Source organism: Microbacterium sp. F01, from assembly GCF_056156365.1.
Genome location: NZ_CM149592.1, coordinates 4,271,313 through 4,384,783, shown reverse-complemented (window position 1 = coordinate 4,384,783; position 113,471 = coordinate 4,271,313). Strand labels below are relative to the sequence as shown.

Genomic DNA, 113,471 nt, shown 5'->3' with positions numbered 1-113,471 from the left:
CTTCGACATCGAGCGCAACCCGCTCGACCACGTCGCCTTCGGCTACGGCGTTCACGCCTGCGCAGGGCAGGGTCTTGCCCGGATGGAAGCAGTCACGCTGCTCGAGGCGCTCGCCGCGCAGATTGACACCATCGAGCTGGCCGGTGAGCCCATCCGCGGACGCAACCCGATCGTCCGCGGCTACGAGTCCGTCCCCCTGCGAGTGACCCCCCGGAGGGATGCGTGAAGATCGACATCAAGCTGCCCGCGTGTGAAGGACACGGGCTGTGTGCCCAGACCGCGCCGGGCGTCTATGAGCTGGACGACGAAGGGTACGTGCGTCTCGTCGTGGACGAGATCACGCCGGACCTGGAGGCGGCGGCCGAGGCCGGGGCGCGAGTCTGCCCCGTCGCCGCGCTCGCCGTGCGTCGATGAACAAGGTCGTGATCGTCGGCGGCTCCATCGCAGGCGTCACCGCCGCCGGTTCGTTGCGTGCACTCGGCTGGACCGGAGAGATCACCGTCCTCTCCGAGGAGAACGATCCGCCGTACTCGCGGGTGCCGCTGTCGAAGGGCATCTTGGCCGGTACGGAACCCGCCGAGTCGGCGGTGCTCCCGGCCCTGCCCGACGACGTCCGGGTGCGGAACGGAGTGCGCGCGGTCCGCCTGCACACCGAGGGCAAGACGGTGGAACTCGACAACGGGGAGCTCGTGCCATACGAAGGCCTGATCGTCGCGACCGGTGCGCGCCCTCGGCGGCTCGCAGAGGTGGGCCAGGCGGGCGAGCACGTCGTGCGCACCCTGTCAGACGCGGAGACCATCGCCTCCGCAGTCGCCGGCGCACGGACGGCGATCGTCGTCGGTGCGGGGTTCCTCGGGATGGAGGTGGCATCCACACTCCGCCACCACGGCCTCGACGTCACGGTGATCGATCGAGATCCCCCTCTCCTGCGCCTGCTGGGGCCCTGGCTGGCGGAGCTCATCGTCGGCAGAGCGACGGCAGACGGCGTGCGGTTCGTCCTCGCGCCGAACGGGGTCGAACTGATCGGTGACCCCGTCGGCGGAGTGATCACCGGTCCGGAGGAGGAATTCTTCGCCGATCTGGTGGTGACAGCCGCGGGCGATCTCCCAAACGTCGAGTGGCTGGAATCGTCCGGGCTTCCGCTCGCGGGGGGACTGGTCGTCGACGATCGTTGCGTGGTCGCCCCGGGCATCGTGGCCGCCGGCGACGTCGCGGTACGCGAGGTGCTGCCGGGACTGTTCCGCCGGACGCCGCACTGGACCAACGCCATCGTGCAGGGTCAGGCTGCCGCACGGGCGATGCTCGACAGCGACACTGCACCCTACGAACCCGACCACTACTTCTGGACGGAGCAGTTCGGTCTCGACATCAAGATCGCGGGTGAGCTTCCCTTGGAAGGCGCGCCGGAGGTCTTGGCGGGCGACCCCGATGAACTGAGCGCGCTGCTCCAGTGGCGTCGTGACGACCGCATCGTCGCAGTGTCGATCAACCATCGGATGCCGGTGGCTCGACTGAAGGCGATGGCCCATGCCTGACGACAACCGAGGACCGCAGGCATGAGGACGACCGCTGCGATCGCCACAGCGACCGGATCCGGATTCCAGCTGGCGGATGTCGTGCTCGACGAGCTGCGCGACGACGAGGTGCTGGTCGATGTCGTGGCCGTGGGCATGTGCCACACCGATCTGAGTGCGGCATCCGGGTCCATCCCGTTCCCACTCCCCGGCGTGCTCGGTCACGAGGGGGCGGGCCGGGTGCGCTCGGTGGGCTCCGCGGTGACGCGGGTCAAGCCAGGCGATGCCGTGCTGATGACATTCACGTCCTGCGGCCGGTGCCGGCAGTGCCGCGGGGGACACCCCGCGTACTGCGACCACCATCTGCCGTGGAACCTGCTTGGCGGCACCCGCGCCGACGGCAGCATTCCGCTGGCTTGGGACGGGGAGGGGGTGCTCCATGCTCACTTCTTCGGGCAGTCGTCCTTCGCTCGACACGCGATCGTCGATGAGCGCAGCATCATCGCGCTCGCGCCTACGACGACCGACGAAGAACTGGCGCTCTACGCCCCGCTGGGCTGTGGGCTCCAGACCGGTGCCGGCGCCGTGCTCAACGTGCTCACTCCACGGCCGGATTCGGTGCTCGCCGTCAGCGGCGCCGGGGCGGTCGGACTAGCCGCGGTCATGGCGGCCGCCGCCCTCTCTGTACAGACGATCATCGTCATCGACCGGATCGCCTCACGCCTCGATCTCGCCCGCGAGCTCGGCGCGACGCATGTCGTCGATGCCTCGGTCGTCGACACCGCCGAGGCCATCGCCTCGCTCACCGACGCACGCGGTGTGGACTATGCGATCGAGACCACCGGTAACGTCGGCGTGCTCGAGACCATGATCGGATCCCTCGCGATCGGCGGGACCTGCGCCGTCATCGGCGCCCCCCGCGCGGGATCGCGAGCGAATTTCGACGTCAACGCGCACATCCCGGGGCGCCGCATCGTCGGAGTCACGCTGGGCGACAGCGAGCCCGAGAGCTTCATCCCTCAGCTGATCGCCCTTCATCGCGGCGGACGGTTCCCCATCGAGCGCCTCCAACGCCGGTATGCGTTCACCGATATCGACCGGGCTGCGGCGGACGCAGCATCCGGTGTCACCATCAAGCCCGTCCTGATCTTAGGAGCCGACTGATGAGCACACAGTCCGTCTTCGCACCCCGCGCGAAGCGCGGGTCCGGAGGTCGCACGTTCGCCGATGTCTCTCCCGTCACCGGCGAGACGCTGGCCGAGTTCCCGGCGCTCCAGCCGGGCGACGTGGCCGACATCCTCCGCGACGCGGCGCACGCGCAGCGCGAGTGGGCCACCGTCCCGTACACGGAGCGGCGCAGGATCCTGCTCTCGGCGGCCGACTTGCTGGAATCCGAGCTTGAAGAGCACGTCGCATCGATGGCGCTCGAAGTCGGCGCGACGCGGCCGTGGGCCGAGATGAACATCCACGAGTCCGCAGCGACCCTGCGAGAGGCGGCATCGCTGACCAGCGGCGCGATCGGGGAGATCCTTCCCTCGTTCGATCCCGATACGGTCAATCACTCCCTGCGGGAACCGGCCGGTGTGAGCCTGTCCATCGTGCCGTGGAACGCGCCGGTGATCCTCGCCGCGCGGTCCAGCGCCATCTCGCTGGCGGTGGGGAACGCGGTCGTCATCCGGCCGAGTGAAGAGGCGCCGATATCGGCGGGCCGCCTCCTCGCCGACGCGCTCGTCCGCGCCGGCGTGCCCGCCGAGGTGATCCCCGTGGCGACGAGTGCCGCGGGGGAGGGCCGCCACCTCATCAACGAGCTGATCGCGTCGCCCGAGATCCGCCGCATCGCCTTCATCGGGTCCACACCGGTCGGGCGGTCCATCGCTTCGCAGGCCGGTGCCGCATTGACGCCGTCGGTGATGGAACTGGGCGGCAAGAACGTGACGATCGTTCGCGAAGACGTGGACCTCGAGCGCTGGGCGCCTCTGCTGGCCTTCTCCGCCTTCGCCAACACCGGTCAGGTGTGCATGTGCACCGACAAGCTGCTCGTGCACCGCAGCCGCTATGCCGAAGCCGTGGACCGGCTCGTCGCCATCGCCGAATCGATGAACGTGGGCGATCCGCGCGATCCCGCGGTCCAGCTGGGGCCGCTCATCAACGCCGGCGCAGCCGAACACTTCAGCGAGCTGGTCGAAGATGCGCGCGGCCTCGGCGCGGGCGTCGCCGCCGGCGGCTCGATCGACGGTCTCTATGCGCGCCCCACGGTGCTCACCGACGTCAACGACCGGTGCCGCTTCTTCGCCGAGGAGGGTTTCGTTCCGATCGTCAACGTCGTCCCGTACGACGACGACGAGGATGCCCTCGCCAAAGCGAACCAGGGTGAGCTCGGACTCATCGCAGCCGTCATCTCGGATGACGCCGATCGGGCCTACCGCCTTGCGCGCCGAGTCCGCGCCGGCGCCGTCCATGTCAACGGCGCGTCCGTGGGGGATGAACCGCACGTGCCGTTCGGCGGGCTCGGCGCATCGGGTATGGGACGCCTCGGCGGCCGAGACTCCGTCCGTTTCTACACCGAACAGCGCACCTTCTATCTCCACGGATAGCCAGCGCGCAAGACCAGAAGGCACGGTTCCATGACCCACCACCCCATTCGACTGACCCCCCTCGGACACTCGTGCGTGCTCATCGAGGTGACCACCGACAGCGGCTCCACCGGCAGGATCCTGCTGGATCCCGGAAGCCTGACACCTCCGCTCGCGACGATCCACGACCTGGACGCGATCCTCGTCACGCACGCGCACCAGGATCACGTCGACGCCGAGCAGATTCGACGGCTCCGTACGGACGCCGCTGTGCCCGTCTACGGAGATGCCGGTACCGCCGAGCTGATGGCCGGCGCAGGCATCGACGACGTCACCATCATCGAGCCGGGCTCGTTGCAGATCGCGGGTGTTCAGGTGGATGTCTCGGCGTGGGCGCACGAGCAGATCTATCCCGGCGTTCCCGTGCCGGTCGACTACGCGTACCTGGTGGCTGGGCGGATCTTCGCCCCGGGAGACGCCTTCGCCGAGCCAGGGCATCCCGTCGAAGTGGTGCTGCTGCCCACGGGGGCGCCCTGGATGAAGCTCTCGGAGGCGATCGACTACCTGAAGGCGCTCGCCCCCCGGGTCGCGGTGCCCGTCCACGACGGCGGGCTGGCCGCGCCGCACCGCGAGATGCATCGCACGCTCATGCAGAAGTTCGCTCCCGAGGGGACGACTGTGCTGCGACCCGCCGTCGGCGAGCAGATCGATCTGCCCGACGCAGTCTGACGGCACCGAGGCGAGGCACGCGGGGGACCGGCTCCCGCTGTCGGACGATCCACACACGCGGGCAGGGACCTGCGCGAGAGAAAGGTTCACATCAATGGGCGAGGTCCTTCACATCTCGGCGATCATCATGCTCGTCGCGGACGGACTCTGGGCAGGCGTCATCTTCTTCTACGCGGTCGAACGCGTGAATCTTTGGCGACGGATGCCGATCGACCAGTTCGTCGTGGACTTCCGGCGCTCGCTGTACCGGGCCGACCCGCTGCAGCCGATCATGGGCGGTGTCGCCATGATCGCGGCCGTCGTCTTCGCCCTCAACGCGCCGGTGACTGCGGCGGTGCTCGCGTGGGTGGGGGCGGCGCTCATTCTTTTCGTGATCGTCCTGTCGATCGCCTTCCCCGAGCGGATCAACTCGCTCTTCCGCCGCCGCGCGGAGGGTGAGGCGCCGCCTCAGATCGAGCAGCTGCGCACCCGGTGGCGTCGGCTGCACTACACGCGTACGCCTCCGGCGATACTCTCGCTGGTCGCGCTCGCCGCCGCTGCCGTGTGGTCCTAGTTCAAAGAGGAGCTCGGGTGTCAGTCACAGCCGTTCAATCCAGTCACGCGTGGCGCACGGCGTGGGCCGCGGGCATGGTCTCGTACCTCGACGCCGGCGCTCTCATCACCATCGGTATCGCAATGGTGCTCTACCAGGACGAACTCGCGGTCGTCCCCAACATGCAGGGCGCGGTCCAGGCGACTCTGACCTTGGCACTCGCTGTCGGAGCGCTGGTGGGCGGCAGGCTCGGTGATCGCTTCGGGCGCCGCCGCATCATCACGGTCACCATCGTGATGTACATCCTGGCGGTCGGGGTGCTGGCACTCACACCCGTGGCATGGGTGCTGTTCCCGGCGGCCCTCGTGCTCGGTCTGGCGATCGGAGCCGACTTGCCGGTGTCCCTCGCGCTCATCAACGAGGAGGCCCCAGTCGGCAAGAAGGGGCGCATGGTCGCCTTCTCCGTGCTGTTGTGGTTCATCGGCATCATCGTTCCGAACATCCTCACGGCAGTGCTGGGCGGAATGGGAACCATCGCGGGCCGGATCCTGTTCCTGCATCTCTTCGTGGTGGCAATCCTCGTCCTCCTGCTTCGCACGACGATCCGCGAATCCGTCGAGTGGAAAGCCGCGCGGGATCTCGAGGCCGACGATCCCGAACGGATCCGATTCAGCCACATGGGTCAGCTCTTCACCCGGCCCCTCGGTCTCACGATCGCGGCGCTGGGCATCTACTACTCGATGTGGGGCCTCGGCGCGAACACACTCTCCGCCTTCGGCACTCTCGCCTTCACCGAGGCTGCGGACGGGACCGCGCAGCAGTGGTCCCTCGTCATCTTGATCGCACTGCCGATCGGCATCGCCGGGGGGCTCGTGATGATGAAGATCGCAGACGCCGCCGTGCGGAAGTACTTCGTCAACATCGCCGGTCTGCTCTTCGGCCTCGCGTTCCTGATTCCGACGATCGCGGGAGTGAACGGACCGACGCTCATCGCATCGTGGATCATGTTCGGAACGAGTGCAGCTTTCTTCGGCGAGTCCATCTACAAGCTGTGGGTGCAGGAGACGGTGCCGACGCTGCTTCGCAGCACCGCCCAGGGTGCGACGCTGACGATCCAGCGAGTCGTGACGGCTCTCTTCGCCCTCGTCACCCCGGCGCTGATCACCGCACAGCCCCGAGTGCTCTTCGCGATCCTGACGGGAGCGGGCCTGATCGCCATCGTGATCTCACTCGTCTGGATTCCGCGCCTGCCGCGGGCAGCGGCGCTGGAGGCGCCGGCGGTGCTGGTCACGGATGAAGCGGTCGACGACATCGGCGAAGCAGCGAAACGCTGACGGGGTCGGCTGCTCCGCCGCGAGAGAACAAGGATCAAACGTCATGAGCGCCACACTCTTCACCGACGGCTGGATCTTCCGTCGTGCGGACGACGCGGCATCGGTGGCCGTCCGTCTGCCCCACGACGCGATGATCGGCGAGACCCGATCAGCGGATGCCGGAACCGGCAAGCACGGCGGGTACTTCCCCGGCGGCGCCTACGTCTACGCCAAGCCGTGGACGGTGCCCGCCGACGCAGCCGAGCGGGACTACAGCCTCTTTTTTGAAGGCGTCCACGGCGACGCCCGCGTCTTCCTCGACGGGCGAGAGGTCGCGCGCTGCGATAGCGGCTACCGCGAGTTCACCGCGCCCCTGAGCGACGTGACGCCTGGTGCCGTTGTCGACGTCCAGGTGCACGTCGACAACACCCGCGTCCCGAGCAGTCGCTGGTACACGGGCTCCGGCATCTACCGTCCCGTCTGGTTGAAGAGCGCCGCCGCCGCCCACATCGCCGCCGACGGCATCCGCATCGTCACCCGGTCTCTGAGCACCGATGCGACCGTCGACGTCTCCGTCCATGTCGACGGCGCACCGCCCCGCGGTGGCGTCGTCACGGTGAGGTTCGATGATCGCGGCACACAGGTCGCCCGCGAAGTCGTGGCCCTCCCCGCCGACGGCGAGGCCCAGCTCACCCTTGCTGTTCCGTCGGTTCGTGCCTGGTCGGCCGACTCCCCGCATCTGTATGACGCGACGGTCACGATCGAAGTCGACGGGGACGTCATCGACGAGCAGCGAATCCGCACCGGGCTGCGCACGATCCAGGTCGACGCGCACCGGGGCCTTCGCATCAACGGCACGTCGGTGCTGCTGCGCGGCGCGTGCGTTCACCACGACAACGGGATCCTCGGCGCTGCGACGTTCGCGGCAGCTGAGCACCGTCGTGCACGACTGCTCAAGGAAGCCGGGTACAACGCGATCCGCAGTGCGCACAACCCGCTGTCGCGCGCCTTTCTCGACGCGTGCGACGAACTGGGACTTTATGTCATGGACGAACTCACCGACGTCTGGTTCCAGCACAAGACCCCGCACGATACCGCCGACCGATTCGACGAGTCCTGGAAGGACGACGCCGACGCGATGATCGCGAAGGACCGAAATCGGCCCTCGGTTATCATGTACTCGATCGGCAACGAGATCGCCGAAACCTCGTCTGACAGGGGCGTGCGCACGACCCGAGACCTGCACCGCTATGTCACCGACGCCGACCCGACCCGGCCGACCACGGTCGCCATCAATCTCCTGCTCAACCTGATGGCCAATCGAGGATGGTCGCCGTTCGAGAAGGAGCACCAGGCGGACCCGCGCGACGCGAAACCCAATAAGGCGACCAGCACCGCAGTGAACCTGCTGATCGCGAAGCTCGGACGCGTCATTGACCTGATCTCGCGTCTCCCTGCGGCGGACAGGGCGAGCCGCGACGCGTTCGCGGAGGTTGATGTCGCAGGCTACAACTACGCCTACAGCCGCTACCCAGCCGACCGCAAGCGGTATCCCGAACGGGTGATGGTCGGCAGCGAATCCATGCCCGGATTCCTGCCTGCGATCTGGAAGCGCGTAAGCCGCGTCCCCGGTGTGATCGGCGACTTCATGTGGACGGGATGGGATTACCTCGGCGAAGCCGGTATCGGAGCCTGGAGCTACGGCACCGAACCCGGCGGGATCAACAAACCCTACCCAGCGCTTGTGGCCGGTTCCGGTGCGTTCGACATCACCGGCATGCCCGGCGCGCCGGCCCTTCTCGTGAAGGCAGTGTGGGACCCGGCCTCGGCACCCGGCATCGCCGTACGCCCCCTCGACCAGGCAGGCAAGCGCGTCAACAAGACCCCGTGGCGCAACAGCGACGCCGTCCCCAGCTGGTCGTGGCACGGTCACACCGGAACGGCGGAGATCGAGGTCTACTCACCCGACGATCACATCGAACTGCGCATCAACGGTCGCTCTCTCGGCCGTAAGCGCGCCGGGCGTCGCCGAAACTACGTCGCCCGATTCCGCGCACGGTACGAGCCCGGAGAACTCGTCGCGATCGGCTACCGCAATGGCGTCGAGACCACCCGCAGCACACTGCGCACCGCTCACCGACCGACGCTCCGGCTGCGAGCAGAGGCGGACACGTTGATCGGGCCCGACGACCTTGCCTTTGTTTGGATTGAGTTCGCAGACGACACTGGGGTCGTTGACCTCGCCATCAATGACACGGTCGCTATGAGCGTCGCTGGCGCGGGCACCTTGCTCGCGGTGGGCAACGCCGCGACATCGACCGCAGAGGCGTACCTCGATAACGTGCATTCCACGTATCGCGGACGCGCCCTCGCGGTCGTACGGGGCAGCGCCGATCCCGGCCCGATCACCGTCACCGTCGTGTCGGAACGTGACGGCGTCGTTCGCCTCGAACTAGTGAGTGATCCCATTCACGCATTCATCGGCGGCTCGGAACTGGCACTAGATGACAACTAGCCTGGCGAAGAGGACGTAATCGTTGCGCGGTGAGTCGCGCTGTCAGGGCTACCCGCATCGATGCGGTCATGTCGGTCTTGCCATCGAGCGGAGCGCCTCATGTCTGATCTGCGGAGAGTGCGGACACCCCTCAGCACCGCGGCATTGGAGCGTCTCATGGCACTCTGGGCGGCGAACATCGGGGATGCGCAGCACCGATTCGGGGTAATGCACTCCGGCATTTCCGCCGTATGGCCCGGTACAACTCTTGTTGGCCCCGCCATCACAGCGCTGACAGCTGGCGGCGACAACCAAGTGGTGCACGAGGCGCTGGACGTGGCGCCCCCAGGAGAGATCCTCGTGTCAACGGCCGAGGGGAAATGGTGCGCGCCCTCCTGGGAAGCTCAGCGGGGAAGAGGCCCGTTCGTTGGGCATCGCGGGTTTTGTCGTCGACGGCTGTGTCCGAGATGCCGAGTCGCTGGCGGAGATCCAGTTTCCGTTCTTTGCCCGAGGGGTCACCGCAGCAGGCCCCTTCAGAAACGGCCTGGCTTCATCGGTCGCTCCATGGCCATGGGCGGCGTCGTCGTCGAGATCGGCGACATCTGGTGTGTGAGTTACGGGAGGAGCGGTACGCCGTTTCCGCCGGGATTCTCCGCCCTCCGACCACGAGACATCTGAACTCATTTCAGAGGACATCCAGCCGAGTTCGAAGCGACGCCTCACTGGACTGCAGGCCTCGTTGTTCTCCCCCGGAGCGCGGGACTACCCGCAATGTGGCGTCGCGCCCAGTCAGCTGATTGTTACCACTTGGTTTGTAAAAGTTGCCACCCGGTTCTCATAAGTGTACGATCCCGTACAGAGTTGCCTGGCAACCACCAACCCGACGAACGAAGGAGTTCACAGTGCTTCACAGCAGCCTCGCTCAGGACCCGCGGCGATGAGCGTCGACACCGGGCAGGAACTGTCTGCCGTCGCCGTCCGCTATCAGGCCAAGACGCCGCAGCTTCGCCGCTACATCACGGTCTACGTCATCGCGAGCATCGGCATCGCACTGCTGTGGTCGTCGATCCTCTCGATCCTTCTCCCGCTCCAGGTTCAGCAGATCGAGTTCGCCCAGTACTTCGCCGGCGCCGACGCGGGCGTCGACTTGCCGGCGCTCGAGGAGTTGAGGGCCCAGGTGGACAGCGGGGCGGCTATTCCGACCGAAGCCGAGGCTCGACAACTGGACCTGCTTGCTCAATACAACGCGGCCAAGGCGAGTGGGCTCTCACTCGTGACTTCGGCGGGAATCGTGCTCACGATGATTCTGCAGCCGCTGATCGGAATGTTCTCCGACCGCACCCGGTCACGATGGGGGCGCCGCGCCCCGTGGATCGCGGGAGGCGCGTTTGTCGGAGCCGTCATCATCGCGATCATGCCGAGCGCGCCCAGCATCGGCATACTCCTCGTCGTGTGGGCTCTCGTTCAGCTCGTCGTCAACAGTGCGCAAGGGCCGCTTTCCGCGACTGTCGCCGATCGCGTTCCCGAGGACCGGATCGGCACCGTCTCGGCGATCACGGGCGTGGTGGGCTTCCTAGTCGCGGGTGTGGGTGTTGCCGGTGTGGGAGCGCTGTTCGCGATGATCGGGCTGAACACGTACTACGTGCTGGCGCTCGCGCTCGCCCTCAGCGTCATCCCGCTTCTGCTGTTGGCGCGCGACAACTCCACGGTGTCTATGAGCGTGCCGAGGTTGCAGTTCCGGTCGTTCTTTGCGTCCTACGGGGCGGGACTACGCGATCGGGACTATCGGTGGGCGTGGATCGCAAAGGTCACCCTCTTCATCGGGTCCGGCATCGGATCGGTCTACAGCATCTACATGCTGCAGAGCTATGTGACGCCTGCTCTCACAATTGAGGAGGCTGCCCAGACAGCTCCGCTCCTGCTCATCGCCGGGATCCCCTCGACCATTCTGGCGATGGCCATCTCGGGCAAGTGGTCCGACAAGGTCGGTCGTCGGAAGCCTTTCGTGTTCGCCGCATCGGTGATCATGGCTGTGTCCTTCATCGTGCCGTGGGTATGGCCGTCGTTGCCGTCGATGTTTATCCAGGCCGCGCTGTCCGGGTTCGGTCTCGGGTTGTACATCGTCGTCGACCAGGCCCTCTTCATCGATGTCCTGCCGGACAAGTTGGCCGCGGGTCGCGATCTGGGAATGTCGACAACGGGCCAGAACATCGGCCAGGCACTCGCACCCATCGTCGCCGGCGCAGTGGTGGCGGTGGCGGGGGGCCAGTACGGACCGGTCTATCCCGTGTCGGCCGTGATCGCGATGATTTCAGCGTTCGCGATTCTTCCCATCAGGCGGGTGCGCTAGCCCGAGAACTCGATGTCCACGTCGACGGCTGCCGGACCTCGTTTCGGCAGTCGTCGACGTTTGGCCTCGACTCCGGCCCGGCGTTGGCGCCCGAACCCGCATCGCTGTGTTGTCGTAGGCTACGACGACAGCCACCTCGCCGGAGCGCCGAGTAGCGAGCCCAAAGTTCCATCTCGCCGCAACTGAATCGACGGAGCTCATGACCACGCAGGCACGTCCGCGCTACTACGCGAAGCGTGAGGCGACGACGAAGCTGATCAACGATCGAGCACGTGAGCTCTTCTTGCGCCGCGGCTTCGACGCCGTCTCGTTACGGGACGTAGCCGGGGCGGCGGGGCTATCTCATGCTGCCCTTCGTCGCTACTACAGGTCCACGGGGGAGATCCTCGACGTCATCGTCCGCGACTACGAAAGTCGCAACCATGACTGGATCACGGCGATGGCGCTGGAAATGGGGTCGATGGACACGGCCGTCGCATTGGCCCGGCACAACGCAGCGGAGCCCGGCTATACGCAGCTCTTCACGGCTCTCGCCGGTGTAGCCGTCGCTCCCGAGCACCCCGCACACGAGCGAATCGCTGCACGCTACCGAGCGGTACGCGCCGCATCGCGCGATCGGTCGACTCGAGAGTGCGGGTGGGAGGCGGCCATCCTGCCGGCGATGTCGGACGGACTTCAACTCGCATCGCTCTTCGATCCGACCATCGATGTCGCCGGCGAGCTCGAGGCGTATCTGGAGTGGCACGGGCGCGGTGAGATGGACGACCTCTCCGCGGTGGAGGAGCCTACTTCGGCGGCGCTGTCCGACGCTGCCGCATCGAATCCTCGCGCGAGCATTCTCCGAAGTGCGGCAGGAGTGTTCGCGGCGAAAGGTTTTAATGGATCCACGGTCGATGGCGTCGCGCGTGCCGCCGGCGTGACGAAATCCGCGCTCCTCAATCACGTCTCTACCAAGCGGGGACTGTTGCTGGACGTGCTTGAGGAGTTGGAGCAACTCCTGTCGGGTCCGGTTGACGCCGCGCAGCTTTCCCCGATCGTGAGAGTTCGTCGTCTCGTGGACACGGTCGTTCCGCGCGACGCGGAACGGAGCGATACCGTTCAACCTCTCGTGGCGTACGTCGTCCTCCTGAGCGAGGCAACCTCGCCGGAGCATCCCGCCCACACGTGGTTTGCTGGTCGGATCCGTGCGCAGCGGGCGCTGCTAGCGCGTGACATCGCCGCGAGCCGACCCGCTCCCCGCGACGATCCTGACGAAACGCGTGCCGCACTATGGGTGCACGCGGTGCGGGATGGTCTGCGACTGCAATGGCTGTATGACCGTGGCCTTCCCGCTCGTCCGGCTCTCTTCGCGCTGACGAGTGGACTACTCGAAGGCCGGCTCTCCTAAAAGAGTGGAATGAGGTTGGCGCCGTCGAGTCGGCGCCCGAAGTGCGCCCCAAGCGCGCGGATCTATTCGCGACGCCCCCTTGTCGACTGAGCGTGCGCTCAGCGCCGATGAGGCGTGAGTCGCGACAAGTGCGTCGCACCCCACGGCGGCGTCGGCCTCCAGAACGACGCGATGTCCTGTATGTAAGGGCAGGATCCGCATATGTTAGGAAATAGGTGTTGCCTTTTTCAGGACGGCAGTATTGACTAGCAGGACATTCGATTCAAGGGAGAATCCATGAAGGGTCCAGCAACCACAGGCCTCGCAGCAGTGGCGATCATCGGCGCGTTCGCACTCGTCGGCTGCGGCGGGCAAGCTCCCACCACCGCCGCGTCTAGCGAAGCCGGCGAAGAGTCGATCACGGTTGGCCTGTTCGTCGCGAACGCATTCGGCGACCACAGCTACTACGACGCAGCCTTCGAGACGATCGACACCCTCGAGGCTGAGCACGGCGCAACAGTCACCACGTACGAAGGCAAGCTCGAAACGCAGAACTACGGTCCGCTGCTTCAGGATGCCGCAGACGCCAACGAACTCGTATATGTCGTCGGAAATCAGGCCATCGACGCCACCGTCGAAGCTGCCGCGCAGAACCCCGACACCACGTTCGTCTTCGTGAACGGAGTCGTCCCCAGTGCGGATGTCGTCTCGGTGGCGTACCGCTACGCCGAGTCCTGCTACGCCGGCGGCACCGTCGCGGCGCTCGTCAGCGCGGACGAAGGGAAGTCGGCGGTCGGCTTCATGGGAGGATTCGAGGCTCCGAGCATCGCGGACTGCGAGGCGGGATACACCCAGGGTGCGCAGGCGCAGGATGAGTCGCTCTCGGTGATCTCCAGTTACGTCGGATCGTTCAGCGATCCCGTGAAGGGACTCGAGACCGCGACTGCGATCGGCCAACAGGGCGCGTACGTCATCTACTCGACCGCAGGCCTGTCCGGCCAGGGCGCAGTGAAAGCCGCCGACGGGGGCACCCCGATCGCACCGATCATGGCTGCCTACCCGACCGTTCCCGAGGTCAGCCCCGCCGTCGTAAACGACGACACCAGCGTGCTCGTTCTCGATGCGGCGGACTCGTATGTCGACGGCACACTCACCAAGGGCGAAGTGCGGACATATGGATTCAAGGAAGACGCCTTCACCGTCCTCTACAACGATGCGTTCCTCAGCGATGACCAGCAGGCTCTGGTCGAGGATGTCATCGACCAGATCATTGCCGGCGACATCGTGCCCGAAGGTGCTCCGCGGGGATGACCACCGTCCCGCCGGTTCTCCGCGCTACTGCCATCACCAAGCGGTTCGGCGACCTGGTCGCCAACGACCACGTGGACTTCGAGGTGCAGCCGGGTGAGATCCACGCCGTGGTCGGTGAGAACGGCGCGGGTAAGAGCACGTTGATGAACATTTTGTTCGGAATGCAACGTCCCGACTCGGGCAGGATCGAGATCGATTCGGTGCCCACCGAGCTCCACAACGCCGGCGACGCGATACGTGCGGGTATCGGCATGGTGCATCAGCACTTCATGCTCGTGCCCGAGTTCTCCGTGACGAGGAACGTGACCCTCGGCGCTGAGCCGCGACGCCTTGGGTTCATCGACACGAAGGAGAGCGAGCGGGCGCTGACAGAACCAATGGCGCTGCTGGGCATCCAGCTCGACATCCGTCGGAAGGCGCGCGAACTGAGTGTCGCGCAGCAACAGCAGGTGGAGATTCTCAAGGTGCTGTACCGGCGCGCCCGGGTGGTAATCCTCGACGAACCCACAGCAGTCCTCACCCCTCAGGAAACCGCCGAGTTGTTCCGCACCCTCCGATCGCTCGCCGACCGCGGGGTATCGGTCATCTTCATCACGCACAAGTTGCGCGAAGTCATGGAGATCGCCGATCGGGTGACCGTGCTACGCAAGGGTCGAACCCACGGGACCTTCCCCCTCGCGGACGTCGACATACCGATGCTGGTTTCGCTGATGACCGGGCGTAGTGACGTCGAACTCGGGCGCCTGCCCCGCTCACCTCCCGGCCACGCCACCCGGCTCCGCGTCGAGGCGCTGAGCGGGCGTCAGTTCCCTGACTGCGAACTGAAAGACGCAAGTCTTCACATCCGAGAGGGAGAGATCGTCGGGATCGCTGGCGTCGATGGGAACGGGCAGAACAGCCTCGTGGCGCTCCTGACCGGAGGGGTGCGACCTTCTGCGGGCGACATACATCTGGACGATGTGAAACTCACCGGTACTTCGGTCAGAGAGCACCGCAGTCGCGGTCTCGGCTACGTTCCCGAAGACCGGCGCACCGACGGTCTCCCGCTCCATGCCCCCGTGGTGGAGGCGCTGGCGATGGGGCGGCTGTTGTCGCGACGCGGCATGTCGCTGTTCGGCCCCGCCATCACGCGCCCCATCAAAGCTTGGGCGCGCGACATCATCGCCCGGTTCGGAATCAAGGTGGCCTCCTTGGACGCGGAGCCCGACAGCCTGTCTGGAGGCAACCAACAGAAGATCGTTCTCGCGAGAGAGTTGGACGCCCAGCCGCGGCTGCTGGTTATGGCGCAGCCGACCCGTGGCGTGGACCTCGGGGCAGCCGAAGGCATTTACACCTCGATACTCGAACTGGCGTCGAGGGGGGCGGCGATCATCGTTGTCTCCGCCGACCTCGACGAGTTGCTCCGCCTTACCGACCGCATCCTGGTGGTCTACCGCGGCGAATTCGTGGCCGAGTTCGCGTCAGCGGCAACCTCACGCGACGAACTCGGGCTCGCGATGGCGGGCGCCCATCGGGAGGCGGCATGAGCAACCTGGTTGAGGTTGCTTACGAAGCGCCGGCGCCGCACGACGCCCGCCGGGCAATCGCTCCACTGGTCAAAGGCCTCGTCGCGCCGGCGGCGGGTCTTCTGGTGGCAATCGTCCTCATCCAAACCGGGGGGTTCCAGCCGTTACCGACGATCCTCGTCGGCCTGGAGTACTCCCTCGGCAGCCTCGAGGCGATCGCGCGCACGGTGGCGTGGGGCCTGCCGCTCTGCGTCGCGACGCTGGGTGTGGTCGTCGCGTACCGGACGGGGATGTTCACCGTCGGTGCCGAGGGGCAGATTTATGTGGGCGCATTGGTGAGCGCCCTCAGCGGAGCGTACATCGGCGGGCTCGTCCCCTGGGCACACCAGGCACTCGCGATCGCACTCGCTGCTATCACCGCCGGAGCCGTGTCCGCCGGACTCGGCTGGTTGGCCGCGCACTGGAACGTCGACATTGTGCTGTCGTCACTGCTCGGCAATTACGTCCTACTCGGTCTTTGCATCTTCCTTGCCAGCGGTGTCTTCAACGACCCCGCCGCGGAGGCCCCTGGCGCCACCCTGCCGGTTCACCCCTCGGCGGAGTTCATGGTGCTCATTCCTCGCACCCAGCTCACCGTTGCCGTGTTCCTTGTGGCGGTGTTGTGCGTGGGGGCGTGGTGGATCCTCGAACGATCCGTCATCGGCTACCGATGGCGAATGATCGGAGAATCTCCCCGCTTCGCCACATCGTCTGGGATGGATGTACCCCGCTGGCAGGTGATGTCACTTGCTGTGTCAGGTGCACTCTGCGGAGTCGCTGGTGCCCTTCTCGTCCTGGCCAGTCAGGGTCGGTTCGCCTCCGAGATCGCCATCGGGCTTGGATGGATCGCCGTCATGCTCGCATTGATGGGCCGCGCGAAACCGCTACTGGCGATCGCGTGGGTGGGCGTCTACAGCGTGATGCAGGCAGCCAGTCGCAAGATCGAGCAGGTCGCCGAGGTCCCTTCCGACCTTGCCGTCCTCGTGATCTGCACGATCCTTATTGCCGCCGCTGCAGCGCCAGGGGCGGTCGACCTCGTGGTGTCGACCTGGAGGAGACGCCGTGGAATGGCTTGACGCACTGCTGAACTCCGGTGTTCGCATGACCACACCAATCTTGTTGGCGGCTCTCGCGTGTCTCCCGACGCTGTGGACGCGCGACATAAACATCGGCCTCGAAGGAATCATGATCTTCGGCGCGTTCTTCGGCGTTGCGCTCGGCATCGCTACGGGCTCAGTGCTCGCCGCGGTGTTTCTGACTCTGGTTCTCGCCGCCGTCGCGGGACTTCTCTTCGGCCTGCTCGTCACGAAGCTGAAGGTGGACGTCTTCGTCGGAGGAATCGTGCTCTTTGTCTTTGCGGGCGCAGCGACCGCGTACCTCCTTGACATCCTGTTCGGGGTGAAAGGCAACCTGTCGGATCCGAGCATCCCAGTGCTCAGCGCCATCGTGGTGCCTCTCCTTGAGGACGTGCCCCTCGTCGGAGGAATCATCTCGGGCCATTCCGTTCTCAGCTGGCTCGCCGTCACGCTCACCGTTATCCTCGCCGTCGCGGATCGCCACACGGTCGTCGGCGTGCGCTTTCGTGCGGCGGGCGCCCACCCCGAAGCGCTCACCGCCTCCGGCGTGTCGGTCGTCAGGACTCGGGTCATCGCCCAGGTGTGGTGCTTTGTTCTCGCCGCTCTCGCAGGCATCGAACTCAGCATCGGACAGCTCGGACTCTTCACCGTCGGGATGGTCGGGGGAGTCGGCTTCGTCGCGCTCGCCGTCGTGATCTTCGCGCGGGGGAGCGTGGGTTTCACCGCGCTCGTCAGCGCGTGCTTCGGGATCGCCACCGCGATTTCGTTCCAGTTCGATAAGAACGTCGTGCCGCACGAACTCACCCAGATGCTCCCCTACGCAGCGGCGCTCATCGCCCTCGTAATCATCTCGCGCCGATCACGTCGACCGGGACGAACACTGGTTGGCGCATAGCGACGAGCAACCGTGATCGCCGGCAACTCGGCAATGATCGCACTCCGTGCTCGCGCCCGAGGCACGCCTCACGAACTGCGGGTCGTGCCAGGTCGCGGACCGCGATGACATCTGCGGCGAGGTCTTCGACGAGCGTTCCCGGCGGAGCGCGCCACACGCCAGGCAGGCAGGGGCATTACGGCCGCGCGAGTCGTCTCGTGGCTGGCGGTCGGTACGAGGGTCATGCCAGTCAGAGCTCGGGGCGTGGGTGGGTGGGCTGGGCCAGTCGCCTCGCACGTGCACCGAGGCACAATCAGATCGCTCTGCTCGCTAGCGCGCTGCGGTCACTGACACCTCCAGAGGGAGGAGCTCCTCCCTCTGGAGGTCAGACTTTGGGATCAAAGGGTGGGCGCCGAGCGATCGCGTCGTCGACTGCCCGGACGTTTCGTATGCTTGCCGCCACATCGCCGAGCAACTCGACGAGAAGCTGCTGACGCTCAGGCGCGAGCCCGAGCGCTGTGGAATTGATACGGTCCGCGATCGACTGGATCTCCGGGATGAGGCCCTGGGCGCGTTGCGTGAGTCGAACTATCGAGCGGCGCCCGTCCGCTGGGTCGCTCAGGCGTTCGACGAGTCCGTCTCGTTGCATTCGGCGAAGCGTGAGTGCCATCGTGGGCTGCTCAATGTCGCACTCCTTCGCCAGCTCCGTCTGGGTGCTGTGGCCGAGCGCGGACAGCGTAAAGAGCACGGGCAGCTGAGCAGGGGCCACGCCGAGAGGTCGCAGAGCGCGCGCCATGGTCTGCGTCAGCATCCGGGCGCAAAGATTCACGAGGTAGCCGGCCGAGTCGAACCTGTTGAAACTCATCTCACCTTCCCTCCGGGCGTCCGCGTGCCTGTGCGGTCAATCGGGCCCGCGCCACGCCTGTTCGCCAGAAGCCTAAACGCCGTCGCATCAGTCGGCTGTGGAAACATAGTATGCTATCTATTTGCCGATTACTGCGGCATCGAATATCTCAAGGGAACCACCGGATGCGCATCGCCACTCTCACTCATGTGGACACCCGCGCCGACGACGCTGGGGCGTCCCTGCTCTCGTTCAGCCCCCGCGGCTCGTTCTCGCGCAGCCCGGGACAGTTCGGCGTGTGGTTCGTCGGTAGTGCGATGCGACCGTTCACGTTCGCATCCGCACCGCACGACGAGTTCCTCCAATTGGGCACCCGCCTGCACGGTGGCTCGAGAATCAAGCGCGAGCTGATGGCCTTGAAACCGGGGGATGAAGTCCGGCTGTTTGGTCCGCTCGGAGGAATCACGTTGTCGGAAGACACGAGCGCGATCGTCTACCTCATCCAAGGCATCGGTGCGACGCTGGCACGGTCTCTCATCAGGCAGTGGCCGACCCGCAGGCATACGCTTCTGCAGGTTGGCGCGCCGTACTTCGATGCCGAGCTCGCTCCACTCGTTGAGTCAGCGACGTATATGGGGACACGGGACGAATTCACCGCCTCGATTCCACGCACCGTCGCCACGCAGCGCGGGGCCGACTATGTCGTTGCAGGCAGCACCGCGTTCTCAAGGGCCGTCCGACTCAGCCTCGGAAACGCTGGCGTTCCCCGCGATCGAGTTCACGCCGACGGGTTCATCGGGCTTCCGAACCTGTAGCCATAGAGCTCATCCACGCAAGCGTCGCCGTGCAGGGGCTCGACGAGTAGCGTGCCCGATCACACGCCGAACCAGTCCGACTGTCCGGGGTCCGTTGCCGATTCGCCGGGCGAACCGTGAGAACTCGAGGGATCCGATGAGCGCTGCGACCGGGCTGAGCGGGATGAACAGGAAACGAGCGGCGCATCGTGTGAGTTGTGTTGGCCCATGAGCCACCCGGCAGCTGGAGACCAGTCGGGAGCGTGACGGCCTCGCCCCGAGGCTGTCGCGGTCGAGTTCGGGCGAATCTGGCCGTGTGCGCGCTCCGGGGTTTCAGTGAACTCGTCGGCTGATCTCCCGCGCTGCGTCTAGCACGGCTTGAGCTGTCACCTCTAGTTCCGAGGAGTCATAGTGGTGGGCGAGGCCCGCCACCGAGATCGCGCACATGGGCGCGCCGAGACTGTCACGAACAACAGCCCCGAGCGAGTAGACGCCTGGGGTGATCTCTGCCTCGTTGAGAACCCAACCACGTTCACGGGTGAGTGCGATGGCGTCACGGATCTCTTTGGGGTCTCGATCCCCGTGCAGCGTGCCCCAGTCATTGTTCTCCGCGAAGTACCGCTCGATCTCCGCATCGGTGAGCGCACTCAGAAGCGCCTGGGGTGCGGCGCCGATGTGCATGGGCAACCATTCACCAGTCGTCCACGTCAGGACATCAACATCCGGTCCCGAGAGGCGGATCAGACAGCGAGCTCCCCAATCCTCCCGGATGGCGAGGAGGGCGCTCTGCCGGACCCGATCACGCAGGTCCTGCAGCACCGGTTCGGCCAGCGTCACGATGCTCATGCTGTTGCGGACAGCCGCCCCGTACTGGAGAAGCTTCATGCCGAGGTAATACTTCCCTTGTTCGGTGTCTCGGGACACAAGCCCACTCCGCTCCAGAGAGGCAAGGAGACGGAAGGCAGTGCTTCGATTCGTGCCAAGCAGGCCGGCAACCTCGGTCGGTGTCAGACCGGACGGGTGTGAGAGTAGCGCGTCGAGGACGCGGACCGCCTTGTCGATGACCGCGATCTGCGAGCCCGCAGAACCGGTCTCGACCGTGGATCTTGTCGCATTGCTCAATGCTGCCTCCTAGCCGGCTCGATTCTTGCAGTTCCGCCGCCGACGGTCTAAAGTGGTCGTATTACGAGATGATATCTCGTAATGCGAGACAGAGCAAGGAAGCTTAAACATGTCGATGACGTCGCAGCAGAGCCGCAGCTGGCCGCTCCCGACGGATGCGCGCGGGATCTGGGTGAAGCTGCCGGCAGTCGAAGTGGTCGAGGTCCTCGCTCTGGCAGGCGCCGACTTCCTAGTGCTCGACTGCGAGCACGGACTAATTGATCCCCGCAATCTGACGGCGATGATCGCGGTCGCTCGGAGCATCGGCCTACCGACCTTCGTTCGTGTACCCGGAATCGAGCCGAGGGATGTCGTGCCCCCTCTCGACGCTGGCGCCGATGGAGTGGTCATCCCCCACGTCGACGATTCCGACATGGCCCGCGCGGCGGTAGAGGCCTGCCGTCTCCCGCCGATGGGGCGTCGCGGCGCCAGCCCGATGACACGGGTGGGCGACTGGGGCAAGAACGGAGCCTCCGAGCTTACTCAGCGTGCCAACCACGAGATCGTGGTCATCGCTCAGATCGAGTCGACCGATGCCGTCGACAACGCTGATGCCATCGCACAGGTCGACGGCATCGACGCGCTCTTCATCGGCCCATTCGATCTTGCGCTCGCGGCCGGCACGGAGCCGACATCGGACGCGTTCACTGAGATGACCGACCGAGTCCTGGACTCCGCAAGGGGCCATCTACGTGTCGGCGGCGTGCAAGTGCCGTCGAAGCCAATGGAGTTGGCTTTCACCATCGTCGGCGCCGACGTCAGCTTGCTTGCAGCCGGCGCCTCCACCGAACTCAGGAAGGCGGTCTTGGCAGCGTCATGACCACAGCACAGACGGACAGCCAGCCCACGCAGGCACGCGCGAGCCTCCATACCGAGCTGTTGAGGCTCGTGACCGGGCTCTGGTACGACATCGACCACAACACCGGGACCTCCTCGGCGTCGTTCTTCACACACGACGCCACCCTCCGGTTCGCCGAAGCGACCTTCCACGGTTCTGCGGAGATCGAGCAGGTCTACATCAACAGACGTGCGCGGGGACCCAGGGTCTCTCGCCACATCGTCACCAACCTCGAGTTGCTTGAAGTACAGGACGACTATGTGCGAGCCATATCTGTGCTTCTCCTCTATGGCGAGGACGGGGAGGCCCCGCGGCCACACACCATGCCCGCGATGGTCGGCGATGTGCACGACGAGTACGTGAGGGTCGATGGGCGATGGCTGATCCGCTCCCGCTGGATCGACTACCTCTTCATCGAACCGACGACTGAGCTCGCTGTCCCGAATGAACGAGCAGGGGAGCAAGAGACATGACACAGCCGACCGATGTCCCGTGGGCACCCACGTTCTTCGAACTCGGCGGGGAGTACATCTCTCCGGAGACGCACGGCGGCCAGCGTTCCTGGTACGTCCGTGCCCAGAACTTTGTAACTGTGACCACCTGGGCAGCGGTGAGCGAGGATCTGCCCGTCACCGACGAGCCTGATGAACATTTCATCCTCGTCCCGGAGGAAGTCGCGATCGACGTCGCTGGATCTACTGGCGCACTCGCGGTAGATGGCCCGGCGGTCGTGGTCGTCCCTCCGGGTGCGCACACGGTGTCCGTCCGCCGGCCGGGTTACCTCTTGCGCGTCTTCACGACCCGCGGCGCGATCGCGGAACGCGCCGGCAACAACCCTGACTACTCCGACCTCAATGTCGCTGTGCAGCCTCTGCTTCCAAAGCTCGATGGAAACCGCGTCCTTCGCTCCTACGCGCTCTCTGATGTGCCCACAGAACCCGGTCGATTCGGACGGATCTTCCGCACCGACTCACTCATGGTCAACTGGTTCGAAACGCACGACGGTCCCCGCGATAGCGACGCGCTGTCGCCTCATGCGCATGACGATTTCGAGCAGGCATCAGTCACTCTGGTCGGCGATTACGTGCACCACATCCGCCGCCCGTGGACGAAGCGGCTGCGCGATTGGCGGCCGGATGAACACGTCCAGGTGATGAGCCCGTCGGTCACGATCATCCCGCCGGGGAACATCCACACCACGCGAGCGGTCGGCCGCGGCCCGCACATCTTGATCGATGTGTTTGCGCCGGCTCGCACCGATTTCATCGACCAGGGATGGGTTCTCAACGCACTCGAGTACGCGTCGGGGGTCTCTGCTCTCGCCGCGATCGACGGTCTGCGACCGAGCTAGACAAAGCACGCGAACAACTGGAGAGACGACACCTGATGTTCGGGCCTTCATCGAGTTATCGAGCCGACATGCCGCACGCCAAGGAGATCGTCGGCGCACCACTGGTAGTCGCCGAGCTCATCGACACGTCAGCGCGCCGGCGAGAGGTGTATGCCAGCATCGCACCCCAGGTGACTGTCCCCGTGAGCTACCGACAGGGTGAGTTCGACCCGCTGTGGGCTACCGATCCTTCTCAACCAGCGGAATCGGCTGGTGTCCTGTCGGCAGCGCCATGGGTTGGCGCAGCGCCTCCCACGGCCGGGCATGCCGTCGACTTCCACGGTGGCGGCGCCGCCTTCCAACTTCAGCAGCTGGCATTCGTGCTGACGACGGGAGCGCGACGAGTCGGGGAGTCCGCCCCGTGAACCTGCGCTGTCGTGCGAGCCAGCCGCAACCCACGCTACCCGCGGCCGACCCTGACTCGGACCCCACCCGTCCCGACTGAAGAACCAGAGGAATCGATCATGTCCACTGTTGTGCCTCCCGCGCCGACCACTGCTGCGCTCAGCCCATTCGAGACCGGGGCAGATACCCCGGCCGGCCGTTACCTGCGCCAGTTCTGGCAGCCGGTCCGACTCTCCGAGGACCTCGCCGCCGGCAAGGCGCAGCCCATCACCGTCATGGGCGAGCGATACAACCTGTACCGCGGAGCGAACGGCACGGCCGTCGTGACTCAGGCGGGTTGCCCTCACCGGCAGACGATGCTGTCTGTCGGAAATGTCGAAGGCGACTCCATCCGATGCATGTTCCGTGGCTGGAAGTTCGGCCCGGATGGACAGTGCCAGGACGCTCCCGGCCAAAGCCCTAACCTCGTGCAGCGCATGAAGATCCGCACCTACCCCACCCACGAAGCGTTCGGAGTGGTCTTTGCGTACTTCGGTGAGGGCGAGCCTCCGCGCTTTCACGACTTCGACGGCTTCTCCAAGAAGTACGGCAAGGACATGATGTCCGCTGCTGTCCTTGATTGCGCGACCTACCGGCGCAATTGCAACTACTACATCAACGTCGAGAACGCGCTAGACCTCGCTCACGTGGCGTACACCCACAAACTGTCCTCGGATCCCACGATCACCGAAGTGGGCTTCTCGCCCGATGTGATCCGAATCCGCGACGTGACTGTTGAACGGATGGACTTCGGAATCCGCGCTGTTGAGGTCGAGGACGATACCGAGCCCGTCATCTCGACCGTCATGCTGCCCAACGCGATGCACCTCATCGTCCCGCAGCGAGACGGCTTCCTCGAGCAGGTCGCATGGCGGGTGCCCATCGACGATGTCTCGCACATGAGCTACCAGATCACCGCACTGCACACGGATGCGGCAGGCCGGGACAAGTACTACGAGTACCGAGCCCGCAAGAAGGCGCTGATCGAGAAGTACCCCTCGACCGAGGCGTGCGCCGAAGAGATCCTGCGGGGCGAGAAGACGCTCTTCGATTTCGCCGACCACCCCGACCTCGTGAACATCGAGGACCACGTCGCGCAGATGGGGATGCAGTTCATCAACGACCTCGGCAAAGAGAATCTGGCGCAGTCGGACAAGGCAGTGCTTCAACTCCGCCGGATGTTCATGAGCCGTCTCGCCGACCTCGAGGCCGGCACGCCGATCCCGGAGACGGACTGGTGAGTGCCTCCACGCAAACCTCGCTGGTGCGGTGGGCGCCATCGCCCCGGCCGCCAGGGGAGCCGGTCACACCGGCGGAGAAGCGGTCGGCCGTGATGAAGGCCAGTTGGCAGCCGCTGTCGATCATCGTGTTCATCGTCTTGGGCGCGGCTGCCTTCTCCACAGCCGATGTCTTCCCGTTGCTCACGCTGGCCGGCATCTACGGCATCGCCGTATGCGGCGTCTCCATCCTTGCCGGGCTAGGGGGACAGATCACCCTCGGACATGCCGCCTTCATGGCCATCGGAGCGTACTCATCGGCCATCACGACTGTGAAGCTCGGCTGGCCGCCTGTAGCCGGCGTCCTCGTGGGACTCTGCGCGACCGTTGTCCTCGCGGTCATCACCAGCCCGTTGCTGCGACTCGGCGGATGGTACCTGGCGCTCGCCACCATCGCACTGGCGTTCCTGGTGCAGCGAGTCATCTCGAACCTCCCCGACCTCACCGGCGGCGTGAACGGTATCTATGGCATCCCCAACTTCTCGATCGGAGGGTGGGTCGTTGAGGGCGCCGTACCGTACTTCGTTCTCGCGTGGACACTTGTTCTCGTCTTCTTCCTGCTGGGACGCAACATCGCCCGCTCTCGCTACGGTCGCGCACTGGCAGCGATCCACAAAGACGTCGCTGCCGCGGGCGCACTCGGGATCAACTCCGGCCGTGAGAAGGCCATCCTCTGGATGGTCGCGGCGGTGCCCGCCGCTATCGCCGGCTCCGTGTTCGCGCACTACAGCGCGTACATCGCGCCATCGGACTTCGACTTCTCGGTGTCGCTGCTGCTGTTCACCGCCGTTGTGATCGGCGGCCAGCGAAGCATCTTCGGAGGCCTCGTCGTCGTTGTCGTGCTCATGACGCTCGCTGCTAACACCACCGAGTTCTGGACGCTCGACCTGATGGAGGCCGTCGCCATGATCGTCGTCTACCTCGCATCTCCCAACGGGCTGGCCGGCATCGCCGAATCCATCGCCCGACGAATCCGTTCGGGATGGAGGCGCCGTGCTTGAGTCAAAAGACCTCACGGTCGAATTCGGGGGCGTAGCCGCGCTAAGTGACGTCACCTTCAGCATCCCTGTGGGGTCCGTAGTCGGGCTTATCGGACCGAACGGCGCCGGCAAGTCGACGTTCATCTCCGCGGCGACCGGCGCGGTTCTTCCGAGCCGTGGCGAGGTGACCTGGATGGGCAATCGACTGAGCGGGCTACAGCCCTACCAGGTCGCCAATCACGGCATCGCACGCACGTTTCAGCACGCGCATCTCTTCGGAGGCCAGTCCGTGCTCGAGAACGTGATGGTCGGCGCACACAGCGCAGGACGTAGCGGAATCGTCGGTGCGATGCTTCGTACGCCGCGATGGCGTCGCGATGAGGACCGCCTTGTCGAACTCGCACTCGAGAAGCTACGAGCGGTCGGCGCAGAGTCTCTCGCCGGCCGTGCCAGCGAGGACCTTACTGCCGGGCAGCAGCGTCTTGTCGCCGTCGCGCGCGCCCTCGCCTCGTCGCCGTCCCTGCTGTTCCTCGATGAGCCTGCGGCGGGTCTGACCGACTCGGAGCGTGCCGAACTGGCGCAACACCTCGGTGAGTACATCGCGACACACGAACTCACCGTTCTCATCGTCGAGCACAACCTCCCGTTCCTGCTCGCACTCGCTCAGCGGATTGTCGTCTTCGATCGAGGTCGACTCCTTGCCGATGGGACGCCAGCGGAAGTGCGCAGCAACCCGGAGGTCATCACTGCCTACCTGGGGGTGGCGAATGCTTAAAGCACAATCGCTCGTCGTCGGCTACGTCGGCGCACCTGTGATCAAAGAGGTGAGCGTGGAAGTGCACGCTGGGGAGATCGTTTGTCTTCTCGGCGCGAACGGAGCCGGCAAGTCGACCATCGCTCGAACCCTCGCAGGACTTCTGCAGCCGCGTGCGGGCACGGTGACCATTGACGGTGTCGACGTGACCAACGAGAGCCCGGTCGCGCGGGTACGTCGCGGCTTCTCGCTCGTCCCGGAAGCCCGGCACCTCTTCGGCCGGTCGACGGTGCGCGACAACCTCATCCTCGGCGGAATCACGCGGCACCGCGCTGAGCGCAGCGCGAACTTCGACCGCGTCATGGAGCTGTTCCCCCAGTTGCCCGCGCTCCTCAAGAGGCGGGCGAAAGACCTCTCGGGAGGCGAGCAGCAGATGGTCGCGATCGGCCGAGCGCTGATGGCATCTCCGAAATACCTCGTGCTGGACGAACCGAGCCTCGGGCTGTCCCCGCTGTATGTCGACCTGATCCTCGAGCAGGCGAAGCTCCTCGCCCGAGGCGGGGTTGGTGTCCTCCTGATCGAACAGAACGTGAGCAAAGCGCTCGCGATCGGAGACCGCGGCGTGGTCGTCGACACCGGCCGCGTCGTTATTCAAGGCGCCGCGAGCGACCTCGCCGCTGATCCGGCGGTCGTTGACGCCTACCTCGGAGGTGCGATGTGAGCACATTTCTGCAACTGACCTTTGCTGGGCTCAACATCGGGACGCTTTACATGCTGATCGCGTTGGGGATGGTGGTCACCTATCAGGTTGCGCGTATCGAGAGTCTCGCGCAGGGCGTGTTCGTTGTATACAGTGCGCTGACCTTCGCATCCCTGCACGACGGGGTGGGGCTGCCCTTGCCCCTCGCGATGCTCGGCAGCGTCGTTGTGTGCGCGCTGATCGCGGTGCTCCTGAGCGTCCTCGCGACCAACCGGCTCGCAACAAGAAGTTCGACCGGTCCGGTCCTGATGCTGCTCGGTGCCGCTCTTGTCTTCGCGGAGATCGCGAAAGGCGTGTGGGGCCTGAACGACGTGGGCGCAAGACCCTGGCTCAGCAATGAGCCGATCGTGATCGGCGGAGCCACGGTCTTGCCTCACTCGCTCCTGGTATGGCTTGGCACGGCGGTGCTGGTCGGCATCGGCTTCCTGCTGTTCGAGCGGACCATCCTCGGCAAAGCGCTCCGTGCAGTGGCCGACGACGTCGATGGTGCGCGGCTGGTCGGCATCCGAGTCCGGTGGATGAAGTACCTCGCGTTTCAGATTGCAGCCTTCTTCGGCGCCATCGCCGGCATCCTCCTCGCTCCGCTGTTGCCGTTCGGCTGGTCTGGCATCTTCCCCCTTGTCGTGCTCGGTTCGATCGGTGCAATCGCAGGACGTTGGGAGTACGTTCCCGCCGCGATCGCGAGCATCGTGCTCGGTCTGTTCGCCAGCTACACAGGCGGGTACGTGTCGACGCAGTGGCAGAGCGTGTTCCTCTACGGGGCGTTCATCGTCATCCTCCTCGTGCTGCGTGACGACAAGCGTCCGGGATCCCGACGCCCGGGCCGCTTCCGCCGATCGACCCGAGGACGCGACGTCGTCGACCGACCGATGGCGATCCAGCCCTAGCAATCCCCGAAATCAAGCACTACCCGAATCACCGAAATCCCAATCACACCTGAAAGAGGTTTGCAATGAAGCAGGCATCCCGCGCGGCACTCGCCGTGCTCGTCACAACGCTCGCCTTCGGCGTCGCGGCTTGCAGTTCTCCCGCCAGCTCCGCGCCGAATGACAGCGGCTCGGCCGAAGCCGTGAAGATCGGCGTCGTACTCGACAAGACCGGATCGCACGCCGGTGCGTCCGTCGCCAATCTGAACGGCATTCAGCTGGCCATCGATGAAGCCAACAACGCAGGAGGCATCGACGGCGCCCCGATCGAATTGCTCGTCGAGGACGGCACCTCCGATCCGGCCGTTTCGGCGGCTGCGGCTCGAACGCTCAGCAGCAAGACCGACATCGTCCTTGGATCCGGCAGCGGTCCGAGCTGCCGAGCCATGCAGCCGATCCTCGATGCGGCCAAGGTGCTCCAGTTCTGCCTCTCGCCGCAGAACTTCGACATCACGCCGACCTTCTTCTGGGCGCTCGCGCCAGTGACCGACTACATTCCGGCTACCGAGCCCTGGCTGGACAGCATCGGCGTGCACAAGATCGGCTTCATCGGAGTCGAAGGGGCAACCGGAGACGGCTACCTGTCTGTCTTCAGCTACCTTGCGAAGACGTACCCCGACAAGTACGAGATTGTCGCTGAGCAACGGTTCCCCGCCGGAACGACCAACCTCGAGACTCAGATGACACTTGTCCGCGACGCCGACCCTGACATCATCGTCGCAGGAACCTCGGGCGGGGACATCGTCGCTGTGGCACAGGCCGCGAAGGCGCTCGGCATGACCCAGCCGATCTGGGTCGGCACGGGATCTGCCACCGTGCAGGCGCTCCAGCCCTTGGCGGCGGACCTCCCCGTCGGAGGGCTGTACGCCAACGCATTCTGGATCGACATTGCCGACGAAGTCCCTGCCAGCCTGCCCTACGCGGACAAGGTGACCGCCTTCTCGGATGCCTACGAAGCCGAGTATGGCCAGCCGGCCGTCGCTCTCGCAGCCGGAGCTTACGATGCGACGAACCTCGTCCTCGAAGCTCTCCGAGACGGCGCGTCGACTGGCGAGGAAATCGCCGCCTGGATCGTAGCGAGCTCGTACACCGGTGTCCTCGGCGACTACGCCTTCGCGGACGACAAGCACCAGGGCGCGTCGATGGAGCCCGTCATCATGCAGTTCACCGGGGCGGACGGATTCAAACTCGCCTTCAACGGCGAGTGACCACCACGGTCGGCTCCGGCGCGCACGCCACGGCCGGAGCCGACCGAATCAGCGAGAAAGCCGCGATCACCATGACCATCATGCCGACCACGGTGATGCCGACCACACAACAGTCGGCTTCATTGACCCTCTTGGCCACCGATGTGCATCTCGAAGCCGAAGACGTGGTGTCCGTTACCTTCGCCGACGCGGAAGGCCGGGACCTCCCAGAGTGGCAGCCCGGCGCGCACCTCGACCTAGAGCTGCCCAGCGGCTTGCGTCGTCAGTACTCTCTGTGCGGAAGCCCGGACGACCGTAAGACGTTCACCATCGCGGTCCTGAAAGAAGCAGCCGGACGTGGGGGCTCCAAGGAGATCCACGAGGTCGGGCTGGTTGGCCGCGTGCTGAATGCGGCACTCCGCAATCACTTCGTGCTCGTTCCGAAGCAGCGTTACATCTTCATCGCCGGGGGCATCGGGATCACCCCGCTGCTGGCGATGGTGCGCGCCCTCGCCGACGATGCCGATTGGACGCTTGCGTACGCTGGCCGCACAAGAAGGAGCATGGCGTTCGTCGATGAGCTGCTGACGATCGGTGGCGACCGCATCACCCTGAATCCGCGGGACTCGCACGATCGGCTCCGGCTGGATGACATCCTTGCAGCGGCGGGCGCTGACACTGCCGTCTACTGCTGTGGGCCATCAGCGCTCCTCGACGGCGTGCAGGAAGCCCACGGCCGCATCGCTCCGACAGCTGAGCTCCACTTCGAACGTTTCGAGGCCGCCCCGAACAAGGTGGAGACGAGACCGGTCGGCGCGGACCATCCTGTGCAGCTCGAGCTCCGCCGAACTGGAGCAACCATCGACGTCCCCGCGACGTGTTCGCTGCTTGACGCGATTCGCGAAGTCGTCCCCGGCATGCCCTTCTCGTGTACCGAAGGGTACTGCGGAAGCTGCGAGGTCGCTGTCGTCGACGGAACCCCCGACCACCGGGACGAGATCCTCACCGACGACGAGCGCGCCAAGAGCCGAACCATGTTCCCTTGTGTCAGCCGTGCACTGTCTGAGCGACTTGTGCTGGACGTCTGATCTGACCGGCCCCGGACAACAAACCCTCCACTGTAGAAACTGAAAGGATCAGCGCCCATGATTACCAAGGTCGGATCAATCACCCTCGACGTCCCAGACCTCGACGCGTCAGTGCGCTTCTTCGTCGAGAAGGTCGGGCTTGCGGTCACTGAGCGAGATGGACACGCGGCCTACCTTCGTTGCGCCGACCGGCACCACGACCTCATTCTTCAGCAGTCCGCGACCGGCGAAGCCGCGCTCGTCCACCTCAATCTGGAGGTCGAGGGCGACCTTGCCGAGCACGTGACTGCTGCGGTCGCCGCCGGCGCGATCGACGTCGGGCCTGTCACGCACCCCGGTGTGGACGCCGCTCACGTTCTCGAGATCCCCTGGGGATACGGCGTCAAGCTTTACTCCGGAATGGCACAGGTGCTGGAGCCGGAGAGCGCCTCGATTGAGCGGCCTTTCCGGTTCTCGCACTTCAACGTCGCGGTGCCTGACGTCGCGACGATGCTCGACTTCTTCACCGCAGCGTTCGGACTCCTCCCGTCTGACTGGATCGGAAGCAAGGAGGACCCGTTCCTCGCCTGGCTCCACTGCCCGGTCTTCAACGCACCGCACCACGGCGTTGCGATCCTTAAGGGAGAGCCGAAGCTGCACCACATCGCGTTCGACTACGAAACCCTTCAGGGACTGATCGAGCGCGTCGACAATTATGTCGACGGTTCCCACTACCTGGTGTGGGGGATGGGCAGGCACGGGACTGGCGGAAGTGTCTTCGCCTACGCCGAGGACGCCTCTGGCCTGCTGGTCGAACTCGACAACGGCATGATCTCGATCGGTGACGACCCGCGCTGGACCGAACCGCGTGTGTGGTCGCTTGACGACCAGCGGGCCGTGGACGAGTGGGGGTCCGCGATTCCCGAACAGTGGCTGGCAAAGCGCACCGGTTTTCTCCGTCCCTCGGAGGCGACGGCGGGCAGCGCCATTCCCTCCGAACGATTTTCCTGAAGTCTGCGGGGGCTGCTTCGCGCGTTCCACGAGCGCCTGGCGCCGAACCGTCGAGCGCCCTAGTCGTGCATGGACTCGCCGCAGCGATTCCGACGTGCCGGGTGGCGAACAATGCGAAGGGGGACCCTGCCGAAGCTGGGTCCCCTTTCGGCCCATCAGTAGGACAGGCCGTGTTCGAAGCGGAAGGCCGGTGCCTCGGTGTCGAAGGGCGGATCTTCTCGGCTGGCTTCGACCGCCGCCATCGACGACGGCAGATCGAACGGAGGCTTGCCGAGCTGGTGGGCACGTCCCGTGAGCCCGTCGATCACCGCATGGTCGCTGGCGCCGTAGTCGGCCGCGGTGTCGACGAGGTCGCCGAGCACCGCGGCGCGATCCAGGAAGATGACGATGGCCTCCCGAGCATCAGAAGACCTGGTCGGTGAACGGTCCACGTGGTTGCTACTGGGTTGCGAGCCAAGTGGACAGAGTTTGTACGGCTTTGCGGCCTTCGCTGGTGAGGACGTGGCGATAAGGGTCGGATGCTTCGGGGCTGCCATGTCCTGAGACGCCGGCGGCTGCGGCCCAGGGGATACCCGCATGCTCTGCGAGCGTGACGTAGGTGTGGCGGAGCCAGTGGGTGGTGGCGGCTGGTTCGTCGAACCCGGCGCTGGTGAGCACGGCGCGGAGGTGGTCGTTGTCGTCGGTGTTGGTTTGTGGTGCCCCGTTGGGGCGGTGCCAGACCAGCCCGTAAGGGTTGGGGCCGTCATCGGTGTCGCGGAGCTTCTGGAGTTGGGCAACCGCCGCGGGGGTGAGGGGGATCTGGCGCGGTGCGTCGTTCTTAGGGCGGACCAGCACGAGTCGGCCTTCGAGCGGGATGGCTTCGAGTGAGTCGGAGATCTCCAGAATCCGTTGCGGGCAGTTCCCGGCCCGGATCTTCCCACACGTGCCACCGCAGCCGTGCTGAAACGACGCTTCGGTGAGCGACCAGGACAGCTCGGCCACGGCACGGTCGAAGTCGATGTCCTCCCATCGCAACGCCATCGCCTCGCCGCTGCGCAGCCCGGTCAGCAGACCGAGCGTGACCCGGGCGTCGTGCACGCCGAGGAGTGCCTTTGCCTGTTCGCGGGTGAAGGAGTCCTTTGCCTTCCCCACCCGCCCGCGCCGGGGCGGCGCGAGCATCGCCACGTTCTCACCGCTGACCACCCGCTCGGATTTCGCATACTCGAGCATGGTGACCAGGGTGCGGTGAGCACTGGCGACGCTGGAGTATCCGGCCCCCGACGCGCGGATCGCCGCATGCATGCGACGCACATCGGCAGGGGTCAGCTCGGAGACCACCCGGCGGCCGAGCGAGGGGAGGACCTTGGTGCGCACGTTGGAGCGGTAGTTCGTGAGGGTCTTCGGCTTCGCCCGCTCGGCGACATCGGCCAGCCAGGCGTCGGCGAGTTCGGCGACCCGGGTGGACCGGTCCATCACCATGCCGAGGGAGTCGCGTTCCCGGATCATGGCGTTGAGCTTCTTGACCGCCTCGTCCTTGCTCTTGGACATCCGGGCCTTTTGTACCCGTTTCCCGGTGGTCTCGTCGAAGCCGACATCGAGCACCGCGCGCCACATTTTCCGGGATTCGACCCAGTACAGGGCGCCCTGGCCGTGCTCGCGGGACTTAGGCATGGCCGTCACGATAGCAACGGTGTACACAAACGTGTACACATACGGGCGACGCCACAGCGCGCGCTGTGAGAGACGGAACGGCGGAGATCCGCGGAAAATCAATGCTCATGAAACGCATCGAAGCCGCAGCGGTAGCTTGGGAAGCAGAAGTTCTGCCATTGAACTACAGCCCCGGACGCCGGCATCCGGCGTTCGCGCGCCTGTTACAGCGCCCGGCCAGCATAACAGCACGGTCCGGATAGGCTGGCTCCGTGCTGCTGAGTGACCGCGACATCCGGCTCGAGATCGACGCGGGGCGCCTCGCGCTCGACCCGTGGGACCCCGCGATGGTGCAGCCCTCGAGCGTCGACGTGCGGCTCGACCGCTACTTCCGGCTCTTCGACAACCACAAGTACCCGTTCATCGATCCCGCCGTGGATCAGCCCGAGCTCACGCGCATGATCGAGGTCGACCCCGACGAGCCGTTCATCCTCCACCCGGGCGAGTTCGCGCTCGGTTCGACGTTCGAGCAGATCACCCTTCCCGACGACATCGCCGCCCGCCTCGAGGGCAAGTCGTCGCTCGGCCGGCTGGGCCTGCTGACGCACTCGACGGCGGGTTTCATCGACCCCGGCTTCTCGGGGCACGTCACCCTCGAGCTCTCGAACGTCGCGACGCTGCCGATCAAGCTCTGGCCCGGCATGAAGATCGGCCAGGTCTGTTACTTCCGCCTCACCTCGCCCGCCGAGAGCCCGTACGGCTCGGGTCCGTACGGCAACAGGTATCAGGGGCAGCGCGGGCCCACAGCATCCCGTTCGTTCCAGAACTTCCACCGCAGCGACGTCGGGGCGACCGATGCCGGGAGCCGCGGCGCCTGAGACGCTCAGGGCGTGGGCTCGACGATGCCCGGCTCGCGTGCGTACACGTGCACCTGCTCGCCGTCGAGCACGAACTGCAGTGCGGTTCCCACCGGGAAGCGGTCGCGCAGCTCCGACGGAGCCTGCCGGCCGACGACGAAGGCCGCCTGTGCGGGGAACTCGCCTGCGCCGCACGAACCGCCGAGGTACGAGGGATTCCGGCCCACCCCACTGAAGACGATGAGGCACGGGACCGGCCGCTGGGTTCCATCACCCGTCAGCTGCGGCTGCGACAGCACCGTCAGTCCGTAGAAGGTCTCGAAGGCACGTGAGTCGTCGGTCTCCCCCGCCCACACGTCCTCGGGCCACTCCGCCTCCGGATCGACCTGCAGGACGCCCACCCTGCCGGCCTCCATGCTCTGCACCAGCACCGTCAGCCCGACGCCGACGAACACCGCGGCGACGACCGAGGCGGCCCACAGCACCGGGATGCGCCGCCACCACCGGCGGGTCGGCGCGGTCCCGTCGGCACCCGCGGCCTCAGGGTCGAGGGCGTCGAGGGCGTCGTCACCGACGTCGCTCGCTGAATCCGCAGCGGGTCCCACGCGCCCGGAGGCTCCGGCCGATGCGCCAGCGGTGACCGGAGGGGGCATGGGGACCGTCCCGCCGGTATCCGTCCCTGCGTCGACAACGCTGACAGCCGCCGGCGCGGGGGAGTCGTCACCGTCGCGACCCGTCGTGATCGGGGAGACCGCGGCATCCGGTCCGTCCAGGTCACGCGCGACGAGCCCCGGCGGCTCCGAGCCCTCGCCGTCGAGCCCGACGGCTGTCCCACGAGAGGATCCGCCGTTGATCGGGATGCGCGTCCGCGCAACGCTCGCCGCGATGGTCGCCGCGCTGACTGCCGCCGCCCGCTCCTCGAGCTCGCTCAGCCGGGCCATGGCGACGGGGTCGTCGAGGATGTCGGCGTCACGGCCGTACGCGCGCTCGCGCAGCGCGGCGAGCTCGTCGCGCGAGGAGTCGGTCGGCGTAGACATCACAGCGATCCTCTCCCCGCGGCGCATCGTCGCGCCCCCAGCCCGGTGCCAGTGTCGCACGGAGATGTGCGGCGGGCGATCCCCAGATCGCCCGCCGCGCGGTGAGACCCCGTCCCCACACGTCAGGCTCACCCGCGGCGCAGCCCCACACAGGATGCCGCGCCGACGTTTACTGCAATCTGCAGTATAAGGTCGTTCCCACGTCCGCGGGATAACCTTTTCGTTCCGCGACGGCGACCCGAGTGCCGGCGGGGAAGGAGCTTGGCGGTGCCCGAACGCGAACCCACGGTCACGGGGTACCTCACGCTGGGCCTGCTGGCCGGGCGCGACTGGTCGGCGTACCAGCTCGCCGAGCAGCTGGGGCGAGGTGTCTCGGAGCTCTGGCCGTCCGCCGACCGCGGCCGCTACGCCGTGCTCAACCGCCTCCATAACGCCGGATTCGTCGAGACCCGCCAGGAGCACACCGGCAAGCGCGCCCGCACGATCTACTCGATCACCTCCGAGGGGCGCGAGGCTCTCGCCGCATGGCTGCGCACTCCCGTGCGCCCACCGACCGTCGAGTTCGAGGGCATGGTGCGGGTGCTCCTGTCGGACCAGGGTTCGCTCGAGGATCTGCGTGCGACGCTCGCCCGCACCCGGGAGCAGGCGCTCGCGAACCGCGAGATGTTCGCGCGGTATGCCGCGTTCATCAGCGCAACCGGCGGCACCTTCCCCGAGCGCAAGCACCTGTTCGCCCTCGCGAACACGTTCATGATCGGCCATTACGAGCACATCATCTCGTGGGCGGACTGGGCCGAGCAGCAGATCGCGGACTGGCCCGACACGGTCGCGCCCGCCCACACCCACGGCGGGCAGGTGCACGACATGCTGGCGCCCGGCCGCGAGGCGCTGACCGCCGGCGACACCGGCGAGCGGTGACGTCCGGCTGCTACGGGCGCTGCGCGTAGACGATCACGCGATCGCCGTCGCGGACGAACTGCAGGGTGGTGCCTGCGGCGAACTCCTCGAGCAGTGCCGGGGGTGCCTGCGGGGTGACGGCGATCGTCGTCGACGTGGGAGCCGAGCCGGCGGTGCACGACCCGGCCGACAGACCGAAGTTGACGGAATCGGAGTCGTACACCCACAGGCACGTGCTGTTGGTGCCGTTGCCGAAGTCGCGGGCAGAGGCGATCGCGGTGAGGCCGAGGTACTCCTCGAACGTCACACCGTCGGGCGGCCGCGCACCCCACATCTGCTCCGGCCACAGCCCGTCGGCGTCCTCGCCGAGCACCGCGACCTGTTCGGGACCCGCCGGCAACTGCACCGAGGCGACGGCAGCCCCGAGGAGCACCGCGATCAGCAGCGACCCACCCCACAGGAGCGTGCGGTGCCTCTCCCACCAAGGCGTCGTCACCACGGCGGCAGCGGCAGGTGCTTCGCCCGGTTCCGTCGCCCGGGGTGCCGTGTCGGCGACAACAGGGGACGCATCCCCCCGTGCGCCGACGGCTCGCGCTTCGAGCTCGCGCAGCCGGCTCAGCGCCCGCGCATCGCCGTCGATGTCGGCGTCGGGTCCGTAGGCGCGCAGCCGCAGAGCCTTCAGCTCGGCAGCCGAATCGTCGGCGAGGTCGTCGGACATCGGCGACATCTTCGTCGACCGCGGCGACCGGAAGCGGAACGCCCAGGTGTCCGATCGATGAACATCCCGCGGCGCACCCTCGAGAGCGCCCGCGACCTCAGTGGGCGGTGCTCACCCCGACGAGATCGTGCACGAGCACGGCGGCCGCCCGGGCACCCTGGCCCGCGGCGACGATGAGCTGCTGCGGACCCGGGGAGGCAGCATCCCCTGCCGCATAGAGACCCGGTACCGACGTACGACCTGAGCGGTCGGTGACCAGGTTGCCGAACCCGTCGCGCTCGAGGTCGATGCCGCCGACGAAGTCGAGGGCGGGGTGCCACTGGGGCCGCACGAACCCGCCGTCGATCTCGACCCGCGCGCCGTCGACGAGCCGCACGGCGGTGACGGTGCCGCGGTCGCCCTCGAGGTCGTCGATGACCCGTCGTTCGACGACGATCCCGGATGCTGCGAGCTCGGCCTCTTCGACCGTGTCGACGGCGTCGGTCCCATTGGTGAAGACGGTGAGCTTGTCGGTCCAGCGGGCGATGAGCCGGGCGCGTGCGGCGAGGTCGCGGGTCTCGCCGATCAGGGCGAGCCGCCGGTCCTGCAGCTCCCACGCGTCGCACGCGGCGCAGCTGAACACGGTCATGCCGTAGAAGGCCCGGAGGCTCGGGATGGCGGGGAGCGTCTCACGCAGGCCGGTCGCGATGAGCACCGAGCGTGCGGAGACGGCCGGCGGGATGCCGGCGCCCCGGCCCTGCAGCGCCGCGAGGAAGCGGAGCCCTTCACCGCAGTCGCGCTCCTGCAGCGCCGTCACCACGGTGCGGTCGAACACCTGCACGTCGGGGTAGGCGGCGAGCTCGGCGCGCGCGAGCTTGCGCAGCTCGAGCGGAGGCACGCCGTCCCGCGTGAGGAACCCGTGCGAACGGAGGGTCGCGGCGTTGCGGGGACGACCGGCGTCGAGGAGCACCACCGACGCGCGGGCGCGCCCGAGGTTGAGCGCCGCCGACAGCCCTGCGGGGCCGCCGCCGATGATGACGACATCGACCTCGGTCGACGGTGCGGCAGGTGTGGAATCAGTCATGGCCGTCTCCTTGGGGAGGAAGCGCCGCGATGACCGGGTGGTCCTTCGCGATGACGCCGGTCTTGGCCGCACCGCCGGGCGACCCGATGTCGTCGAAGAACTCGACGTTCGCGGTGTAGTAGTCCTGCCATTCCTCGGGCAGGTCGTCTTCGTAGTAGATCGCCTCGACCGGGCACACCGGCTCGCAGGCGCCGCAGTCGACGCACTCGTCGGGGTGGATGTACAGCGACCGCTCACCCTCGTAGATGCAGTCCACCGGGCACTCGTCGATGCAGGCGCGGTCCTTCACATCGACGCACGGCAGGGCGATCACGTACGTCACTTGACGAGCGCTCCCCGCGAGATCGCGACCTGCTCGTCGCGGGGCACGACCTTGACGCGCTCGCGCGTGTGGAGGTGCTCGGCGCCGAGCGAGCGCTCGTGCGCGTCGAGGGCGAGCCAGCCGTCCCACGTCGTGAAGGCCACGTCGCGCTCCTCGAGCACATCGAGCACGTCGCCGTCCACGATCGGGGCCGACAGGCGCCCGGCCTCGACGTCCGACACGAGGTGCGCGATGGTCTCCATCGCGTCGGACTTCGTGTGGCCGATGAGGCCGACGGGTCCGCGCTTGATCCAGCCCGTGGCGTAGAGCCCGGCGATCACCGGGGCGTCGACGTCGCCCGTGACCGCAGCATCCTTCACCCGTCCTTCGACGTTCGAGACGACGCCGGCCTTCTCGTCGAACGGCGCGTCGATGACCGGCGTGCCGTAGTAGCCGACGGCGCGGTAGACCTGCTGCACCGCGATCTCGCGGAACTCCCCGGTGCCCTGCACCGCGCTGCCCTCGCCGGTCGGCTCGGTGCGCTCGAAGCGGAGGCCGGAGACCTTGCCGTCGCCGAGCACCTCGACGGGCGAGTGGTAGAAGTGCAGGTGCAGGCGGCGGCTCGCGCCGGTCGACTCGCGCGTGCGCCAGCTCTGGAGGATGCGGAGCATGACCTTCAGCTGGTTGTTCGACGGCACCAGGCCCTCGAGGTACGCGAAGTCCTCGTCGTGCACGACGATGTCGACGTTCGGCACCTCGCCGAGCTCGCGCAGCTCGATGGGCGTGAACTTGATGTCGGCGGGGCCGCGGCGGCCGAAGACGTGCACGTCGGTGACGGCGGAGGCTTCGAGTCCGGCGAGCACGTTGTCGGCGATCTCGGTCGACCGCAGGTCGACGGCGTGCTTTGCGAGCACGCGGGCGACATCGAGCGCGACGTTGCCGTTGCCGATGACCGCGACCTCGGGCTGGTCGAGCGTCCACTCGGTCGGGACGTCGGGGTGGCCGTCGAACCACGCCACGAAGTCAGCGGCGCCGTACGAGCCCTCGAGGTCGATGCCGGGGATGTCGAGAGCGGCGTCACGGATCGCGCCGGTCGCGAGGATCACGGCGTCGTAGCGCTCCTGCAGCTCGTCGATCGAGATGTCGCGGCCGACCTCGACGTTGCCGATGAAGCGCGTGGTGCCGGCATCCAGCATCTCGTGCAGCGAGTTGACGATGCCCTTGATGCGGGGGTGGTCGGGCGCGACGCCGTAGCGGATCAGGCCGTAGGGCGCGGGGAGCGACTCGAACAGGTCGATGGCGACGGTTCCGCCCGCCTCGACGACCGAGTTGGTGAGGATGTTGCCCGCGTAGATGCCGGCGGGACCCGCGCCGACGATCGCGACGCGGAGGTTCTGGAGGCTCGAAGAAGTCACAGTGGTTTCTTTCGGGTCAGGCGGAAGAGCGCGGGGCCGGTCAGGCGTGCCGGCGGCGCCGCGGAGTGAGCGGGTCGTACTGGGAGAGATCGAGGGTCGCGAGTTCGGCGGGCGCGTACGGGCTGAGCCGCACGACGTCGCCCACGACCACGACGGCGGGAGAACGGATGCCTCGTTCCGCGGCCTGGTGCGCGATGGTGGCGAGTGTGCCGACCGTGACCCGCTGGCGGGGTCCGTACCCATCCTCCACGACCGCGACAGGGCAATCTGCACCGCGCTCGCCGCGAGACAGGGTGATCGCGGAGTTCGCGAGGGTGCCGATGCCCATGAGCAGCACGACGGTGTGGTCACGGCCGCCGCCGAGCGACTCGATCTGGTCGTGGGCGGTGGCGACGGTGAACGCGGTCGCGACGCCCCGGTGGGTGAGCGGGATGCCGGCGATCGCGGGCACCGAGATGGCGCTGGTGATGCCGGGCACGACCTCGACCGCCACCCCGGCCTCCTGGCACGCGTGCAGCTCCTCGCCGCCGCGGCCGAAGACGTAGGGATCGCCGCCCTTGAGCCGGACGACGGTCTTGCCCTCCTGGCCGAGGTGGACGAGCAGCGCGTTGATGGCGTCCTGCGGCACCGCGTGGTGGCCGGGGCGCTTGCCCACGTCGACGACCTCGGCACGGAGTTCGACGCCGTCGGCCGCCAGCCCGTCGAGCACGGCGCGCGCCCCGAGCCGGTCGGCCACGATGACGTCGGCCGCCTCCAGGGCGCGGAGCCCCTTCACGGTGAGCAGGCCCGCATCGCCGGGTCCGGCGCCGACGAGCCACACCTTGCCGGCGCCGTCCTGAGCCTGTCGAAGGGTCATCGGGCGCCTCCCGTGATGAGCAGGCCCCGGCGCTTCAGCATCCGTCGCTCGAGCGGCCCGAAGAAGACGAGCTCGATGAGGATGCCGATCGCGAGGATCAGGATGATGGTCGCGAGCACGCCGGCGAGATCGGCCAGCTCGCGCGACTGCTGCAGCATCGAGCCGAGGCCGAAGCCGATCGAGCCGCCCGTCGCGATGATCTCTGCCGCCATGAGCGAGCGCCACGAGAACGCCCAGCCCTGCTTGAGGCCGGCCAGGTAGCCGGGCAGGGCGGCCGGCAGGATCACCGAGGTGGCCAGCTGCCAGCGCGAAGCGCCCAGCACCGTGCCGACGCGGCGCAGCTGCGGGGGCACCTGGTCGATGCCGGCGATGAGGCCGTTGACGATCGACGGGATGGCGCCCATGAGGATGACGAAGTAGACGGTGGCGTCCGACAGGCCGAACCAGATGATGGCGGCAGGCACCCACGCCACCGAGGGCAGTACCTGCAGGCCCGAGATGATCGGTCCGACCGCGCGGCGGATGGGACGCACCTCGGCCAGCAGCAGCCCGAGGGGCGTGCCGACGACGATCGCGATGAGGAAGCCGGCGATGCCGCGCTCGAGGCTCGTCGCGACGGCCTCCTGCAGGCGCCCGGTGTCCCAGGCCAGTCCGAGTGCGTTCCACACGTCGAGGGGGCTGGGCACCTTGTCGGGGCGCGGCTCGGCGATCACGACGTAGAGCTGCCACGCGACGATGAGGAGGATGACGAAAACGATCGGCGGCACGACGCTCTGCGCGAGGCGGCGCCAGCGGTTCGGGCCGCGCTCGGCGTCGGTCTGCAGGCGGTCGAGACCGGCTTCGAGCGAGCGCAGGTCATCCGAATGAGCGGATGCTGCGACTTCGGTCTTCGAGAGGGTCACGGTGTCATGCGGCATTGCGGCGGATCTCCTTCCGCAGCTGCTCGGTGATCTCCACCGAGAGGGCGGCGACCTCGGGCGACTCGATGCGCCGGCCGGTGGTCTTCGTGATCTGCCACTGCTGCACGACGCGGCCGGGGCGGCTGCCGAGCAGCACGACGCGCTGACCGAGGCGCGCGGCCTCGCGCACGTTGTGCGTGACGAACACGATGGTGCGGCCGGTCGCGCGCCACACGCGCTCGAGCTCCTCGTGGAGGAGGTCGCGCGTGATGGCGTCGAGCGCGGCGAAGGGCTCGTCCATCAGCAGCACCGGCCGGTCCTGCGCGAGGGCACGGGCGAGCGCGACGCGCTGGCGCATGCCGCCCGAGAGCTCGTGCGGGCGCTTCTCGGCGGCATCCGCGAGGTTCACGGTGTCGAGGAGGGCCAGCGCCTTCTCGCGGCGCTCGCCGCGGGGAACACCGCGCAGGCGCAGTGCGAGCTCGACGTTCTTGCGGGCAGTGAGCCAGGGCATGAGCGCCGACTCCTGGAACATCACGGCCGAGCCCTCGGCGGGGGTCTCGATGCGACCTGCGCTGGGCTTGTCGAGGCCGGCGACGAGGTTCAGGAGCGTCGACTTGCCGCAGCCCGACGCCCCCAGCAGGCACACGAACTCGCCGGGGGCGATGTCGAGAGAGACGTCTTCGAGCACGATCGGACCGGAGCCGAAGCGCTTGGAGACGCCGTCGATCCGCACCGCTGGTGCAGGCGCGGGCGCCGCGACCGGCACCGGCGTGACGCTGTCGAAGCTCGGGGCGAGCGGCTTCGTCGTGCCCGCGGAGGCGGGCGCCGAGGCGTTGACGGGTGAGGTGCTCATGTTCAGTCCTTGCCGAGTCCTGCGGCGGAGACGGGTTCTTCGCCGGCGGCTTCGAGCTGCTGGTTGAGCAGGGTGAGGTCGAACAGGCCGTCGATGGAGCCGTCTTTCTGGGTGCCCGCTTCGATGCCGTTGGCGACCAGGGTCTGGAAGGTGTCGGCGTGCGGGTCGACGGAGAACGACACGTGCTCCAAGGCCCGGGTGATGACGGCGTCGGCGAGCGGCTTGCCGGTCTCCTTCTCGATCGCCCCGTTGATCACAGCCGGCGCGTCGGCCGGGTGGTCCGCGATCCACTGCACCGCGGCCGCGTGACCCTGCAGCAGGTCGGCGACCACGTCGGGGTGCTCCTCGAGGAACTCGGTGCGCACCAGCAGCACGGTGGTGGGGAACTGCCCGTCCTGCCACAGCTCGGCCTCGTCCTGCAGCACGTGCGCGCCGGCGTCCACGATCAGCCGTGACACCCACGGCTCCGGCAGCCACGCGCCGTCCAGCTGGCCGTCCTGGAACAGCGTCAGGGTCTGCGCGTTCTCGGTCGGGGTGATCTGCACGTCCCCGCCGCCGGAGGTGTCGGTGGCGTACCCCTGGTCGGCGAGCCACACCCGGGCGGCGACGTCCTGTGTGTTGCCCAGCTGCGGGGTCGCGATCGTCGTGCCGTCCAGGTCGGCGGGGGTGTCGATGCCGTCGCGGACCACCAGCGCGGCGCCGCCGGTCGCGGCGCCCGCGATGATCCGGGCGGACTGCCCACCGGACTGGATGAAGGTGTTGATCGACGGGTTCGGGCCGATGTAGGTCGCGTCGATCGCGCCCGCCGACAGCGCCTCGATCGCGGCCGGTCCCGCGTTGAACACCTGCGTGGTCACCTCCACATCGCCCAGCGCGTCCTGGATCAGGCCCTCCTCGAGGCCGACCAGCGCCGGCGCGTGGGTCACGTTCGCGAAGTAGCCCAGGCGCAGTTCGGTCACCGGGGCCGCGTCGCCCGGCTCCGCCGTGGCGGAGGCGCAGCCGGCCATCATCGCTGCCACGAGTCCCAGGGTTGTGAGTGCTGTCGCGGTGCGGATCTTGTTCACGGTGTCGCCTCCTTCGTTTCGGTGTTGCGGGTGCGGGGTGGGCGCGAGGCCAGGCTTCGACAGGCTCAGTCGCGCACGATGCCGGCGGCGAGCGTGGCGCCGTCGGACGGATGGATCACGAGGAACGAGCCCCCATGGCGGCTGGTGGCGTACGGCTCGAGCGGCAGGTCGCTCGCCAGTCGCAGCCGCACGCGGCCGATGTCGTTGGTCTGGAGTGTCTGTGCCGGCTCGTGCGTGAGCGCATCGAGGTCGTAGCGCGACTCGATCTGCGCGACGATGGCCTGCACGGTAGCGGTGCCGTGCTTGACCAGGACACGGATGCCGGGGGTGAGCGCCCGCGCGTCGAGCTGGAACAGCTCCGCGTCGAACTCGCGTCGCCCTGCCGGGAGCGTCCCGGCGGCGACCACGAGCGCGCCGCGCGCGGTGTCGATGTCGCGGTCGAACTCGAGGGAGACGGACTGCGGAGCCGTCGCCTCCTCGACCTCGGCACCCGCCGCACGGATGCCGGTGACCGTGGTCGTCGAGCCGGCCGGAAAGATCTCGACCCGGTCGCCCACGCGCACGACGCCGCTCGAGATGCGACCGGCGACGGCGCGGTAGTCGCGCAGGCGCTCGGCCTCGGCGGGGTCGATGCCCGGAGCCAGGCCGCCCTGCGGGCGCAGCACGAGCTGCACGGGCAGGCGGAGCGGCTCGAGCTCGCGCTCGGCCTCATCGGCGGCCGGGAGTGTCTCGAGCAGTTCGAGCAGCGCCGGACCCTCGTACCAGGGCGTGCGCTCCGAGCGGTCGACGATGTTGTCGCCCTCGAGCGCCGACACCGGGATGACGTGCAGGTCCTCGATCCCGAGCTCGGCCGCGACGGCCTCGGCCTGGGCGGCGACCTCGGCGAACGTCTCCTGCGAGAAGCCGACGAGATCGATCTTGTTGACCGCGACGATGACGTGGGGAACGCGCAGCAGGGCCACGACGGCGAGGTGCCGCTTGGTCTGCTCGAGCACGCCCTTGCGGCCGTCGACGAGCACGATCACGGCGTCGGCGGTCGTCGCGCCGGTGACCATGTTGCGCGTGTACTGCACGTGCCCGGGGCAGTCGGCGAGGATGAACGACCGCGCGCCCGTGGAGAAGTAGCGGTACGCGACATCGATCGTGATGCCCTGCTCGCGCTCGGCGCGCAGGCCGTCGGTGAGGAGCGCGAAGTCGAACGCGCCGTGCGCGAAGCCGCGGTCGGCGGAGGTGCGGGCGACCTGCTCGAGCTGGTCGGCGAGGATCGCCTTCGAGTCGTGCAGCAGGCGGCCGACGAGCGTCGACTTGCCGTCGTCGACCGAGCCCGCCGTCGCGAACCGGAACAGCGTCGGCTGCGCGGCCAGGGTGTCGGCGGGAGCCAGAGTGGTCGCGGTCATCAGAAGTACCCGTCCTTCTTGCGGTCCTCCATGGCCGCCTCGCTGAGGCGGTCGTCGGCGCGCGTCGCACCGCGCTCGGTGATGGTGGAGATGCCCACCTCGGCGACGATCGCGGCGAGGTCCGCAGCATCCGATTCGACCGCTCCGGTGCAGCTCATGTCGCCGACCGTGCGGTAGCGCACCGTGCGGCGCTCGACCGTCTCGTTCTCGCGCGGCGGCGAGAACGGGCCGACGGGGCGCCACATGCCGTCGCGGGCGTACACGTCGCGCTCGTGCGCGAAGTACAGCGGCGGCAGCGCGATGCCCTCGCGCTCGATGTAGCGCCAGACGTCGAGCTCGGTCCAGTTCGAGATCGGGAACGCGCGCACGTGCTGACCCGGCGTGTGGCGGCCGTTGTACAGGCTCCAGAGCTCGGGGCGCTGGTTGCGCGGGTCCCACTGGCCGAACTCGTCGCGCAGGGAGATGATGCGCTCCTTGGCGCGCGCCTTGTCTTCGTCACGACGCGCGCCGCCGAAGACGGCGTCGTGGCGGCCGGCGGCGATCGCGTCGAGCAGCGGCAGCGTCTGCAGCGGGTTGCGGGTGCCGTCGGCGCGCTCCTGCAGGCGGCCGTCGTCGATGTAGTCCTGCACCTTGGCGACCTCGAGACGGATGCCGAGACGCTCGACGGTCTCGTCGCGGAAGGCGATGACCTCGGGGAAGTTGTGGCCGGTGTCGACGTGCAGCACCGGGAACGGAACCTTGCCCGGCGCGAACGCCTTCGTGGCGAGGTGCAGCACGACGACGGAGTCCTTGCCGCCGGAGAACAGCAGCACGGGCCGCTCGAACTCGGCGACGACCTCGCGGATGACGTGGATGGCCTCGGCCTCGAGCAGGTCGAGGGTCGAGAGCGCCGTGGGGGCTGCGGTGTTCGGGAGGGTCATTCGTGGAGCCCGCATTCGGTCTTCGAGGAGCCGGCCCAGCGGCCGGACCGGGGGTCTTCGCCGGGCGCGACCGGCTTCGTGCACGGCTCGCAGCCGATCGAGGGGTAGCCGAACCCGACGAGCAGGTTGACCGGTGCCTTGTGCGCGGCGGCGTAGGACAGGACGTCGTCGAAGCTCCACGCCGCGACCGGGTTGACCTTGACCAGACCGTTGCGCTCGTCCCACGTCACGAGCGGGGTGTTCGTGCGGGTCGGCGCCTCGTCGCGGCGCACGCCCGTGAACCACACCTCGTAGCCTCCGAGCGCGTCCTGCAGAGGCGCGACCTTGCGGCGCGCGCAGCACAGTCCCGGGTCGCGCTCGAACAGCTTCGCGCCGAACTCGGCGTCCTGCTCGGCCACGGTCTGGTCGGGGGTGATGTCGACGATCCGCACATCGAGCGCGCGCTGCACCTCGTCGCGCGTCGCGTACGTCTCGGTGAAGTGGTAGCCGGTGTCGAGGAAGAGCACGTCGACGCCGGGCAGCTGCTCGGCCACGAGGTGGGGGAGAGCGGCGTCGGCCATCGAGCAGGCGACGGCGGCAGCATCCGTCCCGAAATTGCGTGCGACCCACGCGACCACGTCGGCAGCGGATGCCTCGTGCTCGGTGAGGCTGCCGAGCTCGAGGTTGCCCTGCTCGGCGAGGGCCTTCAGCTCTTCGTGCGTGCGCTTGGTCCCGACGCGGGGTGCGAGGGAGACGGTCACTGGGTCGGCCCCTTTCCGGCGGCGTCAGCTTCGCCGCATCGCGCAGCGGCGCTCATTGGAGATGCTCCTCTTCGGCGCGGTGCGCCCACTGGGCGAACGTCTCGTCGGCGTCGACATCGCGCTCGGCGAGGAACCGCTTGACGACGCGCTCGGTGTAGTCGGCGATGCCGTCGGCGGCGACCTTGAGACCTCGCACGGTGCGGCCGAGGCCGGCGTCGTCGCGGTCGGCGTTCACGAGCCCGCCACCCAGGTGCACCTGGTAGCCCGGCACCTGCTCGCCGTCGATCGTGACGAGCTGGCCCTTGAGGCCGATGTCGGCGGTCTGGATGCGCGCACAGGAGTTCGGGCAGCCGTTGACGTGGAGCGAGATCGGATGCGGCAACTCGAACTGCTCGAGACGCTTCTCGAGGTCGAGCACCGCGGCCGTCGCGTACGCCTTGGTCTCGACGATCGCGAGCTTGCAGAACTCGATGCCGGTGCAGGCGATGGTGCCACGGCGGATGAGGCTCGGGCGGGCCGAGAGGCCGAGCTCGTCGAGGCCCGCGATGAACGGCTCCACGTTCTCTTCGGCGATGTCGAGGAACACGAGCTTCTGGTGCGGCGTCGTGCGCAGGCGCGTCGAGCCGTGGGCTTCGAGCAGGTCGGCGAGCTTGGCGAGCGTCGGGCCCGACACGCGGCCGACGATCGGCGTCGCACCGATGTAGAAGCGGCCGTCCTTCTGCTTGTGCACGCCGACGTGGTCGCCCTGCGTGAGCGGCTTCGGGGCGGCGGGGCCGTCGGGCAGCGCGTAGCCGAGGTATTCGTCCTGCAGCACCTGGCGGAACTTCTCGGCCCCCCACTCGGCGAGCAGGAACTTCAGGCGCGCCTTGTTGCGCAGGCGCCGGTAGCCGTAGTCGCGGAAGATCTGCGCGACGCCGTGCCACGCCTCTGCCACCCGCTCCGGCGAGACGAAGACGCCGAGGCGCTCGGCGAGACGCGGGGTGGTCGAGAGGCCGCCGCCGACCCACAGGTCGTACCCGACACCCAGCTCGGGGTGCTCGACCGCGACGAATGCGACGTCGTTGATCTCGTGCACGACATCCTGGCTGGGATGGCCGGTGATCGCGGACTTGAACTTGCGCGGCAGGTTCGCGAGCGACTCATCGCCGATGAAGCGCGACGTGATCTCGTCGATCTGCGCGGTCGGGTCGATGAGCTCGTCGGCCGAGATGCCGGCGACAGGCGAGCCGAGGATGACGCGGGGAACGTCACCGCACGCCTCGGTCGTGCCGAGGCCGACCGCCTCGAGGCGGCGCCAGATCTCGGGCACGTCCTCGACGCGCACCCAGTGCAGCTGCACGTTCTGGCGGTCGGTGAGATCTGCGGTGCCGCGGGCGAAGTCGGTGGAGATGTCGGCGATGACGCGCAGCTGCTCGGTGGTGAGCTGGCCGCCGTCGATGCGCACGCGCATCATGAAGTACTCGTCCTCGAGCTCTTCGGGCGTCAGGGTCGCGGTGCGGCCGCCGTCGATGCCGGGCTTGCGCTGAGTGTAGAGGCCCCAGACGCGGAAGCGGCCGTGCAGGTCGGTCGGGTCGATCGACGCGAAGCCGCCCTTCGAGTAGACGTTCTCGATGCGGTCGCGCACGCTCAGGCCGTTGTCGACCTGCTTCCACTCCTCGTTGCCGTTGAGCGGGGAGGTGCCGTCGACCTTCCACTGGCCGTTCGGCTTCGACGACGGGCGCGGCGGGCGCACGGCCGCGCGCGGGCGGTCGGCGCCGGCGAGCGCTTCGGTGTCGCTGATGGTCACGGTGGCCTCCGGTGTGAAACCCGAGGCGTCCCCCGGGCGGGACCCTATCGAGTCCATTCCGTGAATCTAGAAGCGAGCGGGCGTCAGACCTATCCGAGCGTCAAGAGGCGTTAACCGACGTAACGGGGCGTCACACAGTTGCGGGTGCGGGCCTTTGTGGACTCGATCCGAGATCGTCGCCGGTCGCCTCGAGGAACCCGGGTCGATGCGTTCCGACCGAGTCGCCGGGGCGCACCCCTCCGCGGGGGCGGGGCGAACCCGGGTCGATGCGATCCGACCGAGTCGAGGTGTTCCGAGCGCGCGGAACGCGTCGACTCGGTCGGAACGCCGCGAGTCGCGGCGACGGGACGGGGCGGCGGCGGGGGAGCCCGGTGTCCGGGCTGCGCTACGCGGCGGCTTCGTTGTAGCGATCGACCACGATGTCGACGAGGGCTGCCGGCGGTTCGTCGTCGCCGAGCAGCGGCGGCGCGACGGGGGCGCCGGCGGCAAGCCTCACGGCGAGGTCGTGGAAGTAGCCCGGCGCGAGGAGGTAGTCCGCGACGACGACGCGCTCGGCGTGGGCTGAGGCCTCGGCGACGGCGACGTCGACGCGGGGGTCGGCAGCGGCGAGGAAGCCGACCGTGACCTCGCGGTCGACGCGGGCGCGCAGCATCCGTCCGATCTCCCGGCAGTCCTCGTTCGCGCGGTCGTCGGTGGAGCCGGCCACCGCGAGCACGAGGGCGTCGTCGGGGCCGAGGGGGTGCAGGCGGGCGAGCAGCGCATCGACGAGGCGCGGGTCGGGACCGAGCGCCGGGGCGATCACGACGCCCTCGCGCCCCGCGGACTGCTCGATGAGGTCGACGCGCACGTGATAGCCCGCCGAGAGCAGCAGCGGCACGATGACGACGGGCATCCCCGCCGGGATCGCGTCGAGGGATGCCGCGACATCCGGCTGCTGCACGTCCACGTGCCCGAGCCGCACCGTGACGTCGGGCAGTCGCCGCGCGACCGCATCCACGAGTGCGGCGACCGCCGCCTGCCCCGCGGGCGACGACGTGCCGTGCGAGATGGCGAGGAGCGCGGGGCGGGTCATGTCGCCCATTGTGCCCCGCGCGTGTGACGCCCATGTGACGGCGTCGTCCGTCGTCCCCTCCGTCCCCCGTCCCCCGTCGCCCCGTCGCCGTGCGATGTCCGGACTTCGCAGGCGTTCACGCTGGGTCTCCAGCGAAACCTGGACCGCGGGATGAAACGCCGAAGGGCGGTCCGGCGTGTGCGGGACCACCCTTCGGGGGATGGATGCTGCGGCTCAGGCCGCGCCGGACTCCCGGCCGCGTGCGAAGCCGGCGTCGAAGCCGCGCTCGTACGCCTGCTGCGACCGGCGACCGCCGCGGCCGTGGTGACCGTGACCGCCGTGCTCGCCGCGGTGGCCGTGCGTGTGGCCGTGGCCGTGGTGGCCGTGCGCGTGGCCGTGGTCGTGGTGGCTGTGGCCGGCGTGCGGGTGGTGGCCGTGGCAGGCCTCGTCGCCGTAGCCGCGCATCGGCTCGTCGAAGCGCTCGGCGGGGTGGCCGGGGCGCCCGGGAGCGAAGCCGCGGTGGCGGTTCCGGCCGTACCCGTCGTGGGTGTCGGGGTCGAACGGGCGCGGACGCCCGCCGAAACCAGGGCCGAAGCCGCCGAACCCAGGACCGAAGCCCGGACGGAAACCGGGGCCGAAGCCGGGGCGCCCGAACCCGCCGAAGCCGCGCTCGCGGCCGGCGGCGTTCTCGTCCCAGCCCAGCTCCCGGGCGATCGCCTCGAGTGAGCCGGTGAGAGCCGCATAGGCCTCGTCGTCGCCGACGGCGGCGACCACGCGGGCACGGAGCGCATCGACGATCGCGCCGATGCGCTCCTTCTCGGCGCGGCCGAGGTCGGTCAGGGTCCACGTTCCGTCGCCCTGCTCCTCGACCCAGCCGCGCTCCTCGAGGCCGCGCAGGCGCTTGCCCTTGCGGGCGATGCGCTCACGGAACTCCGGGGCGTCGATGTCGCCCGACAGCACGTTCAGCAGCATCCAATCGCGGCGCGAGATGCCCTCGGCCTCGAGCGCCGTCGCGAACTCGCGCGTCAGCAGTCCGTCGACCGCGCGCAGCCAGTAGCCGAGCGGGCGCTGGTCGGTGGGGCGGGGGTCGTTGTCTTCGTTGTCGTTGATGTCGTTCATGGGGAAGTCCTTTCGGGGGCGGCGCGGAGGGCCGCCGGGTGATACATGTCGAAGTGCATGTACATGCAGTGTGACATGCATTCCAGATCCATGTCAAGTCGCATGTAAATTGGGAGGATGCCGTCCACTCCCGACGACCCGTCCGACGCGATCGCCGCCGCCCTCGCCCGCCTCCGCGGGCGACGAGGCCCTCGTCCGCCGTGGATGGAGGGCCCCGGTCCGCACTCCGCGGGCCCGCGCGCGCATGGCCACGCCGGACCCCACGGGCACGCAGCCGATGGTTCAGAGCACATCCACGCCGACGGCTCGATCCACGGCTTCTCGGGTCGCGGCGGTCCGTGGGGTCGCGGCGGTCCGTGGGGTCGCGGGGGACCGGGCCCCGGGTTCGGCGCACCGCCCTGGGCCGGCGGCGGTCGCTTCGGTGGTCCGGCCCGCATGAGGCTCCTCGAGGCGCTGGCCGCAGCATCCCATCCCCTCTCGGTGGGGGAGATCGCCGACGCCGTGGGCGTGGATCAGCCGCGGGCGTCGCGCCTCGTGCAGCAGGCCGTCGCACTGGATCTGGTGCGGCGCGAGGCCGACCCCGACGACGCTCGCCGCACGCGGGTCGCGCTGACCGACACCGGCACCCGCCTGGTGCGCGGCTTCCGCGGCGAGCGGCGCGAGGCGATCGATGCGGCGCTCGCAGCCTTCACCGACGCCGAGCGCGCCGAGCTCGCGCGCCTGCTCACGAAGCTCGCGGATTCCTGGCCTGGCGCGTCATAGTCGCGGGCCCACTGTTACCCGCTGATTCGGCGCGTTTCGACTCGCAAGCTCGCTCAACGACCGGTACCCCGGCCGCGATCAGAAGCTGGTGACGAGGTCGCCGAGCACGGCCTCGAGCTTCGACGGGTCTGTCGCGTCGTAGTAGTGCGCGCCCGTGGCGCTCGAGATCGACTGCAGCGTCGCCACGTCGGCGTCGGCGCCGTACGCGAGCGTGAAGATGAGCACCGGCGTGGCGTGGTGCATGTCCTTGAGGTTCGCGAGCATCTGCTCGGCGCCGATCGTGGGGGCGTTCGGGGCGTCGTTCTCGCCGTCCGAGAGCAGCACGATGGCGTTGATGTGGTCGCTCGACCACGACGCCGCCTGCTGCGCGGCGAAGGTGTCGACCGCCTGGTAGAGCGGGGTGTCGCCCATCGAGGTGATGCCGCCGAGTGCGCCGAGGAAGCCGTCGCGCGACGCGCCGATGTCGGAGACCGGCGACACGAGTCCCGGCACCATCGCGCCGTCGGGAGCCTGCGCGAAGGCGGCGAGGCCGACGTCGTCGCCGTTCGTGAAGTGGCCGAGGGCCGCCTCGATCGCCTTGCGGGCCTGCGTGAGCTTCGTGTCGCTGGCCGAGATGGGCTCGTCCATCGAGCCCGACACGTCGAGGAGGAACAGCACGTTCGCGCGCTTGCGGACGTCGGGGAACGACGCCTGCACGGCGGTCACGACGTCGGCACCGGGGAAGGCGAGCATGCCGCCCTGGTCGCCGTCGAGCTGTCCGACCTGCTGGACGCCCTCGTCGAGGTCGCGGTTGAGGTCGCGGTAGCCGGCTGCACGAACGGCGGCCTGGCCCTGCGCGGTATGCGTGAAGCGGATGAAGTCCGCCGCCGCCTCGGACTCGACCGGGTCGATCCACCCGCCGGTGAGGCGCATGACGGGGTTGTCGGCCGTGTAGTAGCCGTCGGCGGGGTAGATCGGCACGAGCTGCTCCGCCGGCGGATCGGCTTGCGTGCGCGTGATGCCGTCGCGGCTCGTGATGCCGCGGTTGTAGTCCCATACCGACTTCTCGTCGACGATGACCGCCGAGAGGAAGTCGGCGGCGGAACCGGATGCCTCGGCCTGGCGCGCGTGCCAGAGGAAGTGCTCGGGCGTCGCCATGTAGTGGCTCGTCGCGGTCTCGTTCTCGTGCACCTCGGCCTGCACGGCGGGGTCCTGCACCTGGGCGGCGGTGAAGTCGGTCATCGATCCGGCGGCGGTGCCGTACGACGCGAACATCGCGGCCTCGCCGCTCGTCGCGACGAGCGGGCTCGTCTTGCCCAGCTTGAACGCGCCCCACTCGGGGTGGCCGAGGCCGCTCCAGAGGTCGGGGTCGCCCGCGGACTCGAAGATCTCGGTCCACGTCGGGGCCTCGGCATCCCATCCGATCGCCTCAGCCAGGCCCACGGGCATCGCGAGCACGATGTCGGAGAGCGCGACGCTCGTGCCCTCGGCGCGGAGGTTGGTGGCGCCCTCGGCCTGCGCCACGTCGACCCAGGTCGACGAGTCGGGGAGCCACACGGTGGGCTTCTGGTCGTCGGCGAGGTTCGGGAAGCCCGTCGCCACGACAGCGGCGGCCACACCCGACTTCTCGCGGGCGGTGGTCACCGTCACGCACGAGCCCGCGACGTTGCGCGGCTGGCTGTTGTAGGCGGCGGCGAGGCCCTCCGCCATCTCGGCGTTCTCGAACGACGACAGCACCTGGACGGTCGCGCAGGGCTCTGCGCCGGCGGTGGCGGCGGGCTCGTCCTCGGGGAAGACGATCGGCTCGGCGACGGCCGGCGCCTCAGGAGCGGGAGCGGCGGCCGGCTGTTCGGCGCCGGCGAGGTTCGAGATGATCGCGTAAGACACCGTGCCGATCGAGCCGACGAGCACCACGATGCCGATGATGGTCGTCGCGATGATCGCCTGACGGCGGCGCTTGCGGCGGCGCTCACGGCGCTCGTCGATCGCGGACGGCTTCGCGGGCTTCGACGCCGCAGCGGGGGTCGAGAAGGTGGGAGAAGGGGTCGGCGAAGAGGCCGAGGGCATCGGTGCGGTCTTCGGGTGGGAGGTCTGGCCCCTGCGGGGGCCAGGGACGTCCTCGTCGCCGCGCGTTCCATCGCGCATGGGGGCATCCTCAAAGCGGGTGCGGCCGTGAAGCCGGGCGGGGGGTCACCGGCCGGGTAGTCCGGTAAGGCCACAGCCTAGCCCGAGTGCAGGTGCGAGACGAGCGGGAGAAAACCGTGAGATCACCGTGAAGCAGTGTTCAGCATGCCGATCAGAACGGCCGTCCACCAGGCGGTTTGCGATACGACGGCGCTCCAGACGCACCACAACTTCAGCCGGGTCGGCAGTGACGAGAAGCGCACCGCCCCCGGCAGACGGTCGAGTTCGTCGGTCAGCCTCGTCATCGCGACGCCGTTCATCGCGGCGATCAGCACGGCGATCATCTTGACCGCGGTCAGGGGCTGTGAGAGATCGGGCTGCAGGAACGCACCTGTGGCGAACAGACCCGCGATGCCCAGCCATGCCAGTGCTGTCACCGGGGGCTCGGTGCGCCGGAGGTCGTCGAGCGAGGTGCGGCGCAGCATCCAGAGCAGTCCGCTCATCTCCAGCAGCACGGCCGCACCGAGTCCCACGATCACCGAGGCCAGATGGCCGAACAGCGCCGGCGCGTGCAGCCACGAGTTCGGGACGACCGACGTGCCGATCCAGATCGACAGCAGCCACGCGATCAGCACCCACCAGTACGCGACCGCTCGGCGGTGACGCGCGGCGCGCAGGCGCTCGGCGCGTTGGCGCTGGATCAGCGGGGTCGTCACGGTGCCTCTCGGGTTCGGCGAGGTGAGGCACGCGTGCGCGACGACCCCCCGTGCGCACGATGCCCGAGAGTGAGGGTATCGGATGCTGCGCCCCCGCCGGCCGGCGGGATCGATCCGCTGCGGTCAGCGGGCGATGTCTTTGGGTCGCAGCTTCACGGGGATCAGCAGCAGGAGCCCGACGAGCAGCACGATCACGATGCCGAGGATGCCGTAGTGGGTCGCGCCGAACCAGCCGATGAACAGCGCCCACAGGAGCGGCGACAGGAAGCTCATGACGCGGCCCGTCGTCGCGTAGAGGCCGAAGACCTCGCCCTGCATGCCCGTCGGGGTGACCCGCGCGAGCAGCGACCGGCTCGACGCCTGCGCCGGTCCGACGGCGGCCGAGAGGATGATGCCGCCCACCCAGAACACCGGCTTGCCGCCTTCGCGCAGGAAGAAGACGAAGAGCGCGCTGACGATGAGGATCGTGAGCGCGGTGATGATGACCGCGCGCGCCCCGAAGCGGTCGTCGAGACGGCCGGCGATGATCGTCGAGACGCCGGCGACGAGGTTCAGGGCGATGCCGAAGGCGATGACCTCGGTCGCGCTGAACCCGAACGACACCGCGGCGAGCACGCCGCCGAACGCGAAGACGCCCGCGAGGCCGTCGCGGTAGACGGCGCTCGCGATGAGGAACCAGAACGTCGGCCGGTGCTCGCGGAAGAGCGCGACGATGTCGTGCACCAGCACGACGTAGCCCTCGAAGAACCCGACCTTCCGGCGCCCCGGGTCCGCCGGCGACTCGGGCACGAGGAAGACGAACGGCAGCGCGAAGAGCACGGTCCACACCGCCGCGCCGACCGCGATGAGGCGGTAGGCCAGGCCGTCCGACACGTCGAGGCCGAACCAGCCGACCGTGTTGAGCACGACGACGAGCGCGAGCGCGAGGATCCCGCCGATGTAGCCCATGCCCCAGCCGAGGCCGCTCACGCGACCGATCGTCTTCGGAGTCGAGACCTGCACGAGCATCGCGTTGTAGTTGACGCCCGCGATCTCGGACGAGACGGATCCGAGGGCGACGAGGATCGCGCCGAGCCAGAAGAACTGCGGCTCGGAGTAGACGAAGAACAGCGCGAACTGCAGGAGCGCGAGCACCGCGGTCGCGCCCACCACCCAGCGCTTCTTGGTGCCGGCCGCATCGGCACGCTGACCCAGCACGGGCGCCAGCAGCAGGATCAGGATGCCGGCGGCGAAGGTGACCCAGCCGTACCACTCCGACAGATCGGCGAGGGCGCCGCAGTACGCCGTGCCGGCGTCCGCCGCGCTCGAGCAGACCATGTCGCCGTCCGCGTTCTGGGCAGCGACGTCGGCCGGCAGGAAGGCATCCGACACCAGGTACAGCGAGACGAAGACGAACGTCAGGATGACCGAGTTGAAGGGCTGTGTCGCCCAGTCCCACAGCGCCCACGCGAACACGCGCCGCCGGGGCACCGGGGTGTCGTCGAGGCCGTCGGTGTGGAGGGCGGCGGTCGACAGCACGTGCTCCGGCGAAGGGCCGGATCCCGCCGGGGTGCCGGGTTGCGAGGGCCTGCCGGGCTCGTCGGGTCCGGGGGCGGGTGAGCTCATGTCGGTCACAGTAGGGCCCTTCGGTGAACTGGTGCGGAATCAAAGTAGCGCTCGCGAGCGCCGTGATGGTTTGCTTCGTTCATGACAGGGGAAACCTCGCCCGAGACGACCTTCAACGCTCGCCTGGCCATCCTTCTCGCCATGGCGATGTTCGTGCTCGTGGTCGACACGTCGATCATGAACGTCTCGATCTCGGCGGTGGTGAAGGAGCTCGGCACGACCGCCAGCGGCGTGCAGGGCGCGATCGCCCTTGAAGCCCTGGTCTCGGCGGCATTCATCCTCATCGGCGGCAAGACCGGCGACCTCATCGGGCGCAAGCTGGCGTACATCCTGGGCCTGCTCGGCTACGCGGTCGGCGCGGTCGCGATGACGTTCGCCACGAGCCTGACCGCCGTCATCATCTTCTGGGCGGTGATCGGCGGGATCGGGGCATCCCTTCTCCTCCCCTCGATGCAATCCCTCATCCACGGCAACTTCGCCGGCGCTCACCAGAAGCGCGTCTACGCGCTGGTCGGTGCATCGGCGGCGATCGCGGCCGCCGTCGGGCCGCTCCTCGGCGGTTTCATCACCACCTTCTGGTCGTACCGTGTCGCCTTCGGCCTCGAGGCGGTCATCATCGCGATCGTGCTGCTCGGCATCGGCCTCGTGAAGGACGTCAAGTACACGGGCGATCGTTCCATCGACCTCGTGGGCGCGGCCCTGTCGGTCATCGGCATGGGCGGCGTCGTGCTCGGCATCCTGGTCTGGCAAGAGGGTGGCGGCTACGTCGGCATCATCATCGGCCTCGGTGCCGTCGCGCTCGGCGGCCTGGCGTGGTGGCTCAACTCGCGCAAGAAGAAGGGCAAGCCGGTCCTCCTCGACCCGGCGCTGTTCTCGTCGAAGCCGTTCCGCACCGGTGTGAGCGGGCAGCTGCTGCAGCAGATCGCCCTCGGCGGCACGATGATCGTGCTTCCGCTCTACCTGCAGATGGTGCTCGAGTACAACGCGCTGCAGGCCGGTCTGTCGATCGCGCCGCTGTCGCTCAGCATGTTCGCGGTCGCGATCTGGGCCGGCCGCCGGGCCAAGGGGCGCCCCGCGAACCTCATCCTGCTCGGGTTCTCGCTCGCCGCGGTGGGCCTCATCGCCATCGTGCCGCTGGTGCCCGTCGCCGACACAGGGTGGTGGCTCACCATCCCGCTCATCATCGCCGGCTCGGGTCTCGGCCTTCTGGTGTCGCAGCTCAACAACTACACGCTGTCGCCGATCTCCGACGAGCGGGTCAGCGAGGCCGCCGGCGTCAACTCCGCCGCCGGCTCGTTCGGCCTGTCGTTCGGCCTCGCGTTCGCGGGCGCGATCATGCTCGCGACTCTCGCGGCGTCGTTCACGTCGCTGGCGTACTCGAGCACGGTGCTCACGAGCGAGCAGCAGGAGCAGGTGGCCACGGTGCTCGAGGAGGACGCGGAGCTGATGTCGAACACCGGCCTCGAGCAGCTCCTCGCCGACGAGCCGCCGGAGGCGTCGGCCGAGGTCGTGCGCATCAACACGGAGGCGCGCCACATCGCCCTCCAGGTCGCTCTGCTCATCCCGATCCTCGCCGCGGTGCTGGGTGTGCTCAACGGTTTCCGCATGCGCCGCCTGCCCGATCCGAAACCGAACGAGGCGGTGGAAGGGATGCTGGGCGGGTGAGCCGGCGCACGGACCGCGCGCGGGCCCAGCTCGAGCAGGTCGAGGGCGGCGAGCAGGCGATCGTCGCCTACTTCAAGGAGCGCGTCTACGCGACCTTCACGGGCCTCGCGATCGTGCTGGTCGTCGCTTCGAGCGAGCACGCCGAAGCCGATCACGCGTTCTGGGCGCTGATCCTCGGCGTGGTGGGAATCACGGCGGCGGGCTTCGTCTCGGACGTGATCTCGCACCTCTCGGTGCACCGCACGTTCCCCGGCCGCGTCGACCTCCTCATCTCGACGCGGATCGCCGGCGGCGCGCTCGGCACCCTCCTGACGCCCGGCATCCTCCTCCTGCTCGCGTGGCTGGAGGTCATGCCGCTCGACGCGGCCCTCACGGCGAGCTCCATCGTCTACATCGCGACCCTCGCGGTCATCGGCTGGTTCGCTGTGCGCCGTTCCGACCTCGCGTGGTGGAAGCAGGTGATCGCACTCGCCATCCTCGTCGCGCTCGGACTCCTGGTCGTCGGCCTGCAGACCCTCGCTCACGCGATCTGAAGCAAGTTGAGCCGAGTCCTATCAACTTTGATTTGACGGATGCTGCGCCCCCGGCGTATGGTTGAGCCATCGCGACTCAACCTCATGGTGAGTTGCGAGAAGACTTCCCTGTAACCCCGGGTGGCAGCATCCGTCTGCGCCCATATGAAGGAGAGATACACATGGCACGTGCTGTTGGAATCGACCTCGGTACGACCAACTCGGTCGTGAGCGTCCTCGAGGGCGGCGAGCCCAAGGTCATCGCGAACGCCGAGGGTTTCCGCACGACCCCCTCGGTCGTCGCGTACACGAAGGACGGCGAGGTGCTCGTCGGCGAGACCGCCAAGCGCCAGGCCGTCACCAACGTCGACCGCACCGTCTCGTCGGTCAAGCGCCACATGGGCACCGACTGGGGCTTCGACGTCGACGGCAAGCACTGGACACCGCAGGAGATCTCGGCGCGCATCCTTCAGAAGCTGAAGCGCGACGCCGAGCAGTACCTGGGCGACACGGTGACCGACGCGGTCATCACCGTCCCCGCATACTTCAACGACGCCGAGCGCCAGGCCACCAAGGAGGCCGGCGAGATCTCGGGCCTCAACGTCCTGCGCATCATCAACGAGCCCACCGCGGCGGCCCTGGCCTACGGCCTCGACAAGGGCAAGGAAGACGAGCTCATCCTCGTCTTCGACCTCGGTGGCGGTACGTTCGACGTCTCCCTCCTCGAGGTGGGCAAGGACGACGACTTCTCGACCATCCAGGTGCGCGCCACCGCCGGTGACAACCGACTCGGCGGCGACGACTGGGATCAGCGCCTCGTCGACTACCTCATCAAGCAGTTCAAGGACACGACCGGTGTCGACGTCTCGGGCGACAAGATCGCGCTGCAGCGCCTCAAGGAGGCCGCCGAGCAGGCGAAGAAGGAGCTCTCCTCGTCGACCAGCACCTCGGTCAACCTGCCGTACCTGTCGCTGACCGACTCGGGCCCCGTGTCGCTGTCGGAGACGATCACCCGCGCGAAGTTCGAGGATCTCACCAAGGACCTCCTCGACCGCACCAAGAAGCCGTTCGAGGACGTCATCCGCGAGGCCGGCATCAAGGTCGGCGACATCGACCACGTGGTGCTCGTCGGCGGCTCGACCCGCATGCCCGCGGTCTCCGAGCTCGTGATGAAGGAAGCCGGCAAGGAGCCCAACAAGGGCGTGAACCCCGACGAGGTCGTCGCCGTCGGCGCCGCCCTCCAGGCCGGAGTCCTCAAGGGCGAGCGCAAGGACGTCCTCCTCATCGACGTCACCCCCCTGAGCCTCGGCATCGAGACCAAGGGCGGCATCATGACGAAGCTCATCGAGCGCAACACCGCCATCCCGACCAAGAGGAGCGAGACCTTCACGACCGCCGACGACAACCAGCCGTCGGTCGCGATCCAGGTCTTCCAGGGCGAGCGCGAGTTCACCCGCGACAACAAGCCGCTGGGCACGTTCGAGCTGACCGGCATCGCGCCGGCTCCGCGCGGCATCCCGCAGATCGAGGTCACCTTCGACATCGACGCGAACGGCATCGTGCACGTGTCCGCGAAGGACAAGGGCACCGGCAAGGAGCAGTCGATGACGATCACCGGCGGCTCGTCGCTGCCGAAGGACGACATCGAGCGCATGGTGCGCGAGGCCGAGGAGCACGCCGCCGACGACAAGAAGCGTCGCGAGGCCGCCGAGGTGCGCAACCAGGCCGAGACCCTCTCGTACTCGATCGAGAAGCTGATCAAGGAGAACGAGGACAAGCTGCCCGAGGACGTCAAGACCGAGGTGCAGGGCGACGTCGATGCCCTCAAGACCGCGCTTGCGGGCGAGGACGACGACGCCGTGAAGGCCGCGTTCGACAAGCTCAACCAGAGCCAGGGCAAGCTGGGCGAGGCGATCTACGCGTCGAGCCAGGCTTCGCAGTCGGCTCCGGATGCTGCCGCCGGCGCCCCCGGTGACGGCCAGGCTCCGACCGACTCCGACGAGGACGTCGTCGACGCCGAGGTCGTGGACGAAGAGGACGAGAAGAAGTAACCATGGCGAACAAGGACCACAACCCGGAACCGGTCGAAGAACCGGGCGACGGCGACGAGGTCCGGCCTGAGGGTGCGGGGCCGGAGGCGAACGCCTCCGGCCCCGCGCCGCAGGACGGGCAGGACGATGAGCTCACGGTCGACGACATCCTCGGCGCTGCGCAGAACGCAGACGCCGCGGCCGAGGACGCCGTGCTCGCCGACCTCGAGTCGCAGCTGCTGAACGACCTCAAGCGCCTGCAGGCCGAGTACGCCAATTACCGCCGCCGCACCGAGGAGCAGCGCGAGGTCGAGATCGAGCGCGCCCAGGGCGCGGTCGCGAAGGGCATCCTCCCGGTGCTCGACGACCTCGACCGCGCCGAGAAGCACGGCGACCTGGAGCAGGGGTCCGCCTTCGCGGCGATCGCCGACAAGCTCCGCGGCGTCGCCGAGCGCATCGGACTCACCACCTACGGCGCGGCGGGCGAGACGTTCGACCCGCAGCAGCACGAGGCGATCTTCCAGGTGCCGACTCCCGGCGCGACCGAGACCACGATCGTCGAGGTCGTCGAGATCGGCTACCGCCTGGGCTCGGTGGAGCTGCGTCCGGCGAAGGTCGTCGTCGCGGTTCCCGCCGAATAGCCCGAAGGAGGCTCCATGGCCAGTCAGGACTGGTTCGACAAGGACTTCTACTCGGTGCTCGGCGTCTCGAAGGACGTCAGCGAGGCTGACCTCAAGAAGACGTATCGCAAGCTCGCGCGGAAGTACCACCCCGACTCCAACCAGGGTGACGCGGCCGCCGAGGCGAAGTTCAAAGAGGTCAGCGAGGCGTACTCGGTGCTCTCCGACGCGGAGCAGCGCAAGGAGTACGACCAGATCCGCGCGATGGGCTCGGGCGCTCGATTCACGTCGGGCGGCCCGGGCGGCGCCGGCGGCTTCGAAGACGTCTTCTCGATGTTCAACCAAGGCCGCGGCGCGCGCTACCAGAGCGCCGAGGACTTCGACGACATCTTCGCGATGTTCAACCAGCAGCAGGGCGGCACGGGCTTCGGCTCCGGGCGGTTCGGGCAGCCGAGCGGCGGTTATCGCGGCTTCGGCGGCCCCAGCCGCGGCGCCGACGTCACGGCGCGCACGACGATCGACTTCGTCACGGCGACCAAGGGCGAGACCATCACGCTGCAGGGGGAAGACGGGAAGCCGTTCAAGGTGAAGATCCCCGCGGGAGTCGCGGACGGACAGAAGATCCGGCTGCGCGGCCGCGGGCGTCACTCGCCCGACGGCGGCGAGAACGGCGACATCGTCGTGCAGGTCACCGTGCGTCCGCACCCGGTGTTCACGCGCGACGGACTGAACCTCCGCGTCACCGTGCCGGTGACGTTCACCGAGGCTGCGCTCGGCGCCACCATCGAGGTGCCGACGCTCGGCGGCGATCCGGTGCGGCTGCGCGTAGCTCCCGGCACGCCGTCCGGTCGCGTGCTGCGCGTCAAGGGGCGTGGCGTCGAGACTGCGAAGGGCACCGGCGACCTCCTCGCCGAGGTGCAGGTGGCCGTCCCATCGCACCTCGATGAGGCCGCGCGCGAAGCGCTCGAGCGCTTCCAGAGTCTCGAGTCGAAGGAGAACCCGCGCGCCGACCTGATGGCCAAGGCGCAGGGCTGAGATGCTCGCTGAGAACAGGAGATCTGGCGAGAACAGGACGATTCCCCGCGAAGCGTCCTGTCCTGGCGAGATCTCCTGTTCTCGCGAGTGAGAGGAGGTGACGAAATGACCGAGGACGACATCGACGAGGATGCCCCGATCTTCGCGATCGCCGTCGCCGCCGAGCTGTCGGGCATGCACCCGCAGACGCTCCGTCAGTACGACCGGCTCGGGCTTGTCGTGCCCGCCCGCACGCAGGGCGGGTCGCGGCGCTATTCGCTGCGGCACGTGGAGCAGCTGCGCGAGGTCGCGCGCATGTCGTCGGACGGCATCGGCCTTCCCGCGATCGTGCGCATTCTCGAGCTCGAGAACCGCGTGCAGGAGCTTCACGGACGCGTCCGCGACCTCGAGGACCGCATGCGCGCCGAGCTCGAGAAGCGGCCGGGCGCGCGCGTCTTCGCGGCCGGCTCCACCGGCTCGGTCGTGACGCTGCGGCATGGCACGCGCGTGCGCCGGGCGACCGAGGTCGTGGTGTGGCGGCCGCGCACGCCGATCGAGCGACCGGACGAGTCGGGCGAGCCACCCACCGAATGAACCTACGTAAGAAGGAGGGGACGGCATCCGTCCCCTCCTTCTTGCGCTGCCTGTCGCAGTGGTGTCAGGCGCGCTGCGACCGCCGCAGGGCGAGCATCGCGCCGACGGCGATCAGCCCGAGGGCTCCGAGAGGCACCAGCGGCGACAGCCCGCCGCCACCGGTCGCCGGGAGCGGGCGTGTCGAGGCGGTGTTGGTGAGCGTGAGCTGCGCGACGCCCTGATCGCGGGAAGCGGTCGTCGGGAGCACGACCTTGCCGTCGTCGCCAGGCACCAGGGTCTCGCCGTCGACGGTCCAGGTCGCGGTGCCCCAGTCGACGCCGGGGATCGAGGGCAGCTCGCCCTCGCGCACCTCGAGGATCGTTCCGACCGGGAAGTACGGCGAGTAGACCGGCACGTTCGGTGTCAGTTCGACGCGCGGCTGCGCGACGCCGTCCTGCCACCAGTCGAACGGGTAGGTGGTCCCGGCCGGGATCGCCGATGAGCCGTTGCCGTCCACGACCTTCGTCACCGCCCAGCGGGTCATCTGCACAGCCGTGTTGATCACCTCGAGCACAGGGGTCTCACCTGGGCCGATCTGGACCGAGGCCGACGGCCGCCAGACCGTCTCGCCCCACTCGTATCCGGGAGGCAGAGTCGAGGCATCCGGTTCCTCCTCCGTGAGGTACACCACGGTGCCGAACGGGAATTCGATCGGGTCGCCGTCCGGATCGACCGGACCCGCGGGCGTCCCATCAGCGGGCAACTCGAAGCGTCCGACTTCCACGGACGGGCCGGGCACGAAGGCGACGTAATCGATCATGAACGAGTCGACGACGAGCTGGTCGGGGTCGATACCGAACAGGCTCTTGGACACCTCGAACGTCCCGCGCAGCTGCGAGCCGTCGTTGACGAGGGTGGCGTGCACGACGGCCGCGCCGTCGGCGCCGATCGTCAGCTGCGCCGGATCGAACGTCGCCGCTGCCCACCGCACCGCACGAAGTGACGGTGCGGGCAGCTCCTCGAAGGTGACGACCGTTCCGTACGGGAAGGTGATCGGGATGCCCGTGTCGTCGAGCGGGCTGACCGGCGTGCCGTCGCCCGGGAGCCGGACGATCCCGGTCTGCACGTCGCCCGTCGGCAGCGTCGCCGTCCACCGGACGGTGAACTCCAGGCCGTCGGGGACGGACTGCGGCGGAATCCCCGTGAACTCCTTCGACAGCGTGAACGTCCCCTCGCGGAGGGCGTTCACGACCTCGATCGCGATGTCGCCGGTCTCGGGCAGCGGGATGTCGACGATCGCCGTCTCGAGCGGTCCGGCGCCTTCGAAGTTCGCGGGGCGATACTCCGTCGTGGTGCCGTCCACCGTGGCCTTGATGACCGGGATCTCCCAGCCGTCGGGGTCGACCGCGGTGCCGTCGAGGGTCGGCAGCAGCTCGGCGAGCTCGAGGATGTCGGCCTCCGCCTCGACTCCGACGAGCAGTTCGGGGTCGCCGACAGGGAGCGGGACGGTCGTGCGGGCAGGAGCGGGGTCGGTGTTGTAGCTCACGGCGTACTCGTACGCCGGATCCGCTGCGTCTCCGATCGCCGACTTGACGATGGTGATCGTCCGCGGCGCCTCGCTCGGAGTGATCGCGTTCGTCAGCTTCACGGCGACGGTCTCGCCGGCCGAGTCGATGACGAACTCCCGGCCGGGCGACCAGTGCGCCCCGCTCCAGTCGTAGCCCGGAGGCGGATCGATCCCCGACAGGTCCTCCGTGAGGACGATACGCGTGCCCACCGGGAACGAGATCGGGTTGTCGTCCTCGTCGAGAGGAACGATCACCGTGCCGTCGAACGGCACGTCGAGGGTGCCCTGTCCGATCTGCGCGCCGCCGAAGAAGGCGGTCCAGGTCACGGGCACCGTCGGCTGCGAGGGATCACCCGGATCACCGCCCGACACGTCGTCGATCAGCTTCTGCACGCTGAAGGTGCCCGTCAGGGCCGTCGCTGTGTTCGTGATCACGACCTGGGCCGTGCCCGCGCCGATGGTGAGCGGGTTGGGCGCGATCGTCGGCGTTCCCCATTCCCATCCCGGGACGCTCTCGGGCTCGACTTCCTCGAACTCGACCACGGTGCCGAGCGGGAACTGTTCGCCCGCGAGCACGGGCGTGCCGTCGGCCGGCAGCTCGAGCGTGCCGGTCACGACGGTGTCGTCGGGTTCGGTCGCGGTGTAGTTCACCGTGAACGTCGTGTCTTCCGGCAGGTCGGACTCCTCGATACCCGACAGCTCCTTGCGGACGGCGAACGTGCCGCTGTCGGCCTCACAGGTGATCTCGCCGGAGAACAGGAAGGAGTGGGCCTCACCGCCCTTCATCGTCACGTTCAGGCCGATCACCTGGCCGTCCAGTGGGGCGGCGTCGACGGTGACGGACGCGTTCGGTGCGTAGATCGAGCCGTCGATGCGCGCCTCGGCAGCCTTCACCGTGACGTCGCCCGTCAGCGCGGACAGGTCCCAGATCATGTAGGGCGAGAAGGCGCCTTGCGGGTCGGCTCGCGCGCCGATCACCTCGGTGGTTCCCTCGGCCACGCGGATGATGAGCGGGTTCGAGACCCCCGGCGTCGGGCCGGACGAGAACTGGAGGAGCGCCGCCCCGGCGATGTCGGCGTAGTCGACGACGTTGGGCTGGTCGGGGCTGAGCGGCTCGAGCACCTTGCGGCTGCCGGCATCCTCCGCCACGCCGACGTGGTGGCCGACGTCGCCCAGCGGGTCGGCGATGTCATCGAGGCAGCTGTTCGCCTCGTCCCACGACGCGTCGCGGTTGGCTTCGACGTAGTCGGCCACCGCGGTGTCGGAGGTGTTCGCCGTGTAGATGCTGCCGTTGCCGTCCGCACCGGCCGGGGGCGCAGCATCCGCCGGATACTGCTGGTGGGTCGCGTCGATCAGCGGGGTCTGGTCGACGTCGGCGGGGTTCTGGTTGAGGCGAAGCCAGTCCGCGCGCGCGAAGGCCTGCCACCCTTCGTCGCGCTGCACCATCTTCAGATCGCCCCAGAGCGCGGGGTCGCTGGTGCCCGCACTCGTGATGGCGAGGATGTCGGTGCTCGCGGTGCTGTAACTGTTCACGAGGAAGCGCGTCGGGTCGCCGTCGACCGTCGGGAGGTCGTAGTCCCCGGTGCCCGCGGACACATGGATGATCGTGTACTGGCCGCTGCTGCCTTGCACGGTGGCGGTGCCACCGACCGCGATGCTGCCCTCGGTCTCCTGGTTCTGCAGGAGCGCGTCCTCGCGTGCGTAGATCGTGAACCCGCCCGCGATCGCGAACGGGTTGACGAACTCGGGGTAGGCGGCCGACGCGGGTTGAGGATCGATCGCTCCGGTCACGACGGCCCCGGTGGCCGCCAGCAGTGCGGCGGTGAGGCCGGCGACGAAGCTGCGCATCCGACGACGTGGGCGATCGAGTCCGAGCATCCGTGAAATCCCCCTTCCCGCCCTCACGTGTGGGGACGCGCGGCGCGGTCTTTCGACCCTATCGGGACTTTTCGACCGGACAGCGGATGCGTCTCGCGGAGGACGGTGAACCGTCACATGATGGACACATGCCGACTCTCGACGACGTCCGCACCATCGCCCTCGGGTTCCCCGGCGTCGTCGAGCGCATCGACGGACACCGGGGAGGAGCCTCCTGGCGCACTCCCGCCGGCGTCTTCGTGTGGCAGCGGGGACCGAGTGGCCGCGATCTCGAACAGCTCGCGGCCCTCGGGCGCGAATGGCCGTCGGGCGACGTCGTGGGCGTGCGCACCGACGGCGCGCAGGTCAAAGAGGCGCTGCTCGAGACCTACCCCGATGCGTTCTTCACGATCCCGCACTTCGACGGCTATCCCGCCGTGCTGGTGCGGCTCGATGCGATCGAGCTCGAGCAGCTCCGCGAGGTCGTCACCGACGCCTGGCTGCTCAAGGTGACCAAGCGGGTCGCGAGGGAGTGGCTGGCCGCGCACCCGCCCGTCACCGGGTAGCCCTGCGCGACCGATGACGGATGACGGATGCCGCGGGCCGCGGCACGCGGCATCCGTCACTCCTCACGCCGGAGCGGTCTCGACGTTGCGGTGCTTCCGGAACAGCTCCCAGTCGGCGCGCGAGAGGTCGGCGTACGCATACGCCCATTCCAGGATCGCTTCGCCCGCGACCTTGCCTCCTCCGACGTAGCCGGCGACCGACGAGGACAGCGGGGATTGGCCGTGCGCCCGGGCGAGGGTCGCCGCGCAGGCATCGGCGTACCAGAGGAAGGCCGAGTCGTCGAGCTCGTCCATGTCGAACCCGCCCTTCTTGTCGCGGAACTGGCGGACGTAGAAGTCGCGCTGCGCGCCGTACGTCGTGCGGCGCACGAAGCCGAGGAAGGGATCCGACACCGACTGCAGGATGCGCTGCATGCCCACCACGCGGCCTCCGTCGCCGTACTCGTCGATGAACCGCGTGACGACCTCCGGCTGCTCGGCCTTGCCGTACTGGATCAGCACGCTCTTGCCCGCCTCTTTGCCCTGGAGCAGCAGCACGCCGTCGTCGCCGTCCTGCATCGAGATCACGAAGCACCGCGTTCCGACGCTGCCCACCCCGACCACGCGGAGGGCGATGTCCGACATGCGGTACTTCTGCAGCAGTGCGCGGATGTCGATGTTGGCCGACTGCACGTACTGATCGAACACGCCGAGGACGCGCTCCTCCGACTGCGCGTCGATGTGGGTCATGGTCGGAGGCGCCTCGACGAAGACGACCCGCCCCTCGTCATCGACCTGCGTCATCTTCTTCGCTGCGCGCGCGCCGGTGCGCTTCTCGGCCTCTTTGATCGCGGAGTCGATGGCGGCGCGGGTGTCGTCGTCGACGGCCCGCTCGGCGGCCATGGCGTCGAAGCGGTCGTAGTAGCGCTTCAGGGGGCTGCGCTTGGCGCCCGTGCCGATCGCACGCGCATAGACGCGCACCGCGTCCAGCGATGCCTCACGCACCACCGAGTCGGCGCGTCCGGTCGACTGTCCCGCGATGACGATGCTGGTGACCAGGCGCTTCACGTCCCACTCCCATGGCGCCCAGGCGGACTCGTCGAAGTCGTTGAGGTCGAACACGAGGGTCCGCTGCGGCGAGGCGTACAGCCCGAAGTTCGACACGTGCGCGTCACCGCACGACCCGACGCTGACACCACTCGACGGCGAGCGGGACAGGTCAGCGGCCATCAGGGCGGCCGTGCCTCGGTAGAACGCGAAGGCGCTCGCGGCCATGCGCTCGGTCCGCAGCGGAACGAGTTCGGGGACACGGTCCTCATCCTGCGCGTCGAGGATCCCCATCGGGTCGCGGTCGTTCGTCGGCAGCTCGGCGAGCGACTCCCGCGGAGTGCGCTGGCGGGCGGCGCGCCCTTCGGCGACATGGTCGGTGTAGGACGGCAGCGGGGCCCACGTGCGGCCGATGGGCGAGGCGTCGATCGTAGACATGGGCCCAGTGTGGCACTGCGTGGCGCCGGCGAGGAAGAGCGGTACCCTGACGCCGTGACCCGCGCCGCGCAGCCCGCTCCGCCCCCCGCGATCTCGCCGAGCCTGCGCGTGCTGCTGGTGCTCGCCGCGACCGTGGTGGTGCTCGCGGGCGTGTACTTCGCGCGGAGCCTGATCGGCCCGCTGGCCCTCGCCATCGTCCTCGTCGTGATCTGCGAGCCCGTCCGCCGCCCGCTGGAGCGCCGCGGCTGGCCGCGCTGGACCGGCACGACCGCGGTCATCCTGCTGGCCTACCTGGTCCTCGCGGTCATGGGCGTCCTGCTGTGGGTCGCCGGCGTGCAGTTCGCAGGCCTCGTGTCGGACTACCTCGACCAGCTGCGCGGCAGCCTCGACGACTTCCTCGCGTGGCTCCAGTCCGCAGGTCTCGATCAGCAGGCGACGGATGCTGCGGCCTCGGTCCTCGACCCCAAGGCGCTGCTGGGGCTCGTGGGGAGCATCGGCGGCACCGTGATCGGGGTCGTCACGGCCCTCTTCTTCGTGGTCTCGTACATCATCTTCACGGCAGCCGATGCCGCCCGGTACCGCGACGCGGAGCGGGTCTTCGGCGCTGGCCGTCGCCCGGTCCTCGCCCGCATCGGACGCCTCAACACGGGGGTTCGTCGCTACTACGTGGTGAACGCGTCGTTCGGCGCGATCGTCGCGATCATCGACGGCCTGGCGCTCTGGGCCCTCGGCGTGCCCGCGCCGATCGTGTGGGCGGTGCTCGCGTTCGTGACGAACTTCGTCCCGAACATCGGGTTCGTGCTGGGCCTCATCCCGCCGGCCGTGCTCGCGTTCGTCGTCGGCGGCTGGCCGCTGTTCCTCGCCGTCATCGCGATCTACTGCGTGGTGAACGTCGTGCTGCAGGTGCTCGTGCAGCCGAAGTTCGTCAGCGACGCGGTCGACCTCAGCCTCACGCTGAGCTTCTTCTCGGTCGTGTTCTGGACCTTCGTGATCGGCCCGCTCGGCGCGATCCTCTCGATTCCGCTGACATTGTTCGTGCGGACGCTGGTGCTCGAGGGCGACCCGGGCTCACTATGGCTGCGATGGCTGTCCGGAGACCGCACCGCCACTCCCGCGTCCGCCGCCCGCGAATCCCTCTCCGACTCCTGATCCACCCCTCGCCCGAACCACCCGAGTCCTCACGGAGCCACCGATGACCCAGACCTCGCTCGACCGACCCACCCCCGAGCAGCCCTCCTCGCCTCGCCGCCGCGGGGGAGTCTTCGACGCGTCGAGCGAGCGATCGCTCGAGTCGCTGGCCCTCGGCGTCGGCGCGATCTCCTTCGTCCTCGTCGCCCTGGTGTCGCTGATCGTGTTCCAGTTCCAGGCGGCGCCGATCTCGGGTCCGGGATCGGTCGGTCAATTCGCGGCGATCGCCTCGGGCGTGGTCGCATTCCTCGCGGTGGTCGCGGGCCGGATCGTCGTGCACCGCCACGAAGGCGGCCGCCGCCTCCACGTGCTGGACTATGTCGACGTGGCGGCCCTCGCCTTCGCCCACGGCGTGATCGCACTGCTCGGCTGGACACTGCTCGCCGTGATTCTCGAGCAGGCCTTCATCGGCGCGACGGTCTTCGCCCTGCCGGTGCTCCTCCTCGCGGGCGCCACGGCGGCGATGAGCGGCTACCTCGCGTTCTACTCGGCCACGCATATGGAGCTGCAGCTGCTCGCGGTGGTGCTCGCTGTGTTCCTGGTGTTCGGCGTCCTCGCGAGCATGCTCACCGCGAGCGACCCGAACTGGTGGAAGGACAACCTGAGCGCCCTGGGCATGTCGTCGAACGTCTCGGCCTTCGCGTTCAACATCACGATCATCGTCGCCGGCTTCCTCGTGACGACGCTCGCCCGCTACTCGACGCGCGGCATCCCGACGGCGAACCCCAAGGGGATCGGCCGCGTGCGTGTCACCCTCATCGTCCTCGGCGTCTTCCTCGGCATGGTCGGCCTTTTCCCGGTCGACAGGTTCTTCGCGCTGCACACCGGCGTCGCATCCGGCATGGTCGCCGCGTTCGGCGTGCTCGTCATCGCGCTCCCGAAGTGGATCACCGGCATTCCGCGGGCCTTCGTCGCGCTCGGCTGGCTGTTCCTCGCTGTGACGCTGCTGCTCGCCGTGTTCTTCTTCATCGGCTACTACACGCTGACCGCCGTCGAGCTCGTGGCCGGCATCCTCGTGTTCACGTGGATCGTGCTGTTCATCCGCAATGCGGCGGCCCTGCAACAGGACTCGCAGCGGACGCCGTCAGCGAACTGAGGCCGGCTGATCCCACGGCAGCCGGGCGCCGGGCCGCTCGCGCGCCAGGTCGTCCGGCGTGATCAGCATCTCGCGCGCCTTCGTGACGACGAGCCATGCCGGCAGCACGATGATGCAGAGCATCGGCAGCACCGTGATGTCGTCCACGAGCGCGACCGCGACGAAGAGCGCGACCCAGCCGTCGCGGGCGATCGCCAGCACGACGCCGAGGATTCCGCACGCGACGGCGAGCGAGAGCGGCAGCCCGGGAAGAAGTGCGCCGCCGAGGAGGCCGGCGGCGACGCCGAGGAACACCGCGGGGAAGATGCGACCGCCGCGGAACCCGGCGGACGCCGCGACGACGAGGGCGGCCAGCTTCACCAGCAGAATGACGGCGAGCTGTCCGGGCGGGTAGGCGCTCGGGTCGGCGAGCAGCTGCTCGCTCTGGTCGAGGCCCTTGAAGAGGGTGATCGGGCCACCGATGGCACCCAGAAGGCCGAGCACCGCGCCTCCCAGTGCGGTGAAGAGCAGTGGATGCCGCAGCGCGTGGAATGCGCGGTGCACGAGCGGGAAGAGGTAGACGCCGATGAGCCCGAAGGCGGCGGCCGCGCACGCGATGAGCGACCCGGTGAGCAGGTCGAACGGCTGCGGGCCGCCGTAGGGATCGAACGGCGCCTCGGCGCCGAAGCCGCCGCCGGCGAGGTAGGTCGTGACCGAGCCGGCCCCGGCAGCCACGAGGGGCAGGAACAGCTTGTCCCAGAGCGAGCCGCCCATCTTGAACTCACCCACCATCCCGGTGAAGACGAGGGCGGCGGCGACCGGCGTGCCGAACAGCGCGCCGATGGTCGCCGAGATCGCCAAGGCCCCGATCAGCGCGGGCGGCACCGCCTTCGAGATCCGGGCGAGGATCGCCACCGCCAGCGAGACGTTGATCGCGATGATCGGGTTCTCGGGGCCGAGACTGACACCGCCGGCGAGGCTGAGGATGACGACGATCGCGAGCCCCGGGAGCACCGACAGCGGGAGCGGTGTGGCGGCGAGCTCGGTCGTCGCCGAATCGGGGCCGGCGTGGCCGGGCACGAGCCACACCACGAGCCCCACGGCGATGCCGGTGAACGTGAGCACGGCGAAGATCCACCATGGCGAATCCGGCGCGACCCCGAGGGAGGTCGGCAGGCTGGTCCATAGCCCGTCGTCGACCTGATCGGCGAGGAGATCGACGGCGCGCAGTGAGAGCGCGGACAGGACGCCGATGAGGATCGCGGGGATCGACAGCAGCACCAGTCGTCTGACGGTGAGCTGCGGTCCCGGTGAGGTGGCCGGTGCGGGCGAGGCGGCGGAGGGGCCGGGCATGGGCACACGATAGCGGCCGGGGGCCACCCGCGCGAGGATCGCACGCGACACGATCACGCTGGGCGGGGCGCGTCCGGCGGGGCGCGAGCCCGCGAATGCGCCATGATTCGGCTAGTGGATGAGCACACCTGGCACAAGCGCACCTCTGCGCCGCTGATCGTCGCGGGTCTGGCGTATCTCGTCGCGTATTCGTGGAGGGTCATCGCCGACCTCGAGGGGCCGGCTCGGACCGTGGCGACCACCGTGATCGCCGTGACCTGGGCGATGTTCATCGCCGACTATCTCGTGCGCCTCTCGCTCGCCGAGCACAAGCGGAAGTGGTTCCGCACCCATCTGCCGGCGCTCACGTTCGCGCTCATCCCGGTGCTCCGGCTCGTGCGACTGCTCCGGGTGCTGACAATGGTGCCGGGCATGAAGACCACGGCGGGCGGAGTACTTCGCACCAAGATCCTCGTGTACGGCGTGGGAGCCTCGCTCATCCTCATCTACCTCGCCTCGCTCGCGGTGCTCGAGGCCGAACGCCACGCCCCCGACGCCAACATCACGACGTTCGGCATCGCCGTGTGGTGGTCGTGCGTGACCGTCACGACGACGGGTTTCGGCGACTACACCCCCGTGACGGATGCCGGGCGCCTCGTCGGCGTCGGGCTCATGTTCGGCGGCGTCGCGCTGGCCGGCGTGATCACGGCGACCCTGGCTTCATGGGTGCTCGAGCGCGCCGCGCGCGACCACGACGACGAGGAGCCCGCGACCCGGGCCCAGCTGCGCACGCTGATCGAGAAGATCGATGCCCTCGCCCTGCCGGCCGGCGCCGCAGATGCTGCGCCGGGCGCCGCGCGCACGCCCGAGCGGACCCGCGGCCCGGGGGCTCCTGGCCACGTCGAGCGCGACACCGACGCGCCGGCGCCCGACGAGCCCGGCGTTCCCGGCCCGGAGCGGCACCCCGGTGGCCTCGGCGACGGCGGCGACGACCGCCCGGGAGGCTGAGCAGCGGGCTTCGGATCGCGCGGCGGGACGCAGCATCCGTCCCCGCTCCATGCAAGAAGGCCGCGTACCCCGGAGGGTACGCGGCCCTCTCGACGGGATGCGTCAGGAGAGCAGCTTGGCCTTCGCGGCCGCGAACTCCTCGTCCGACAGGATGCCCTGAGCATGCAGCTGCGCGAGCTGCGTGATCTTGGCCATCATGTCGTCCTCAGCGGGAGCAGCCGCCGGCGCGGGCGCCTGCGCGGCCTGGGCGTTGGCGACGGCCTGCGCCGCAGCCTGGTCCATGGCCGCCTGCTGCGCCTGGGCCTCGTAGGCCTGCTGCTGCGACTGGTCGTAGTACTTCTGCTGCTGGTGGCGCGCGACGCTGCCGGAGACAGCCGTCGCCGTGCCGGCGACGACTGCGGTGCGAGCGGCCATTCCGATAAGGCCGGGGCGGCCCATTCTTCCGAGGGGCATGTCTTCCTCCTTACTCGGCGTTCTCGGACAGGAACGCGTTGACGATCGGCGCGGGGATGCCCTCGCGTGCGATGACGGCGCCGCCGGCGTCGTACAGCGCGGCCGCGAACGACTTCGCCCACAAGAGCTCGATGACGAGGATCGCCGCCGACGATCCGGGCTCGAGGTTCTCGGCCAGGTAGAGGATGTCCTCCTCGCCGGCGAGACCGGCCAGGTCGAGGGCGGGCGCGCCGTCGTCGACGGTGTCGGACAGCTCGAGCACCTCGATCTCACCCTCGGGCGAGCGGCGGGCGAACACGAGGTCGAGCACGTTGACGGTGCCCGCCGCGACGAGGTCGTCGATCGCCTGAAGCACTGCCGGACCCGGGCGGTCGCCCTCGAAGCCGATCGCGTAGAACTCGATCGGACCGTAGTCGAAGGTCGTCATGTCTTCTCCTGTTCCGGTGCCGGCTTACGCCGCCAGCGCCTTGGCCTTGAGGGCGTCGAACTCCGCCTGCGAGATCGCGCCCGAGTCGAGCAGCGACTTCGCCTTGGCGATGTCGTCAGCCGCGCTCGAGCCGCCACTGCCCGCCGTCTGACGGATGTAGGCGTCCTGCGCGGCGCGCAGTTCCTGTGCCTGCGCGATGGAGCGCTTCTGCATGCCGTTGCCGCGCGCGATCAGGTACACCAGCGCAGTCAGGAACGGCACGAAGATCAGGAAGAGGATCCACACGGCCTTCCACCAGCCGTTGAGCTCGTGGTCGCGGAACAGGTCGCCGATGATCGAGAAGATCACCATGAGGTACGCGACGAAGACGAAGATCCAGAACATCCAGAGGATGAAATCCCAGAAGCCGCCACCCATGTAACACCAGCTTTCTCGACGGGACGAGCCGTCGGAATCGTATCTACAAAGGGATCGACTCTGTCGCGGTCATCCCCTGGCAGAACCGTACTACCTAAACGCGGCACAGAACCAAGGAAATCCGTGCCGCGTCGGACTATTCCCCCGGCGTTCAGAGGCTCCATTATTAGGGCATGACCGACCCCGCCGAACCCGTCGTCTCGTCCGTCTCCGCCGACGAGGTGGTCGCGGTGGCCGAGGAGCGTCCCCGCCGTTTCTCCAAGGTGCTGGCGGGGCTCGATCATCCGCTCGCGACGGGTTTCCTCGTCACGATCGGCGTGCTCGCCGCGATCGTGCTCGGGACGGCCATCGGGTCGATCTCGACGATCCTCGTCTACATCATCCTCGGCATGTTCCTCGCGATCGGCCTCGACCCGATCGTGCGGATGCTCGAGCGCCACAAGGTCAAGCGCGGCGCCGGCATCGCCATCGTCTTCGGCGGCTTCGCGCTCATCGCGGTGGCGTTCTTCGTCTTCGTGCTGCCGCCGGTCGTCGCCCAGATCGTGCAGCTGGTGCAGGCGATCCCCGAGCTGGTCGAGAACATCCCGCAGTCCGACTGGTTCGCGCGGCTCACTCCTGACGCGCAGGTGGCGGTGCTCGGAGCGCTCGAGCAGATCGCCGCGTGGATCTCGGCGCCGTCGACCCTCGCGGCGCTCGGCGGTGGTGTGCTGGCGGTCGGCGTCGGGTTCGTCGCGGCGATCTCGGCGAGCTTCGTCGTCATCGCGCTCACGCTGTACTTCCTCGCGTCGCTCACCGCCGCGAAGCGCGCCTTCTACGACCTCGCGCCGGCGCACAGCCGGGTGCGCCTGGCGGACCTCACCGAGCGCATCACCGACTCCGTGGGCAGCGCCTTGATCGGCTCGGTCATCCTCTCGTCGATCAACGCCGCCGTCGTCTTCGTCCTGCACCTCGTGATCGGACTGCCGTTCCCCGCGCTCATGGCCGTGATCGCGTTCGTGATCACGCTCATCCCGCTGTTCGGCTCGGTCATCTTCTGGATCTTCGCGTCGATCATCGCCCTGTTCACGAGCCCCCAGCAGGCACTGATCTTCTTCATCGCGTACCTCGTCTACATCCAGATCGAGTCGTACGTCGTGAGCCCGCGCGTCATGAACAAGGCGATCGAGATCCCCGCGGCCCTGGTCCTCATCGGCGCCCTCGCCGGCGGCGCGCTTGCCGGGATCGTCGGCGTGCTGGTCGCGCTGCCCGTGATGGCGTCGATCCTGCTCATCATCCGCGAGGTCGTGGTGCCGCGGCAGAACCTCAAGGTCTAGCGGGGTCTCCCTGCACGGGACGGATGCCTCGGCCCGAGGCATCCGTCCATCGTTCGAGCTCGAAGCGACGGGGCCACCGCGAGCGTCCGGGGTGTGCGCTCCCGCGCGCGCCCGCCTCCTCAGTTGAGGACCGTTGCCGACTTGAGGACCCAACCGCCGGAGGAGAACCCGCATCTCGGCGCACCTCCTCATTCGAGGCAGGCGCGGGCGCAGGCGCGACGTTCTCCGACCGCCACGCGTCCCGCGGACCAGCGACCGGGTGGCTCCTCAATTGAGGACGATGGCCGAGCTGAGGGGCGCATCGCCGCGCCTCACCCGCATCCTGGTGCATCTCCTCAGCTGAGGATGCGCTCGCCCGCGGCCGGCTAGGTGTACTCAGCAGAGACGTTGGTGACGTTCTTGTGAGGTGAGGAGACCTCCTGGCTTAGTGGAGCTGTCTAGTTTCTTCACCCGCCAGGAGGTCTCGTGTCTCACGCTAATGCCCGGCTGAATGTCCGGGGCAGGGTTCTGCTTGTCGAACGGGTGCTGGTGCAGCATCGTCCAGTCGCACACGTCGCGAAGGAGCTCGGGGTGTCGCGCCAATGCGCGCACCGCTGGGTCAACAGGTTCCGGGCCGAGGGCGTCGCCGGACTGCGTGACCGGTCCTCGCGTCCGCACTCCATGCCGCAACGAACACCACTTGAGGTGGAGTTGCGGGTGGTCGCGTTGCGCCGTCAGCTGCGACAAGGCCCCGATCGCCTCGCCGCGGTGGTGGGTGTTCCCGCGCGCACCATCACCGCCATCCTGCGGCGGCATCACGTGCCGCGTCTGGTCGAGTGCGACCCGCTCACCGGGGCGGTCATCCGGGCGTCGAAGACCACCACTGTCCGCTACGAACGCGCCCGACCCGGCGAGCTGGTGCACATGGACGTGAAAAAGCTGGGCCGCATCCCCGACGGCGGCGGGTGGCGTGCGCACGGCAGATCGGCCGGCGACACCGCCGCCCACAGGAGAGCCCGGATCGGGTTCGACTACGTGCACTCACTCGTCGACGATCACTCCCGACTGGCGTACTCCGAGATCCACCCGGACGAGAAGGGCGCCACCTGCGCCGGGTTCCTCACCCGGGCTGCCGCCTACTTCCGCGACCACGGCATCACCCGCATCGAGCGGGTCATGACCGACAACCATTTCAGCTACCGGCTCTCCAACGACGTCCAGGACGTGCTTGCCGCGCTCGGCGCCAAACACGTGCTGATCCGCCCCCACTGTCCCTGGCAGAACGGCAAGGTGGAACGACTGAACCGCACCCTGCAAACCGAATGGGCATACCGGCAAGTGTTCACCTCGAACGACCAACGCGCCGCCGCCCTTGCACCCTGGCTCGAGCACTACAACACTCAGCGATACCACTCAGCCATCGGCGGCACCCCACTCAGCCGGGTGTCACCAACCTGACAGCCGAGTACAGCTAGGGGCGTTGCGGGGCGGCCGCGGGTCCGGTGCGATGTATCGACTCAGCGGGCGAGGTGCAGACCCTGGGCGACGGCGTTCATGATGAGCTGCTGCACCGATGGCCAGTCATCCATGACTTGACTGAAGCCGATGCGGATCACGTGGTACCCGCGGAGCATGAGCTCGGCATCATGCTTGTTGTTGGATTCGCGCTGGGGTCCGACATGGTGGCCACCGTCGATCTGCAGGACGAGGCGGTCCCCGATGAGGAAGTCGACGCGATGGCCGTGGAGCCAGATCTGGTGGAGGATCCGCAGGCGCAGCCAACGCAGTCGCCGGGGCACGATGGTCTCCAGCCCCGAGTCGGCGAATGGCGTCGCCTCGGCGAGGATGTCGCGGGCGAGACCCGGCAGTTTCAGACGCGCGAGCACGTCGCGGTCGACCAGACCCTTGTTGAGCGCAGATTCCCAGGCGGCGAGGGCGTGCTCGAAGGGCTGGCATTGCGCGATCGCGACGAGTGTGTTCTCGATCCCGTCCTCCAGCGCATGCGGCGGCCGAGCAACGACGGGTACGAACCAGTGAACGATCGCCTTCGCGGTTCCCGTGCCCTGCTCCCGCTCGATCCGCACACCGCCGGAGCTCGGTGGGGCGCAGACGTGCGGCCGCGCGGTGTCGACGTGTACCCAGAGCCCGAGCCGCTGAGCTTGCGTGATGCACCCGAGTACGACTCCCGCGCGTGCGGCGGCGATCAGCTGCGGATCCGCGTCGGGTAGCGCCAGCCAGGAACGGCGGACGCGTGCAAGAGACCCCGCTGCGACCGCGTCGGCGAGATCCCGCTTGCTCGTGTCCCGGCCGAGGAGCGCCGACTGCCTGGCGATCCCCTTTCGTGCCCGCAGCGGCAGCATCCATGGCGGTTCCGAAGTCTCTGGTGTCATCGATTCAGGGTGGATGCCGCACCCCGCAGGCCCCCAGAGGCGAGCGCCGATTCGTGGAGAGCCCGCGCTTCTTGCGACCTGGGGAGGAAGCGACGTTTCGGCACTCGCGCACCGAAGGGACCTCCTCAGTTGAGGATCCAGGCCGGGGTGAGGACCGAATCGGCGAGAGATCTCCTCACCTCAGCTCTCGTCTTCAACTGAGGAGCAGCGACAAGGGGCGCAGATGACCCCGGGCAGACTCGGTAGCGCCGTCAGGCACACGCTGCCCTCGACGGACACAGGATTGACGGATGCCGCGGCCCGCAGCATCCGTCAACCAGAACGTCAGTTCAGCGCAGATGTCAGGCGCATCAGGCCGTCGAGGAACGTGGCCTTCGCCGGCTCGCGCTTCCATTCCTCGAGGGTGAGCTCGCGGCCGGCGTCGCGGTAGGCCTGCTCGACCTCGCGCATGCCCTTGACGAACGACTCGCCGCGCACCATGAGCGAGACCTCGCTGTTGAGGCTGAAGGAACGGATGTCCATGTTGCTCGAGCCGATGACGGCGATGTCGTCGTCGATCGAGAAGTGCTTGGAGTGCAGGATGTACGGCGCGGGGTAGAGGAAGATCCGCACGCCCGCCTCGAGCAGCACCTGGTAGTACGACCGCTGCGCATGCCACACCATGAACTGGTCGCCGATCTCGGAGACGAACAGCTGCACCTCGAGGCCGCGCTGGCACGCGCTCGTGATCGCGTAGACCATCGCCTCGTCGGGCACGAAGTACGGGCTCGTGAGGATGACCTTCTCGGTCGCGCCGTAAATGAGCGACAGGAAGAGCCGCAGGTTGTTCTCGGTGTCGTAGCCCGGGCCGCTCGGCACGACCTGGCACTGCAGGGCGTCGAGCGCGGTCGACATCGGCAGCTGGGACGGCGGCACCTGGGCGGTGGCGGACAGGTCCTCGCCGGTCTCGATGAGCCAGTCCGACAGGAAGACGGTGTTGACGGATGCCACGATCGGCCCGGTCAGCCGCGTCATGAGCTCCTGCCACTTGAGGCCGCGTTTGATGTTCTTCGGCGATTCGTAGTCGCGGGCGATGAGGTTCTGTGAGCCCATGAACGCGACGCGTCCGTCGACCACGACGATCTTGCGGTGGTTGCGGAGGTCGGGGCGCTGATACTTGCCTTTGAAGGGCTCGACGGGGAGCATCCAGGCCCAGGTCACACCGATGCGGTCGAGCTCGGCCAGCATCTTCTTACTGTCGGGCACCTTCTTGGTCGCGACGTAGTCCGCGAGGAGGCGCACCGTGACGCCGCGCGCGACTGCCCGCTCCATGGCGCTGAAGAACCCGCGTGTGGTGTCGTCCCATCCGACGATGAAGAACTCGATGTGGACGAAGTCCGTCGCGGTGTCGACCTCGGCGGCCATGGCGTCGATCGACTCCTGGTAGTGCGGCAGGAGCGTCGCCTCGTTGCCTGACGAGGCGGGAAGCGCCGTCAGGTTCTGGTTCTGCTGCACCACGCGCTGGAACCACCGCGGCCACGAGGCATCCGTCTCGTCCAGCGCATTGTCGGTGACCCTGCTGCGGATGATCTCGTCGATGCGCGCCTGTTCGGCACGCCTCTTCGCCGGCAGGCGGAAGTTGCCGATGACGAGGTAGAGCACCACGCCGATGCCCGGGAGGATGACGATGAGCAGGATCCACGCCATCGCAGCCGTGGGCTTTCGCCCACGGGGGATGACGATGAGCGCGGTGATCACGATGGCCGCGTGCACGAGCGCGGCGAGCGACCAGGTCAGGTTGGCGAGAAAACCGGAGTCCACGGGGCAAGTGTGGCATCGCACGGCGCTGAGGCGCGTCGTTCAGGACGCGCGATTTCGCGGCGCGTCGCGCCGGGGTGGAGTGCGAGGAACGGCGGGCGCAGGCGGAGTGAGGGTCGCGACTGGGCTGTGCGCCGCGTTCGGCGCGTTTCGACTCGCTTCGCTCGCTCAACGAGCGGGACGGAGTGCGGGTCAGGTGTCGCTCGCTCAACGAGCGGAGGGGCGCGGGGCGGGGTGCGGGTCAGGCGTCGCTCGCGCAGCGGAAGCCGATGTGCGACATGCCGGTGTCCTCGGCCTGGGGGGAGCGCGCGGCGGGGCGGAAGCGCAGGCAGTAGTCCGGCGAGCACAGGTGCGAGCCGCCCTTGAGCACGCGGCGCGGGATCGACGGGAAGCCGTCCTGCGCGCTCGCCGCGGCGAGCAGGTTCGCGCGCTTGCCGGCGTCGACGGGCTTGTCCGACAGCCGCAGATGGCGCGGCGTGTAGTAGTCGGTCGTCCACTCCCAGACGTTGCCGGTCATGTCGTACAGACCGTAGCCGTTGGGCTCGTACGAGCCGACGGGCGCGGCATCCCCGACGCCCTGGTTGTCGTACGGGAACCGCCCCAGCCACGAGTTCGCCTGCGCCACACCGCCCGGGTACGGCTCGTCGCCCCACGCGAACCGCGCGCCCACGAGCCCGCCGCGCGCGGCGAACTCGTGTTCGGTCTCGGTGGGAAGCCGCAGGCCCGCCCACTCGGCATACGCGGTCGCGTCCTCGAAGGCGACGTGGACGACGGGATGCTGCAGCCGCTCGTCGACGGACGACTCGGGTCCGAACGGCCGGCGCCAGAAGGCACCCGGTTGCCACCGCCACCAGTTGCGCCAGTCGCGGAGGTCGACGGGGCCCGGCGTCGGCGTGAAGACCATCGCGCCCGGGACCAGGTCGGCGGGATCCGCGCCCTCGAACGCGGCCGGGTCGAGCTCGCGCTCGGCGACCGTGACGTACCCGGTGTCGTCGACGAACGCGGCGTACTGCGCGTTGGTCACGGCGTACCGATCGATGCGGAACGGCGCGACCTCGCGCTCGTGCACGGGCTGCTCGTCGGGGTAGAACTCGTCCGACCCCATGCGGAACACGCCGCCGTCGAGGAGCACCTGGTCGTGGGTCGCCGCAGTCACCGCTCCACCGTAGCCGTGAGCAGACAGGGGAAGCTCAGAACGAGCCGATGCCCTTGCCGATGAGCGAGATGCCGATCACCAGCAGCAGCACGGCCATGATGACGGCGTTCTCCCTGCCCAGCCACACGCGCAGCGCGTCGAGGGGACCGCGGAGCTTCTCGGCGGCGATGAGGTAGCCGACCACCGGGACGAGGACGGTGGATGCTGCGATCAGCGTGAAGACCGCGATCACGAGCACGATCGACCCGGTGTCGAGACCGGCCGAGCCGATGTCGACGCCGGCGGCAGCGGCCATCAGCAGGTTCTTCGGGTTGACCGCCGAGAGCAGAAACCCGAGGCCCAGTGCGACGGGGAAGGTGACCTTGTCGATCGCCTGCATCCACTTCGGCATGGTCGGCTCTTCGCTCGCCTTCGGTCGCGCGCGCCACTGACGCAGCGCCAGCAGGAGCAGCCCCGCGCCCAGCACCAGCTGGATCACGCCCCGAGTCGGGTTGGAGGCATCCGCATCCTGTTCGGGGAGGATCGACGACAGCAGCGTGAACACCGTCACCGCGACCACGATGCCCAGCACCCAGCCGAGCAGGAATCCGACGCTCGTGACCCGCGCCTTCGGCGAGAGGAGCATGAGGATCGCCGCGATGATCGGGATCGGGCTGATCGCCACACCGAGGGCGAGGGGAAGAATCTCTCCGATGACGGCGCCCATGGGCGTCCTCCTGAGGTTGTCGAGCGATATCGGCCTGGCTACCGTATCGGCCGATCTCCGTCAGACGTCGTTGATCCGGTCGCGCCACTCCAGGAGCGCCGTCAGTGGCGAGAGGTCGTAGTCGGGACCGTCGATCGCCGGGACGATCAGCCGGAAGCCGAGGTCGTGCAGGCGGGACGCCGCATCCGTCCCCTCCAGCAGGGGACCGAATCCGCGGACGGTGTAGCCGGTCGACAGCTCGATGTCGGCAGGGTCGCGGCCCTCGCGGGCGCACCACTCGTGGAGCACGCCGATCTTGCGGGGGAGGTCGTCGAGCCGCGTGAAGGTGTGCCAGATGTCGGCGTGCTGGGCGACGAGCCGCAGCGTCTTGCGCTCGCCCTGGCCGCCGATGAGGATCGGGATCCGCCGCGTGGGCGGCGGATTCAGGCGGTCCCAGCGGGCGCGCACGCGTGGCAGGTCTTCGGCGAGGGCGTCGAGCCGCGAGCCGACGGTGCCGAACTCGTAGCCGTACGCGTCGTAATCGGGCTGCGCCCACCCCGAGCCGGTGCCGAAGATGAACCTGCCGGTGCCGGTGGCGCGGGCGCTGATGTGGTCGACGGTGCGGGCCATGTCGGCCTGCAGGTCGGGGTTGCGGTACGAACTGCAGTTGACCAGCGGCCCGAACTCGACGCGCTCGGTCTGCTCGGCCATCGCGGCGAGCACCGTCCACGCCTCGAAGTGCGCGGCCTCGAACGGCTCGGTGAGCGGGAAGAAGTGGTCCCAGTTGAAGACGACGTCGACGCCGAGTTCCTCCGCGCGGAGCACGGCGTCGCGATAGGCGGTGTACGACCCGTGCTGCGGCGCGAGCTGCACGCCGATCCGCAGAGGACGATGGGCGGACGGATGCTGCGACTCGGTCACCTGCGCGAGTCTCTCAGTTCTTCGGCTCGATGCGGAGCACCTCGGGCGACTCGCCGACGGTGAGGTCGTCCACGACGCGCAGGGTGCGGGCGAGGTCGTCGACGCTGCCGATCACGGTGCCGAAGCGCTCGCGGTCGGAGCAGACGGCCGTCACCGTGACGAAGTGCGTGCCGGTGTCCCACGTGTAGGTGGCGAACGGCGGGGTGCGCGTGTCGGAGGGGAGCGCCATCTCGAGCTTCTCGCCGACGCCGAGATAGGGGTTCCGGAACGACTCGGTGTCGTCGTACTCCATCGGCATCATCGCGCGGGCGGCGCGGAGGTCGTTCGTGGCCTGCTGCACCTGCGCCATCACCACGACGAGCTCGGCGTCGGCTTTCCAGACCCACACCAGCACGCGTCCGGCGGCCCTGCGCATGAGGAACGGCGCGGCCTGGCTCATCGCCCAGGCGGCGAAGCCGTTCCCGGAGCGCGGCTGCCCGCCCGCGGCTGCGGAGGACTCGATCGGCGTCGCGCCCGCAGGGCCGATCATCAGGCCGCCGGCCTGGTTGAGCAGCATCCGTATCGCCGTCTTCCGGTGACGGCGTCCTCGGAAGCCGAGCGACTCGGTCACGGGCACCCAGAGGTTCGGGTCGGCGTCGGCCTGCAGTCGGGGCATGCGACCAGGGTACGTGCCACGACGGGCGCGTTCCTGGGGAGCCCCGGAAACCCCTCGGGTAGGGTGGAGGGCGCGCGGCGACCAGCCGCTGCCGCGCGCCCCCGCCGCACAGACAGGCCCCTGACCCCGTGACCGATCCTGCGACGCCCGACGACACCCCCGCCGACACCGCGAGCCCGCGCGCGCTGACGATCCTCTACGGCGCCGACACGTTCCTTCCGCACGTGAACGGCGCCGCCCGCTTCGCGGAGCGCCTCGCCGCCGGCATGGTCGCGCGCGGTCACGAGGTGCACGTGATGGCGCCCAGCAAGAGGCACCGCGACCACGGCACCTTCACCGAGGTCATCGAGGGCCAGCCGATGACGATGCACCGGCTGCCGTCGTGGCGCTGGTATCCGCACGACTGGCTCACGTTCGTGCTGCCGTTCCGGTCGAAGTACTACGCCCGCCGCGTGCTCGACACGGTGCAGCCCGACGTGGTGCACATCCAGTCGCACATCGTGATCGGCCGCGGCCTCACGCGCGAGGCGCGCAAGCGCGGCATCCCCGTCGTCGCGACGAACCACGTCATGGCCGAGAACGTGCTCGACTTCACGGTGCTCCCGCCGTCGTGGACCCGGTACGCGGTGAAGCTCGCGTGGGAGGACGCCGAGCGCACGTTCAAGATGACGCGCGCGGTCACGACCCCGACGCGCAAGGCTGCCGAGTTCCTCGAGCGCACGATCGACATCCAGGACGTCATCCCGGTCAGCTGCGGGATCGACGCCTCGAACTACACGGCTGACCTCACACCCCGCGACGCGCACCGGTTGGTGTTCGTCGGCCGGCTCACGACCGAGAAGCAGATCGACGTCGTGCTGCGCGCGATCGCGACGCTCGACCCGGCGCTCGACGTGCGGTTCGACATCGTCGGCTCGGGCGACCAGCGCCGCAACCTCGAGCAGCTCGTCGCCGAACTGAACCTGGGCGACCGCGTGTTCTTCCACGGTCACACGACCGACGAGGAGCTGCGCGCGCTGCTCACGAACGCGAGCCTCTTCGTGATCGCCTCGATCGCCGAACTACAGTCGATCGCGACGATGGAGGCGATGGCGTCGGGTCTGCCGATCGTCGCCGCCGACGCGGTCGCGCTCCCGCATCTCGTGCACGACGGTGAGAACGGCTATCTGTTCCGCCCCGGCGATGTCGACGACCTCGCCGCGAAGCTCACGACGGTGCTGACGCAGGCACCTGAGGAGCGTGCGCGCATGCAGCGCTGCTCGCTCGAGGGCGTCAAAGTGCACGACATGAAGCGCACGCTCGACACGTTCGAGGCGCTGTACCGCGACGAGCCCCTGCCCGAGTAGGCCGCCGTGCACGTCGTGATGTTCGGCGACCAGCACGCCGAGTCGCTCGGCGGGGCGCAGGTCTCGATGAGGCTGCAGCGCCGCTTCCTCGAGAAGGCCGGGCACACCGTCACGATGGTCGCGCCGGCGATGCACGGACCGCGGGCGCGGGTGGCTGGTGACCCCGCGTATGTGGACCTGCCGTCCATCCCGATCACGGTGGACCGCGAGTACTCGATGTCGTGGCCGGGCCGGCGTACCGATCGGTGGCTGGATGCTGCGATGGCAGGCCGCCCGCCGGTCGACCTCGTGCACATCCAGGGTGACTTCTGGGGCGCGTTCGTCGGCGTGCGGTTCGCGGAGCGGCACGGCATTCCGATCGTGCACACGATGCACAACCGGCTCGATGTCGGGATCGAGGCGACCACGCCGTTCCCGAAGACCGTGCTGCGGGCGCTGAACGCGTGGCAGCGGCGCGCCCTCGGGCACCGGGTCGGCGAGTCGGAGCGGGGCCGCGACGGCTGGGCGTACCTGCGCCGGTTCGGCGCCCGCGCCGCGGCGATCACCGCCCCGTCGACGCACTTCGCGCGCCGGCTCGAGGCGAACGGCGTCGTTCCTCGCGGCCTTCCGTCGGCCGTGTCGGCGGCGCCGGCGGTCGACGTGATCTGGAACGGGATCGACGACGACGTGCTCGACGAGGTGCTCGCGACGGCGCCCGCCGAGCGGGCTTCCGGGTTGCCTCGGTTCGTGTGGCTCGGGCGGATGAGCCCCGAGAAGCGCCTGATGCCCTTCCTCGAGGCGGTTGCAGTGTCGGGCATCGACGCGAAGATCGAGATCATCGGCGGCGGCGGGCAGCTCCGGGCCGCGCGACGTCTCGTCGAGAAGCTCCAGCCTCGTGCGAGCGTGATCTTCGCGGGACGGATGCCGTACGCCCAGACCCTGCGGCGCATCGCTGCCGCGGACGCCGTCGTGCAGACCTCGATCGGCTTCGAGACGCAGGGCATGACGATCTTCGAGGCCGCATCGCTCGGAACGCCGTCGGTGGTCAGCGACCCGGACCTTGCGGCCGAGCTCGGCGAGGGCTTCTGGGCGGTCGGCGACGGTGCTGCGCCCGACCCGTCGGTCGCCGCGCTGGCGGACGCGCTGCGGGTGGCAGCATCCGATATCTCCGCCGGAACGCCCCGTGTGGCCGACCCGACCATCCGCGAGCGCTTCCGTCAGTCGTCGCGCACCGCGGCGATGGTCGAGGTCTACGACCGCGTCACCCGCTGACCCGCCGCGGCACTGCGCCCCGGGGTCCTCATTCGAGGACGAGAGCCGGGATGAGGGGCGAATCGTGGGATCCGCTCTTCACCCCGGCCCTGATCCTCGATTGAGGATCAGAGCCGGGGCGGCGGGCGCCGGGTCACGGGAGGCGGGTGCGGTCGGTGGGAAGGCGACGGTAACCGTCGTTGCGAAGGGCGGCGATCGTCGATCCGAGGGCCACCGCGGACAGGGCTGCGAGAAGAATCACCATGAACATGGCAGAAACGCTACGCTTGCGTCAGTCCTGCCACGAGTGGCAGAATGGACACACATCGCACGAAAACTGCCAGTCGCGGAGGTTCGCATGAAAACGGTGGCCTGCATCGTCACGGACGGCTTCGCGCCGTTCGAGTTCGGAGTCGCGTGCGAGGCGTTCGGCCTCGATCGCTCCGATGACGGCATCCCGAACTTCGACTTCCGCGTGGTCACGCCCGACCCCGGCGCCGTGCAGTCCAAGATGGGCTTCTCGATCAACGTCGACGCCGACCTGTCGTTCGCGTACGAGGCCGACCTCGTCGTGGTGTCGCCGGTGCCGCACCAGTACTGGGGCAGGGTCGACGACCGCGTGCTCGACGTCATCCGCGCCGCGGTCGCGCGCGACGCGTGGGTGCTGAGCGTGTGCAGCGGCTCGTTCGTCGTGGCCGCCTCGGGCGTCCTCGACGGTCGTCGCGCAACCACGCACTGGATGTACGCGCAGAAGATGAAGGAGATGTACCCGTCCATCGACGTCGACCCCGACGTGCTCTACGTGCAGGACGGCCGCATCATCACGAGCGCCGGCACCGCGGCCGGCCTCGACGCGTGCCTGCACCTGCTGCGGCAGGAGCTCGGCGCGGAGCTCACCAACATCATCGCCCGCCGCATGGTCGTGCCGCCGCAGCGCGACGGCGGTCAGGCGCAGTTCATCGCGAACCCGCTTCCCGCGACGACGTCGCTCTCGCTCGCACCCGTCACCGATTGGATGCTCGACAACCTGCGCCTCGACCTCACCGTCGACCAGCTCGCGACCAAGGCGCACATGTCGCCGCGCACGTTCGCGCGCCGGTTCAAGGCCGATTTCGGTGCGACGCCGGCGGCCTGGCTCGCGCGGCAGCGGATCATCCACGCACAGCGTCTGCTCGAGAAGACCGACCTGGGTCTCGACCGCATCGCGTACGAGAGCGGCTTCGGGTCGGCGGCGGTGCTGCGCCAGAACTTCGCGCGCGTGCTCGGCACGACGCCGACGGCATACCGCTCCCGCTTCGCCTGCACCATGGACGAGCCTTGCGACCTCGAGATGGCGGATGCCCCGGCCTCCGCCGAAGCGGGAGCCGAGGCATCCGTTCTCGTGTCCGTCGCGTAGGGGGAGCGGGTGCCGCACCCCTGCGAACGGATCAGGCCTTCTTGGCGTCGATCTCCTTGCCGTGGACGGTGAGCGCGTAGATCACGAGCACGTCGATCGCGAGGAGGGCCAGCGACAGCCACGGCTGAACGGAGATGAGCGTGATCTGACCGATCGCGTTGATCGCGACGAGCACGATCGCGGTGATGCGGGCCCAGGTCGCGCCCAGCAGCAGGAAGATGCCGACGAGGATCAGCAGCGCACCGGCGATCAGGTGCCACCAGCCCCAGCCCTGCACGTTGATCGAGAAGAGCGCCTCCTGCCCGATGAAGTAGGCCGTGTCGGGGCCGATGAGGGCCTGGAGGCCGTGGAAAGCGTCGATGGTGCCGCCGACGATGAGGACGACAGCGGCGAAGACGCCCCAACCGGCCCAGCCGGAGGTGTTGACGTCGGAGTTGGTCATGGCGAGGGTCCCTTCATGTCGGCCGGGGAGGCCGTTCAGCGTCGGGCGGCGGAACCCGCCCGAGCGGGCGTTCCATCCCGCTAGGCGCCACACTAGTGAACCTGGGAGAATCCTGGGAAGAGGTCGCATCGTGCATGTCGCGTGAATTACACCGGATGACTCCGCGCGTCGGGAAAGAACCCGTCGCCGGCGGCACACCCTTCGCTAGCGTGTGACCCGTGGGGTTCGATCCGAGAACGTGGTTCTCCCGCAAGACGCTGCGCAAAGACGCCGTCGCGGGCGTGATCCTCGGCGTCGAGGCGGTGCCCGACGGCCTTGCGGCGGGGCTCCTCGCCGGGGTCAACCCGCTCGCCGGCCTCTACGGGTACCTCTTCGGCATGGTCGGTGCCGCAGTGCTGACGAGCAGCGCGTTCATGGCCGTGCAGGCGACGAGCGCGATGGCCCTCGTCGTGTCGGATGCCGGGCTCGACGCGCTGCCGAACCCTGACCGCGGACTGTTCACGCTCGCGATCCTGACCGGCATCATCATGGTCATCGCGGGCCTGCTGCGGGGCGGCAGGCTCATCAGCTTCGTGCCGACCGCTGTCATGACGGGGTTCGTCACCGCGATCGGCGTCAACATCATCCTCGGCCAGCTGTCGAACTTCACCGGGTATCAGGCGCAAGGTGCGAACCGGCTGCTCAAGACGATCGACGTGCTCGTGCACATCGGGCAGTGGAACATCCCGTCGCTGGTCGTCGGGGTGATCGCGGTGCTCATCATCGTGGTGCTCCTGCCCACCCGCGTCGGCAGCATGGGGCTCGTCATCGCCGTGGTGGTGGGCTCGGTGTGCGCGGTTCTGCTGAACCTGTGGGTGCCGAATTCCGTCGTGCTGCTGCGCGACATCGTGGACGTGCCGCGCGGGCTGCCTGCGCCGGTGCTGCCGAGTATCGCCGACGCGCCGAACCTGCTGATCCCCGCGCTGTCGCTCACGTTCATCGGTCTCGTGCAGGGCGCGGCCGTGTCGGCGGGCATCCCGACGGCCGACGGCAAGCGCGCCGACGCGAACCGCGACTTCATGGGGCAAGGGCTCGGCAACGTCGTGTCGGGGCTGTTCCAGGGCATGCCGGTCGGCGGGTCGATGTCGGGATCGTCGCTCATCGTGCAGGCGGGCGCGAAGACGCGGCTGTCGTTGTTCGTCGCCGGCGCCGTCATGGCGGTCGTCGTGTTCCTCCTCGCCGACGTCGTCGCGTACGTGGCGATGCCGGCACTCGCCGGGCTGCTCATCGTCGTGGGCTGGCGTGCGATCAAACCGAGCCGCATCTACTCGGTGATCAAGTCGGGCCTGCTGCCGACGACGATCATGGCGGTGACGTTCGGACTGACGCTGATCATCCCGCTGCAGTTCGCCGTGCTCGTCGGTGTGGGGCTCGGCGTCATCCTGTACGTCGCCGAGCAGTCCAACCGCGTACGCGTGCGGGCCGTCGTGATCACCGACGACGGACGCATGCGCGAGGTCGACCCCCCGGCGGTCGTTCCGCCGGGAGAGGTGCTGGTGCTGCAGCCCTACGGCAGTCTCTTCTTCGCCAGCGCGCCGGTGTTCGAGCGCCAGCTGCCCGACGTCAGTAGAGAGTCGAGCGGATCCGTGGTGATCGTGCGCCTGCGCGGCACCGACGAGATCGGCCTGTCGCACGTCGAGGTGCTGCGCCGGTTCGCGGCGCAGCTGCGCGACGCCGACTCGACCCTGAAAGTGGTCGCCACCGCGGATCGCGTCATCTCCCAGCTCGACGCCGGCGGTCTCACCGCCGACATCGGTGCCGACAACGTCTACCGCGGCACCGAGTGGGTGGGCGAAGGACTGCGCCGCGCCTACGCCGACGCCCGCGCCGAGATCGAGGACTAGCGCCGCGTTGCTCGTCGGGCGGCTCGCTGGTAAACTTGAGCCATGACGACTCAACTTTGACGAAGAGTTGAGGTCCACAGATTTCAGGAGACACATGAACGCCACACAACAGCCCGGGCAGGAGGACGCGCAGAGCGCCCTCGAGCAGTTCGGGATCAACCTCACCGACCGTGCCCGACAGGGCAAGCTCGACCCCGTCATCGGGCGAGACAGTGAGATCCGTCGCGTCAGCCAGGTGCTGACCCGCCGCACGAAGAACAACCCCGTCCTCATCGGCGAGCCCGGCGTCGGCAAGACCGCCGTCGTCGAGGGTCTCGCCCAGCGCATCGTCGCGGGCGACGTCGCCGAGTCCCTCAAGAACAAGGAGCTCGTCACCCTCGACATCTCCGCGCTCGTCGCGGGCGCGATGTACCGCGGCCAGTTCGAGGAGCGCCTCAAGAGCGTCCTCAAGGAGATCACCGAATCCGACGGCCGCATCATCACGTTCATCGACGAGCTTCACGTGCTCATGGGCGCGGGCGGCGGCGAAGGGTCGGTCGCGGCATCCAACATGCTCAAGCCGATGCTGGCGCGCGGCGAGCTGCGCCTGATCGGCGCGACCACGCTCAACGAGTACCGCGAGTTCATCGAGAAGGATGCTGCGCTCGAACGCCGCTTCCAGCAGGTCTATGTCGGCGAGCCCAGTGTCGAAGACACCGTCGCGATCCTGCGCGGACTCAAGGAGCGGTACGAGGCCCACCACAAGGTGGCCATCGCCGACGCAGCGCTCGTGGCCGCAGCATCCCTCAGCCATCGCTACATCCCTTCGCGGCAGCTGCCCGACAAGGCGATCGACCTGATCGACGAGGCCGCGTCGCGCCTGCGCATGGAGATCGACTCGGCGCCGCTCGAGATCGACGAGTTGCGACGCCACGTCGACCGCCTCAAGCTCGAAGAGCTCGCGCTCAAGAAAGAGAAGGACGACGCGTCGAAGGAGCGCCTCGCCGCACTGCGCGAGACGCTCGCGGGGGAGCAGGCCCGGCTCGCCGAGCTGCAGGGCCGGTGGGAGCGCGAGCGCGCGTCGCTCAACCGCGTCGGCGACCTCAAGACCAAGCTCGACGCCGCCCGCATGGAAGCCGAGCGCGCGCAGCGCGAGGGCAACCTCGAGAAGGCGTCGCGCCTGCTGTACGCCGAGATCCCGGCGCTTGAGCGCCAGCTCGTCGAGGCCGAGCGCGAAGAGCCCGCCGGCGATCGCATGGTCAATGAACAGGTCACCGACGAAGACATCGCGGCGGTCATCGCAGCGTGGACCGGCATTCCCGTCGGCCGGCTGCTGCAGGGCGAGACCGAGAAGCTGCTGCACCTCGAGTCCGAGCTGGGCAAGCGCCTGATCGGGCAGAAGGACGCGGTGAAGGCGGTATCGGATGCTGTGCGCCGCTCTCGGGCGGGCATCAGCGACCCCGGTCGCCCGACGGGCTCGTTCCTGTTCCTCGGCCCGACCGGCGTGGGCAAGACCGAGCTCGCCAAGGCGCTCGCGGAGTTCCTCTTCGACGACGAGCACGCGATGGTGCGCATCGACATGTCGGAGTACGGCGAGAAGCACTCGGTCTCGCGCCTGGTCGGCGCCCCTCCGGGATACATCGGGTACGAGCAGGGCGGCCAGCTCACCGAGGCCGTGCGACGGCGGCCGTACTCGGTCGTGCTGCTCGACGAGGTCGAGAAGGCACACCCCGAGGTCTTCGACGTGCTGCTGCAGGTCATGGACGACGGGCGGTTGACGGATGGGCAGGGTCGCACTGTCGACTTCACGAACGTCATCCTGATCCTCACGTCGAACCTGGGCTCGCCGATCCTCATCGACCCGACCCTGTCGACCGAGCAGAAGCGTGACGCCGTGATGGCGATCGTGCGTCAGGCCTTCAAGCCGGAGTTCCTCAACCGGCTCGACGACATCGTGATGTTCGCCGCGCTCAGCGAGGACGACCTCGCGCAGATCGTCGAGCTCGCCGTCTTCGCGCTGCAGCGGCGCCTGCGCGATCGTCGGCTCAGCCTGGCGGTGACGCCCGACGCCCGGGCCTGGCTCGCCGAGCGCGGCTACGACCCGGTGTTCGGCGCGCGGCCGCTGCGCCGCCTCATCCAGTCCGAGATCCAGGACCGCCTCGCGATGGCGCTCCTCTCGGGCGGCGTGCGCGACGGCGACGTGGTGCGGGTGGATGTCGCGGCCGACGGCTCCTCGCTGGTGCTCACGAGCGACGGCCCGGCCGCGCCCGAGCCTGCCTCGGACGACGACGTGATCGAGGCCGAGCTCCTCGACGATTGACCCCCGTCCGGCGCGTTGCCCGGCGTGCTGCCCGCTGCCCGCCCCCCTTTGCCGCGAGAGAACACCTGACGGCCGAGAGGTAGGGAAAGCACCTACCTTTCGGCCGTCAGGTGTTCTCTCGGCGAGATGGCCGGAACGAAGGGGGGTGGGCGGGATGATGACGGATGCCTCGGCCAGCGGCGGCCGGGGGGGCGCAGCATCCGTTTCTCTTACCCGGGGTGGATCAGTCGTTCACGAGCAGCGAGTCGGCGGCGGGGCGGCGCACGCGCGGGGCGTTCTCGCGAGCCTGGAGCTCGTCAGAGGCCGTGCGGATGTCGCCGAGCTCGCCGACCGCCATGACGGTGACGGGGGTGAAGTCGGCGCTGAGGCCGAACCCGGCGGCGATGGCGTCGCGGTCGAAGCCGCCCATCTGATGGGTCGACAGGCCGTCGGCGTGCGCCTGCACGGTGAAGTGCGCCGCCACCTGGCCGGTGTCGTACTGGGCCCAGCGCATCGGCTCGCCGTCGCGCGTGGTCTCGGCGACGAACACCACGAGCGCGGCGGCATCGCCCGCCCACACGCTGTTGAAGCCGGCGAGCGATGCGAGCACTGTCGCGTGCGCGGCCGAGCCGCGGCGGGCGACGATCACGCGCCACGCCTGCGTGTTGGCGGCGGTCGGCGTCCAGCGGGCGGCCTCGAGCGCGCTCGCGAGGGCGGCCTCGTCGATGACCGACTCGCGGTCGAAGATGCGGGTGCTCCAGCGCTCGGCGAGCACGTCGATGATCGGCGCGTCGGTCTCGGCGGTGCGGGCGGTGAGAGTGGACATTTGGGGTGCTCCTCTGGGGTCGAGCGATTTTCTGCCGGGACCCCGTCGGCCCAGATCCATGCAACGACATAGACCTGGGAACATTCCCTCCATGTCCTCCCGTGTCGCCGGGCGGCCCGTGAGAGCATCGACCCGTGCGCACCGTCCGGGCTCTGTGGGGGTCTTCGCATCCGGGGCCGACGCTCGTCGTGACCGCGCTCGCGCTCGCGCTGGGCATCGCCACCGGGCTCGAAGCCTGGCGGCTGGCGCTCCTGACCGTGTCGGTCTTCGCGGGGCAGCTGTCGGTCGGCATCTCGAACGACGCGCTCGACGCGAACCGCGATCGCGCCGTGGGGCGCACCGACAAGCCGATCGCGCGCGGGGACGTGTCGACGCGGGTCGCCTGGGGCGCGGCGCTCGGTCTGCTGATGCTCGCGCTGGTGCTGTCGGCGCCGTTGGGATGGCGGATGCTGGCAGCCCACGCGCTCGCACTCGGCTCGGCATGGGCCTACAACGCGGGGCTGAAGTCGACGCCCTGGTCGATCGTGCCGTTCCTGGTGAGCTTCGGAATCTTCCCGTCGCTCGCGACGCTGTCGGCGCCCGATCCTTCGTTCGCGGCCTGGTGGGCGTGGGTCGCCGGCGCCTCGCTCGGCGCCGCCGTGCACCTCACGAACGTGCTGCCCGACCTCGACGACGACGCCCGCACGGGCGTGCGCGGCCTGCCGCACCGGCTGGGTCCGCGAATGGCGGCGATCGTCGCCGCGCTCGCCGTGGTGGCGGGTGCGGTCGCCGTGCTTCTCGGGGCCGCCGGCGGAGACCTCGGGGTGGTGTCGCCGGTGTCGTGGGTGTTCTTCGCGGCCGTCGTCGCCGTGGCTGCGGTGACCGCGTGGCAGGCGATCGCGAGGCCGCCGACGCGGACGCTGTTCCGGCTCGTGATGCTGGCGGCGCTGCTCCTCGCGGCGCAGATGGTCGCGTCGGGCAGCGCCTTCGTGGCCCTCGGCTCCCGAGTCGGCGTGATCGAGCAGCGTGAAAGTCGGAGATCTGGCGAATCTCGGACCGATTCGCCAGATCACTCCGAGATACGCGGGATCTCCGAGTTGGCGGGCCGGCGGGGCCAGGGTCAGGCGTCGACGTCGAAGCCCATCGAGTAGGCGCGGGCGAACAGCCGGGCCGACGGGCCGGCGAGCATCGTGCGCACGGCCCCGCGCCGCAGCGCGTCGCCGCGACCGCTCGGCCGGCCGAGAGCGGTGTTCACGCTCGCGAGCGCGGCCGCGCGGCGCGCCGACTGAACGCGACGAGCTTCCCACCGCAGCAGCCCGATGTCGGGCGCCGAGCCGGTGCGGACCCAGGAGGCCAGAAGCGGCGCCAGTGTCACGGCGTCGAGCAGGCCGAGGTTCATGCCCTGCCCGCCGATGGGGCTGACCTCGTGGGCGGTGTCTCCGATCGCGAACACACGGCCGCGGCGCAGCCGGGGCGCGACGACGCGGCGCACGCCGAACGACGTCGCGGTCGACACCGCGTCGGCCGCGACGTCCTCACCCCGGCGCGCGAGCGCGGCGCGCAGCCGCTGCGCGCGCTCCTCGGGGTCGTCGCCGGCTCCCGGCGCGTCCCACGCGACGAATCGGCGGCGCCCGCCCGGCAGCGGGAACGACTCGAGCACGCCGTCGGGGTCGAGGTGGATCACCGCGAGTTCTGCGTCGGCGTCGGCGGCAGCATCCGTCATCAGGTACCGGTCGCGATAGTCGCGCGCGGGCACCGCCCCCGGGCGGTAGACGAGATCGCGTGCCGCGCCTCCGCCCGCGACGACGACGATGCGGCTCTCGGACTCGACGGGTCGGCCGAGGATCCCTGCCCGCACCACCACCGATTCCCGGCGGGGGATGACGGCGAGCGCGTACGCGCCGCGCAGCGGCTCCGGAGCGGCGGCGCCGAGCACGGACTCGGTGCTCGCCTGCGGCAGGGTCGCCACGAACGGGAAGCGCGCCGACAGCACGTCGAAGTGCACGGTGCCGAGCAGCCGGCCTCGCGATCGGGCTTCGCCGCGTCGCACGCGCACCGCCTCGGCGAGCAGCCGGTCGGTCAGACCTGACGGCTCCAGAGCGGCGAGGACGGGGGAGTGGATGCCGATGGCCCGGGTGCCGTCGCCGACAGCCGGTCTCCGCTCGAGCAGTTCGACGTCGACGCCGCGGCGGGCGAGCTCGCCGGCGAGCAGCATCCCGACGGGCCCCGCGCCGACGATGGTGACGTCACGCATGACCGCGCCCGACGGCGACGAGCCGGAACGGCACCGGGCGCTCCACCGACCAGGCACCGGGGCCGTCGCCCTCGAGCGCCGCCGCGAGCTCGGCGCGGGTGTAGCTGCGGCGGATGGAGCGGAGGCCGTCGGTGCGCAGGAAGGTCCCGCGTTGGAAGGGCGTGATGCCCACGGCGTAGAGCCCGTAAGCCAGCCGCGAGCGGGCGATGTCGCTGTGCAGCACGATGCCGCGCGAGAGCGCGAGAGACTCCTCGGCGAACTCGGGGAGGTCCTCGCCCAGGTGGTGGAGCACGTGATTCGACAGCACCGCGTCGTACGTGAGCCCCTCGCTGACGAGGGTGGCGGCATCCGCTCTCCGGAAGCTCGCCCCGGGGATCGGTGGGCGCCCGAGCGCGACCTCGTGCGCGCGCGCGTCGGGGTCGATGCCGGTCCAGGTCACGTCGAGTCCGTCGCGCCGTGCCGCAGCGGCGAGGCGCGCGACGAGGTCGCCGCCGCCGGACCCGATGTCGAGCACATGCGCCGGTCGGCCGAGCGCGGCCAGGTGCGGACGCAGCCGCGTGCGATAGACGACGCCCCAGCCCGACACGAGGCGGTTGACCGTGCCGAAGCGCACCAGCGTGGCGCGCAGCAGGTCCGGGTCGCAGGCCGGATCGTCCATGAGCTCGGCGAGCCGGTCGTCGCGGACGGCGAGGCTCATGCCCGCACCGCCCTCACGCGGAGGCCGCCAGGGCCAGGTCGACGTCGTCGGCGCTCGCGACGGCCGGGCGACGCCGGGTCATGAGCGCCGACTCGACGGTGAGCCCCGGGCCGAAGGCCAAGCCCGCGACGCGCGCCCCATCGCCGACCGCGTCATCACGCAGCAGCGACGCGAGGATGAACAGGATCGTTGCGCTCGACATGTTGCCGAAGTCGCGCAGCACAGCGCGCGACGCCGCGAGGGCGTCGGGCGGGAGGTCGAGTCCGCCCTCCACGCGGTCGAGCACACTGCGCCCGCCCGGATGCACCGCCCACACGTCGGGGAGAGCGTCGTCGCCGAGGAACCGACCCACTGCGCCCTGGATCTCGCGGCCGATGATCCGCGGCACCTCGGCCGAGAGGATCATCTCGAACCCGTTGTCGCCGATCGTCCAGACCATGTCGCTCTCGCCTTCGTCGGTCAGGGCGGTGCCGAACCTGTCGAGGTCGAGGCCTCCGGGGCGCCCGGCGGTCGGGTCGGCGGTGATGATCGCGGCGGCCGCCCCGTCGGCGAAGACCGAGGACGCGACGATCTGCTGCGGATCGTTCGAGGGCCGCAGGTGCAGCGTGCAGAGCTCGGTGCAGACCACGAGCACGACCGCGTCCGGTCGGGTCGCCGCGAGCGCCGACGCGACCCGCAGCGCCGGGAGCGCCGCCGCGCACCCGATGAAGCCGAGGTGGCACCGCTCGACCGTCGGGCTGAGGCCGAGATCGCGCACGAGCCGGTAGTCCGGACCCGGCGCGAAGAGACCGGTGCACGAGACGGTCACCAAATGGGTCACCGCCGAGGGATCGATGCCGCCGTCCGCCAAGGCGTTGCGTGCGGCGGCGGCCGTGAGTTCCGGCGCGGCCCGGATGTAGCGCTCGTTGCGGGCGCCGGTCGTGGGGGAGAGGAGCCGCCCCTCGGTGTCGACGAAAGCGGCGGCGTCGGGCGCCCGGCCCGTCACGAACTCGGAGAGCACGGTGTGGCGCTCTGCGATCGCCGATGCGTCGAACACCGCGTGGATCTGTCGCTTCGCGAGTCGATCGGCCCCCTCCTGCGCCGCGAAGATGTCGCGCGCGACCTCCTGCGGGATGCGCGTGGGCGGAACAGCTGTGCCGATCGAGACGATGCGGGCCGTCATGGAGCAACCTAAGCACGCTCGCGCCCCGAACAGCACGACCTTGCCGGAATCCGAGACGTCGGGTACCGCAGAAGAGCTGCAGATCGACGGGATGCGGGGAATCGGATGCCTCGGCCCGCACCCTGCGCGGCGGGCCGAGGCATCCGACAGCCAGGCGTCAGCGCCCCGGGTCGGGCGCCTCGGTGTCCGCGTGCTCCGCGTGCGCGTCGGGCAGCTCCCGCATACGCCAGAACGGGCCGATCACGACGAAGAGGCACGCGAAGAGCTCGCCGAAGGCCCCGATCCACAGCGTGGGCACGGTGCCGATCCAGGTGCCCAGCGCGCCCGCGAGCAGCGCGGCGATGGGCATGACACCCCACACCACGAAGCGCACCGAGGCGTTCATGCGCCCGAGCAGTCGCGGCGGCGTGATCCGCTGACGGAAGGTGACCTGGGTGATGTTGTAGAGCAGCACCGTGAAGCTCGCCAGGAAGAACTGGATCACCAGGAGAGGGAACGCCAGCGCGGGCACGAGAGAGATCGCCGGCAGGAAGAACGGGATCACCGAGAACGCGATCGCGCTGGTCGGGATCGCTCGTGCTTCACCGATACGCGCCACGATGCGCGGCGTCAGCATCGCGCCGAGGAGTCCGCCGACGGCCGAGAGCGAGAACACGATGCCCACCATCTGCGGGGTGAGACCCAGCTCGCGCAACGCGAAGATCGGCAGGAGCGTCGTCGCGATCGTCCCGAAGAAGTTCGCGGTTCCGGTGGTCAGCACGATGCGTCGCAGGAGCCCGTTGCCGAAGACCCAGCGCAGGCCCTCGCCGATCTCGCGCACGAGCGGCTGGTGGTCTTCCGGGGCGCGGAGCTGCTCGTGGTCGCGGGTGAACAGCAGCGCCACGAATGACGCGAGGTAGGTGACGACCGTGATCAGGATCGCGAGCGGAGCGGCGAGCACGCCGAGCAGCCAGCCGCCCACCGCAGGGCCGGCGAGGCCGGCCAGCTGTTCCGTGGACTGGAGCTTGCCGTTCGCCTCGGCGATCTGGTTCGTCCTCACGAGGGAGGGAACGATGCTCTGATTCGACACGTCGAAGAACACGGTCGCGACACCCATGATCAGCGCCACGGCGATCATGTGCCAGATCTGCAGCATCCCGAGCACGGCCAGCAGGGGGAGAGTCGCCAGGGCGGCGGCGCGGATCGCGTCGGCCACGATCATGACGTGCCGCTTGCGCATGCGGTCGATCCACGCGCCGGCCGGAAGGCCCACGATGAGGAACGCCGCGACCTGCGCGGCGTTCAGCACGCCCACCTCCCACTCGGTCGCGTTCAGCGCGAGCACGGCGAGCACCGGGATGGCGAGCTCGGTGATCTGCGCGCCGAACTGGCTGAGCGCCTGACCACTCCACAGCGTCACGAAGTTGCGGTCGCGCCACAGCGAGCCCTTCGGCGCCGACGCGGGGGCGACGCCCGCCGCCGCTTGCTGATCCGCCTCGACCGCCTCGTCGGCACCCGCGCGGGAGGTGAGGACGGATGCCTCGGCCCGCGCCTCTGCGAGCACGGTGTCGTCGACGTCCTCGGCCTCGCGCACCTCGTCTGATTGGGACATGTCAATCAGTGTGCGCCACTGATTGAGATCTGTCAATCACTCGGCTACGCTGGCCTCGTGGCCGACCAATCCGAGGAGCGGATCGAGCTTCGCCCGGGGGATCCCGAGGCGGAGGCGCGCATGCGCGCCCTGAGCTCACCGCTGCGCCTGCGGGTGCTGCGGCTGTGCGCGTTCGAGTCGCGCACGAACAAGGAGCTCGCCCAGCTCCTCGGCATGAATCCGGGCACGATGCTGCATCACGTCCGCACGCTCGTGCAGACCGGCTACCTTGCCGCCGAGCCCGAGCGCACCGGCGCACAGGGCGCGCGCGAAGTGCCGTATCGCGCGACCGGGCTCTCATGGCGCACGTCGATGCCCGGTGGGTCGCCGGTGCTGATCGAGACGTTCCTGCAGCAGATCGAGGGCGTCGACCCCGAGGATCTCGATGCCACATGGCTCGGACTCAAGCTCACGCCCGAGCACAAGCACGAGTTCCAGCAGCGCCTGTACGAGCTCGTCAACGAGTTCAAGGAGCGCGGTCCCGACCCCGACGGCGAGACGTACTCGTTCTTCAGCACGCTCCACCCCGACGAGAACCCGCCGGCCCTCTCCTGACGCGGGTTCTTGCGGTTCGCAGAAGGGCGCGAGAACTTCTCCGGATGACGGATGCTGCGGCCCGCAGCATCCGCTGTAGAAAGAGTCCATGACCACCGCGACGGCCGACCTCTACGACGAACGCGGCGACGAGCTCGACTCGCTCGCGTTGCAGCTGCACGACCTCGGAGGGCGTGTCGCGTTCGACGGGCCGATCCGCACGGTGCGGTGCCACCGCGACAACGCGCTCGTGAAGGCGCTGCTCGCGACGCCGGGCGAGGGCGCCGTGCTCGTGATCGACGGCGGCGGATCGCTCGAATCGGCGCTCGTGGGCGACCTCATCGCGGCGTCCGCGGTCGAGAACGGGTGGGCGGGGCTCATCGTGCACGGCGCCGTCCGCGACCGCGTCGCGATCGGCGAGCTCGACCTCGGCGTCAAGGCGCTCGGCTCCAACCCGCGCAAGAGCGCGAAAGCGGGCGTCGGCGAGGTCGACGTGCCCGTGGTCATCGCAGACGTCGCGTTCGTGCCCGGCAAGCACGTGTGGGCCGACGCCGACGGAGTGCTCGTCGAGCGGTGACGGGCCCCGCGGCGAGGGGTGGTGCGCATCGCGCGGGGCGCTCGTAGGGTGGGGCTGATGTCCTCCACCGACGGGACGCCCGCCCGCTACCTCGCACGGGCCATAGAGATCGCGACCGAGAACGTCCGCAACGCGGGCGGTCCGTTCGGCGCGGTCGTGGTGTCGGCGGACGGGCAGGTCTTCGAGGGCGTGAACCGCGTGACGGCCGACCTCGATCCCTCGGCGCACGCCGAGGTCGTCGCCATCCGGCGGGCGTGCCAGGGGCTCGGCACGTTCGACCTCACCGGCGCGACGCTCTACACGAGCTGCGAGCCGTGCCCGATGTGCCTCGGCACCGCGCTCTGGGCCCGCATCGAGCGCGTCTACTTCGCCGCGGACCGCGAGGACGCCGCCGCCGCGGGCTTCGACGACGCCGTCTTCTACCGCTACTTCGACGGCCACCCCGAGCACCGCGACATCATGCCCGTGGAATCGATCGAGCTCGTCCCCGAGCACCGCGTCTCGCCGTTCACTGAGTGGGGTCGGAACTCGACCCGCATCGAGTACTGACGACGACTCCGGCGTTGGGCGTTCGCCGTTCGCCCGGGTGGGAGGGCGGGAAGGGCGCGGTCCGTCGGCTCAGCGACCGGAGTCCGCGGGCGCGGCCTCCTCGATCAGCTGCAGCAGCTGGGCCGAGACGCTCACGGCGATCGTCGCGGGGTGCTTGCCGGGGATCTCGGCGAGGCCGATGGGCGTCGTGACCCGGGCGAGGGCAGCCTCGTCGTGGCCGGCCTCGTGCAAGCGCGCCCGGAACCGGGCCCACTTCGACCGCGAGCCGATGAGGCCGATCGAGGCGATGCCGCCGGTGCGGAGCGCCTGGTCGACGATCGCGAGGTCTTCGGCGTGGTCGTGCGTCATGACGAGCACGTGCGTGCCCGCCGGCACCGACGCCAGCACGGACTCGGGCACCGGAGCATGGTGCACGTGCACGCGCGCCACCGCGTCGGCGAGCGGCCCGGCCACGCCGTCGACGCCAAGACGCGACGGCGACAGCATCGTGTCGCGCGAGTCCACGAGATGCAGGTCGAGGTGCTGGCGCGCGAGGATCCGCGCGACCTCGAGCCCCACGTGGCCCATCCCGAACACCGCGATCGACGGCACGACCCGCACCGGCTCGAGCATGAGCGTGACCTCTCCTCCGCAGCACTGCACCCCGTACTCGGTGGTCTCCTTGTCGCTCAGCGTGAGCGTCAGCAGTTCCGGCTCGGCGGTCCCGGAGGCGAGCATCGCCCGGGCGCGCGCGACGGCGGTCGCCTCGAGGTTGCCGCCCCCGATCGTCTCGAAGACCTCGCCGGGCGCGACGACCATCTTCGCGCCGCCGTTGCGCGGCGCGTGGCCGCGCACCATCGCGAGCGTCACGATCACCGCGGGTGTGCGGGCGTCTCGCAGATCCCGCACCGCGTCGAGCCAGTCCATCGCCGGGCCTCAGCGGCCCGCCGTGAGCAGGTCGGGTTCCGCCGACCCCGAGTCCTCGGTCGGGCCGGTGATCGCAGCATCCGTTCCATCACGGGACATGGATGCTGCGCCCGCAGCGCTCGCGCCGCGCGCGGCCTCGATCGCCCAGAACACCGCCTCCGGAGTCGCGGGCGACGAGAGCTCGACAGCGCGACCACCCGGCCCGAACGCTGCGACCGCCTGGCGGAGCGCCTCGCGCACGCTGAAGGCGAGCAGCAGCGGCGGCTCGCCGACGGCCTTGGAGCCGTACACGGCGCCGTCCTCGCGGGCGTCCTCGAAGAGCGCGACGTGGAACTCCTCGGGCATCTCGGAGAAGCTGGGCAGCTTGTACGTGCTGGCCGACGGTGTCTGCAGGCGCCCGCGGGTGGGCCCGTCGCCGGTGTCCCAGCGCAGCTCCTCGAGCGTGAGCCAGCCGGTGCCCTGCACGAAGCCGCCCTCGATCTGGCCGATGTCGAGCAACGGCGACAGCGAGTCGCCGACGTCGTGCACGATGTCGACGCGGCGCAGGCGATACGCGCCGGTGAAGCCGTCGATCTCGACCTCGGCGGCGGCGCAGCCGTACGCGAAGTACTTGAACGGCGAACCCTGCTGGCGGTCGGCGTCCCAGTGCAGGCCCTCGGTGCGGTAGTAGCCGGCGGCGAACAGCTGCACGCGCTGCAGGTAGGCGGCTGCGACGACGTCGGCGAACAGCATCCGTTCCCCGCCGCCGAGGACCGACACGTACCCGTCGGAGAAGCGCACGTCGCGGGCGTCGACGCCGAGCAGACGCCCGGCGACCGCGGCGAGCCTGCCGCGGATCTCCTCGCACGCGAGCTTCACGGCGCCGCCGTTGAGGTCGGCGCTCGACGAGGCCGCGGTGGCCGACGTGTTCGGCACCTTGTCGGTGCGGGTCGGGGCGACGCGCACGGTCTCCAGCGGCACGCCGAGCGCGGTCGCGGCGACCTGCAGCATCTTCGTGTGCAGGCCCTGGCCCATCTCGGTGCCGCCGTGGCTGATGAGCACCGAGCCGTCCTTGTAGACGAGCACGAGCGCGCCGGCCTGGTTGAACGACGTGAAGGTGAACGAGATGCCGAACTTCACCGGCGTCATCGCGAGGCCGCGCTTGCGGTCGGCGTGCGCGGCGTTGAACCGCGAGACCTCCCGCAGCCGGGCATCGAGGTCGGAGTCCGCGCGCAGGCGGTTCCATATCGCGGCGAGACGCCCGGCGTCCTTCACGAGCTGCCCGTAGTGCGTCGACTGACCCGGTCGGTAGAAGTTCTTCTCGCGGAGCTCCAGCGGATCGATCCCGAGCACGGGCGCCGCGCGCCCCAGGATGTCTTCGATGAGGAACGCGCCCTGCGGGCCGCCGAACCCGCGGAACGCCGTGTTCGACGGCTTGTGCGTCTGTGCGACGCGGCCGTGCACCCGCACGTTCGGGATCCAGTAGGCGTTGTCGACGTGGCAGAGCGCGCGGCCGAGCACCGGCTCGGAGAGGTCGAGGCTCCAGCCGCCGTCCGCGGTGAGCGTCGCGTCGAGCGCCTGCAGGTACCCGTCGGCGTCGAAGCCGGCGCGCCACGCCAGGTGGAACGGGTGACGCTTGCCCGACATCGTGATGTCCTGCGTGCGGTTGAGTCGCAGGCGCACGGGGCGTCCGGTGAGCTTGGCCCCCAGCGCCGCGATCGCCGCGAACCCGTGCGGCTGCATCTCCTTGCCGCCGAAGCCACCGCCCATCCGCAGGCACTCGACGGTGACCTCGCTCGACGCGATGCCGAGCACGTGCGCCACGATCTCCTGCGTCTCGGACGGGTGCTGCGTCGAGCACTCCACGAAGTACCGCCCGTCGGCGTCGCGCACCGCGAACGACGCGTGGGTCTCGAGCGAGAAGTGCTCCTGCCCGCCGACCACGCTCTCACCCTCGAACACGAACGCGGAGGATTCGAGAGCGGATGCCGCGTCCCCGCGCGCGATCGTGCGGGGCACGCCCTGGAACGACCCGGCGGCGATCGCCTCCTGCACGGTGATCAGCGACGGCAGCGGTTCGTACGTCACCGTGACGGCGGCGGCGCCTCGGCGCGCAGCATCCGGTGTCTCTCCCAAGACCCAGACCAGCGCGTGCCCGAGGAACATCGCCTCGCTCGGGAAGAGGGGCTCGTCGTGTTTGACCCCCGCGTCGTTGATGCCCGGCACGTCGTCGGCGGTCAGCACGCGGACAACGCCCGGCACGTCGTAGGCGGGCGCGACATCGACCGTGACCCGCGCGTGCGCCGACGTGGACTGCACGGGCCACGCGGTCAGCACGCCGTGGGCGCGCGCGGCGACGTCGTCGGTGTAGACGGCGGTGCCCGTGACGTGCAGCGCCGCGCTCTCGTGCACCGCGGGGCGCCCGACGACCGGGTTCTCGGGGCGGTCGGCGAGCGAGCTCATGCTGTCGCCTCCCGTTGATCGGCCGGCGCCGCGAAGAGCGCCGGCAGCGCCATGCCGAGCATGCGGGCGCGGTACGAGGCGCTCGCGCGATGGTCGTCGAGCGGCGTCCCCTCCTGCTGCAGGACGATGGATGCCGCCGCCACCGTCGCGGCGGTCCACGGGCGTCCGTCGAGGGCATGCTCTGTCGCGTACGCGCGCAACGGGGTGGCGGCGACGCCGCCGAGGCCGATGCGTGCGTTGGTGACGACGCCGTCGTCGAGGTCGAGGGCGAGGGCGACCGCCACCGACGAGATGTCATCGAACCGCCGCTTCGCGATCTTGTGGAACGCGGTCACGCCCGGCTGGGGAAGCGGGATGCGCACAGCGCGGATGAGCTCATCGCGGCGCCGGACCGACGTGCGGTACCCCGTGAAGTAATCGGCGAGGTCGATCTCGCGCTCGCCGCCGTCAACGGAGACGAGCACGACGCTCGCCGCGAGCGCGAGCAGCGCGGGCGCCGCGTCGCCGATGGGGGAGGCGGTGCCGAGGTTGCCGCCGAGCGTCGCGCGGTTTCGGATCAGGCGCGACGCGAACTGTGGGAGCAGCTGCGCGAGCAGCGGGACGCGAGAGCCGATGCTGCGTTCGATCTCGGAGAGCGGCACGGCGGCGCCGATCTCGACGGCGTCGCCGGCGAACTCGAGTGCCCGCAGCTCGGGCAGGCGGTCGATCGCGACCACGAGCGGTGCGCGCGCGCCGCGCAGGTTCACATCGACGCCCCAGTCCGTGCTGCCGGCCACCGCCAGCGCCTCCGGTTCGTCGCGCAGCAGCCGGAGCGCCTCGTCCAGAGTCTTCGGCCGCACGAAACGCCCGTCCGCCGCGCGCACGTCGGTGGCGAGCGCGGGCGGCGCCGGCTCGCTCAGACGCTCCCGCAGCGGATCATCGGGCCGCGGCATCCCGAGTGCGAAAGCCGCATCGCGGATGGGCCGGTAGCCCGTGCAGCGGCACAGGTTACCGCCGATCGCATGCAGGTCGAACCCGTTCGCCCCGTGTTCGACGTCCACCGCGCCCGCCCTCCGGTCGGCGCGGTAGAACTCGGCGGCCATCGCGCAGGCGAAGCCGGGGGTGCAGTACCCGCACTGCGAGCCGCCGGCAGCCGCGAGCTGCTGCTGCACCGGATGCAGGTCGTCGGGTGAACCGAGGCCCTCGGAGGTCACGACCTCCTGCCCGTCGAGCGCGTGTGCCGGCAGCAGGCAGGCGTTGACGGGCGTCCACGCCGTGGCGCCGTCGGCCCCCGCCGTGGCCACCAGCACGGCGCATGCGCCGCACTCGCCCTCGGCGCAGCCCTCCTTCGCGCCGGTGAGTCCGAGACCCCGCAGCCAGTCCAGAGCGGTGGCGTGCGCGACCGTGCCCACGAGCGGAACGACCCGCCCGTTGACGGTCACAGCGCTGTCATGGTTCATGCGGATGCCCGGAGTCTACGCCGCGTGACGGGCCCTGCGGCGGTGCGCCGCGACCCCTCTGGACACGCCCCGCGGGCAAGAGGATCGTTGGCGGCGGCACAACCACTGGGAGGCTGTCATGTTCACACCCGATCGGCCCTTTTCGAGCTTCGCCGTACCCGACATCGGCGAGGCGGTGGCCTTCTACCGCGACACCCTGGGGCTCGACGTCACGGTCTACGAAGAGATGGGAGGCGGCTTCACCATCGCGCTTCCCGGCGGCGGCAGCATCTTCGTCTATCCGAAGGAGGATCACGAGCCGGCCGTGTTCACGATCCTCAACTTCGACGTCGCCGACGTCGAGGCCGCTGTCGACGACCTCAACGCGAAGGGCGTCGTGACGAAGATCTACACCGACCCCGACTACGGCACGGACGAGAAGGGCATCTCGCGCGGCTTCGAGGGCGGCCCCGACATCGCGTGGTTCAAAGACCCCGCGGGCAACGTCATCTCGGTCGGCATGATGATGCCGGAGATGACGGGCGAGAAGTAGAAGCGATCGGATGCTGCGGCCCGGCGCAGTGCGCGGGGCCGCAGCATCCGTCCGTCATCCGAGGCTCAGCCGGCGAGCGCCTCCGAGAGCTTCACGCGGCCGCCCATCCGCAGCAGCGAGTTCTCGTAGATGCGGGCGGCGACGAGGATCGCCGCGACGCACGTCGCGATGAGGATCGCGATCGACAGCAGCGGCTCCCACCACTGCGCCTGGCCGAGGAAGATGCGCATCGGCATGCCCACCGGCGCCGAGAACGGCACGTACGACATGATCGCCAGCACGAGCGGGTTGTCGTTGAAGAAGATGACGAGGAAGTACGGCGCCATCACGAGCATCGTCAGCGGCATCGTGGTCGAGCCGATGTCCTCCTGGCGCGACACCATCGAGGCGGCCGCCGCGAACAGCGACGCCAGCAGGATGAAGCCGAACAGGAAGAAGATCGCGAACCAGGCGATCGGGGCGCCGAGACCCTGGAGCAGTGCGGTCTGGTCGGTCACGGTGAGGCCGATGATCGCGATGGCGGCGAGGATCAGGATCTGGCCCATCGCGAGGACCGTGTTGCCGATGACCTTGCCGGCCAGGAGCGAGCGCACCGGGATCGCCGAGATGAGCAGCTCGACCACCCGGGTCTGCTTCTCCTCGACGACGCTCTGCGCGATCGTGCCGCCGAACAGCGACGCGGCGAGCAGGAACACGATGCCGAACCCGATCGCGGCGATGTAGCCGAGCGCGGCGTTGCCCTCCTCGGGCGCGAGGAGCTCCACCGGCGGCACCTGCGCGAGCTGCAGGAGCAGCGACGTGGGGGCGGATGACTCGGCGATGACCGAGAAGCCGAGCGGCGACGACGAGTCGCCCACGACTGCGGCGTCGACCGCGCCGTCGGTCACGAGCGCCTCGGCGGCGGCCCGATCGGCGACGTCGGTGACGTCGAGCCCCTCCGCGTTCGCCACGTACTGCTGCGCGTCGGCGGTCACCGCGACCGGCGTGCCGGCGTTGTTGGCGGCCTGGAAGCCGCCCCAGATGACGATCGCCAGCGCGCCGATGAACAGGATCGCCGTCGAGATGACGAACGCCTTGCTGCGCAGCTTCGAGCCGATCTCGCGCTCGGCGACGAGCCAGATGGCCTGGCCGGCGCCCAGCGTGCTCCCGCCGCGGCGGGTTTCGGTGATGGTGCTCACTGGATGACCTCCTTGAAGATCTGGGCGAGGGACGGATGCTGCGGCGCGAAGCTCGCGACATCCCCCTGTGCGACGGCCCGGCGCAGCACCCGCTGCGCGGTCTCGTCGCTGTCGACGTCGAACACCGCGTAGCCCCCGTCGAAGTCGAGCACGTCGACCCCCGGCTCGGTGCGCAGCCACCCGGCGTCGCCGGCCGAGACGAGCTCGAAGCGGCGGGTCGAGTGCTGTGCGCGCAGCGCGTCGCGAGCACCGGCCGCGCGGATCGTGCCGCCGGCGATGATCACGAGGTCGTCGCACAGGCGCTCGACGACGTCGAGCTGGTGCGACGAGAAGAGCACGGCGGCGCCGGCGGCGGCGCGCTCCTGCAGCACGCCCGCCACGACGTCGACCGCGAGCGGGTCGAGGCCGGAGAACGGCTCGTCGAGGATGAGCACCTGCGGGTCGTGCACGAGCGCGGCGGCGATCTGCGCGCGCTGCTGGTTGCCGAGCGACAGCGTCTCGACGTTGTCGTTCAGTCGCTCGCCGAGTCCGAGCTGCTCGAGCAGCGCGCGGGCGCGGGTGGCAGCATCCGTCTTCGAGAAGCCGTGCAGTCGCGCGAGGTAGGTGATGTGCTCGTGCACCTTCATCTTGGGGTAGAGGCCGCGCTCCTCGGGCATGTAGCCGAAGCGACGGCGGTCGGCTGCCGTCACCTCGGAGCCGTCGAGCGACACGGTGCCGGCGTCGCCCGCGAGCACCCCCAGCACGATCCGCATGGTGGTGGTCTTGCCGGCGCCGTTCCCGCCGACGAACCCGGTCAGCCGGCCGGGCTTGACGTCGAACGACACGTCGTCGAGCACGCGGCGCCCTCCGTAGCTCTTGCCGATACCGCGAAGCTGCAGCATCCGTTTCTCCTCTCGCTTCCCCTGTGGACGACGCTACGCAGGCGAGCGCGCTGCGGCCTCCCCCGTGGGGCGGATTCGACCTGCCTCCGCCGTGCGGGGGATGAGAGATCTTTCATGCGTTGGAATAGAAGCAGCGTGCATGTGCTTGCATGGAGGTGGAACGTCCACGGTGGTCCCCACCGGGGACGCCTTTGCTTTTCTAGGAGAACCCCACATGACCGAGCGGACCATCGGCTACATCGTCGGCAGCATCTCGTCGACCTCCATCAACCGTCGTCTCGCGAAGGCCCTCGAGCGTCTCGCCCCGGAGGGCACGACCCTCGTCGAGATCCCCATCAAGGACCTCCCCTTCTACTCGCCCGACTTCGACGCCGACTTCCCCCAGGTCGCCCGCGACTTCAAGCAGGCCATCGCCGACGTCGACGGCGTCATCATCATCACGCCCGAGTACAGCCGCTCGATCCCCGGCGTGCTGAAGAACGCCCTCGACTGGTCGGCCCGCCCGTGGGGCCAGGGCTCGTTCGACGGCAAGCCCACCGCCGTCATCGGCACCTCGGGCGGCGGCATCGCCACCGCGGCGGCGCAGCAGCACCTCAAGGCGATCCTCAGCCACTACAACGCTCCGACGCTCGGCCAGCCCGAGGGCTACGTGCAGACCACGCCCGGCCTCTTCACCGAGACCGGCGAGGTCACCAGCGAGCAGACCGCCGACTTCCTCATCGGCTACCTCCAGGCCTTCGGCGCCCTGGTCGACCGCTACGCCGCGGTTCCCGTCGCCGCGTAATTCCCCCGGTCGGCCCGACCCAGGCCGCCATTCCGTTCCAGCACCCCCGGATGCCCCGGCCCGGCGCCCCTCGCGGCGCCGGGCCGGGGCATCCGTCATCTCCGGCGCCCCCTCCGGCCGCTCCGTGTCCGTCGACCGGACGCCCCCGCAGACGAGCACCATTTCCGACTGCGGAACAGAGGTGGCAGGGGTGGCAGGGGTCAGGCCAGGCCGTGGCGGTGGGCGTAGACGACGGCGGCGACGCGGTCGCGGGCGCCGAGCTTCTGCAGCACGTTCGAGACGTGCGTCTTCACGGTGGCCTCGCCGATGTAGAGCCGCTGCGCGATCTCGGCGTTGCTCATCGCCTGCGCCACGAGACGCAGCACCTCGCCCTCGCGCTCGGTGAGCTCGACCTCCGGCGCCACCACCGCCCCCGTCGCCGCCACCGCCGTCTCCCGCGAGAGAACACCTGGCGGCCGAGAGGTAGGGAACGTGCCTATCTCTCGGCCGCCAGGTGTTCTCTCGCCGTGGGGGGAGGGGGCCGGGCGAGCGTCGGCTTGCGGGGCGGCGGCGAAGCGGGCGATGACCCGCCGCGTGACCTCGGGCGCCAGCAGCGCGTCGCCGGCCGCAGCGACCCGCACGGCCGAGATCAACTCCTCGGGGCCGGCGTTCTTCAGGAGGAACCCGCTCGCGCCGGCGGCGAGCGCATCGAACAGGTAGTCGTCGCGATCGAAGGTCGTCACGACCACGACGGCGGCTTCCACCGACGCGTCGCCGACGATGCGCCGGGTCGCCTCCAGCCCGTCCATGTCGGGCATCTGCACGTCCATGCAGATCACGTCGGGACGGACATCGGATGCCGCGGCCACCGCCTCCACGCCGGTCGAGGCCTCACCCACCACGGCGATGTCGCCCGCCGACTCGAGGATCATGCGGAAGCCCGCCCGCATCACGGCGTGGTCGTCGACCAGCAGCACGCGGATCATGCGCCGACCGCCCCTGCCGGAACCGCCAGCGGCACGCGCAGACGTACGAGGAACCCGCCGCGGGCGCGCGGCGCCGCCTCGAGCTCGCCGCCCGAGGCGGCGGCCCGCTCGCGCATGCCGACGAGGCCGAGCCCCGGCCGCATCGGCGCGGCGACGGCGCGGCCGGTGTTGACGACCTCGAGCTCGACGGCGTCGGGCGCGTAGCGCAGGCGGACGTCGGCGGCGGCATCCGGGCCGCCGTGGCGGCGTGCGTTCGTCAGCGCCTCCTGCGCGACGCGGTACACGTTCACCTGCACGAGGTCGGGAAGCTCCACCGCGTCGCCGACGATCGTGAGGGTCGTCGGCAGGCCGTTGTCGTTCGCGTGGGCGACGAGGTCGGCGAGTCCCGACAGGTGCACCGTCGACCCGGTCGCCTCGGCGTCGCCGCCGGAGGTGCGGAGGGTCTCGAGCAGCTGCCGCAGCTCCACCAGCGCGGAGCGGGCGGACGCCTCGACTCCGAGGAGGGCTCCTCGCGCAGCATCCGGATCCCGCTCCAGCACGGCGCGGGCAGCGCCGGCCTGCACGCCCATCGCCGACACGTGGTGCGCCACGACGTCGTGCAGCTCGCGGGCGATGCGCACGCGATAGAGGGCCACGGCCTGCGCGGCGGTGACCTCGCGCTCTCGCTCGAGCTCGCGCGTGCGCTCCTCGAGCGCGGCGCGCGACATCGCGGCGGCGAACGCGCGGTCGCCCATGTAGTACGCGCCGCCGAAGAACCCGGCGTTGACGAGCAGCTGGATGAGCAGCATCGCCGCGAACGGCGAGAAGAGGCCCGCCTTCGACAGGGCCTCGTCGGACGGGTCGATCGCCGCCTGGAACATCGTCACGACCAGCCAGACGAACATCGCGATGATCACGCCGACGCGCACCCACATCGCCCGTCGGCGGTCGACGACCCATGCGCCGACGGTGTACATCGCGATGAACATGGCGATGTTCGAGACGTAGAGGTCGGGGATGCGGAAGGTGACGCCCAAGAAGAAGACGAGGGCGATGATCACCACGACGACCTCGGGGAATCGCCGTCGCACCGCGAGCGGGGCCGTGAGCCCGAGGCTGTAGAGCAGCGCCCACTGCATGCCGGCGTTGGCGTCGGCGCCGTAGATGCCGGCGACCGAGCCGAGGGCGGTGCTGATCACCGCGGCGACAAAGAGGCCGACGGCGAGCCAGACGTCGTTGCGCAGTTCGCCGGCTGTCGGCGCCGGGCGCCGCGCCGGGTCCGCGGGAGGCAGGTCGGACATCCCTCCACGCTACGGGGGAGGCGAGGTGGCGGCATCCCCCGTGAGACGGAGACGTCGGGCCGCAGCATCCATGGATCTGCTTGCTATTGACAAGCGTGCTTGCTTTTTGCAACCATCGTTCTGTCGCCAGTCCGGTCGACGCCCACGGTCACAAGGAGCAAGGCAATGACGCACATCTTCGTCAACATCCCGACGAACGACCTCGAGCGCTCGAAGGCGTACTACACGGCCCTCGGCTGCGCGCTGAACCCGCTCTTCACCGACGAGAACGCCGCGTGCGTCGTGTGGAGCGACCAGATCTTCTTCATGGTCCTCACGAAGGAGTACTTCGCGACGTTCACCGACAAGGAGTTCGCCGACCCGAAGACGCACGCCCAGGTGCTGTTGTCGATCAGCCGTGAGACCCGCGAGGACGTCGACCGGATCGTCGAAGCGGGTGTCGCCAGTGGCGGCACGGCCCCCGGCGAGCCGCAGGACTTCGGCTTCATGTACGCGCGCGACCTCATCGACCCGGACGGCAACGGCGTCCAGTTCATGTGGATGGACCCCGAGGCCGCCGCCAAGGGACCCGAGGCGTTCATGGCGGAGCCGGCGCAGGCGTAAGTGGCATCCCGCAGCTACGGGCAGTACTGCGGGGTCACGACGGCCGTCGAGCTGATCGGGGAGCGGTGGGCGCTGCTCATCGTCCGCGATCTGCTCGTCGGCCCCCGCCGCTACACCGACCTCAAGCAGGGGCTGCCCAAGATCCCGACCAACATCCTCTCCACACGGCTCAAGGAGTTGCAGGAGGGCGGTGTGGTGCGCCGCGTGCCGCTGCTGCACTGCGGGCTCGTGTACGAGCTGACCCCGTACGGCCGCGAGCTCGAGCCGATCGTGCTGGCCCTCGGCCGGTGGGGGTTCCAGGAGATGGGCGACCCCCAGCCCGGGGACGTCGTCACGGCCGACTCGCTGACGATGGCGCTGCGGACGGCATTTCAGACGGATGCTGCGACCGCGCTGCCGCCCGCAGACTACGAGCTGCACGTGGGCGACGTCGTGCTGCGCGTGCACGTCGATGCGTCGGGGCTGCGCATCGCGCAGGTCCAACCGGCCGGGCGTCCGGTCGACCCCCGGCTCGGGACGCAGGCCTCTACCGCGGCAGAGCCCGATCTCGTCTTCGCGGCGGGTCCCGGCATCCGTCGCCTCATCTCGGGCGAGCTGACCCCGGCCGACGCGATCGACCAGGACGTGCTCGCCGTCGTCTCGGGCGATGCGACGCTGCTCGAGCGGTTCGCCCAGACGTTCCACATCCCCATCGATCCCGGGGTCGCGCTCGTCGCCTGAGCCGGCCCCGCCATGGAAGGAGGCGGCCATGACCGGTCGCATCTACATCGACCTGTTCACCACCCTCGACGGCGTCGCGCAGGCGCCCGGCGGTCCGGAGGAGGACCCTTCGAACGGATTCCCGTACGGCGGCTGGCAGGCGCCGTTCCCTGACGAGACCATCGGCGCCTCGATCGGGAAGGGCATCTCGGAGCTCGACGCGCTGCTGCTCGGGCGACGGACGTACGACATCTTCGCCGGCTACTGGCCGCACCAGTCCGGGATGATCGCGGACGCCCTCAACGGCGCACCGAAGTACGTCGCCTCGCGCGGCCTGCCCACCCTCGAATGGGAGGGGTCCACGCAGCTCGGCGTGGACCTCAACCGCGAGGTGGAGGCGCTGCGCGAGAAGCACGAGAACATCCACGTCATCGGCAGCGTCGACTTCGTGCAGACCCTGCTGAAGGAGCAGCTGTTCGACGTGCTGACGCTGTGGGTGTACCCCGTGGTGCTCGGTCAGGGCAAGAAGGTGTTCCCCGAGGGCGCGCATCCCGCGAACGTCAGGCTGCTCGAGCCGGCCGTGACGGGCCCGCTCGGCGTGCTCCAGCTGCGGTACGGGCCGGAGCCGGGCGAGGTGCAGACCGGCGAGGTCGGGCCGGAGGACTGAGGTCGCCTCGAGCGCAGGAAGGGCAGCGGTGCCGGCGCTCCCACGCCGGCACCCCGCCGGAGGCGCCTCAGGCGCCTGTTTCCCCAGAGCCGGACGCCCCGCCACCCCCGGTGGGCAGCCCGGCGACCACCGCTGCCATGGCCGGAGCGGCATCGGTGGTCACGGATGCCGCGGGCCGCAGCATCCGGAATCTCAGAAGATCATCGGGCGATCGTCGTCGTCCGGGCCTTCGAGGTCGAGATCGACGACGACCGGCACATGGTCGCTCGGGAGCTCGCCCTTGCGCTCGTCGCGGTGAATCGTCGCACCGGTGACGGCGTCGGCGATCGCGTGCGAACCGAGGATGAAGTCGATGCGCATGCCCTCGTTGCGAGGGAACTTCAGGCGCTTGTAGTCCCAGTACGTGTAGCCGGTGGGGATCAGCGGGCGCACGACGTCCTGCACGCCGACGGTGTCGAACGCGGCGAACGCCTCACGCTCCGGCGGCGACACATGAGTCGAGAAGCCCGGGACGACGGCGGGGTCGCCGTTGTCGGCATCGGTCGGCGCGATGTTGAAGTCGCCCACCAGGGCGAGTGCGAGGTCGGGGTTCGCGGTCAGCGACTCGGAGGTGTACTGCTGCAGCGCCGACAGCCAGTCGAGCTTGTAGTAGTAGTGCGGGTCGCCGAGCGAGCGACCGTTGGGCACGTAGAGGCTCCACACCTCGACACCGCCGATGGTCGCGCCCATCGCCCGGGCCTCCTGCGGGGCGTCGGGGCCGTTGTGCCCCTTCTCGAAGCCGGGCATGCCCGGGAACGACGTGCGCACGTTCGTGAGCGGCTCGCGGCTGGCGATCGCGACGCCGTTCCACTGCGAGAACCCGTACGCCTCGACGTGGTAGCCGGCCTCTTCGAACCGGCCGAACGGGAACTGCTCGGACTTGCACTTGATCTCCTGCATCGCGAGCACGTCGATGTGCTCGCGCACCGCGAAGTCGACGATGCGGTCGACCCGCGCGCGGATCGAGTTGACGTTCCAGGTGGCCAGGCGCATGGGATCAAGCCTAGGCGGGGCGGCGGACGTCGAAAGGCGCGACGGGATGCCGCGACCCCTGGCGTATCAGCGCCGTGAGGAGGATTCTCCTTTCTGTCAGCGGCCGCGTCCGCGGTCGGGAAAGCGAGACCCCACCATGGACCACGACTGCGGCTGCGGCCACGCGGCCTCCGCGGCGCACGCCGACATGCCCCTCGAGTTCGACGCCGACGGCGAGCTCATCGCCGGGCCGATCATCCGGCCCGAACTCCCGACCCGGCCGTGCCCCGTCGGCACCCTGGACGGCTCCTGGCTGCTCGAGCTCGAACGACGCACCGTGTTCGCTCCCGAGGTGCGCGGCGCGCTGCGCATCGAGGTCGGCTCGTCCTCCCTGCGCATCTCGGGCGACATGTACTCGCGGCGCGTGTTCCCGCCGGTACTCGGCGAGGTGCACCGGCCGGTCCCGATCCCGGATCCGGGGCCGTTCGCGGGCGCCGACGCGGAGGCCGGCGACCTCGGCACGGCGGACGAGACCGCGGTCTCTGACCTGCTCCCGGTGAGCCTGCGCACGTACCCCGCATTCCCCAAGACCGAGTACTCCTGGTACTTCCGCTCGAACGGCGCCACCTACGCCGACGGCACTCTCACCGTGCAGATCGTCCGCCACCTGTGGAACCGCACGACGCAGGAGTTCGTCTCCACCGACACCGGCACGCTCACGCTCCGCTGCCGGCGGCCGCTCGTGGTGGCGCCCGCGGCCTCGGTCCTGGGCCCGTCGCAGCGGATGACCGGGACGCTCTCGATCGGCGGCACCGTCACCACCGTCACGGCGCGCAAGACGTCGCCGATGTACCGCGGGTGCCGCATCGAGGTCGATGCCATGGTGAACCGCGTGTTCCCGGCATCCGCCACCATCGGCTCGGGAGCCGCAGCGAACGTGCGCTCCGTGTATGCCTCCGCCGGCTGGGACGTCACCGTCGTCACCGACGAGATCGACGTGCCGAACGACGCCGCCCTCACCAACGCCGAGCTCGCGACGCTCATGTCGGGCCACCGGCAGACGGTGGCCGGGGAGCAGTGGCGGCTGTGGCTGTTCGTGGGCTCGTCGCAGGGCGGCCTGTTCGGGATCATGTTCGACGACGACACCGTGCCGCGCGAGGGAGCCGCGGGGTTCGCCGACGTGCAGCTCGGCGACGACTCGTTCATCGCCGCTGCGGCGCGGAACCGCCCGCTCGACGAGGTGCCGGCGGCATTCCTGCGCACGCTCGTGCACGAGGCGGGGCACGCGTTCAACCTGTGGCACCCGAAGCACGACGTCCACAACCCGGGCATCGGCATCGAGATCATGAACCAGACCGGCGACGTCATGGGCTTCGCGACCGTCGCGAACCCCTACCCGGGCAACGCGGCGTTCGTGTTCTCGGAGCACGACCGCACGTCGCTCATCCACTCGCCCGATCCGCAGGTGCGGCCCGGCTGGAAGAACTTCGGCTGGGGGCACGGCAACCTGTCGGCGGGGCTGCCGGCGCCGGTCGACGTCGCGGGTCTCGCGGGCGACACCTCCGATGACGCCCTCGAGCTCACCGTCGCGATGCCCGCGCAGGCGTTCGTCGGCGAGTACGTCACCGCCGAGGTCGTGCTCACGAACGTGTCGGACCAGCCCCGCACGGTCACGACGCTCATCAACCTCTCGGAGGGCGACCTCGTCTTCCTGCACACCTCGCCCGACCGCTCGCTCGAGCACCTCGTCGACGTCGCGATCGGCTGCGGCCCTCGCCCGACGACGGTGCTGCAACCGGG

The 113,471-nt window shown here is 69.2% G+C and carries 106 protein-coding genes and 1 pseudogene (2 of these 107 cut by a window edge); 59 read left to right on the top strand and 48 right to left on the bottom strand.

The window, feature by feature from the left end:
- The 17 genes and pseudogenes from ACVN90_RS20080 to ACVN90_RS20000 form a co-directional block, all read left to right on the top strand.
- On the top strand, nt 1–226 hold the final stretch of the coding sequence (locus ACVN90_RS20080; protein WP_475099964.1) for a cytochrome P450. The gene continues 974 nt to the left of window position 1, outside the view; only the last 226 of its 1,200 coding nucleotides appear in the window; its start codon lies off the left edge, out of view; it ends in the stop codon at nt 224–226.
- On the top strand, nt 223–414 hold the full coding sequence (locus tag ACVN90_RS20075) for a ferredoxin (protein ID WP_475099963.1): 192 nt from the start codon (nt 223–225) through the stop codon (nt 412–414). Before ACVN90_RS20080 ends, ACVN90_RS20075 begins: the two co-directional genes overlap by 4 nt.
- Entirely contained in the window at nt 411–1,535 is a 1,125-nt protein-coding gene (locus ACVN90_RS20070; RefSeq protein WP_475099962.1) for an NAD(P)/FAD-dependent oxidoreductase, read from the top strand. The genes ACVN90_RS20075 and ACVN90_RS20070 overlap by 4 nt, the downstream gene beginning before the upstream one ends.
- 21 nt (nt 1,536–1,556) lie before the next feature.
- A complete protein-coding gene (locus ACVN90_RS20065; RefSeq protein WP_475099961.1) occupies nt 1,557–2,678 on the top strand; it encodes an NAD(P)-dependent alcohol dehydrogenase in 1,122 nt (373 codons plus the stop codon).
- Complete coding sequence (locus ACVN90_RS20060) at nt 2,678–4,108, top strand: aldehyde dehydrogenase family protein (protein WP_475099960.1); 1,431 nt, start codon at nt 2,678–2,680, stop codon at nt 4,106–4,108. The genes ACVN90_RS20065 and ACVN90_RS20060 overlap by 1 nt, the downstream gene beginning before the upstream one ends.
- A gap of 30 nt (nt 4,109–4,138) precedes the next feature.
- Nucleotides 4,139–4,816, top strand: a complete 678-nt coding sequence (locus ACVN90_RS20055) for an MBL fold metallo-hydrolase (protein ID WP_475099959.1) — start codon at nt 4,139–4,141, stop codon at nt 4,814–4,816.
- A 94-nt stretch (nt 4,817–4,910) separates the two neighbouring features.
- Nucleotides 4,911–5,369: an anthrone oxygenase family protein gene (locus ACVN90_RS20050; RefSeq protein ID WP_475099958.1), complete on the top strand. Its 459-nt coding sequence runs from the start codon at nt 4,911–4,913 to the stop codon at nt 5,367–5,369.
- A gap of 17 nt (nt 5,370–5,386) precedes the next feature.
- On the top strand, nt 5,387–6,682 hold the full coding sequence (locus tag ACVN90_RS20045) for an MFS transporter (RefSeq protein WP_475099957.1): 1,296 nt from the start codon (nt 5,387–5,389) through the stop codon (nt 6,680–6,682).
- 43 nt (nt 6,683–6,725) lie between these two features.
- Nucleotides 6,726–9,176 (top strand): glycoside hydrolase family 2 TIM barrel-domain containing protein, encoded by a 2,451-nt coding sequence (locus ACVN90_RS20040; protein ID WP_475099956.1) that lies wholly within the window; start codon nt 6,726–6,728, stop codon nt 9,174–9,176.
- Between the two features lie 60 nt (nt 9,177–9,236).
- Nucleotides 9,237–9,524, top strand: a pseudogene (locus ACVN90_RS20035) (RraA family protein); the annotation flags it as partial.
- Entirely contained in the window at nt 9,454–9,768 is a 315-nt protein-coding gene (locus ACVN90_RS20030) for an RraA family protein (RefSeq protein WP_475102161.1), read from the top strand. The pseudogene ACVN90_RS20035 and the gene ACVN90_RS20030, both read left to right, overlap by 71 nt.
- Nucleotides 9,769–10,092: 324 nt before the next feature.
- Nucleotides 10,093–11,505: an MFS transporter gene (locus ACVN90_RS20025; RefSeq protein WP_475099955.1), complete on the top strand. Its 1,413-nt coding sequence runs from the start codon at nt 10,093–10,095 to the stop codon at nt 11,503–11,505.
- 199 nt (nt 11,506–11,704) lie between these two features.
- Nucleotides 11,705–12,892 (top strand): TetR/AcrR family transcriptional regulator, encoded by a 1,188-nt coding sequence (locus ACVN90_RS20020; RefSeq protein WP_475099954.1) that lies wholly within the window; start codon nt 11,705–11,707, stop codon nt 12,890–12,892.
- A gap of 276 nt (nt 12,893–13,168) precedes the next feature.
- Entirely contained in the window at nt 13,169–14,182 is a 1,014-nt protein-coding gene (locus ACVN90_RS20015; protein ID WP_475099953.1) for a BMP family lipoprotein, read from the top strand.
- Nucleotides 14,179–15,708, top strand: coding sequence for an ABC transporter ATP-binding protein (locus ACVN90_RS20010; RefSeq protein WP_475099952.1), 1,530 nt, complete (start codon nt 14,179–14,181; stop codon nt 15,706–15,708). The genes ACVN90_RS20015 and ACVN90_RS20010 overlap by 4 nt, the downstream gene beginning before the upstream one ends.
- Nucleotides 15,705–16,802, top strand: a complete 1,098-nt coding sequence (locus ACVN90_RS20005; protein ID WP_475099951.1) for an ABC transporter permease — start codon at nt 15,705–15,707, stop codon at nt 16,800–16,802. The genes ACVN90_RS20010 and ACVN90_RS20005 overlap by 4 nt, the downstream gene beginning before the upstream one ends.
- Before the next feature lie 25 nt (nt 16,803–16,827).
- Entirely contained in the window at nt 16,828–17,697 is an 870-nt protein-coding gene (locus ACVN90_RS20000; RefSeq protein WP_475099950.1) for an ABC transporter permease, read from the top strand.
- Between the two features lie 364 nt (nt 17,698–18,061).
- On the opposite strand, the gene ACVN90_RS19995 is transcribed toward ACVN90_RS20000, so the two are convergent.
- A complete protein-coding gene (locus ACVN90_RS19995; protein WP_475099949.1) occupies nt 18,062–18,541 on the bottom strand; it encodes a MarR family winged helix-turn-helix transcriptional regulator in 480 nt (159 codons plus the stop codon).
- Nucleotides 18,542–18,705: 164 nt separating this feature from the next.
- On the opposite strand from ACVN90_RS19995, the gene ACVN90_RS19990 reads away from it, so the two are divergent.
- Entirely contained in the window at nt 18,706–19,335 is a 630-nt protein-coding gene (locus ACVN90_RS19990) for an FAD-dependent oxidoreductase (RefSeq protein ID WP_475099948.1), read from the top strand.
- Between the two features lie 312 nt (nt 19,336–19,647).
- Here ACVN90_RS19990 and ACVN90_RS19985 read toward each other — a convergent pair whose 3' ends face one another.
- Entirely contained in the window at nt 19,648–20,436 is a 789-nt protein-coding gene (locus ACVN90_RS19985) for an IclR family transcriptional regulator (protein WP_475099947.1), read from the bottom strand.
- Nucleotides 20,437–20,545: 109 nt separating this feature from the next.
- Here ACVN90_RS19985 and ACVN90_RS19980 point away from each other — a divergent pair, with 109 nt between their 5' ends.
- From ACVN90_RS19980 to ACVN90_RS19930, 11 genes are all read left to right on the top strand, one after another.
- Complete coding sequence (locus ACVN90_RS19980; protein ID WP_475099946.1) at nt 20,546–21,295, top strand: HpcH/HpaI aldolase family protein; 750 nt, start codon at nt 20,546–20,548, stop codon at nt 21,293–21,295.
- A complete protein-coding gene (locus tag ACVN90_RS19975) occupies nt 21,292–21,786 on the top strand; it encodes a nuclear transport factor 2 family protein (RefSeq protein ID WP_475099945.1) in 495 nt (164 codons plus the stop codon). The genes ACVN90_RS19980 and ACVN90_RS19975 overlap by 4 nt, the downstream gene beginning before the upstream one ends.
- The gene (locus ACVN90_RS19970; protein WP_475099944.1) at nt 21,783–22,664 is read left to right on the top strand and encodes a cupin domain-containing protein; all 882 of its coding nucleotides are present in this window, start codon (nt 21,783–21,785) and stop codon (nt 22,662–22,664) included. The genes ACVN90_RS19975 and ACVN90_RS19970 overlap by 4 nt, the downstream gene beginning before the upstream one ends.
- Before the next feature lie 416 nt (nt 22,665–23,080).
- A complete protein-coding gene (locus ACVN90_RS19965) occupies nt 23,081–24,328 on the top strand; it encodes a Rieske 2Fe-2S domain-containing protein (RefSeq protein WP_475099943.1) in 1,248 nt (415 codons plus the stop codon).
- Nucleotides 24,329–24,420: 92 nt separating this feature from the next.
- Nucleotides 24,421–25,365 (top strand): branched-chain amino acid ABC transporter permease, encoded by a 945-nt coding sequence (locus ACVN90_RS19960; RefSeq protein WP_475102160.1) that lies wholly within the window; start codon nt 24,421–24,423, stop codon nt 25,363–25,365.
- Nucleotides 25,358–26,119: an ABC transporter ATP-binding protein gene (locus ACVN90_RS19955; RefSeq protein ID WP_475099942.1), complete on the top strand. Its 762-nt coding sequence runs from the start codon at nt 25,358–25,360 to the stop codon at nt 26,117–26,119. The genes ACVN90_RS19960 and ACVN90_RS19955 overlap by 8 nt, the downstream gene beginning before the upstream one ends.
- Nucleotides 26,112–26,819, top strand: coding sequence for an ABC transporter ATP-binding protein (locus tag ACVN90_RS19950; RefSeq protein ID WP_475099941.1), 708 nt, complete (start codon nt 26,112–26,114; stop codon nt 26,817–26,819). The genes ACVN90_RS19955 and ACVN90_RS19950 overlap by 8 nt, the downstream gene beginning before the upstream one ends.
- On the top strand, nt 26,816–27,745 hold the full coding sequence (locus ACVN90_RS19945; protein WP_475099940.1) for a branched-chain amino acid ABC transporter permease: 930 nt from the start codon (nt 26,816–26,818) through the stop codon (nt 27,743–27,745). Before ACVN90_RS19950 ends, ACVN90_RS19945 begins: the two co-directional genes overlap by 4 nt.
- Nucleotides 27,746–27,810: 65 nt before the next feature.
- Nucleotides 27,811–28,992 (top strand): ABC transporter substrate-binding protein, encoded by a 1,182-nt coding sequence (locus ACVN90_RS19940; RefSeq protein ID WP_475099939.1) that lies wholly within the window; start codon nt 27,811–27,813, stop codon nt 28,990–28,992.
- Nucleotides 28,989–30,059: a PDR/VanB family oxidoreductase gene (locus ACVN90_RS19935; RefSeq protein WP_475099938.1), complete on the top strand. Its 1,071-nt coding sequence runs from the start codon at nt 28,989–28,991 to the stop codon at nt 30,057–30,059. Before ACVN90_RS19940 ends, ACVN90_RS19935 begins: the two co-directional genes overlap by 4 nt.
- Nucleotides 30,060–30,116: 57 nt before the next feature.
- A complete protein-coding gene (locus tag ACVN90_RS19930; RefSeq protein WP_475099937.1) occupies nt 30,117–31,049 on the top strand; it encodes a VOC family protein in 933 nt (310 codons plus the stop codon).
- Nucleotides 31,050–31,204: 155 nt separating this feature from the next.
- Here ACVN90_RS19930 and ACVN90_RS19925 read toward each other — a convergent pair whose 3' ends face one another.
- Complete coding sequence (locus tag ACVN90_RS19925) at nt 31,205–31,480, bottom strand: hypothetical protein (RefSeq protein WP_475099936.1); 276 nt, start codon at nt 31,478–31,480, stop codon at nt 31,205–31,207.
- Nucleotides 31,481–31,487: 7 nt separating this feature from the next.
- A complete protein-coding gene (locus ACVN90_RS19920; RefSeq protein ID WP_475099935.1) occupies nt 31,488–32,699 on the bottom strand; it encodes a tyrosine-type recombinase/integrase in 1,212 nt (403 codons plus the stop codon).
- Between the two features lie 251 nt (nt 32,700–32,950).
- Here ACVN90_RS19920 and dcd point away from each other — a divergent pair, with 251 nt between their 5' ends.
- Nucleotides 32,951–33,556: a dCTP deaminase gene (gene dcd / locus ACVN90_RS19915; RefSeq protein ID WP_475099934.1), complete on the top strand. Its 606-nt coding sequence runs from the start codon at nt 32,951–32,953 to the stop codon at nt 33,554–33,556.
- Between the two features lie 5 nt (nt 33,557–33,561).
- Here the strand turns inward: dcd and ACVN90_RS19910 are convergent, their stop codons facing one another.
- Nucleotides 33,562–34,572, bottom strand: a complete 1,011-nt coding sequence (locus tag ACVN90_RS19910; protein ID WP_475099933.1) for a hypothetical protein — start codon at nt 34,570–34,572, stop codon at nt 33,562–33,564.
- Between the two features lie 267 nt (nt 34,573–34,839).
- On the opposite strand from ACVN90_RS19910, the gene ACVN90_RS19905 reads away from it, so the two are divergent.
- On the top strand, nt 34,840–35,490 hold the full coding sequence (locus ACVN90_RS19905) for a PadR family transcriptional regulator (RefSeq protein WP_475099932.1): 651 nt from the start codon (nt 34,840–34,842) through the stop codon (nt 35,488–35,490).
- 10 nt (nt 35,491–35,500) lie between these two features.
- Here ACVN90_RS19905 and ACVN90_RS19900 read toward each other — a convergent pair whose 3' ends face one another.
- The 14 genes from ACVN90_RS19900 to ACVN90_RS19835 all read right to left on the bottom strand — a co-directional run bounded on the left by ACVN90_RS19900 (nt 35,501) and on the right by ACVN90_RS19835 (nt 49,651).
- Nucleotides 35,501–36,187, bottom strand: coding sequence for a hypothetical protein (locus ACVN90_RS19900; RefSeq protein ID WP_475099931.1), 687 nt, complete (start codon nt 36,185–36,187; stop codon nt 35,501–35,503).
- A 97-nt stretch (nt 36,188–36,284) separates the two neighbouring features.
- A complete protein-coding gene (locus ACVN90_RS19895) occupies nt 36,285–37,250 on the bottom strand; it encodes an NAD(P)/FAD-dependent oxidoreductase (RefSeq protein WP_475099930.1) in 966 nt (321 codons plus the stop codon).
- A complete protein-coding gene (gene fdxA, locus ACVN90_RS19890) occupies nt 37,243–37,572 on the bottom strand; it encodes a ferredoxin (RefSeq protein WP_045299416.1) in 330 nt (109 codons plus the stop codon). The genes ACVN90_RS19895 and fdxA overlap by 8 nt, the downstream gene beginning before the upstream one ends.
- On the bottom strand, nt 37,569–38,966 hold the full coding sequence (locus ACVN90_RS19885; RefSeq protein ID WP_475099929.1) for an FAD-dependent oxidoreductase: 1,398 nt from the start codon (nt 38,964–38,966) through the stop codon (nt 37,569–37,571). Before ACVN90_RS19885 ends, fdxA begins: the two co-directional genes overlap by 4 nt.
- A 40-nt stretch (nt 38,967–39,006) precedes the next feature.
- Nucleotides 39,007–39,822 carry a uroporphyrinogen-III C-methyltransferase gene (gene cobA / locus ACVN90_RS19880; protein WP_475099928.1) on the bottom strand — a complete coding sequence of 272 codons (816 nt, stop codon included), beginning with the start codon at nt 39,820–39,822 and terminating at the stop codon, nt 39,007–39,009.
- A complete protein-coding gene (locus tag ACVN90_RS19875; RefSeq protein ID WP_475099927.1) occupies nt 39,819–40,739 on the bottom strand; it encodes an ABC transporter permease in 921 nt (306 codons plus the stop codon). Before ACVN90_RS19875 ends, cobA begins: the two co-directional genes overlap by 4 nt.
- Entirely contained in the window at nt 40,729–41,574 is an 846-nt protein-coding gene (locus ACVN90_RS19870) for an ABC transporter ATP-binding protein (protein WP_475099926.1), read from the bottom strand. The genes ACVN90_RS19875 and ACVN90_RS19870 overlap by 11 nt, the downstream gene beginning before the upstream one ends.
- A 2-nt stretch (nt 41,575–41,576) precedes the next feature.
- Complete coding sequence (locus tag ACVN90_RS19865; protein ID WP_475099925.1) at nt 41,577–42,638, bottom strand: ABC transporter substrate-binding protein; 1,062 nt, start codon at nt 42,636–42,638, stop codon at nt 41,577–41,579.
- A gap of 65 nt (nt 42,639–42,703) precedes the next feature.
- Nucleotides 42,704–44,035 (bottom strand): sulfate adenylyltransferase subunit 1, encoded by a 1,332-nt coding sequence (locus ACVN90_RS19860; RefSeq protein ID WP_475099924.1) that lies wholly within the window; start codon nt 44,033–44,035, stop codon nt 42,704–42,706.
- A complete protein-coding gene (gene cysD / locus ACVN90_RS19855) occupies nt 44,035–44,955 on the bottom strand; it encodes a sulfate adenylyltransferase subunit CysD (protein WP_475099923.1) in 921 nt (306 codons plus the stop codon). The genes ACVN90_RS19860 and cysD overlap by 1 nt, the downstream gene beginning before the upstream one ends.
- The gene (locus ACVN90_RS19850; RefSeq protein WP_475099922.1) at nt 44,952–45,695 is read right to left on the bottom strand and encodes a phosphoadenylyl-sulfate reductase; all 744 of its coding nucleotides are present in this window, start codon (nt 45,693–45,695) and stop codon (nt 44,952–44,954) included. The genes cysD and ACVN90_RS19850 overlap by 4 nt, the downstream gene beginning before the upstream one ends.
- A 52-nt stretch (nt 45,696–45,747) precedes the next feature.
- Nucleotides 45,748–47,475, bottom strand: a complete 1,728-nt coding sequence (locus ACVN90_RS19845; RefSeq protein WP_475102159.1) for a nitrite/sulfite reductase — start codon at nt 47,473–47,475, stop codon at nt 45,748–45,750.
- Nucleotides 47,476–47,866: 391 nt separating this feature from the next.
- A complete protein-coding gene (locus tag ACVN90_RS19840) occupies nt 47,867–48,553 on the bottom strand; it encodes a sirohydrochlorin chelatase (protein WP_475099921.1) in 687 nt (228 codons plus the stop codon).
- A gap of 213 nt (nt 48,554–48,766) precedes the next feature.
- A complete protein-coding gene (locus ACVN90_RS19835; RefSeq protein ID WP_475099920.1) occupies nt 48,767–49,651 on the bottom strand; it encodes a MarR family winged helix-turn-helix transcriptional regulator in 885 nt (294 codons plus the stop codon).
- 117 nt (nt 49,652–49,768) lie between these two features.
- Between ACVN90_RS19835 and ACVN90_RS19830 the strand changes: the two genes are divergently transcribed.
- Nucleotides 49,769–50,413 carry a MarR family winged helix-turn-helix transcriptional regulator gene (locus ACVN90_RS19830; RefSeq protein ID WP_475099919.1) on the top strand — a complete coding sequence of 215 codons (645 nt, stop codon included), beginning with the start codon at nt 49,769–49,771 and terminating at the stop codon, nt 50,411–50,413.
- A gap of 78 nt (nt 50,414–50,491) precedes the next feature.
- Here the strand turns inward: ACVN90_RS19830 and ACVN90_RS19825 are convergent, their stop codons facing one another.
- From ACVN90_RS19825 to ACVN90_RS19815, 3 genes are all read right to left on the bottom strand, one after another.
- Complete coding sequence (locus ACVN90_RS19825; RefSeq protein ID WP_475099918.1) at nt 50,492–52,537, bottom strand: vWA domain-containing protein; 2,046 nt, start codon at nt 52,535–52,537, stop codon at nt 50,492–50,494.
- A gap of 122 nt (nt 52,538–52,659) precedes the next feature.
- On the bottom strand, nt 52,660–53,232 hold the full coding sequence (locus ACVN90_RS19820; protein WP_475099917.1) for a hypothetical protein: 573 nt from the start codon (nt 53,230–53,232) through the stop codon (nt 52,660–52,662).
- Nucleotides 53,233–53,355: 123 nt separating this feature from the next.
- Nucleotides 53,356–54,837, bottom strand: a complete 1,482-nt coding sequence (locus ACVN90_RS19815; protein WP_475099916.1) for an MFS transporter — start codon at nt 54,835–54,837, stop codon at nt 53,356–53,358.
- Nucleotides 54,838–54,918: 81 nt separating this feature from the next.
- Here ACVN90_RS19815 and ACVN90_RS19810 point away from each other — a divergent pair, with 81 nt between their 5' ends.
- From ACVN90_RS19810 to ACVN90_RS19785, 6 genes are all read left to right on the top strand, one after another.
- A complete protein-coding gene (locus ACVN90_RS19810) occupies nt 54,919–56,502 on the top strand; it encodes an MFS transporter (protein ID WP_475099915.1) in 1,584 nt (527 codons plus the stop codon).
- On the top strand, nt 56,499–57,035 hold the full coding sequence (locus ACVN90_RS19805) for a hypothetical protein (RefSeq protein ID WP_475099914.1): 537 nt from the start codon (nt 56,499–56,501) through the stop codon (nt 57,033–57,035). The genes ACVN90_RS19810 and ACVN90_RS19805 overlap by 4 nt, the downstream gene beginning before the upstream one ends.
- Nucleotides 57,036–57,196: 161 nt before the next feature.
- Entirely contained in the window at nt 57,197–59,065 is a 1,869-nt protein-coding gene (gene dnaK / locus ACVN90_RS19800) for a molecular chaperone DnaK (RefSeq protein WP_475099913.1), read from the top strand.
- A 2-nt stretch (nt 59,066–59,067) separates the two neighbouring features.
- Complete coding sequence (locus ACVN90_RS19795) at nt 59,068–59,685, top strand: nucleotide exchange factor GrpE (protein WP_475099912.1); 618 nt, start codon at nt 59,068–59,070, stop codon at nt 59,683–59,685.
- A 15-nt stretch (nt 59,686–59,700) separates the two neighbouring features.
- Nucleotides 59,701–60,699 carry a DnaJ C-terminal domain-containing protein gene (locus ACVN90_RS19790; RefSeq protein WP_475099911.1) on the top strand — a complete coding sequence of 333 codons (999 nt, stop codon included), beginning with the start codon at nt 59,701–59,703 and terminating at the stop codon, nt 60,697–60,699.
- 105 nt (nt 60,700–60,804) lie between these two features.
- A complete protein-coding gene (locus ACVN90_RS19785) occupies nt 60,805–61,272 on the top strand; it encodes a heat shock protein transcriptional repressor HspR (RefSeq protein ID WP_475099910.1) in 468 nt (155 codons plus the stop codon).
- Nucleotides 61,273–61,336: 64 nt separating this feature from the next.
- On the opposite strand, the gene ACVN90_RS19780 is transcribed toward ACVN90_RS19785, so the two are convergent.
- Nucleotides 61,337–64,696, bottom strand: a complete 3,360-nt coding sequence (locus ACVN90_RS19780) for a DUF5979 domain-containing protein (protein WP_475099909.1) — start codon at nt 64,694–64,696, stop codon at nt 61,337–61,339.
- A gap of 128 nt (nt 64,697–64,824) precedes the next feature.
- Between ACVN90_RS19780 and ACVN90_RS19775 the strand changes: the two genes are divergently transcribed.
- Nucleotides 64,825–65,241, top strand: coding sequence for an MmcQ/YjbR family DNA-binding protein (locus ACVN90_RS19775; protein WP_475099908.1), 417 nt, complete (start codon nt 64,825–64,827; stop codon nt 65,239–65,241).
- 63 nt (nt 65,242–65,304) lie between these two features.
- On the opposite strand, the gene ACVN90_RS19770 is transcribed toward ACVN90_RS19775, so the two are convergent.
- Nucleotides 65,305–66,705: a DUF2252 domain-containing protein gene (locus ACVN90_RS19770; RefSeq protein WP_475099907.1), complete on the bottom strand. Its 1,401-nt coding sequence runs from the start codon at nt 66,703–66,705 to the stop codon at nt 65,305–65,307.
- Between the two features lie 54 nt (nt 66,706–66,759).
- Here ACVN90_RS19770 and ACVN90_RS19765 point away from each other — a divergent pair, with 54 nt between their 5' ends.
- Nucleotides 66,760–67,854, top strand: coding sequence for an AI-2E family transporter (locus ACVN90_RS19765; protein WP_475099906.1), 1,095 nt, complete (start codon nt 66,760–66,762; stop codon nt 67,852–67,854).
- 43 nt (nt 67,855–67,897) lie between these two features.
- Complete coding sequence (locus ACVN90_RS19760; protein WP_475099905.1) at nt 67,898–68,989, top strand: DUF998 domain-containing protein; 1,092 nt, start codon at nt 67,898–67,900, stop codon at nt 68,987–68,989.
- On the opposite strand, the gene ACVN90_RS19755 is transcribed toward ACVN90_RS19760, so the two are convergent.
- Nucleotides 68,978–70,321 (bottom strand): ion channel protein, encoded by a 1,344-nt coding sequence (locus tag ACVN90_RS19755; protein ID WP_475099904.1) that lies wholly within the window; start codon nt 70,319–70,321, stop codon nt 68,978–68,980. The genes ACVN90_RS19760 and ACVN90_RS19755 overlap by 12 nt on opposite strands.
- A 114-nt stretch (nt 70,322–70,435) precedes the next feature.
- Between ACVN90_RS19755 and ACVN90_RS19750 the strand changes: the two genes are divergently transcribed.
- Nucleotides 70,436–71,308, top strand: coding sequence for a potassium channel family protein (locus ACVN90_RS19750; protein ID WP_475099903.1), 873 nt, complete (start codon nt 70,436–70,438; stop codon nt 71,306–71,308).
- Nucleotides 71,309–71,410: 102 nt separating this feature from the next.
- On the opposite strand, the gene ACVN90_RS19745 is transcribed toward ACVN90_RS19750, so the two are convergent.
- Genes ACVN90_RS19745 through ACVN90_RS19735 form a run of 3 tightly spaced genes read right to left on the bottom strand, consistent with a single transcriptional unit; the run spans nt 71,411 to nt 72,605 of the window.
- Entirely contained in the window at nt 71,411–71,746 is a 336-nt protein-coding gene (locus ACVN90_RS19745) for an SHOCT domain-containing protein (RefSeq protein ID WP_310287831.1), read from the bottom strand.
- Nucleotides 71,747–71,771: 25 nt separating this feature from the next.
- Nucleotides 71,772–72,188: a DUF6325 family protein gene (locus tag ACVN90_RS19740; RefSeq protein WP_475099902.1), complete on the bottom strand. Its 417-nt coding sequence runs from the start codon at nt 72,186–72,188 to the stop codon at nt 71,772–71,774.
- A 24-nt stretch (nt 72,189–72,212) separates the two neighbouring features.
- Nucleotides 72,213–72,605, bottom strand: a complete 393-nt coding sequence (locus ACVN90_RS19735) for an SHOCT domain-containing protein (protein ID WP_475099901.1) — start codon at nt 72,603–72,605, stop codon at nt 72,213–72,215.
- Between the two features lie 173 nt (nt 72,606–72,778).
- Between ACVN90_RS19735 and ACVN90_RS19730 the strand changes: the two genes are divergently transcribed.
- Together ACVN90_RS19730 and ACVN90_RS19725 are read left to right on the top strand one after the other, a co-directional pair.
- The gene (locus tag ACVN90_RS19730) at nt 72,779–73,918 is read left to right on the top strand and encodes an AI-2E family transporter (protein ID WP_475099900.1); all 1,140 of its coding nucleotides are present in this window, start codon (nt 72,779–72,781) and stop codon (nt 73,916–73,918) included.
- A 465-nt stretch (nt 73,919–74,383) separates the two neighbouring features.
- Entirely contained in the window at nt 74,384–75,355 is a 972-nt protein-coding gene (locus ACVN90_RS19725) for an IS481 family transposase (protein ID WP_475098526.1), read from the top strand.
- 59 nt (nt 75,356–75,414) lie between these two features.
- Here ACVN90_RS19725 and ACVN90_RS19720 read toward each other — a convergent pair whose 3' ends face one another.
- The 6 genes from ACVN90_RS19720 to ACVN90_RS19695 form a co-directional block, all read right to left on the bottom strand.
- Nucleotides 75,415–76,287, bottom strand: coding sequence for an endonuclease domain-containing protein (locus ACVN90_RS19720; protein ID WP_475099899.1), 873 nt, complete (start codon nt 76,285–76,287; stop codon nt 75,415–75,417).
- A gap of 324 nt (nt 76,288–76,611) precedes the next feature.
- Nucleotides 76,612–78,087 carry a cardiolipin synthase gene (cls, locus tag ACVN90_RS19715; protein WP_475099898.1) on the bottom strand — a complete coding sequence of 492 codons (1,476 nt, stop codon included), beginning with the start codon at nt 78,085–78,087 and terminating at the stop codon, nt 76,612–76,614.
- Nucleotides 78,088–78,325: 238 nt separating this feature from the next.
- Nucleotides 78,326–79,240 (bottom strand): formylglycine-generating enzyme family protein, encoded by a 915-nt coding sequence (locus tag ACVN90_RS19710; protein WP_475099897.1) that lies wholly within the window; start codon nt 79,238–79,240, stop codon nt 78,326–78,328.
- A 34-nt stretch (nt 79,241–79,274) separates the two neighbouring features.
- The gene (locus tag ACVN90_RS19705) at nt 79,275–79,946 is read right to left on the bottom strand and encodes a GAP family protein (RefSeq protein WP_475099896.1); all 672 of its coding nucleotides are present in this window, start codon (nt 79,944–79,946) and stop codon (nt 79,275–79,277) included.
- Nucleotides 79,947–80,006: 60 nt separating this feature from the next.
- On the bottom strand, nt 80,007–80,846 hold the full coding sequence (locus ACVN90_RS19700; protein WP_475099895.1) for an LLM class F420-dependent oxidoreductase: 840 nt from the start codon (nt 80,844–80,846) through the stop codon (nt 80,007–80,009).
- Nucleotides 80,847–80,859: 13 nt separating this feature from the next.
- Nucleotides 80,860–81,501 (bottom strand): hypothetical protein, encoded by a 642-nt coding sequence (locus tag ACVN90_RS19695; protein ID WP_475099894.1) that lies wholly within the window; start codon nt 81,499–81,501, stop codon nt 80,860–80,862.
- Between the two features lie 128 nt (nt 81,502–81,629).
- Between ACVN90_RS19695 and ACVN90_RS19690 the strand changes: the two genes are divergently transcribed.
- The 3 genes from ACVN90_RS19690 (at nt 81,630) to ACVN90_RS19680 (ending at nt 85,473) form a co-directional block, all read left to right on the top strand.
- Entirely contained in the window at nt 81,630–82,847 is a 1,218-nt protein-coding gene (locus ACVN90_RS19690) for a glycosyltransferase (protein WP_475099893.1), read from the top strand.
- Nucleotides 82,848–82,853: 6 nt separating this feature from the next.
- Complete coding sequence (locus ACVN90_RS19685; RefSeq protein WP_475099892.1) at nt 82,854–84,098, top strand: glycosyltransferase; 1,245 nt, start codon at nt 82,854–82,856, stop codon at nt 84,096–84,098.
- 337 nt (nt 84,099–84,435) lie between these two features.
- Entirely contained in the window at nt 84,436–85,473 is a 1,038-nt protein-coding gene (locus ACVN90_RS19680; RefSeq protein ID WP_475099891.1) for a GlxA family transcriptional regulator, read from the top strand.
- 31 nt (nt 85,474–85,504) lie between these two features.
- On the opposite strand, the gene ACVN90_RS19675 is transcribed toward ACVN90_RS19680, so the two are convergent.
- Complete coding sequence (locus ACVN90_RS19675; protein WP_475099889.1) at nt 85,505–85,915, bottom strand: DUF7144 family membrane protein; 411 nt, start codon at nt 85,913–85,915, stop codon at nt 85,505–85,507.
- A 218-nt stretch (nt 85,916–86,133) separates the two neighbouring features.
- Between ACVN90_RS19675 and ACVN90_RS19670 the strand changes: the two genes are divergently transcribed.
- A complete protein-coding gene (locus ACVN90_RS19670) occupies nt 86,134–87,798 on the top strand; it encodes a SulP family inorganic anion transporter (RefSeq protein WP_475099888.1) in 1,665 nt (554 codons plus the stop codon).
- A 94-nt stretch (nt 87,799–87,892) separates the two neighbouring features.
- Nucleotides 87,893–90,097: an ATP-dependent Clp protease ATP-binding subunit gene (locus tag ACVN90_RS19665; RefSeq protein WP_475099887.1), complete on the top strand. Its 2,205-nt coding sequence runs from the start codon at nt 87,893–87,895 to the stop codon at nt 90,095–90,097.
- A gap of 223 nt (nt 90,098–90,320) precedes the next feature.
- Here the strand turns inward: ACVN90_RS19665 and ACVN90_RS19660 are convergent, their stop codons facing one another.
- Entirely contained in the window at nt 90,321–90,902 is a 582-nt protein-coding gene (locus ACVN90_RS19660; protein ID WP_475099886.1) for a nitroreductase family protein, read from the bottom strand.
- Nucleotides 90,903–91,036: 134 nt separating this feature from the next.
- Between ACVN90_RS19660 and ACVN90_RS19655 the strand changes: the two genes are divergently transcribed.
- Nucleotides 91,037–92,032, top strand: a complete 996-nt coding sequence (locus tag ACVN90_RS19655) for a UbiA family prenyltransferase (protein ID WP_475099885.1) — start codon at nt 91,037–91,039, stop codon at nt 92,030–92,032.
- Here the strand turns inward: ACVN90_RS19655 and ACVN90_RS19650 are convergent.
- The 4 genes from ACVN90_RS19650 to ACVN90_RS19635 form a co-directional block, all read right to left on the bottom strand.
- Nucleotides 92,002–93,135 (bottom strand): FAD-dependent oxidoreductase, encoded by a 1,134-nt coding sequence (locus ACVN90_RS19650; protein WP_475099884.1) that lies wholly within the window; start codon nt 93,133–93,135, stop codon nt 92,002–92,004. The genes ACVN90_RS19655 and ACVN90_RS19650 overlap by 31 nt on opposite strands.
- Nucleotides 93,128–93,832 (bottom strand): methyltransferase domain-containing protein, encoded by a 705-nt coding sequence (locus tag ACVN90_RS19645; protein ID WP_475099883.1) that lies wholly within the window; start codon nt 93,830–93,832, stop codon nt 93,128–93,130. The genes ACVN90_RS19650 and ACVN90_RS19645 overlap by 8 nt, the downstream gene beginning before the upstream one ends.
- 13 nt (nt 93,833–93,845) lie before the next feature.
- The gene (locus ACVN90_RS19640; RefSeq protein WP_475099882.1) at nt 93,846–94,994 is read right to left on the bottom strand and encodes a type III polyketide synthase; all 1,149 of its coding nucleotides are present in this window, start codon (nt 94,992–94,994) and stop codon (nt 93,846–93,848) included.
- A gap of 157 nt (nt 94,995–95,151) precedes the next feature.
- On the bottom strand, nt 95,152–96,585 hold the full coding sequence (locus ACVN90_RS19635; RefSeq protein ID WP_475099881.1) for an MFS transporter: 1,434 nt from the start codon (nt 96,583–96,585) through the stop codon (nt 95,152–95,154).
- A gap of 57 nt (nt 96,586–96,642) precedes the next feature.
- On the opposite strand from ACVN90_RS19635, the gene ACVN90_RS19630 reads away from it, so the two are divergent.
- The 3 genes from ACVN90_RS19630 (at nt 96,643) to ACVN90_RS19620 (ending at nt 98,284) form a co-directional block, all read left to right on the top strand.
- On the top strand, nt 96,643–97,179 hold the full coding sequence (locus ACVN90_RS19630; protein WP_475099880.1) for a helix-turn-helix domain-containing protein: 537 nt from the start codon (nt 96,643–96,645) through the stop codon (nt 97,177–97,179).
- A gap of 88 nt (nt 97,180–97,267) precedes the next feature.
- On the top strand, nt 97,268–97,735 hold the full coding sequence (rraA, locus tag ACVN90_RS19625; RefSeq protein ID WP_475099879.1) for a ribonuclease E activity regulator RraA: 468 nt from the start codon (nt 97,268–97,270) through the stop codon (nt 97,733–97,735).
- Nucleotides 97,736–97,792: 57 nt separating this feature from the next.
- Nucleotides 97,793–98,284 (top strand): nucleoside deaminase, encoded by a 492-nt coding sequence (locus tag ACVN90_RS19620; RefSeq protein WP_475099878.1) that lies wholly within the window; start codon nt 97,793–97,795, stop codon nt 98,282–98,284.
- Nucleotides 98,285–98,353: 69 nt separating this feature from the next.
- On the opposite strand, the gene xdhC is transcribed toward ACVN90_RS19620, so the two are convergent.
- Genes xdhC through ACVN90_RS19605 form a run of 3 tightly spaced genes read right to left on the bottom strand, consistent with a single transcriptional unit; the run spans nt 98,354 to nt 103,071 of the window.
- Nucleotides 98,354–99,190, bottom strand: coding sequence for a xanthine dehydrogenase accessory protein XdhC (xdhC, locus tag ACVN90_RS19615; RefSeq protein WP_475099877.1), 837 nt, complete (start codon nt 99,188–99,190; stop codon nt 98,354–98,356).
- Nucleotides 99,191–99,199: 9 nt separating this feature from the next.
- Nucleotides 99,200–101,632, bottom strand: a complete 2,433-nt coding sequence (gene xdhB / locus ACVN90_RS19610) for a xanthine dehydrogenase molybdopterin binding subunit (protein ID WP_475099876.1) — start codon at nt 101,630–101,632, stop codon at nt 99,200–99,202.
- Nucleotides 101,629–103,071 carry a xanthine dehydrogenase small subunit gene (locus ACVN90_RS19605; protein WP_475099875.1) on the bottom strand — a complete coding sequence of 481 codons (1,443 nt, stop codon included), beginning with the start codon at nt 103,069–103,071 and terminating at the stop codon, nt 101,629–101,631. Before ACVN90_RS19605 ends, xdhB begins: the two co-directional genes overlap by 4 nt.
- A 118-nt stretch (nt 103,072–103,189) precedes the next feature.
- Here ACVN90_RS19605 and ACVN90_RS19600 point away from each other — a divergent pair, with 118 nt between their 5' ends.
- Nucleotides 103,190–103,603: a VOC family protein gene (locus ACVN90_RS19600; protein ID WP_475099874.1), complete on the top strand. Its 414-nt coding sequence runs from the start codon at nt 103,190–103,192 to the stop codon at nt 103,601–103,603.
- Nucleotides 103,604–103,668: 65 nt separating this feature from the next.
- Here ACVN90_RS19600 and ACVN90_RS19595 read toward each other — a convergent pair whose 3' ends face one another.
- A complete protein-coding gene (locus ACVN90_RS19595; protein WP_475099873.1) occupies nt 103,669–104,781 on the bottom strand; it encodes an ABC transporter permease in 1,113 nt (370 codons plus the stop codon).
- Nucleotides 104,778–105,662 (bottom strand): ABC transporter ATP-binding protein, encoded by an 885-nt coding sequence (locus tag ACVN90_RS19590; protein WP_475099872.1) that lies wholly within the window; start codon nt 105,660–105,662, stop codon nt 104,778–104,780. The genes ACVN90_RS19595 and ACVN90_RS19590 overlap by 4 nt, the downstream gene beginning before the upstream one ends.
- A 214-nt stretch (nt 105,663–105,876) precedes the next feature.
- On the opposite strand from ACVN90_RS19590, the gene ACVN90_RS19585 reads away from it, so the two are divergent.
- Nucleotides 105,877–106,446, top strand: a complete 570-nt coding sequence (locus tag ACVN90_RS19585) for an NADPH-dependent FMN reductase (protein WP_116195390.1) — start codon at nt 105,877–105,879, stop codon at nt 106,444–106,446.
- Between the two features lie 200 nt (nt 106,447–106,646).
- On the opposite strand, the gene ACVN90_RS19580 is transcribed toward ACVN90_RS19585, so the two are convergent.
- The gene (locus ACVN90_RS19580) at nt 106,647–107,411 is read right to left on the bottom strand and encodes a response regulator (protein ID WP_475099871.1); all 765 of its coding nucleotides are present in this window, start codon (nt 107,409–107,411) and stop codon (nt 106,647–106,649) included.
- The gene (locus ACVN90_RS19575) at nt 107,408–108,691 is read right to left on the bottom strand and encodes a sensor histidine kinase (protein WP_475099870.1); all 1,284 of its coding nucleotides are present in this window, start codon (nt 108,689–108,691) and stop codon (nt 107,408–107,410) included. The genes ACVN90_RS19580 and ACVN90_RS19575 overlap by 4 nt, the downstream gene beginning before the upstream one ends.
- A 165-nt stretch (nt 108,692–108,856) precedes the next feature.
- Here ACVN90_RS19575 and ACVN90_RS19570 point away from each other — a divergent pair, with 165 nt between their 5' ends.
- The 3 genes from ACVN90_RS19570 to ACVN90_RS19560 are packed head-to-tail and all read left to right on the top strand — an operon-like array spanning nt 108,857 to nt 110,660.
- Entirely contained in the window at nt 108,857–109,294 is a 438-nt protein-coding gene (locus ACVN90_RS19570) for a VOC family protein (RefSeq protein ID WP_475099869.1), read from the top strand.
- Nucleotides 109,295–110,014, top strand: a complete 720-nt coding sequence (locus ACVN90_RS19565; RefSeq protein WP_475099868.1) for a winged helix-turn-helix transcriptional regulator — start codon at nt 109,295–109,297, stop codon at nt 110,012–110,014.
- 28 nt (nt 110,015–110,042) lie between these two features.
- On the top strand, nt 110,043–110,660 hold the full coding sequence (locus ACVN90_RS19560; RefSeq protein ID WP_475099867.1) for a dihydrofolate reductase family protein: 618 nt from the start codon (nt 110,043–110,045) through the stop codon (nt 110,658–110,660).
- 192 nt (nt 110,661–110,852) lie between these two features.
- Here the strand turns inward: ACVN90_RS19560 and ACVN90_RS19555 are convergent, their stop codons facing one another.
- Nucleotides 110,853–111,692, bottom strand: coding sequence for an exodeoxyribonuclease III (locus ACVN90_RS19555; RefSeq protein ID WP_475099866.1), 840 nt, complete (start codon nt 111,690–111,692; stop codon nt 110,853–110,855).
- Nucleotides 111,693–111,828: 136 nt separating this feature from the next.
- Between ACVN90_RS19555 and ACVN90_RS19550 the strand changes: the two genes are divergently transcribed.
- Nucleotides 111,829–113,471, top strand: partial view of a hypothetical protein gene (locus tag ACVN90_RS19550; RefSeq protein WP_475099865.1) — the 5' portion only. The gene runs 613 nt beyond the window's last position; only the first 1,643 of its 2,256 coding nucleotides appear in the window; the start codon lies at nt 111,829–111,831; its stop codon lies beyond the right edge, outside the window.

What these genes read in the sequence shown, in the direction of transcription:
- ACVN90_RS19755 (WP_475099904.1), bottom strand. Translation starts at nt 70,321, where the DNA reads ATGCCCGGCCCCTCCGCCGCCTCGCCCGCACCGGCCACCTCACCGGGA.
- ACVN90_RS19660 (WP_475099886.1), bottom strand. Translation starts at nt 90,902, where the DNA reads ATGTCCACTCTCACCGCCCGCACCGCCGAGACCGACGCGCCGATCATC.
- ACVN90_RS20025 (WP_475099955.1), top strand. Translation starts at nt 10,093, where the DNA reads ATGAGCGTCGACACCGGGCAGGAACTGTCTGCCGTCGCCGTCCGCTAT.
- ACVN90_RS19675 (WP_475099889.1), bottom strand. Translation starts at nt 85,915, where the DNA reads ATGACCAACTCCGACGTCAACACCTCCGGCTGGGCCGGTTGGGGCGTC.
- ACVN90_RS19600 (WP_475099874.1), top strand. Translation starts at nt 103,190, where the DNA reads ATGTTCACACCCGATCGGCCCTTTTCGAGCTTCGCCGTACCCGACATC.
- ACVN90_RS19930 (WP_475099937.1), top strand. Translation starts at nt 30,117, where the DNA reads ATGATTACCAAGGTCGGATCAATCACCCTCGACGTCCCAGACCTCGAC.
- ACVN90_RS19740 (WP_475099902.1), bottom strand. Translation starts at nt 72,188, where the DNA reads ATGACGACCTTCGACTACGGTCCGATCGAGTTCTACGCGATCGGCTTC.
- ACVN90_RS19645 (WP_475099883.1), bottom strand. Translation starts at nt 93,832, where the DNA reads ATGAGCCTCGCCGTCCGCGACGACCGGCTCGCCGAGCTCATGGACGAT.
- ACVN90_RS19585 (WP_116195390.1), top strand. Translation starts at nt 105,877, where the DNA reads ATGACCGAGCGGACCATCGGCTACATCGTCGGCAGCATCTCGTCGACC.
- ACVN90_RS19770 (WP_475099907.1), bottom strand. Translation starts at nt 66,705, where the DNA reads ATGTCTACGATCGACGCCTCGCCCATCGGCCGCACGTGGGCCCCGCTG.
- ACVN90_RS20055 (WP_475099959.1), top strand. Translation starts at nt 4,139, where the DNA reads ATGACCCACCACCCCATTCGACTGACCCCCCTCGGACACTCGTGCGTG.
- ACVN90_RS19635 (WP_475099881.1), bottom strand. Translation starts at nt 96,585, where the DNA reads ATGTCCCAATCAGACGAGGTGCGCGAGGCCGAGGACGTCGACGACACC.
- ACVN90_RS20010 (WP_475099952.1), top strand. Translation starts at nt 14,179, where the DNA reads ATGACCACCGTCCCGCCGGTTCTCCGCGCTACTGCCATCACCAAGCGG.
- ACVN90_RS19745 (WP_310287831.1), bottom strand. Translation starts at nt 71,746, where the DNA reads ATGGGCCGCCCCGGCCTTATCGGAATGGCCGCTCGCACCGCAGTCGTC.
- ACVN90_RS19910 (WP_475099933.1), bottom strand. Translation starts at nt 34,572, where the DNA reads ATGTCTACGCCGACCGACTCCTCGCGCGACGAGCTCGCCGCGCTGCGC.
- xdhB (WP_475099876.1), bottom strand. Translation starts at nt 101,632, where the DNA reads ATGAGCTCGCTCGCCGACCGCCCCGAGAACCCGGTCGTCGGGCGCCCC.
- ACVN90_RS19950 (WP_475099941.1), top strand. Translation starts at nt 26,112, where the DNA reads ATGCTTAAAGCACAATCGCTCGTCGTCGGCTACGTCGGCGCACCTGTG.
- ACVN90_RS19665 (WP_475099887.1), top strand. Translation starts at nt 87,893, where the DNA reads ATGAACGCCACACAACAGCCCGGGCAGGAGGACGCGCAGAGCGCCCTC.
- cysD (WP_475099923.1), bottom strand. Translation starts at nt 44,955, where the DNA reads ATGACCCTCCCGAACACCGCAGCCCCCACGGCGCTCTCGACCCTCGAC.
- ACVN90_RS19590 (WP_475099872.1), bottom strand. Translation starts at nt 105,662, where the DNA reads ATGCTGCAGCTTCGCGGTATCGGCAAGAGCTACGGAGGGCGCCGCGTG.
- ACVN90_RS19835 (WP_475099920.1), bottom strand. Translation starts at nt 49,651, where the DNA reads ATGAACGACATCAACGACAACGAAGACAACGACCCCCGCCCCACCGAC.
- ACVN90_RS19860 (WP_475099924.1), bottom strand. Translation starts at nt 44,035, where the DNA reads ATGACCGCGACCACTCTGGCTCCCGCCGACACCCTGGCCGCGCAGCCG.
- ACVN90_RS19790 (WP_475099911.1), top strand. Translation starts at nt 59,701, where the DNA reads ATGGCCAGTCAGGACTGGTTCGACAAGGACTTCTACTCGGTGCTCGGC.
- ACVN90_RS19605 (WP_475099875.1), bottom strand. Translation starts at nt 103,071, where the DNA reads ATGAACCATGACAGCGCTGTGACCGTCAACGGGCGGGTCGTTCCGCTC.
- ACVN90_RS20015 (WP_475099953.1), top strand. Translation starts at nt 13,169, where the DNA reads ATGAAGGGTCCAGCAACCACAGGCCTCGCAGCAGTGGCGATCATCGGC.
- ACVN90_RS19995 (WP_475099949.1), bottom strand. Translation starts at nt 18,541, where the DNA reads ATGAGTTTCAACAGGTTCGACTCGGCCGGCTACCTCGTGAATCTTTGC.
- ACVN90_RS19580 (WP_475099871.1), bottom strand. Translation starts at nt 107,411, where the DNA reads ATGATCCGCGTGCTGCTGGTCGACGACCACGCCGTGATGCGGGCGGGC.
- ACVN90_RS19810 (WP_475099915.1), top strand. Translation starts at nt 54,919, where the DNA reads ATGACAGGGGAAACCTCGCCCGAGACGACCTTCAACGCTCGCCTGGCC.
- ACVN90_RS19795 (WP_475099912.1), top strand. Translation starts at nt 59,068, where the DNA reads ATGGCGAACAAGGACCACAACCCGGAACCGGTCGAAGAACCGGGCGAC.
- dnaK (WP_475099913.1), top strand. Translation starts at nt 57,197, where the DNA reads ATGGCACGTGCTGTTGGAATCGACCTCGGTACGACCAACTCGGTCGTG.
- ACVN90_RS19830 (WP_475099919.1), top strand. Translation starts at nt 49,769, where the DNA reads ATGCCGTCCACTCCCGACGACCCGTCCGACGCGATCGCCGCCGCCCTC.
- ACVN90_RS19960 (WP_475102160.1), top strand. Translation starts at nt 24,421, where the DNA reads ATGAAGGCCAGTTGGCAGCCGCTGTCGATCATCGTGTTCATCGTCTTG.
- ACVN90_RS19650 (WP_475099884.1), bottom strand. Translation starts at nt 93,135, where the DNA reads ATGCGTGACGTCACCATCGTCGGCGCGGGGCCCGTCGGGATGCTGCTC.
- ACVN90_RS19785 (WP_475099910.1), top strand. Translation starts at nt 60,805, where the DNA reads ATGACCGAGGACGACATCGACGAGGATGCCCCGATCTTCGCGATCGCC.
- ACVN90_RS19920 (WP_475099935.1), bottom strand. Translation starts at nt 32,699, where the DNA reads ATGCCTAAGTCCCGCGAGCACGGCCAGGGCGCCCTGTACTGGGTCGAA.
- ACVN90_RS19575 (WP_475099870.1), bottom strand. Translation starts at nt 108,691, where the DNA reads ATGTCCGACCTGCCTCCCGCGGACCCGGCGCGGCGCCCGGCGCCGACA.
- ACVN90_RS20060 (WP_475099960.1), top strand. Translation starts at nt 2,678, where the DNA reads ATGAGCACACAGTCCGTCTTCGCACCCCGCGCGAAGCGCGGGTCCGGA.
- ACVN90_RS19695 (WP_475099894.1), bottom strand. Translation starts at nt 81,501, where the DNA reads ATGCCCCGACTGCAGGCCGACGCCGACCCGAACCTCTGGGTGCCCGTG.
- ACVN90_RS19735 (WP_475099901.1), bottom strand. Translation starts at nt 72,605, where the DNA reads ATGGGTGGCGGCTTCTGGGATTTCATCCTCTGGATGTTCTGGATCTTC.
- ACVN90_RS20020 (WP_475099954.1), top strand. Translation starts at nt 11,705, where the DNA reads ATGACCACGCAGGCACGTCCGCGCTACTACGCGAAGCGTGAGGCGACG.
- ACVN90_RS19875 (WP_475099927.1), bottom strand. Translation starts at nt 40,739, where the DNA reads ATGCCGCATGACACCGTGACCCTCTCGAAGACCGAAGTCGCAGCATCC.
- ACVN90_RS20005 (WP_475099951.1), top strand. Translation starts at nt 15,705, where the DNA reads ATGAGCAACCTGGTTGAGGTTGCTTACGAAGCGCCGGCGCCGCACGAC.
- ACVN90_RS19560 (WP_475099867.1), top strand. Translation starts at nt 110,043, where the DNA reads ATGACCGGTCGCATCTACATCGACCTGTTCACCACCCTCGACGGCGTC.
- ACVN90_RS19775 (WP_475099908.1), top strand. Translation starts at nt 64,825, where the DNA reads ATGCCGACTCTCGACGACGTCCGCACCATCGCCCTCGGGTTCCCCGGC.
- cobA (WP_475099928.1), bottom strand. Translation starts at nt 39,822, where the DNA reads ATGACCCTTCGACAGGCTCAGGACGGCGCCGGCAAGGTGTGGCTCGTC.
- xdhC (WP_475099877.1), bottom strand. Translation starts at nt 99,190, where the DNA reads ATGGACTGGCTCGACGCGGTGCGGGATCTGCGAGACGCCCGCACACCC.
- ACVN90_RS20000 (WP_475099950.1), top strand. Translation starts at nt 16,828, where the DNA reads ATGACCACACCAATCTTGTTGGCGGCTCTCGCGTGTCTCCCGACGCTG.
- ACVN90_RS19570 (WP_475099869.1), top strand. Translation starts at nt 108,857, where the DNA reads ATGACGCACATCTTCGTCAACATCCCGACGAACGACCTCGAGCGCTCG.
- ACVN90_RS19780 (WP_475099909.1), bottom strand. Translation starts at nt 64,696, where the DNA reads ATGCTCGGACTCGATCGCCCACGTCGTCGGATGCGCAGCTTCGTCGCC.
- ACVN90_RS19980 (WP_475099946.1), top strand. Translation starts at nt 20,546, where the DNA reads ATGTCGATGACGTCGCAGCAGAGCCGCAGCTGGCCGCTCCCGACGGAT.
- ACVN90_RS19940 (WP_475099939.1), top strand. Translation starts at nt 27,811, where the DNA reads ATGAAGCAGGCATCCCGCGCGGCACTCGCCGTGCTCGTCACAACGCTC.
- ACVN90_RS19555 (WP_475099866.1), bottom strand. Translation starts at nt 111,692, where the DNA reads ATGCGCCTGGCCACCTGGAACGTCAACTCGATCCGCGCGCGGGTCGAC.
- ACVN90_RS19680 (WP_475099891.1), top strand. Translation starts at nt 84,436, where the DNA reads ATGAAAACGGTGGCCTGCATCGTCACGGACGGCTTCGCGCCGTTCGAG.
- ACVN90_RS20050 (WP_475099958.1), top strand. Translation starts at nt 4,911, where the DNA reads ATGGGCGAGGTCCTTCACATCTCGGCGATCATCATGCTCGTCGCGGAC.
- ACVN90_RS20040 (WP_475099956.1), top strand. Translation starts at nt 6,726, where the DNA reads ATGAGCGCCACACTCTTCACCGACGGCTGGATCTTCCGTCGTGCGGAC.
- ACVN90_RS19975 (WP_475099945.1), top strand. Translation starts at nt 21,292, where the DNA reads ATGACCACAGCACAGACGGACAGCCAGCCCACGCAGGCACGCGCGAGC.
- ACVN90_RS19900 (WP_475099931.1), bottom strand. Translation starts at nt 36,187, where the DNA reads ATGTCCGACGACCTCGCCGACGATTCGGCTGCCGAGCTGAAGGCTCTG.
- ACVN90_RS19815 (WP_475099916.1), bottom strand. Translation starts at nt 54,837, where the DNA reads ATGAGCTCACCCGCCCCCGGACCCGACGAGCCCGGCAGGCCCTCGCAA.
- ACVN90_RS19895 (WP_475099930.1), bottom strand. Translation starts at nt 37,250, where the DNA reads ATGACTGATTCCACACCTGCCGCACCGTCGACCGAGGTCGATGTCGTC.
- ACVN90_RS19825 (WP_475099918.1), bottom strand. Translation starts at nt 52,537, where the DNA reads ATGCGCGATGGAACGCGCGGCGACGAGGACGTCCCTGGCCCCCGCAGG.
- ACVN90_RS19705 (WP_475099896.1), bottom strand. Translation starts at nt 79,946, where the DNA reads ATGGGCGCCGTCATCGGAGAGATTCTTCCCCTCGCCCTCGGTGTGGCG.
- ACVN90_RS19720 (WP_475099899.1), bottom strand. Translation starts at nt 76,287, where the DNA reads ATGACACCAGAGACTTCGGAACCGCCATGGATGCTGCCGCTGCGGGCA.
- ACVN90_RS19620 (WP_475099878.1), top strand. Translation starts at nt 97,793, where the DNA reads ATGTCCTCCACCGACGGGACGCCCGCCCGCTACCTCGCACGGGCCATA.
- ACVN90_RS19840 (WP_475099921.1), bottom strand. Translation starts at nt 48,553, where the DNA reads ATGACCCGCCCCGCGCTCCTCGCCATCTCGCACGGCACGTCGTCGCCC.
- ACVN90_RS19640 (WP_475099882.1), bottom strand. Translation starts at nt 94,994, where the DNA reads ATGACGGCCCGCATCGTCTCGATCGGCACAGCTGTTCCGCCCACGCGC.
- rraA (WP_475099879.1), top strand. Translation starts at nt 97,268, where the DNA reads ATGACCACCGCGACGGCCGACCTCTACGACGAACGCGGCGACGAGCTC.
- ACVN90_RS19760 (WP_475099905.1), top strand. Translation starts at nt 67,898, where the DNA reads ATGACCCAGACCTCGCTCGACCGACCCACCCCCGAGCAGCCCTCCTCG.
- ACVN90_RS19970 (WP_475099944.1), top strand. Translation starts at nt 21,783, where the DNA reads ATGACACAGCCGACCGATGTCCCGTGGGCACCCACGTTCTTCGAACTC.
- ACVN90_RS19730 (WP_475099900.1), top strand. Translation starts at nt 72,779, where the DNA reads ATGACCGACCCCGCCGAACCCGTCGTCTCGTCCGTCTCCGCCGACGAG.
- ACVN90_RS20065 (WP_475099961.1), top strand. Translation starts at nt 1,557, where the DNA reads ATGAGGACGACCGCTGCGATCGCCACAGCGACCGGATCCGGATTCCAG.
- ACVN90_RS19870 (WP_475099926.1), bottom strand. Translation starts at nt 41,574, where the DNA reads ATGAGCACCTCACCCGTCAACGCCTCGGCGCCCGCCTCCGCGGGCACG.
- ACVN90_RS19990 (WP_475099948.1), top strand. Translation starts at nt 18,706, where the DNA reads ATGCGCATCGCCACTCTCACTCATGTGGACACCCGCGCCGACGACGCT.
- ACVN90_RS20070 (WP_475099962.1), top strand. Translation starts at nt 411, where the DNA reads ATGAACAAGGTCGTGATCGTCGGCGGCTCCATCGCAGGCGTCACCGCC.